At 64.9% G+C, this 96461-nt stretch carries 98 protein-coding genes (1 of these 98 cut by a window edge); 21 read left to right on the forward strand and 77 right to left on the reverse strand.

Features of this window, described 5'->3' with window-relative positions; genetic code table 11:
* The 8 genes from VGR99_RS32300 to VGR99_RS32335 form a co-directional block, all read right to left on the reverse strand.
* Positions 1-739, reverse strand: the 5' portion of a protein-coding gene (locus VGR99_RS32300) for a fumarylacetoacetate hydrolase family protein (protein WP_326903984.1). The gene continues 53 nt to the left of window position 1, outside the view; only the first 739 of its 792 coding nucleotides appear in the window; its start codon is at positions 737-739; its stop codon lies off the left edge, out of view.
* An 85-nt stretch (positions 740-824) separates the two neighbouring features.
* Positions 825-1643, reverse strand: coding sequence for an alpha/beta hydrolase (locus tag VGR99_RS32305; protein WP_326903985.1), 819 nt, complete (start codon positions 1641-1643; stop codon positions 825-827).
* Entirely contained in the window at positions 1643-2431 is a 789-nt protein-coding gene (locus tag VGR99_RS32310; RefSeq protein WP_326903986.1) for an SDR family oxidoreductase, read from the reverse strand. Before VGR99_RS32310 ends, VGR99_RS32305 begins: the two co-directional genes overlap by 1 nt.
* 9 nt (positions 2432-2440) lie before the next feature.
* A complete protein-coding gene (locus tag VGR99_RS32315) occupies positions 2441-3412 on the reverse strand; it encodes a tripartite tricarboxylate transporter substrate binding protein (RefSeq protein WP_326903987.1) in 972 nt (323 codons plus the stop codon).
* 40 nt (positions 3413-3452) lie between these two features.
* Complete coding sequence (locus VGR99_RS32320) at positions 3453-4889, reverse strand: MmgE/PrpD family protein (RefSeq protein WP_326903988.1); 1437 nt, start codon at positions 4887-4889, stop codon at positions 3453-3455.
* A gap of 17 nt (positions 4890-4906) precedes the next feature.
* On the reverse strand, positions 4907-6358 hold the full coding sequence (locus VGR99_RS32325) for an MmgE/PrpD family protein (RefSeq protein WP_326903989.1): 1452 nt from the start codon (positions 6356-6358) through the stop codon (positions 4907-4909).
* The gene (locus tag VGR99_RS32330) at positions 6348-7382 is read right to left on the reverse strand and encodes a PdxA family dehydrogenase (RefSeq protein ID WP_326903990.1); all 1035 of its coding nucleotides are present in this window, start codon (positions 7380-7382) and stop codon (positions 6348-6350) included. The genes VGR99_RS32325 and VGR99_RS32330 overlap by 11 nt, the downstream gene beginning before the upstream one ends.
* Positions 7383-7400: 18 nt before the next feature.
* Positions 7401-8714 (reverse strand): cation:dicarboxylate symporter family transporter, encoded by a 1314-nt coding sequence (locus tag VGR99_RS32335; protein WP_326903991.1) that lies wholly within the window; start codon positions 8712-8714, stop codon positions 7401-7403.
* A 136-nt stretch (positions 8715-8850) separates the two neighbouring features.
* Between VGR99_RS32335 and VGR99_RS32340 the strand changes: the two genes are divergently transcribed.
* Positions 8851-9849, forward strand: a complete 999-nt coding sequence (locus VGR99_RS32340; RefSeq protein ID WP_326903992.1) for a LysR family transcriptional regulator — start codon at positions 8851-8853, stop codon at positions 9847-9849.
* Positions 9850-9920: 71 nt separating this feature from the next.
* A complete protein-coding gene (locus VGR99_RS32345; RefSeq protein ID WP_326903993.1) occupies positions 9921-11363 on the forward strand; it encodes a hypothetical protein in 1443 nt (480 codons plus the stop codon).
* Positions 11364-11369: 6 nt separating this feature from the next.
* Here VGR99_RS32345 and VGR99_RS32350 read toward each other — a convergent pair whose 3' ends face one another.
* Positions 11370-12671, reverse strand: a complete 1302-nt coding sequence (locus VGR99_RS32350; protein WP_326903994.1) for an MFS transporter — start codon at positions 12669-12671, stop codon at positions 11370-11372.
* A 406-nt stretch (positions 12672-13077) separates the two neighbouring features.
* Positions 13078-13206: a hypothetical protein gene (locus VGR99_RS32355; RefSeq protein WP_326904092.1), complete on the reverse strand. Its 129-nt coding sequence runs from the start codon at positions 13204-13206 to the stop codon at positions 13078-13080.
* Here VGR99_RS32355 and VGR99_RS32360 point away from each other — a divergent pair.
* Genes VGR99_RS32360 through VGR99_RS32370 form a run of 3 tightly spaced genes read left to right on the forward strand, consistent with a single transcriptional unit; the run spans position 13154 to position 16924 of the window.
* A complete protein-coding gene (locus VGR99_RS32360; protein WP_326903995.1) occupies positions 13154-14368 on the forward strand; it encodes an ABC transporter substrate-binding protein in 1215 nt (404 codons plus the stop codon). The two genes, VGR99_RS32355 and VGR99_RS32360, sit on opposite strands and share 53 nt — an antisense overlap.
* A gap of 7 nt (positions 14369-14375) precedes the next feature.
* A complete protein-coding gene (locus VGR99_RS32365; RefSeq protein WP_326903996.1) occupies positions 14376-16109 on the forward strand; it encodes an FAD-dependent oxidoreductase in 1734 nt (577 codons plus the stop codon).
* A 20-nt stretch (positions 16110-16129) separates the two neighbouring features.
* Entirely contained in the window at positions 16130-16924 is a 795-nt protein-coding gene (locus VGR99_RS32370) for an IclR family transcriptional regulator (RefSeq protein WP_326903997.1), read from the forward strand.
* Between the two features lie 147 nt (positions 16925-17071).
* Here the strand turns inward: VGR99_RS32370 and VGR99_RS32375 are convergent, their stop codons facing one another.
* The 10 genes from VGR99_RS32375 to VGR99_RS32420 all read right to left on the reverse strand — a co-directional run bounded on the left by VGR99_RS32375 (position 17072) and on the right by VGR99_RS32420 (position 26379).
* Positions 17072-17854, reverse strand: coding sequence for an SDR family oxidoreductase (locus VGR99_RS32375; RefSeq protein ID WP_326903998.1), 783 nt, complete (start codon positions 17852-17854; stop codon positions 17072-17074).
* A gap of 57 nt (positions 17855-17911) precedes the next feature.
* Positions 17912-18502: a thiamine pyrophosphate-dependent enzyme gene (locus VGR99_RS32380; protein ID WP_326903999.1), complete on the reverse strand. Its 591-nt coding sequence runs from the start codon at positions 18500-18502 to the stop codon at positions 17912-17914.
* Between the two features lie 5 nt (positions 18503-18507).
* Positions 18508-19038 (reverse strand): thiamine pyrophosphate-binding protein, encoded by a 531-nt coding sequence (locus tag VGR99_RS32385; RefSeq protein WP_326904000.1) that lies wholly within the window; start codon positions 19036-19038, stop codon positions 18508-18510.
* 322 nt (positions 19039-19360) lie between these two features.
* On the reverse strand, positions 19361-20065 hold the full coding sequence (locus VGR99_RS32390) for a GntR family transcriptional regulator (protein ID WP_326904001.1): 705 nt from the start codon (positions 20063-20065) through the stop codon (positions 19361-19363).
* Between the two features lie 108 nt (positions 20066-20173).
* The gene (locus tag VGR99_RS32395) at positions 20174-20917 is read right to left on the reverse strand and encodes an aspartate/glutamate racemase family protein (protein ID WP_151648050.1); all 744 of its coding nucleotides are present in this window, start codon (positions 20915-20917) and stop codon (positions 20174-20176) included.
* A gap of 9 nt (positions 20918-20926) precedes the next feature.
* Positions 20927-22192 carry an FAD-binding oxidoreductase gene (locus VGR99_RS32400; protein WP_326904002.1) on the reverse strand — a complete coding sequence of 422 codons (1266 nt, stop codon included), beginning with the start codon at positions 22190-22192 and terminating at the stop codon, positions 20927-20929.
* A gap of 3 nt (positions 22193-22195) precedes the next feature.
* Positions 22196-23857, reverse strand: coding sequence for a thiamine pyrophosphate-binding protein (locus VGR99_RS32405; protein WP_326904003.1), 1662 nt, complete (start codon positions 23855-23857; stop codon positions 22196-22198).
* Positions 23854-25080 carry a pyridoxal phosphate-dependent aminotransferase gene (locus VGR99_RS32410; RefSeq protein ID WP_326904004.1) on the reverse strand — a complete coding sequence of 409 codons (1227 nt, stop codon included), beginning with the start codon at positions 25078-25080 and terminating at the stop codon, positions 23854-23856. Before VGR99_RS32410 ends, VGR99_RS32405 begins: the two co-directional genes overlap by 4 nt.
* Before the next feature lie 10 nt (positions 25081-25090).
* The gene (locus tag VGR99_RS32415; protein WP_063689892.1) at positions 25091-25444 is read right to left on the reverse strand and encodes a RidA family protein; all 354 of its coding nucleotides are present in this window, start codon (positions 25442-25444) and stop codon (positions 25091-25093) included.
* Positions 25445-25461: 17 nt separating this feature from the next.
* Positions 25462-26379: an NAD(P)-dependent oxidoreductase gene (locus VGR99_RS32420; protein WP_326904005.1), complete on the reverse strand. Its 918-nt coding sequence runs from the start codon at positions 26377-26379 to the stop codon at positions 25462-25464.
* Positions 26380-26616: 237 nt separating this feature from the next.
* Here VGR99_RS32420 and VGR99_RS32425 point away from each other — a divergent pair, with 237 nt between their 5' ends.
* Genes VGR99_RS32425 through VGR99_RS32440 form a run of 4 tightly spaced genes read left to right on the forward strand, consistent with a single transcriptional unit; the run spans position 26617 to position 29644 of the window.
* On the forward strand, positions 26617-27456 hold the full coding sequence (locus tag VGR99_RS32425; protein ID WP_326904006.1) for a transporter substrate-binding domain-containing protein: 840 nt from the start codon (positions 26617-26619) through the stop codon (positions 27454-27456).
* 6 nt (positions 27457-27462) lie between these two features.
* Positions 27463-28125 carry an amino acid ABC transporter permease gene (locus tag VGR99_RS32430; RefSeq protein ID WP_326904007.1) on the forward strand — a complete coding sequence of 221 codons (663 nt, stop codon included), beginning with the start codon at positions 27463-27465 and terminating at the stop codon, positions 28123-28125.
* A complete protein-coding gene (locus VGR99_RS32435; protein WP_326904008.1) occupies positions 28122-28880 on the forward strand; it encodes an amino acid ABC transporter ATP-binding protein in 759 nt (252 codons plus the stop codon). Before VGR99_RS32430 ends, VGR99_RS32435 begins: the two co-directional genes overlap by 4 nt.
* A 35-nt stretch (positions 28881-28915) precedes the next feature.
* Positions 28916-29644, forward strand: coding sequence for an aspartate/glutamate racemase family protein (locus VGR99_RS32440; RefSeq protein ID WP_326904009.1), 729 nt, complete (start codon positions 28916-28918; stop codon positions 29642-29644).
* A 42-nt stretch (positions 29645-29686) separates the two neighbouring features.
* Here the strand turns inward: VGR99_RS32440 and VGR99_RS32445 are convergent, their stop codons facing one another.
* The 3 genes from VGR99_RS32445 to VGR99_RS32455 all read right to left on the reverse strand — a co-directional run bounded on the left by VGR99_RS32445 (position 29687) and on the right by VGR99_RS32455 (position 33470).
* The gene (locus VGR99_RS32445) at positions 29687-30454 is read right to left on the reverse strand and encodes a metallophosphoesterase family protein (RefSeq protein ID WP_326904010.1); all 768 of its coding nucleotides are present in this window, start codon (positions 30452-30454) and stop codon (positions 29687-29689) included.
* 149 nt (positions 30455-30603) lie between these two features.
* Positions 30604-32109 carry a carboxylesterase/lipase family protein gene (locus VGR99_RS32450; protein WP_326904011.1) on the reverse strand — a complete coding sequence of 502 codons (1506 nt, stop codon included), beginning with the start codon at positions 32107-32109 and terminating at the stop codon, positions 30604-30606.
* 23 nt (positions 32110-32132) lie between these two features.
* Positions 32133-33470, reverse strand: coding sequence for an MFS transporter (locus VGR99_RS32455; protein ID WP_326904012.1), 1338 nt, complete (start codon positions 33468-33470; stop codon positions 32133-32135).
* Between the two features lie 213 nt (positions 33471-33683).
* On the opposite strand from VGR99_RS32455, the gene VGR99_RS32460 reads away from it, so the two are divergent.
* Positions 33684-34331, forward strand: coding sequence for a TetR/AcrR family transcriptional regulator (locus VGR99_RS32460; RefSeq protein WP_326904013.1), 648 nt, complete (start codon positions 33684-33686; stop codon positions 34329-34331).
* Positions 34332-34470: 139 nt separating this feature from the next.
* Here the strand turns inward: VGR99_RS32460 and VGR99_RS32465 are convergent, their stop codons facing one another.
* The 6 genes from VGR99_RS32465 to VGR99_RS32490 all read right to left on the reverse strand — a co-directional run bounded on the left by VGR99_RS32465 (position 34471) and on the right by VGR99_RS32490 (position 40362).
* A complete protein-coding gene (locus VGR99_RS32465; RefSeq protein ID WP_326904014.1) occupies positions 34471-35256 on the reverse strand; it encodes an ABC transporter permease in 786 nt (261 codons plus the stop codon).
* A complete protein-coding gene (locus VGR99_RS32470; protein WP_326904087.1) occupies positions 35253-36065 on the reverse strand; it encodes an ABC transporter permease in 813 nt (270 codons plus the stop codon). Before VGR99_RS32470 ends, VGR99_RS32465 begins: the two co-directional genes overlap by 4 nt.
* Positions 36066-36137: 72 nt before the next feature.
* Complete coding sequence (locus VGR99_RS32475; protein WP_326904015.1) at positions 36138-37184, reverse strand: ABC transporter substrate-binding protein; 1047 nt, start codon at positions 37182-37184, stop codon at positions 36138-36140.
* Positions 37185-37206: 22 nt separating this feature from the next.
* Entirely contained in the window at positions 37207-38514 is a 1308-nt protein-coding gene (locus tag VGR99_RS32480) for an FAD-binding oxidoreductase (RefSeq protein ID WP_326904016.1), read from the reverse strand.
* A gap of 16 nt (positions 38515-38530) precedes the next feature.
* Entirely contained in the window at positions 38531-39247 is a 717-nt protein-coding gene (locus tag VGR99_RS32485; protein WP_326904017.1) for an HAD family hydrolase, read from the reverse strand.
* A 35-nt stretch (positions 39248-39282) separates the two neighbouring features.
* Positions 39283-40362: an ABC transporter ATP-binding protein gene (locus VGR99_RS32490; protein WP_326904018.1), complete on the reverse strand. Its 1080-nt coding sequence runs from the start codon at positions 40360-40362 to the stop codon at positions 39283-39285.
* A gap of 212 nt (positions 40363-40574) precedes the next feature.
* On the opposite strand from VGR99_RS32490, the gene VGR99_RS32495 reads away from it, so the two are divergent.
* The gene (locus VGR99_RS32495) at positions 40575-41513 is read left to right on the forward strand and encodes a LysR family transcriptional regulator (RefSeq protein WP_326904019.1); all 939 of its coding nucleotides are present in this window, start codon (positions 40575-40577) and stop codon (positions 41511-41513) included.
* 59 nt (positions 41514-41572) lie between these two features.
* Here VGR99_RS32495 and VGR99_RS32500 read toward each other — a convergent pair whose 3' ends face one another.
* From VGR99_RS32500 to VGR99_RS32530, 7 genes are all read right to left on the reverse strand, one after another.
* Complete coding sequence (locus VGR99_RS32500; RefSeq protein WP_326904020.1) at positions 41573-42487, reverse strand: lipase family protein; 915 nt, start codon at positions 42485-42487, stop codon at positions 41573-41575.
* Between the two features lie 249 nt (positions 42488-42736).
* Complete coding sequence (gene uxuA, locus VGR99_RS32505; RefSeq protein ID WP_326904088.1) at positions 42737-43924, reverse strand: mannonate dehydratase; 1188 nt, start codon at positions 43922-43924, stop codon at positions 42737-42739.
* Positions 43925-43940: 16 nt separating this feature from the next.
* On the reverse strand, positions 43941-44990 hold the full coding sequence (locus VGR99_RS32510) for an L-idonate 5-dehydrogenase (RefSeq protein ID WP_326904021.1): 1050 nt from the start codon (positions 44988-44990) through the stop codon (positions 43941-43943).
* The gene (locus VGR99_RS32515; RefSeq protein WP_326904022.1) at positions 44987-46393 is read right to left on the reverse strand and encodes a TRAP transporter large permease; all 1407 of its coding nucleotides are present in this window, start codon (positions 46391-46393) and stop codon (positions 44987-44989) included. The genes VGR99_RS32510 and VGR99_RS32515 overlap by 4 nt, the downstream gene beginning before the upstream one ends.
* Before the next feature lie 4 nt (positions 46394-46397).
* Complete coding sequence (locus VGR99_RS32520; protein ID WP_326904023.1) at positions 46398-46976, reverse strand: TRAP transporter small permease; 579 nt, start codon at positions 46974-46976, stop codon at positions 46398-46400.
* A gap of 135 nt (positions 46977-47111) precedes the next feature.
* On the reverse strand, positions 47112-48071 hold the full coding sequence (locus VGR99_RS32525; protein WP_326904089.1) for a sialic acid TRAP transporter substrate-binding protein SiaP: 960 nt from the start codon (positions 48069-48071) through the stop codon (positions 47112-47114).
* A gap of 90 nt (positions 48072-48161) precedes the next feature.
* Positions 48162-48965, reverse strand: a complete 804-nt coding sequence (locus VGR99_RS32530; protein WP_326904024.1) for a FadR/GntR family transcriptional regulator — start codon at positions 48963-48965, stop codon at positions 48162-48164.
* 143 nt (positions 48966-49108) lie between these two features.
* Here VGR99_RS32530 and VGR99_RS32535 point away from each other — a divergent pair, with 143 nt between their 5' ends.
* Both VGR99_RS32535 and VGR99_RS32540 read left to right on the forward strand, forming a co-directional pair.
* Positions 49109-50593, forward strand: a complete 1485-nt coding sequence (locus VGR99_RS32535) for a mannitol dehydrogenase family protein (RefSeq protein ID WP_326904025.1) — start codon at positions 49109-49111, stop codon at positions 50591-50593.
* Between the two features lie 98 nt (positions 50594-50691).
* Positions 50692-51099 carry a nuclear transport factor 2 family protein gene (locus tag VGR99_RS32540; RefSeq protein WP_326904026.1) on the forward strand — a complete coding sequence of 136 codons (408 nt, stop codon included), beginning with the start codon at positions 50692-50694 and terminating at the stop codon, positions 51097-51099.
* A gap of 24 nt (positions 51100-51123) precedes the next feature.
* Here VGR99_RS32540 and VGR99_RS32545 read toward each other — a convergent pair whose 3' ends face one another.
* Entirely contained in the window at positions 51124-51873 is a 750-nt protein-coding gene (locus VGR99_RS32545) for an HAD family hydrolase (RefSeq protein WP_326904027.1), read from the reverse strand.
* A 147-nt stretch (positions 51874-52020) separates the two neighbouring features.
* Here VGR99_RS32545 and VGR99_RS32550 point away from each other — a divergent pair, with 147 nt between their 5' ends.
* Both VGR99_RS32550 and VGR99_RS32555 read left to right on the forward strand, forming a co-directional pair.
* On the forward strand, positions 52021-52869 hold the full coding sequence (locus tag VGR99_RS32550) for an SDR family oxidoreductase (protein WP_326904028.1): 849 nt from the start codon (positions 52021-52023) through the stop codon (positions 52867-52869).
* A 115-nt stretch (positions 52870-52984) separates the two neighbouring features.
* Positions 52985-54253 (forward strand): serine hydrolase domain-containing protein, encoded by a 1269-nt coding sequence (locus tag VGR99_RS32555; protein WP_326904029.1) that lies wholly within the window; start codon positions 52985-52987, stop codon positions 54251-54253.
* 109 nt (positions 54254-54362) lie between these two features.
* On the opposite strand, the gene VGR99_RS32560 is transcribed toward VGR99_RS32555, so the two are convergent.
* The gene (locus VGR99_RS32560; RefSeq protein ID WP_326904030.1) at positions 54363-55250 is read right to left on the reverse strand and encodes a dienelactone hydrolase family protein; all 888 of its coding nucleotides are present in this window, start codon (positions 55248-55250) and stop codon (positions 54363-54365) included.
* Positions 55251-55910: 660 nt separating this feature from the next.
* On the opposite strand from VGR99_RS32560, the gene VGR99_RS32565 reads away from it, so the two are divergent.
* Entirely contained in the window at positions 55911-56489 is a 579-nt protein-coding gene (locus VGR99_RS32565) for a MarR family winged helix-turn-helix transcriptional regulator (protein ID WP_326904031.1), read from the forward strand.
* A 13-nt stretch (positions 56490-56502) separates the two neighbouring features.
* Here the strand turns inward: VGR99_RS32565 and VGR99_RS32570 are convergent, their stop codons facing one another.
* Positions 56503-57432: a hypothetical protein gene (locus VGR99_RS32570; protein ID WP_326904032.1), complete on the reverse strand. Its 930-nt coding sequence runs from the start codon at positions 57430-57432 to the stop codon at positions 56503-56505.
* An 821-nt stretch (positions 57433-58253) separates the two neighbouring features.
* Here VGR99_RS32570 and VGR99_RS32575 point away from each other — a divergent pair.
* The gene (locus VGR99_RS32575; protein WP_326904033.1) at positions 58254-59024 is read left to right on the forward strand and encodes a response regulator transcription factor; all 771 of its coding nucleotides are present in this window, start codon (positions 58254-58256) and stop codon (positions 59022-59024) included.
* Between the two features lie 197 nt (positions 59025-59221).
* On the opposite strand, the gene VGR99_RS32580 is transcribed toward VGR99_RS32575, so the two are convergent.
* The 38 genes from VGR99_RS32580 to motA all read right to left on the reverse strand — a co-directional run bounded on the left by VGR99_RS32580 (position 59222) and on the right by motA (position 91228).
* Positions 59222-59680 carry a hypothetical protein gene (locus tag VGR99_RS32580; RefSeq protein WP_326904034.1) on the reverse strand — a complete coding sequence of 153 codons (459 nt, stop codon included), beginning with the start codon at positions 59678-59680 and terminating at the stop codon, positions 59222-59224.
* Positions 59677-60189, reverse strand: coding sequence for a flagellar biosynthesis protein FlgN (locus tag VGR99_RS32585; RefSeq protein ID WP_326904035.1), 513 nt, complete (start codon positions 60187-60189; stop codon positions 59677-59679). Before VGR99_RS32585 ends, VGR99_RS32580 begins: the two co-directional genes overlap by 4 nt.
* 42 nt (positions 60190-60231) lie before the next feature.
* Positions 60232-60708 carry a rod-binding protein gene (locus VGR99_RS32590; RefSeq protein ID WP_326904036.1) on the reverse strand — a complete coding sequence of 159 codons (477 nt, stop codon included), beginning with the start codon at positions 60706-60708 and terminating at the stop codon, positions 60232-60234.
* Positions 60705-61121: a hypothetical protein gene (locus tag VGR99_RS32595; RefSeq protein ID WP_326904037.1), complete on the reverse strand. Its 417-nt coding sequence runs from the start codon at positions 61119-61121 to the stop codon at positions 60705-60707. Before VGR99_RS32595 ends, VGR99_RS32590 begins: the two co-directional genes overlap by 4 nt.
* Positions 61122-61127: 6 nt before the next feature.
* A complete protein-coding gene (gene fliR, locus VGR99_RS32600; RefSeq protein ID WP_326904038.1) occupies positions 61128-61880 on the reverse strand; it encodes a flagellar biosynthesis protein FliR in 753 nt (250 codons plus the stop codon).
* Entirely contained in the window at positions 61877-63958 is a 2082-nt protein-coding gene (gene flhA, locus VGR99_RS32605; RefSeq protein ID WP_326904039.1) for a flagellar biosynthesis protein FlhA, read from the reverse strand. The genes fliR and flhA overlap by 4 nt, the downstream gene beginning before the upstream one ends.
* A gap of 76 nt (positions 63959-64034) precedes the next feature.
* Complete coding sequence (fliQ, locus tag VGR99_RS32610) at positions 64035-64301, reverse strand: flagellar biosynthesis protein FliQ (RefSeq protein WP_326904040.1); 267 nt, start codon at positions 64299-64301, stop codon at positions 64035-64037.
* Entirely contained in the window at positions 64298-64720 is a 423-nt protein-coding gene (gene flgD, locus VGR99_RS32615; protein WP_326904041.1) for a flagellar hook assembly protein FlgD, read from the reverse strand. Before flgD ends, fliQ begins: the two co-directional genes overlap by 4 nt.
* Positions 64721-64736: 16 nt before the next feature.
* The gene (gene flbT, locus VGR99_RS32620; protein ID WP_326904042.1) at positions 64737-65141 is read right to left on the reverse strand and encodes a flagellar biosynthesis repressor FlbT; all 405 of its coding nucleotides are present in this window, start codon (positions 65139-65141) and stop codon (positions 64737-64739) included.
* Complete coding sequence (gene flaF, locus VGR99_RS32625; protein WP_326904043.1) at positions 65141-65485, reverse strand: flagellar biosynthesis regulator FlaF; 345 nt, start codon at positions 65483-65485, stop codon at positions 65141-65143. Before flaF ends, flbT begins: the two co-directional genes overlap by 1 nt.
* A gap of 70 nt (positions 65486-65555) precedes the next feature.
* Positions 65556-66602 (reverse strand): flagellar hook-associated family protein, encoded by a 1047-nt coding sequence (locus tag VGR99_RS32630; protein ID WP_326904044.1) that lies wholly within the window; start codon positions 66600-66602, stop codon positions 65556-65558.
* Between the two features lie 3 nt (positions 66603-66605).
* Positions 66606-68081: a flagellar hook-associated protein FlgK gene (gene flgK, locus VGR99_RS32635; protein WP_326904045.1), complete on the reverse strand. Its 1476-nt coding sequence runs from the start codon at positions 68079-68081 to the stop codon at positions 66606-66608.
* A gap of 34 nt (positions 68082-68115) precedes the next feature.
* A complete protein-coding gene (locus tag VGR99_RS32640) occupies positions 68116-69348 on the reverse strand; it encodes a flagellar hook protein FlgE (protein WP_326904046.1) in 1233 nt (410 codons plus the stop codon).
* A 97-nt stretch (positions 69349-69445) separates the two neighbouring features.
* Positions 69446-70027 (reverse strand): transglycosylase SLT domain-containing protein, encoded by a 582-nt coding sequence (locus VGR99_RS32645; RefSeq protein ID WP_326904047.1) that lies wholly within the window; start codon positions 70025-70027, stop codon positions 69446-69448.
* Entirely contained in the window at positions 69978-71357 is a 1380-nt protein-coding gene (locus VGR99_RS32650) for a flagellar hook-length control protein FliK (RefSeq protein WP_326904048.1), read from the reverse strand. Before VGR99_RS32650 ends, VGR99_RS32645 begins: the two co-directional genes overlap by 50 nt.
* On the reverse strand, positions 71354-72592 hold the full coding sequence (locus VGR99_RS32655; RefSeq protein WP_326904049.1) for a chemotaxis protein: 1239 nt from the start codon (positions 72590-72592) through the stop codon (positions 71354-71356). The genes VGR99_RS32650 and VGR99_RS32655 overlap by 4 nt, the downstream gene beginning before the upstream one ends.
* A complete protein-coding gene (locus tag VGR99_RS32660) occupies positions 72589-73896 on the reverse strand; it encodes a MotB family protein (RefSeq protein ID WP_326904050.1) in 1308 nt (435 codons plus the stop codon). Before VGR99_RS32660 ends, VGR99_RS32655 begins: the two co-directional genes overlap by 4 nt.
* A gap of 5 nt (positions 73897-73901) precedes the next feature.
* Complete coding sequence (locus VGR99_RS32665) at positions 73902-74612, reverse strand: hypothetical protein (protein WP_326904051.1); 711 nt, start codon at positions 74610-74612, stop codon at positions 73902-73904.
* Positions 74609-76237, reverse strand: coding sequence for a flagellar basal-body MS-ring/collar protein FliF (fliF, locus tag VGR99_RS32670; RefSeq protein WP_326904052.1), 1629 nt, complete (start codon positions 76235-76237; stop codon positions 74609-74611). Before fliF ends, VGR99_RS32665 begins: the two co-directional genes overlap by 4 nt.
* 304 nt (positions 76238-76541) lie before the next feature.
* Positions 76542-77450 (reverse strand): flagellin, encoded by a 909-nt coding sequence (locus tag VGR99_RS32675; RefSeq protein ID WP_326904053.1) that lies wholly within the window; start codon positions 77448-77450, stop codon positions 76542-76544.
* Between the two features lie 268 nt (positions 77451-77718).
* Complete coding sequence (locus VGR99_RS32680; RefSeq protein WP_326904054.1) at positions 77719-78627, reverse strand: flagellin; 909 nt, start codon at positions 78625-78627, stop codon at positions 77719-77721.
* Between the two features lie 267 nt (positions 78628-78894).
* A complete protein-coding gene (locus VGR99_RS32685; RefSeq protein WP_326904055.1) occupies positions 78895-79800 on the reverse strand; it encodes a flagellin in 906 nt (301 codons plus the stop codon).
* Between the two features lie 276 nt (positions 79801-80076).
* Positions 80077-80817, reverse strand: a complete 741-nt coding sequence (gene fliP, locus VGR99_RS32690) for a flagellar type III secretion system pore protein FliP (RefSeq protein WP_326904056.1) — start codon at positions 80815-80817, stop codon at positions 80077-80079.
* On the reverse strand, positions 80814-81257 hold the full coding sequence (locus VGR99_RS32695) for a flagellar basal body-associated FliL family protein (protein ID WP_326904090.1): 444 nt from the start codon (positions 81255-81257) through the stop codon (positions 80814-80816). The genes fliP and VGR99_RS32695 overlap by 4 nt, the downstream gene beginning before the upstream one ends.
* A gap of 42 nt (positions 81258-81299) precedes the next feature.
* Positions 81300-82007 (reverse strand): flagellar basal body L-ring protein FlgH, encoded by a 708-nt coding sequence (gene flgH, locus VGR99_RS32700; protein WP_326904057.1) that lies wholly within the window; start codon positions 82005-82007, stop codon positions 81300-81302.
* Positions 82008-82790 (reverse strand): MotE family protein, encoded by a 783-nt coding sequence (locus VGR99_RS32705; protein WP_326904058.1) that lies wholly within the window; start codon positions 82788-82790, stop codon positions 82008-82010.
* A 67-nt stretch (positions 82791-82857) separates the two neighbouring features.
* A complete protein-coding gene (flgI, locus tag VGR99_RS32710) occupies positions 82858-83988 on the reverse strand; it encodes a flagellar basal body P-ring protein FlgI (protein ID WP_326904059.1) in 1131 nt (376 codons plus the stop codon).
* A complete protein-coding gene (flgA, locus tag VGR99_RS32715; protein WP_326904060.1) occupies positions 83985-84461 on the reverse strand; it encodes a flagellar basal body P-ring formation chaperone FlgA in 477 nt (158 codons plus the stop codon). Before flgA ends, flgI begins: the two co-directional genes overlap by 4 nt.
* A 13-nt stretch (positions 84462-84474) precedes the next feature.
* Positions 84475-85266 (reverse strand): flagellar basal-body rod protein FlgG, encoded by a 792-nt coding sequence (flgG, locus tag VGR99_RS32720; protein WP_326904061.1) that lies wholly within the window; start codon positions 85264-85266, stop codon positions 84475-84477.
* An 18-nt stretch (positions 85267-85284) separates the two neighbouring features.
* Positions 85285-85614, reverse strand: a complete 330-nt coding sequence (locus VGR99_RS32725) for a flagellar hook-basal body complex protein FliE (protein ID WP_326904062.1) — start codon at positions 85612-85614, stop codon at positions 85285-85287.
* 2 nt (positions 85615-85616) lie between these two features.
* On the reverse strand, positions 85617-86033 hold the full coding sequence (gene flgC / locus VGR99_RS32730; RefSeq protein ID WP_326904063.1) for a flagellar basal body rod protein FlgC: 417 nt from the start codon (positions 86031-86033) through the stop codon (positions 85617-85619).
* Between the two features lie 11 nt (positions 86034-86044).
* Positions 86045-86425, reverse strand: a complete 381-nt coding sequence (gene flgB, locus VGR99_RS32735; RefSeq protein ID WP_326904064.1) for a flagellar basal body rod protein FlgB — start codon at positions 86423-86425, stop codon at positions 86045-86047.
* 86 nt (positions 86426-86511) lie between these two features.
* Positions 86512-87597 (reverse strand): flagellar biosynthesis protein FlhB, encoded by a 1086-nt coding sequence (gene flhB / locus VGR99_RS32740; protein WP_326904065.1) that lies wholly within the window; start codon positions 87595-87597, stop codon positions 86512-86514.
* Positions 87598-87610: 13 nt separating this feature from the next.
* Positions 87611-88651, reverse strand: coding sequence for a flagellar motor switch protein FliG (locus VGR99_RS32745; RefSeq protein ID WP_326904066.1), 1041 nt, complete (start codon positions 88649-88651; stop codon positions 87611-87613).
* A gap of 2 nt (positions 88652-88653) precedes the next feature.
* Positions 88654-89034 (reverse strand): flagellar motor switch protein FliN, encoded by a 381-nt coding sequence (gene fliN, locus VGR99_RS32750; protein WP_326904067.1) that lies wholly within the window; start codon positions 89032-89034, stop codon positions 88654-88656.
* A gap of 67 nt (positions 89035-89101) precedes the next feature.
* Complete coding sequence (locus tag VGR99_RS32755; RefSeq protein ID WP_326904068.1) at positions 89102-89416, reverse strand: hypothetical protein; 315 nt, start codon at positions 89414-89416, stop codon at positions 89102-89104.
* On the reverse strand, positions 89397-90338 hold the full coding sequence (locus VGR99_RS32760) for a flagellar motor switch protein FliM (RefSeq protein WP_326904069.1): 942 nt from the start codon (positions 90336-90338) through the stop codon (positions 89397-89399). Before VGR99_RS32760 ends, VGR99_RS32755 begins: the two co-directional genes overlap by 20 nt.
* Positions 90335-91228: a flagellar motor stator protein MotA gene (motA, locus tag VGR99_RS32765; protein WP_326904070.1), complete on the reverse strand. Its 894-nt coding sequence runs from the start codon at positions 91226-91228 to the stop codon at positions 90335-90337. The genes VGR99_RS32760 and motA overlap by 4 nt, the downstream gene beginning before the upstream one ends.
* A 162-nt stretch (positions 91229-91390) precedes the next feature.
* Between motA and VGR99_RS32770 the strand changes: the two genes are divergently transcribed.
* The 4 genes from VGR99_RS32770 to VGR99_RS32785 all read left to right on the forward strand — a co-directional run bounded on the left by VGR99_RS32770 (position 91391) and on the right by VGR99_RS32785 (position 95886).
* Positions 91391-92179, forward strand: a complete 789-nt coding sequence (locus VGR99_RS32770; protein WP_326904091.1) for a DUF1217 domain-containing protein — start codon at positions 91391-91393, stop codon at positions 92177-92179.
* Positions 92180-92182: 3 nt separating this feature from the next.
* Complete coding sequence (gene flgF, locus VGR99_RS32775) at positions 92183-92911, forward strand: flagellar basal-body rod protein FlgF (RefSeq protein WP_326904071.1); 729 nt, start codon at positions 92183-92185, stop codon at positions 92909-92911.
* Between the two features lie 49 nt (positions 92912-92960).
* Entirely contained in the window at positions 92961-94286 is a 1326-nt protein-coding gene (gene fliI / locus VGR99_RS32780; RefSeq protein ID WP_326904072.1) for a flagellar protein export ATPase FliI, read from the forward strand.
* 952 nt (positions 94287-95238) lie between these two features.
* Positions 95239-95886 (forward strand): MarR family winged helix-turn-helix transcriptional regulator, encoded by a 648-nt coding sequence (locus tag VGR99_RS32785; RefSeq protein ID WP_326904073.1) that lies wholly within the window; start codon positions 95239-95241, stop codon positions 95884-95886.
* The last annotated feature ends 575 nt before the right edge of the window (positions 95887-96461 follow it).

Raw genomic sequence — 96461 nt, forward strand, 5'->3', positions numbered from 1 at the left:
CGTCGCCCTTCACCACCGGGCCGACATTCTCCGGCGTGCCGGAATAGATGATGTCGCCGGCCTTGAGCTCGAACGCTTCCGACAGTTTTGCGATCTGCTCGGCGACGCTCCAGATCATCTTGCTGAGATCCGAGCTCTGCTTCACGGTGCCGTTGATGGCGAGCGAAATGGCGCCCTTTTCGAAGTGGCCGGTCTTGCTCGTCGGGTGGATCGGGCCGATCACCGCGGCATGGTCGAAGCTCTTGCCGATCTCCCACGGCTTCTTCTCCGCGGCCATGCCGTTCTGGAGATCGCGCCGGGTCATGTCGAGGCCGAGGGCGTAGCCGTAGACATGATCGAGCGCCTTCTCGGCCGGGATGTTGGTGCCGCCGGATTTCAGCGCAGCGACCAGTTCGACCTCGTGATGATAGTTCTTGGTCAACGACGGATAGGGATGATCGGCGACCTCACCCACCGCGACGTTCTGGATCGCGTCGGTCGGCTTCTGGAAGAAGAACGGCGGCTCGCGGTTCGGATCCGAGCCGCGCTCGATCGCGTGTGCTGCGTAGTTGCGGCCGATGCAGTAGATGCGGCGGACCTGGAACACGCTCGTCTCGCCGACGATCGGGATCGCCACCATCGGCACCGGGAAGATCGGCTTGGGGACGGCCTGTGCCGCCGCCGGCGTCGCCTCGGCTATGCCCGCCGCGGTCATCGCGGCTGCGGCCGTGAGCACGCTGCGTCGCGTGGTTTTGGTCATGGCTTCACTCCCTGTTTTCGTTTCTTCTCGGAACGCCAGTCTTAGAGCCAAACGAAGGGTGGGCCAATGGCCCGCCCTGTACGTCTTAAGTCGGGACGCGATCGAAGAACTCGCGCACCTTTCGCGCGCAGACATCGGGGTCCGTCGCGGCAACATGGTAGGAATCGCCCGGCAGCACCTCGAGCTTCGAGCCCGGGATCGTCTCCTGCCACGCCTTCACGGAGGCGACGTCGCCGAGCCCCGAGCCGGTCGTGGTGATCACCAGCGCCGGGCGCTTGATCGACGGAAGCTCACCGGTGACATCGACCGTCGGCACCATCTGCAGGAACGCCTCCAGCGTCGAAGCCTTGGTCTTCGACATCAGCTTGATCCACCAGTCCAGCGCCGCCGGCGGCAGCGACGAGCCGAGCCGGCCGGCCGTGGTCTCGCGCACCCAGGCTTCGACGCCCTGTTCGCGGATCTGCTTGCGCCAGGTCGGCGCCCGCTCGTTGAACGAAGTCAGCGAGGCCGGCGCGCCGACCGCGGCGACCGCGATCACGCGGTCCGGATGCTTTGCGGTGAGATGCATCGCCAGCGTGCCGCCGATCTTGCCGCCGACCAGGAAGACGCGATCGAGCTTCAGCGCGTCCAGCATCCGGACGATGTCGTCGCCAAGGCCTGCAAAGCGATAGACATAGTCACCCTGCATCGGCGTCGAATCGCCATAGCCGCGCAAATCCGGACGCACCACGAGGTGATGCGTGGCAAAATAAGGCACCCAGCGCCGGAACGCCTCGCCGCTCTCGGCGAGCCCGTGCAGCATCACGACCGGCGGCTTGGTGTCCCATGGCAGCAGATAATCGTCGATGCGAACCGCAAGCTCGCAATCCTCGCCGACACCGATCTTCCGCAGTTCGTTAGCCATCAGATACACCTCGTTCCACCGCCATCGACATTGATGCAGGTACCAGTAATGAAGGATGCGCGGTCTGAACAGAGGAACGCGACGATGCCGGACACCTCGTGCGGCTGCCCGACCCTCCCGAGCGGCACCGAGGCGATCGCAGCCGCGTTGGTCGCGCCCTGATCCTGACCGGAGATCGCCGCGCCTTGCGAGATCAGGCTGTCCCAGCGGTCGGTCTGCACCGGGCCGGGATTGACGCCGGTGACCAGCACGTTGTCGGGCGCGCATTCCTCGGCGAGCGCCAGCGTGAAGTTGAGGAGCGCCGCATTGACCGCACCGCCCGCCATATAGGCCGCGCGCGGCTGGTGCCCGCTACGGCCGATGATGTTGATGATGCGGCCCCAGCGGCGGTCGCGCATTTCAGGCAGAACGTTCCGCGCGCAGCGCATGTAACCGAGCAGTTTCAGCTCGATCGACTTGGCCCAGGTCGCATCCGGCGTCTCCGCGATCCGGCCCATCGGCGATGCCCCGGCATTGTTGACGAGGATGTCAACCCGGCCGAAGGCCTCGCGCGCGGTGTCCATCGCGCGGGCGATGTCATCAGGCTTGGTCATGTCGCCAGCACAGGCAATCACGCGCCGGCCGGTATCCCGTGACATCTCCGTGGCGGCCGCCGCAAGGCGCTCGGCATCGCGCGCGACGATGACGACATGCGCCTGCTCGCGCGCAAGCTCGGCGGCAATGGCCCAGCCGATGCCGATGCTGCCGCCGGTAACGACGGCAACCTTGCCGCCCAAATTGAGATCCATGACGCTACCCTAGTCCACCGTGGCGCCGGAGGCCTTGACAAGCTTGCCCCACTTGGCGGTTTCATCCGTCATGAACTGCCCGAAGGCGTCGCCGAACACCGTGCCGGGCTCGGCCCCGAGCTCGGCAAGCCGCTTCTTGACGTCAGGCATCTTCAAGATGGTTTCGAGCTCGCCGCTCAGCTTTGCAAGCGCGGGTGCAGGCGTCTTTGCAGGCGCCACCAGCCCGAACCAGGACGAGGCTTCGAAGCCGGGAACGGTGTCGGCGACGACAGGCACGTCAGGCAGCGCTTCCGCGCGCTTGGCGCCCGCGACCGCGATTGCATTGATGGCCTTGCCCTGCACCTGCGGCAGCACCGCCGGCATGTTGTCGAACATGAACGGGATCTGCCCGGCAAGCAGGTCATTCATCGCCGGCGCCGCGCCGCGATAGGGCACGTGGACGATGTCGATGCCGGCCATGCTCTTGAGCAACTCGCCGGCGAGATGATTGGTCGAGCCGATGCCGGACGAGCCGAAATTCAGCGTGCCGGGCTTGGCCTTGGCCAGCGCAATCAGCTCGGCGACGTTCTTCGCAGGCACCGACGGATTGACCACCAGCACGATCGGCACAGAGGCGATCAGCGCAACCGGCGCAAAGGCCTTGGCCGGATCGAACGGCAGCTTCTTGTAGAGCGAGCCATTGATCGTCAGCGGAGGCGGTGCAGTCAAAAGCAGGGTATAGCCGTCCGCCTCCGCGCTCGCGACCGCCTCGGCGCCGATATTGCCGCCGGCGCCGCCACGGTTCTCCACCAGGAACGTCTGCCCGTTTCGCTCGGTCAGCTTCTGCGCGACGATGCGGGCAATGATGTCGTTGGAGCCGCCGGCCGGGAACGGCACGATGATCTTGACCGGACGGGAGGGATAGTCCTGCGCTAACGCCGCGCCGGAAAACAGAACGGCCGCACAGGCGGCCAGAAAGGTGCGTCGCATAACCCCGCGCATGGGCACTTCCTTGATGTTTGTCTTGTTGTTGGTTGACTCATCACGCTGTCATCAACGGCATCAACTTGCCGATGTCGTCGACCTTTTCGAGATTGCGGACCTGCGCGATCAGCTTGTCCGATTTTTCGGCGCCCAGCACCGGCACGATCAGGTCGCGGGTCTTCGCCGCCACCGCATCCGTGCTCAGCGGGTTCTCCTTGGTGCCCGGCGGATATTTGGTGAAGTGCTCCACCTTCTTGCCATCGGTCATTGTCACTTCGACGACAGCCCCGCGCGGCGCCGCCGGATCCATCAAGGCCTTGTCGCCGGCCAGCGTCACCTTGGCACGCTGCTCCAGGATCCTCGGGTCATGCATCAATGCGACGTCGTGGCTGTCGTTGAAGGACACCGCGCCCTTGACCAGCGCGACCGCGACGAGGTGCTGGCAGTTGACGTCCGGCATCGCACTCTCGCCCACAATTCCCATCGCATCGGTCGGCAGCTTGACCAGGATGCTACGCACGTTATCTGGCGTGAGGCTGTGCTGCTTGCGCAGCGTCAGCGTCGCATCCAGCGGCGACTGAATGGGATAGCCGACCGAATAGGTCTTGATCGCCGTCTCCGTGACATAGAAGCGGCTGCCGAGGTCCTTCACCATCTCCTCCGGCTTCGGATCGGTCGAGAGCGCGATGAAGAGGTTATGCGTGCCGTCGAGCACGTCGTCGACGCCGGTCAGGCCGTTCTTGACCATGTCCACGGCCATCACGCCGTTGCGCGCGCCCATGCCGGCGAAGTCGAAGGCCTTCTCGATGTGATCGTGATCCTTCACCCAGCTCCAGAGGCCGGAGACCTGCTGCGACGAATAGGAGATCGCGTAGCGCATCCCCTTCTCGTCGAGCCGGGCCAGTGACGCCGCGGCGCCGAGCGCGCCGAAGGTGGACGACGTTCCCTCGGCGCTGCGATGCGAGCCGCGCACCAGATCGGGTCCCAATGCCATGAGGAGCCGGCAGGTCAGGTCATAGCCGAGCGCGACGGCGCGAATGACGTCCTGTCCGCTGCGGTGCTCCCGCTCGCCGAACGCGAGCGCGGCCGGCACCACCGAGCATCCCGGATGCGCCTTGGTCACGGGCTCGAAATCGTCGGTCTCGTCGGCGTGCGCGCACATCGCATTCGCCAGCGCCGCGTTGACGGCCGTGGTGCGGAAGTCGGATCCGACCACGGAGGCCTGGGCATCGCCGCCGAGCGTGCGGACATATTTCAGCGCCATCTCGCCCGGCTTCATCCGCGAACCCGAGATCATCGCGCCGAGCGTATCGAGAATGCGGTGCTTGCATTCGAGCAGCACTTTCTCGGGCAGCTCCTGATCCCGCGCGGCAACCATGTAGCGGGCGAGCCGCTCCGTCACGCCGGGACCGGCCGCAAAGGCCGTTCGGCCTCCGGTCGCAGCCAGTGCGGCGACTGAACCTGCGGATTGCAGGAAACGGCGGCGTGACGGCATGCTGCTCTCCCTCGCGATCAGACCGCGACCGACATCTTGGCGATCTCCGCCGCATTCGGCAGGCTCTCGACACCCCAGCAGGCATCCATCACCCGGCGGATGGTCGCGGCGGGAATGATGCCGTCCGCAAGGTCCGAGAACTTGGTCTCGAGCTGCTTGTCGGTCATCGGCACCTCGACGCTGCCGATCGCATGCTCGATGTAGCGGTTGAGCTTGCGGCCATCCTTGAGCACGATGGTGAGATCGACCTGTTCCGGCTTGATGCCCGGCGTGATCACCGGATTGACCTTGGCCCGCAGCGCGACGATGGTCGGATCGGTCACCGCACGGTCGCTGAACTGCTTCTCGCCGCCACCGCCCTCGACGATCGCGACCGCGACCGCGTGATAGATGCTGAACTTGCCTTCCAGGCCCTGCTTCGGCGTTTTCTTGCCGGTGAGCTCCAGCACCAGCGGGTGGACCTTGAGGTCGACGCGCTCGATCTGGTCGGCGGTCAGCTTGTTCTCGTTGCGGAGCTGGATCGCGGCATCGATCGCCGGATGCAGGACGATGCCGCAGGCGAACGGCTTGTAGGTGTTCAGCGCGGCCTCGTAGCGCTTGCCGAGATCGCCCAGGATCTCGTTGTAATCCTGCTTGGTACTGATGGTGTTGGCCCAGCCGCGCTTGGCCTCGATCATCGCATCGGACGAGGTGAAGTTCTTCGACGCCAGGAGCGCGGCGAAGATGCCGCTCGATGCGGCACGGCCCGGATTGAAACTCTTGTTCATCGAGCCGAAGGATTCGCGCAGGCCCACCGGCTGTGAGGCGGCAAGGCCGAGTGCCCAAATCATCTGCTGCTCGTTCAGCTTGAGCAGCTTGCCGACCGCGGCAGCCGAGCCGAACACGCCGGCCGTGCCGGTGATGTGCCAGCCGACATCATAATGGTTCGGATAGACCGAGTTGCCGATCCGGCATTCGGTCTCGACCCCGAGCACCAGCGCGTTCAGGAAATCCTTGCCGGAGACCGGCTGCATCTCCGACACCGCGAGAATGGCCGACGCCACGGGCCCTGCGGGATGGATGATCGTCTTCAGATGGGTGTCGTCATAGTCGAAGATGTGGCTCGACACGCCGTTGATGAAGGCTGCGTTCATGATGTCGAACCGCTCGCGCCGCCCGAACAGCGAGGCCTGCTGCGGTCCGGAGAACGGACCGAGCGCGGACACGGCAATGTCGACCGTCTCGTGATGCGATCCGCCGATGGCGACGCCGACCCAGTTCAAGAGCGTGCGCACGCCTTCCTTCCGCACGTTCGCCGGCAAATCGTCATAGCTCGCGGTGACGAGATAATGCGCCAGCGCGCGCGTGACTTCCTTGGGCGCGGCGGCGGGCGACGCAGCCGGGGCTTGCGCGAACGCGGCGTTGGTGCCGACGGTGGCGAGCGGCAGCGCGGCCGCCGCCTGGAGCAGGGTCCTGCGATCAGTGCGCATAGGCAGCCTCCTTGACCTTGATCGAGACGAGTTTTGCGGCCAACCGGACCGCGCTTTCGAGCGCGCCGGTGTTCGCTATGCCCTTGCCCACGATGTCGAACGCCGTGCCGTGCGACGGCGTGGTGAAGACGGTCTCGAGCCCGGCGGTGACAGTGACGCCGCGGTTGAAGCCACGCAGCTTGGTCGCGATCTGGCCCTGGTCGTGATACATCGCGACCACGCTGTCGAACTCGCCCGCGAAGGCGCGGATATAGACGGTATCGGCAGGAAAAGGCCCGGTACAGGCGATGCCGGTCTTGGCGGCGGCTTCGACGGTCGGACGGATCATCTCGATCTCGTCACGCCCGAACAAGCCGTTCTCGCCGGCATGCGGGTTGAGCGCCGCAACCGCAATACGCGGCTTGGCGACGCCGGCCTTCTTCATCATCCGGTCGACCAGCTCGATCGCATCGGTGATGCTCGCCGGATGGATGCCGTCGAGCGCCTCGCGCAGCGACTGGTGCCCGGTGACGCGCGACATCCACTGGCCGTCGAGCACGTTCATCTCGGAGAAGTAGGTCTTGTGGCCGAGCAGGCTCGCGAACATCTTATGCTCGTCCGGAAACTTCCAGCCACCGTCAAACATCGCCCGCTTGTTGAGCGGCGCGAAGGTGATGGCATCGACCTCACCGTCCTTGGAGAAATCGATCGCGCGCGACAGCGTCTCACCGGTCAGCCGGCCGGATTCGGCGCTGGCCTTGCCGAGCGGGATTTTCGCGGGATCGGTATTGCCGAGATCGACGAGCTGCACCGTGCCGCGGCCCCAATTGGCCGCCTTGGGCGAGGCAATCCGCTCGACCTTCAGCTTCACGCCGGCATGTTCCATGCCCATCTCGAGCACGCGGGCATCGCCGATCACGACCAGACGCGCCGCATCGGCGAGGCGGTCGTCGGAGAGGATCCGCGCGACCTGTTCGGGACCGATTCCGGTGCAGTCGCCCGGCGTCAGCGCGATGACGGGCAGTTCATTGCTGTTGGTAGCCATATTGAAGACCTTGGATCCTTACTTCACTGCTTGGACTTGCGCGGCGGACTGAACCCAGTCCTCGCGGTTGAATTCCCCATCCCATTTCGCGACCACGATGGAGGCGACCGCATTGCCGATGGTATTGGTGATGGCGCGCGCCAGCGACATGAAGCGGTCGATGCCGAGCAGGAGCGCCAGCCCCTCTGCCGGCAGGCCGGCGGCGACCACGGTCGCCGCAAGCGCTGCGAACGCGCCGCCGGTGACGCCGGCCGCCCCCTTGCTCGTGAACAGCATCACCACGAACAGGCTGAGCTGCTGCGCGGCGCTGAGCTCGATGCCGTAGACCTGGGCGACGAAGATGGTCGAGAGCGGCAGCGTCAGCGCGACGCCGTCGAGATTGAAGGAATAGCCGGAGGGAATGACGAGGCCGGCGACCGCGCGGCCGACACCAGCCTTCGGCAGCTTCTCCATCATGCCCGGGATCGCGGTCTCCGACGACGAGGTGCCGAGCACGACCAAGAGCTCGGTGCGGAGCAGGCGCAGCAGGTCCATCAGGCGGATGCCGGCCAGGCGGCAGATGGTGCCGAGAATGACGAAGATGAAGAAGGCCATCATCGCCCAGGCGGTACCGACCAGCAGCGCCAGCGCATAGAGCGTGGCGGCGCCGAACTTCGCCACCGTGAAAGCCATGGCGCCGAACGCGCCGATCGGGGCCAGCGCGACCACAACGTGGACGACGCTGAAGACGAGTTCGGTCACCCGCTCGAGGCCCGTCCGCAGCGGCGCGGCTTTTTCACCGAGCAGCAACAGGCCGATACCGCACAACAAAGCGAGCACGAGCACCTGGAGAACATCGCCGGCCGCGAACGCGCCGACGAAGCTTTCCGGGATCATGTGCTGGATGTAGGCCGACAGCGATCCGACATGGGCCTGCTGATAGCGCGCAACGGTCTCGGCTTGCTGCGCGGTGGCATGCGCGACACCCGCACCGGGCTGCACCCAGCGCACCACGACGAAGCTGATCAGCAGGCACATCGTCGTCACGGCTTCGAAATACACGAAGGCCTTGAGGCCGATGCGGCCCACTGCCTTCATGTCGCCGACCTGCGCGATGCCGGTGACCACGACCAGGAAGATCAGCGGCGCGATCGTCATCTTGATCAGCGAGATGAAGGCATCGCCGAGCGGCTTGAATTCGACGGCAATCGTCGGAAGCAGGAACCCGAACAGCGCACCGAGCGCAGCGCCGGCCACCACCAGAAAATACGGCTCGCGCCAGAGCGGCTTGCGACGGCCTTCGGAAACCGGCCTCGACAGGGGCTCGGACAGCGGCGTTGCGGCAATCTGCAATTTCGTCTCCTCCAACGGCATCGTCGCGCCAGCGAGCGTGGCGCTTTGTTCTTGTCTTGCGATGCCGTTTACATTGGACCAGCAGCGTTTCAGGCGCTAATGCCGTATCGGTATGATTTGAGGACAAAACGTTATTATGGACCTGATCTGGCTGGAGGACTTCCTTGCCATCGCCGAGGAGGGCGGGTTCTCCCGCGCCGCCGCGCGCCGGCATGTGACCCAGCCGGCGCTGAGCCGCCGCATCAGGTCGCTCGAAGAGTGGCTGGGCACGCCGCTGTTCGAGCGTTCGACCCATACGATCACGCTCACGGCTGCCGGCGAGAGCTTTCGTCCCGTCGCCGAGGACGTGCTGCGCCGGGTCCTGGTCGGACGCGAGGAAGCGCTCGAAGTGGCGCGGCTGAAAGCCGAGACCATCACCTTCGCCGCCACGCATTCGCTGTCGCAGGCGTTCTTTCCGGAATGGATCCGCAACTCCGATGGCGCGCGGGCCGGCTCGGCGGTCCAGCTCGTCGCCTCCAATTTCGCCGGCTGCGAAAAACTGCTGCTGGATGCGCAGGCGCATTTCATGCTGGCGCACTACCACCCCACGCTGGTGAGCCGGCTCGACATGGACCGCTTCCAGCGCATCGATCTCACCACCGACATCCTGATCCCGATCAGCGCGCCGGCCGCCAAGCCTGCAGCCACCAAGTCTGGAGCCACCAAGCCAGGCCGTAACGGACGCAGCAGCAAGAAGGCGCAGGCCCGCTATGCCCTGCCCGGCGCATCCGGTGCGCCGCTGCCTTACCTCGCCTACCACCCGGGTTCGGGCGTGGGCCGGTTGGTCACCTCGTTCCTGGCGACGAAGGATCCGGCAGCCTGGCTCGTCCCGGGCTTCGCCGCGCCGGTGATGCTGCTGGTCGACATGGCGCGCGAAGGGCGCGGCGTAACATGGGCGCCGATGAGCATGGTCCGCGCCGATCTCGACAGCGGCCGCCTGTTGCGCGCCGGCGGCGCCGAATGGGACATCCCGATCAGCGTCTCGCTGTTTCGCACGCGGGCCCGCATGACGCGGGCGGCCGAGACTTTCTGGAGTGCGGTGCGCAAGGGCCGGCCGGGCGGGAAGTCCATCTCGTCCGCGTCGCGGGCCAGGTGACAGCCTCTCGAATCAAGTCGAGTATCGAACCGCTTTGGCGGCGAATGTTGCCGCTAGGCCTCCTCGCCGCAATGACGGGCGCGGCCCAGGCCGACCTGTCGATTGCACCTGCAACGCTGAAGGCGATCGGCACGATCGATGCGCGCTTCCAGTCATACAACATCGAGATGGTGGAGGTGACCGGCGGACGGTTCTGGAAGCCCTATGCGCAAGGAGGGGTTGGCCGCGATCGCTACGCCTATCGCCCACCGATCGATCTCGCCAACGCGCGGCTGCGCAAGCTGGCCGCGGCGCTCGGGCCAGCCTATTTGCGCGTGAGCGGCACCTGGGCGAATGCGACCTTCTTCGCCGACACCGACAATGCGCCGGCCGCTCCGCCCGCCGGCTTCAACACCGTGCTCAGCCGCACGCAATGGCGCGGCGTCGTCGACTTCGCACGCCTCGTCGATGCGGAGATCGTGACGTCTTTCGCCATCGGTCCCGGCAGCCGCGGCGCCGACGGCGTCTGGACGCCGGATCAGGCACAGCGCCTCGTCGATCTTACGCGATCGCTGGGCAGCCGCATCGTGGCAGCCGAATTCATGAACGAGCCGACGCTTGCGGCGAACAACGGCGCGCCGGCGGGATATGACGCGAATGCCTATGGCCGAGACTTCAAGATCTTTCACACATGGATCAAGCGCGCGTCTCCCGAAACGTTGATCGTCGGGCCTGGCTCGGTCGGCGACTCCGCCACATCCTCGGCCACCGGCATCACCACGCGCGATCTGCTCGCCGCATCAGGGCCGGGCCTCGATCGCGTTTCCTATCACCACTACAATACACTCTCGCCTCGCTGCGGCGTGCACGACGATCCGGCCCAGGCGCTGTCCGAGGACTGGTTTTCGCGGACCGACGCGGCGCTCGCCGTCTACCGCGGACTGCGCGACGAATTCGAGCCGGGCAAGCCGATCTGGCTGACGGAGACCGCGGATGCTGCCTGCGGCGGCAATCGCTGGGACGCGACCTTTCTCGACAGCTTTCGCTATCTCGACCAGCTCGGCCGCTTGGCCAAGGCCGGCGTGCAGGTGGTGATGCACAACACGCTTGCGGCGAGCGACTACGGCCTGCTCGATGAGAAGACGTTCCGGCCACGCCCGAACTATTGGGCCGCGCTGCTCTGGCATCGCCTGATGGGAACGACCCTGCTCGACGCGGGCATGCTCTCAACGCTTGCCGTTCACGCCTATGCGCATTGCCATCCCACGACGAAAGGCGCGGCGTCCGTGCTCCTCATCAACACGTCGCGACATGGATCGCACGCCGTGACGCTGGCGGCGCGCGCCGACCGCTACACGCTTCGGGCGCGCCGCCTCCAGAGCGCGAGCGTGCAATTGAACGGCGCGACGCTCGCCTTGACCGACGGCGACAATCTGCCCCGCCTCGCGCCGCGAGCTGCACCCGCAGGCCGGATTGGCCTGCCGCCCGCCAGCATCACCTTTCTGGTGATGCAGCACGTGGCCGCCTGCCGCTAAGCGACCTCAGGGTTTCAGCGCATCGCGCGCCGTCTCCGGCGCCATCAGCGTCGCGATGATCGTGATGATCGACAGCGCGATGATGTAGACCGAGACCGGCCAATATGAACCGGCCCATGCCAGCAGCGCCGTCGCGATCAGCGGCGAGAAACCGCCGCTCAGCGCGGCCGCGACGTTGGCACCGAGCGAGGCGCCGCTGTAGCGCACCTGGGTGCGGAACAGTTCCGGCATGAAGGCGGCCTTCGGCCCGAACAGCAGCGCATGCGTAAGCGTCATCGTGACGACGAGCGCGAAGGTGATCAGCGCCGGCTCCTTGGTGTCGAGAAACCAGAACAGCGGAAACGCCAGCGCCACCGAGAACACACCACCGGCGAGATACAGCGCCTTGCGGCCGAAGATGTCCGAGAGCCAGCCGGCGAGCGGCAGCGTCGCGAACTCGACGATCGCGGCATAGATCACGGCATTCAGGATCACCTGCCGCGGCAGGCCGAGTTTCGTGGTGGCATAAACAACCGTGAAGACGGTGAGGAGATAGGCAAGGCCCACCTCCGACACCGTGATGCCGATCGCGAGCAGAAAGCTGCGCCAGTCGCGGCGCAGCACCTCGAGCACGGGCTGCGCAAGCACCTCCTTGCGCTCGACCACTTCCTTGAAGTGCGGCGTCTCTGCAAGCTTCAACCGCACGATGAAGCCGACGCCGACCAGCAGAATGCTGATCCAGAACGGCACGCGCCAGCCCCAGCTCAGGAAGTCGGCTTCGGGAAGCTGCGTCATCAGGGCAAAGATGCCGGTCGATGCGGCAACGCCGACGGGAAAGCCGATCTGCACCAGGCTGCCGTAGAAGCCGCGGCGATTGCCGGCATGCTCGACCACCATGACGACCGCGCCGCTCCATTCACCGCCCAATCCAATGCCCTGGACGAAGCGGAGCAGGATGAGCAGGATCGGCGCCCAGACGCCGATCTGGCTGTAGGTCGGCAGGCAGCCGATCAGGAAGGTGCCGAGCCCCATCGCGATCATGGTCGCGACCAGCATCTTCTTGCGGCCGAGCCGGTCGCCATAATGCCCGATGATCGCGCCGCCGATCGGCCGCGCCACGAAGCCGACCGCATAGGTCGAAAATGCCGCCAGCGTGCCGACGAAGGGATCGAAGCTCGGGAAGAACAGCTTGTTGAGCACCAGCGCGGCGGCCGTTCCGTAGATCAGGAAATCGTACCACTCGATCGCGGTGCCGAGCGCACTCGCCCACACCACATGCGCCGTCGTCGATCTCTCCGCCGAACCGGAGACCCCCGCTACTGCCGTCATTGCCATCCGCCCCAAAGATTCCAGAGCGCATCATGACCAAACGCGCAGAGGGTTGCAACCTGCGGACGCAATCACTCTCGTGCCCCGGACGCTGCGCAGCACGAAGTGATGCGCTGCTGAGCCGGGGCCCACACGTCCTGGAGCAATCCGTGCGGCGTGGGTCCCGGCTCTGCGCAGCAGCGCAAGAGCGCTGCAGCGCGTCCGGGACACGGCAGTGTTTGCCGCCGCGGCTCCCACACCCGTCATTGCGAGGAGCTCTTGCGACGAAGCAATCCAGACTGTCTCCGCGGAAGGATTCTGGATTGCTTCGCTTCGCTCGCAATGACGATGCCGAAACAGTTGCGCCCCGCTCGCCGCGGCGGCCGATGGAACCCGCCCTACCCGTCATTATTCGCCATTGACAAACTCATTCGCTATTATCTAATTTACCGCCAGAAATACCGGCCGCGGCAAGCGGCCCATAAAAGAGAGAGGGAACGACGATGAGAGGGCTTTTGGCCTGCGCCATGCTCGCGGCCATGATTTCTGTTGCCATGACCAATGTTGCGCACGCGCAAGTCTCCGACGATGCGGTGCGGATCGGCGTGCTGACCGATCTATCGAGCTGGGGTCGCGACAATTCCGGGCCGGGCTCGGTCGAGGCCGCCAAGATGGCGGTGGAGGAGTTCGGGCCGACCGTGCTCGGCAAGCCGATCGAGATCATCAGCGCCGACCACCAGATGAAGACCGATGTCGGCGTGCAGATCGTGCGCGGCTGGTTCGACAACGGCAAGGTCGACGCGGTCGTCGACATCCCCAATTCCGGCATCGCGATTGCCGTGCACAACATGGTGCGCGAGCGCAACAAGATCGCCCTGCTCTCCGGCCCCGGCGCAAGCTCGCTGACCGACGAGCTGTGCAGCCCGAACACCGTGCACTTCACCTACGACACCTACGCGCTGTCGAAGGTGACGGCCTCCGCCGTGATCAAGGAAGGCGGAAAATCCTGGTACTTCATCACCGCGGACTACGCCTTCGGCCAGCAGCTCGAGAAGGACGCCACGCGCTTCATCAACGAGATGGGCGGCAAGGTGCTCGGCGGCGTCAAGCACCCGACCAACACCGCTGACTTCTCCTCCTTCGCGCTGCAGGCGCAGAGCTCGAAATCCGATGTGGTTGCCTTCGCCAATGCCGGCCAGGACACCGACAACGCCATCAAGCAGTCCGGCGAGTTCGGCCTGGTGCAAGGCGGCCAGAAGCTCGTCGGCCTGTTGATGTTCGACACCGACGTGCACGCGATCGGCCTGAAGGCGGCGCAGGGCACCTACATGACCACGGCGTCCTACTGGAACATGGACGAGGCGACGCGGGCCTGGTCGAAGAAGTTCTATGAGCGGACCAAGGTGATGCCGACCATGATCCAGACCGGCGTCTACGGCTCGGTGCTGCATTATCTGAAGGGCATCAAGGCCGCCGGCACCGACGATCCGGCCAAGGTGATGGCCAAGATGCGCGAGCTGCCGATCGAGGACGTCTTCGTCCATGGCGGCAAGTTGCGCGAGGACGGCCGTGTCATCCGCGACATGTATCTGGCCAAGGTGAAGACGCCCCAGCAGTCCAAGGAGCCGTGGGATTATCTCGAGATCGTCAAGACCGTGAAGGGCGAGGACGCCTTCCGTCCGGTCTCCGAATCCAAATGTCCGCTGCTGAAGAAGTGAGGCCCAAATGACCGGCAACGAGCGCAACGCAAGCGAAACCTACGAGTGCGATGTGCTCGTGGCCGGATCGGGCTGCTCCGGCATGTCGGCCGCGATCACCGCCCGCTATCGCGGCCTTGACGTGCTGATCGTCGAGAAGGAGCCGCGCTTCGGCGGCACCACCGCCCGCTCCGGCGGCTGGCTGTGGATTCCCGGCACATCGCTGGCAAAAGCCTACGGCATCGAGGAGACGCCGGAGCAGGCCCGCACTTATCTGCGCCACGAGGCCGGCAACAATTTCGACGCGGCACGCGTCGATGCATTCCTCGCCGCGGGCCCCGAGGCGGTCGACTTCTTCACCACGAAGACGGCGCTGCGCTTCGACATGCCGCTGGTCTTCCCCGACTATCATGCCGAAGCGCCCGGCGGCACGCAGGGCGGCCGCTCCATGGTGACGCGCCCGTTCGACGGCCGCGAGCTTGGCGACCAGATCAAGACGCTCGGCATGCCCCTGCCCGAGCTCACCGTGTTCGGCATGATGCTCGGAAGCGGCAAGGAGATCATCCATTTCATGCGCGTGACGAAGTCGCTGACCTCGGCGGTCTATGTCGCCAAGCGCCTGTCCCGGCATCTGATGGACGTGCTGCGCTACGGTCGCGGCATGACCCTGACCAACGGCAATGCACTCGCCGGGCGCCTCGCAAAGTCCGCACAGGATCTGAAGATTCCGATGTGGCTGTCGTCGCCGGTGCGCGAGCTGACGGTCGAGAACAGCACGGTCACCGGCGCGATCGTCTCGCGCGAGGGCCGCAACGTCCGCGTCCGCGCGCGGCAGGGCGTCGTGCTCGCCTGCGGCGGCTTCCCGCACGACGTCGCGCGGCGCAAGAAGATGTTTCCGCATGCGCCGACCGGCCATGAGCATTTTTCGCCCGGCCCCACCGGCAATACCGGTGACGGCCTGCGCCTTGCCGAAAGCGCCGGCGGACATGTCGAGAATCGGCTGCCGAACGCGGCAGCGTGGGTGCCGGTGTCGCTGACCACGCGCAAGGACGGCTCGAAGGGCGTGATGCCGCACTTCATCGACCGCGCCAAGCCGGGCGTGATCGCGGTGATGCGCGACGGCAAGCGCTTTGCCAATGAAGGCAATTCCTATCACGACTTCGTCCAGGCCATGATCAAGGCCGCGAAGCCCGGCGAGGAGATCGCGACCTATCTCGTCTGCGATCACCCAACGCTGCGCAAATACGGCCTCGGCTGCGTGCCGCCGTTCCCGATGCCGCTCGGTCACCATCTCGATACCGGCTATCTCATGCGCGGCGACACGCTGGAGGCGCTGGCGGCGAAGGCCGGCATCGATGCCAAGGCCTTCACCGAGACTGTCGGGCAGTTCAATGCGACCGCGCCGCAGGGACACGACGCCGCCTTCGGCAAGGGTTCAAAGGCCTATAACCGCTACCAGGGCGACGCGATGCATGGCCCCAATCCCTGCATCGCCCCGATCGAGAACGGCCCGTTCTACGCCATCAAGATGGTGATCGGCGATCTCGGCACCTATGCCGGCATCGTCACCGACGAAAACGCGCGGGCGCTCGACGCCGAGGGCCGAGTGATTCCCGGGCTCTATGCCGCCGGCAACGACATGGCGAGCATCATGGGCGGCAATTATCCCGGCGCCGGCATCACGCTTGGGCCGGCGCTGACCTTCGGCTACATTGCCGGCCGTCATCTCGCCGACAGCGCCGCCAAGCGCGACGCGGCGTAAGCCAAGCGCATCGGAGGCGCATGAAGAGAGAAAGCCGCGGCATCCAATCCATCGAGGTCGGCGGAGAATTGCTCCGCGCGCTCGCCAGGAGCGGCGAGCCGATGATGCTGCGCGATCTCGCCCGCGAGGCCGGCATGACGCCGGCCAAGGCGCATCCTTATCTCGCCAGCTTCTCCCGCATCGGCCTGATCGAGCAGGACGAGACCACCGGCCGCTACGAGATCGGCGCGCTGGCGCTGGAGCTCGGCCTGATCAGCCTGCGCCGACTCTCCGGCGTCCGTATCGCGCGCCCCAAGATCGCGGCGCTCGCAAGCCAGATCGGCCATGCCGTCTCGCTTGCGGTCTGGGGTACGCACGGCCCGACCGTGGTGCAGCTGGAGGAGCCCGGCCAGCCCGTCCACATCGTGATGCGCGCGGGATCGGTGATGGCGCTGCTGGAGACCGCCACGGGCCGCGCCTTCGCGGCCTTCCTGCCGGAGAAGACCATCAATGCCGCGATCGAGAGCGGCCTCGATCGTCACGGCGTCGGCTACAATCCAAAGCGCGCGGTGAAAGGCGCCAAGGTCGCCGAGATGCTGGCCGAGGTCCGCAAGCACGGCCTCGCCCGCGCGCTCGGCGATCCCCTGCCCGGCGTCAACGCGTTCTCCGCGCCGGTGTTCGACCATGCCGGCCATGTCGCGCTGGTCATCACCGCGATGGGACCGGAGGGCACGTTCGACGCACGCTGGGACAGCCCGATCGCGCATGCGCTGCGGGATTGTGCGGGTGGGATTTCGAAGCGGCTCGGCTATGGCATGACGATCGCGGCGGAGTGATGCCGTGTTGTCGCATACAACAACCACTGTCATGCCCCGCGAAGGCGGGGCATCCAGTACGCCGCGGCCCATCGCTTCTATCACCGCTGTCTCGGCGTACTGGATCGCCCGGTCAAGCCGGGCGATGACACCGAGAATGGAGCCGCCCTACTTGTCCTTCACCGGCACCGTGTAGTTCAGGATCAACCGGCCGCCGTCCGGATAGATCGTCTGCCCGGTGATGTAGGACGCATCATCACTCGCAAGGAACGCCACGACAGAGGCGACTTCGCTCGGTTCACCACCACGGCCCGCGGGCGTGCGCGACATCACAGTCTTGCGCGCATCTTCAGACGTGTAGATCGACGACGCCACCATGTCGGTCAAAATCGTACCCGGCCCTACCGCCACGACGCGGATGTTGTGCGGGGCGAGCGCGACGGCAGCCACAGACGTGAGCTGCTTCATGCCGCCCTTGGACATCGCATAGGTCGCAAGCGCCGGAATCGCCAGCAGCGCGTTCACCGAGGACATGTTGATGATGACCCCGCCGCCGCTCCCTTGCGCGATCATCTGCTTGGCCGCCGCCTGCACGCCGAAGAACGCGCCCTTCAGATTGATGCCGATGATCTCGTCGAATTCCTGTTCGGAAATTTCAAGGATGTCCCGGTTGCGGGCGACGCCGGCATTGTTGACCATGATGTCGAGCCGGCCGAATTCCTTCACGGCGGTCGCAACGAGCTGGTCGACATCGGCGCGCTTGGCGACGTTGCCGACGACGGTGCGCAGGGCATCCGGCCGGCCGAGCTCAGCGGCCGTCGCGGCGAGGCCCTCGGCATCGACATCCGAGATGACGACCTTCACGCCGTCGTCGAGGAATCTCTTTGCACAGGCCTTGCCGATGCCGCGCGCCGCGCCGGTGATGGCGGCGACCTTGCCGGATAGTTTCATAGGTCTCACTCCAGGATAGCTGCTTGGGGCAGGCCTACGCCGGATAAGGACCGAGGGCTAGGCCGCCGCAAAGCCGAGATGAGCACGGAACCGGTTCTTGATAAAGACGGCATCGCGCGAGGGCAGCGAACGCGGCGGATTTTCGGCCAAAACCTTGATGACAAAAAGCCGCGGACCGTCGGCCGGCCCGGCAAGCTGCGCGGCAAGACGCTGCACCTCCTCAGGCGTCCGCACCGTCGCGGTTGCGGTAAAGCCGCAGGCCGTGGCGATCGCCGTCAGATCGACGCCGCGCCCGGTATGGCTCGCCTGCATTCCGGTCTCGCCGAAATGCTGGTTGTCGATCACGACGATGTCGAGATTGCGCGGGCGCGCGACGCCGATGGTGGCGATGCCGCCGAGGCCCATCAGCTGCTCACCGTCGCCGGTCAGAGCGAGCACACGCTTGCCCGGCTGCGCTTGCGCGAGCCCAAGGCCGATCAGTGCAGCGCCGCCCATGGCGCCCCACAGATAAAAATTGTCGTCGCGGTCGCCGGTCGCATGCAGATCGTAAGTGGGAGAACCGAGGCCGGAGACGACCAGCGTATTCTTGCGGTCCTTAAGGAGTGCCGCGACGGCAACGCGACGATCGAGTTGGGAGGGAACGGACATCGATATCACCACTTCTTCTTGCCGATCAGGCGCTGCCCGATCAGGACCGCGATCTGCTGGTCGGACTCGTAGGCGAGCGACGCTGCGGACTCGACGGTCTCGACCAGATCCTCCGCCGTCTCCGCGCGCATCACCTTCAGGCCGATCGCCTCCAGCGAGGGCTGCGTCGCCCGGCTCATCGGCACCTGCCAGGGATTGAACTCGGCCCATTCGCCGCGCATCGTCACCAGCATCAGCAGCGGAAAGCGGCCGATCGCCGACAGCGACAGCATGTTGATGCAATTGCCGACACCGCTCGACTGCATCAGCAGCACGCTGCGCTGCCCGCCGAGCCAGGCGCCCGCGGCAATCGCAATGCCCTCCTCTTCGGTCGTCAGCACATTGGTGGTGACGTCGCGGTCGGCGGAAAACATGCGGATGAGCTGGCTGTGGCCGGCGTCCGGCACATACGACATCTGCCGGACATCGGCGGCTTTCAGGACGCGGTAGAGCTCTGACGGCCAGTCGGTCTCGGGATTGGGCTTGGGGCTATGCACCACGTGTCTCCGTGAAATTCGAGCGGCACGCTAGCGATGTTTGCGGGCGAATGCCCTGACCGTCTGGCACGATCAGATATCGAAGGATTGTATAGCTGGCGTTGCTGTCCGTGTGGGCCACAGCGCGATGCGCATGACTGTGCCCTCTTCCCTTGCGGGAGAGGGCATCACCGCAGGTAGATAAAGGCTCATTAGGGTGAGGGGTATCTCTCGGCGCACTCTTGTGCATCCGTACGCGCCGAGAGATACCCCTCATCCGGCGCTTCGCGCCACCTTCTCCCGCAAGGGGAGAAGGGAGGGCACCGTCACTGCGGCTCGAAAGCTAATTCGCCGCAGACCTCGCCGCAGCCGGCATGTAGATCTGCGCGTAGCCTTCCTTGATCGCCGAGGTGATGCGATCCAAGCGGCGGTCGATGTGCTTCTCCAGCACGGACACGCAGGCCTCTTCGTTACGCGCCTTCAACCCCTCGACCACCGCGCGGTGCTCGGCCTGGGTGTTGGAACGGTTGATGCTGTCCATGTCGATCCAGCGCACGAAGCGGATGCGGGCGTTGACGTTGCGCAGGACGCGCAGCATCTCGGCATTGTTCGACATGGCCATCAGCCGCTCGTGAAAGGTCTCGTCGAGCTCGACCAGTTCGACCGAGGAACGCTGACCGGGATCCGGGCCAGTCGCTTCGAGGAATTTCAGCAGCGCGTCGATGTCCTCGTCCTTGGCGCGCTTGATGGCGAGGCGGATCGAGGCGACCTCGATCGACTTGCGCAGCTCGTAGAGATCGAAGATCTCGTGCGCGTCGAGCTCGCGACAGAAGAAGCCCTTGCCCGGCGTGAAACGCAGGAAGCCTTCGGTGTTGAGACGGTTGAGCGCTTCGCGCAGCGGCGTGCGGCTGACGCCGAGGCGCTTGGCCAGTTCACCCTCGTTGAGTCGCTCGCCCGGCTTGAACTCATAGCTCACGGCCATGGCCTTGAGCTGTTCATAGACGCGATCGACGATACTATCGGAAGCCAGTTCCACGTTGCTCATCATCAGCTGCATTCATGCCCGAACACAGCCCAATATACCGGGGCTGCGGGGATGATTGCAATGCAAACGGCTGTCGAGCCGGTCTTGTTCAGAGCTTTGCGACAGCCGGAATCAGGCGAAGGCGCGCGGACGCAGTCCAGCATGAAACCAGGTGATCATGGAATAGATGTCGTAGACCGGCAGGCCAACTTCCGCCTGCAACGCTGCCGCATAAGGCGGCATGTTGGTGCATTCGAGCACGATGGCGCCGACGTCAGGGTTTTTGGCGACAAGCTGCTTGCCCGCCTCGACCACGTCCCGTTCTGCCTGCGCTACGTCCATGTCGTCCTTCTCGGCCTTGATCAGGACGCGGAAGAATTCCTTGCCGTGCTCGGTGCCGACCAGGGGCGTATCGAGCGGCACGCCGGCGCCTTCGAGATGGGCCGGCGTCAGGGTCGAGCCCGACACCGTGACGAGGCCGACGCGCTTGCCCGGCGGAAGGGTCGCCTGCACCCACGGCACCTGCATCAGCGACGAGGTCGCGACGGGAACGCCGACCGCCGCCGCGATCTCCTTCTGGAACAGCGAGAGGAAGCCGCAATTGGTGGTGATGGCCTCGGCGCCGAGCCGCACCAGATCCTTCGCCGCATCGATGAAGTCAGGCAGCAGGCCGGCCGCGCCCTTCAGCACCACCTTCTCCGGCGACGCGCCGCTCACCACGCGATAGAGCACCGGGAACGGCCATGTCGTGCCGTTGCCCATGTCGCCGGGAATGCGGGGGAAACGCGCTTCCAGCATCAAAATGCCGAGCGGCGCGCCATAGATGGCCTTGCCGCCACGGGCGATGCGGGAGGAGGAGCTGGCAGAATAGGTCATGGTGCGATCTCAGAGGAAGCGATTGGGAGAGAACGGCGCGAGCGGAATTTCAGGCTGCTTGCCGCTCAGGAGCTGGGCGACGAGACGGCCGGTGCGGGCCGAGCCGACCAAGCCGACGTGACCGTGGCCGAACGCATAGACGATGTCGCGCGAGGCGCGTGCATGACCGATGCAGGGAAGACCGTCCGGCATGCTCGGGCGATGACCGAACCAGGTTTTGATGCGCGAGGCCGGAATGTCCTTCGGCAGTTTCGGGAACATGCTGAGCAGGTTGTTGCGCAGGATCTCGGCGCGCTTCCAGTTCGGCGCGGCTTCAAGACCGGCGATCTCGACCGTGCCGGCGGCGCGCAGGCCCTTGTCGGTCCAGTTCACCACCATTTTTGCGTCAGATGCCATCATCGAGCTGCGCGGACCTGATTCCGGATTCTCGATCATGACGTGATAGCCGCGCTCGGTCTCGAGCGGCAGTGGATCGCCGACCGATGCGGTGAGCCGCTTCGAATGCGCGCCGGCGGCAACGACCGCGGCGTCGCAGGGAATGACGCCGGTCTCGGTGATGACGGCGTCGAGCCTGTTGCCGGACAGCTTCAGCCCGGTCGCCCTCGCATGGACGAGCTTGGCACCGCTCGCCAGCGCATGCTGGGCAAGCGCTGCGACGTAGGCGCCGGGATCGCGGCAGCGGCCGGCCTCTTCCACCACCACGCCGAAGGTGTAGCGCGGATGCAGGTCGGGCTCGCGCTGGCGCATCTCGTCGGCGCTCAGCTCCATCCATTCGACGCCGACCTTCTTGCGCAGACGCCAGCCGAGATCGTTGTCGAAATTGCCGCGCGACGGGAACACATGCATCACGCCGTTGCGCTCGACCAAATCAGGCACGCCCGCCTCTTCCGCGAGCTTCCGGTGCAGCAGCGGCGCGTCCTTCAGCAGGTCGCGCAGTGCAAACGCGGTCTTCTCGACCCGCGCCTCGGTCCAGCCCGACAGCAGATACTTGATCAGCCAGGGCAGCGCCTTCGGCAGATAAGACCAGCGGATCGCGAGCGGGCCGAGCGGGTCCATCAGATAGCCCGGCACCTTCTTCCAGATGCCTGGTTCAGCCGGCGGGATCACCGAATGCGAGGAGAGCCAGCCGGCATTGCCGTAGCTCGCCGCCTGCTCGCCACCGGGCGCGCCCGCGTCGATCAGCGTGACGCGATGGCCCTCGCGCAGCGCCTCGATGGCGCTGATCACGCCGACCGCGCCGGCTCCGATGATGGCGACGTGGCGGCCTTCCGACATCGCTTACGCCTTCGCCGCCGGTGTGAAATCCTTGCCGACCGAGATCGCCCTGGAATCGATGATGCAGTGGAGGATCGACGGCTTGCCCGAGGCGAGCGCACGCTCGAACGCCGGCGCGAACTCTTCGGTGCGCTCGACGCGCTCGCCATGACCGCCGAACGCCTTGGCGTACATCGCGAAGTCGGGGTTCTTCAGCTGGGTACCGACCACGCGACCGGGATAGTCGCGCTCCTGGTGCATACGGATGGTGCCGTACTGCGAATTGTCGACCACGATCACGACCAGCGGCGCGTCGTACTGCACGGCGGTCGCGAATTCCTGGCCGTTCATCAGGAAGCAGCCGTCGCCGGCGAACGCGACGACGACGCGATCCGGATATTGGCGCTTGGCGAGCACGCCCGCCGGCACGCCATAACCCATCGAGCCCGAGGTCGGCGCGAGCTGCGATGCAAAGCTGTGGAAGCGGTGATGGCGATGGATCCAGCCGGCATAGTTGCCGGCGCCGTTGCAGACGATCGCGTCCTTCGGCAGGCGGTCGCGCAGCCAGGTCATGACCTGACCGTACTGGAACGTGCCCGGCAGCTCGCGCGCCTTGTCGGTCCAGGCGAGGTAATCGGCATGCGCCTTGGCGGCCTCGCCCTTCCAGGCAACGGCGCCAGCCGGCTTCAGCGTATCGACGGCGGCCGCGAAGGCGGCAGGCGTCGCCTGGATCGCCAGCGCCGGCTGATAGACGCGGCCGAGCTCTTCCGAACCCGGATGCACGTGGATGAGCTTTTGCTTCGGTGTCGGGATGTCGAGTAGCGTGTAGGACGAGGACGGCATCTCCGACATGCGGCCGCCGATGAGAAGGATGACGTCGGCGTTGTCGATACGCGCCTTCAGGCCCGGGCTCGGTCCGATACCGAGATCGCCGGCATAATGCGAGTGGTCGGCATCGATCAGCGACGCCCGGCGGAACGAGGTCGCGACCGGAAGGTCGAACCGCTCGGCGAAGCGCGCGATGCTCTTGGTGGATTCATCGGTCCAGCGCGAGCCGCCGAGGATGACGAGCGGCGCCTTGGCGCTGGCGAGCATCGCGCCGACCTGCTCGATGTCGGCGGGCGCGGGCCAGCTCACGGCCGGCTCGATGCGCATGGCGTCGGCGACCGCGGCGGTCTCGGTCAGCATGTTCTCCGGCAGCGCGATCACCACGGGACCGGGGCGGCCCTGCATGGCGACGCGGAAGGCGCGCGCGACCAGCTCGGGAATGCGGTCGGGGCGATCGATCTCGACCGCCCATTTCGCCATGGGGCCGAACACCGCCTTGTAGTCGAGCTCCTGGAACGCCTCACGCTCGCGCATGCCGGTGTCGACCTGGCCGACGAACAGGATCATCGGGGTCGAGTCCTGCATCGCGATGTGGACGCCATGGCTGGCATTGGTGGCGCCGGGGCCGCGGGTAACGAAGCAGACGCCGGGACGGCCGGTGAGCTTGCCATAGGCTTCCGCCATCATCGCGGCGCCGCCTTCGGCGCGGCAGATCACCACATCGATCGGGCTGTCATGCAGCGCGTCGAGCGCCGCGAGGTAGCTTTCGCCCGGCACGCAGGTGACGCGGTCGACGCCCTGGGCGACCAGCTGATCGATCAGGATCTGGCCCCCGGTGCGGGTGTTGCGAATGGTCATGACAGCTCCCTGCAGGCTTTGGCGATGCGCATCACGGCCTCGCGCAAGTTTTGTTCCGAGGTGGCGTAGGACAGGCGGAAATAAGGTGCAAGGCCGAAACAGCTGCCCGGCACCACGGCCACGTCATGCCTCTCCAGCAGGAAGCGGCAAAACGCTGCATCGTTGTCGATGACGGTCCCATCGGGCGTACGGCGGCCGATCAGGCCGGCACAGCTTGCATAGGTGTAAAACGCGCCTTCCGGCCGGCGGCAGGTGACACCGTCGATGGCGTTGAGCGCATCGACCACGATGTCCCTGCGACGTTGGAACGCCGCACGGCGCTCGATGAGAACGTCCTGCGGCCCGGTCAGCGCGGCGATCGCCGCGGCCTGGCTCACCGAGGACGGATTGGTCGTGCTCTGGCTCTGCACCACCGCCATCGCCGCGATCAATGCCCGCGGGCCGCCGCCATAGCCGACGCGCCAGCCGGTCATGGCATAGGCCTTGGAGACGCCGTTGACGGTCAGCGTGCGCGATTTCAGGCTCGGCTCGAGCGCGGCCGCGGTGACGAACGGCATGCCGTCATAGATCAGGTGCTCGTAGATGTCGTCGGCCATCAGCCAGACATGCGGATGGCGCTTGAGCACGTCGAGGATCGGGCGCAGCTGCGCCGCCGAATAGGCCGCGCCGGTCGGATTGGACGGCGAGTTCAAGAGCAGCCAGCGCGTCTTCGGCGTGATCGCACGTTCGAGGTCGGCGGCGTCGAGTCGAAACCCGTTCTCCTCGCGGCAGAGCACGTCCACCGGCGTGCCGTCGGCGATGCGCACCATATCGGCGTAGCTGGTCCAGTAGGGCGCGGCGAGGATGACCTCGTCGCCGGGGCTAAGCGTCGCCATGAAGGCGTTGTGGATCACCTGCTTGGCGCCGGCGCCGGCGGTGATCTCGTCGGCGGCATAGACGAGATCGTTCTCGCGGCGGAATTTCTCGGCGATGGCCGCCTTCAATTCCACCGTGCCGTCGAGGATGGTGTATTTGGTCTGGCCGGCGCGAATGGCGCGCTCGGCGGCGTCCTTGGCATGATCAGGCGTGTCGAAATCAGGCTCGCCGGCGCCCAGCACGATCACCGGCCGCCCCTCGCGCTTCAGCCGCTGCGCGACCGCGCCGATCTTGAGGATCTCGGACACGCCGATCGCACCGATGCGCCGGGCGGGGCGGAAGTTAGACGCGGGAGCCTGGACAGTCACGGCCGAGCCCTTACTTGCGCGCGGCGATCGCGATCACTTCGATGCGGAAGGCGGGATCGGCGAGCTCGACCTTGCCGCAGGCGCGGGTCGGGGTGTTGCCGGGCACGACCCAGGCATCATAGACCGCGTTCATGGCGTCGAAATCGTCCATGGTCTTGAGCCAGACCTGCACGCTGAGCAGGCGCGACTTGTCGGTGCCGGCGCGCGCCAGCATGTCGTCGACCTTCGCCAGCGCCTCCTTGGTCTGCTGGGTGATGTCGGCGGTCTTGGTGTCCGCCACCTGGCCGGCGAGGAAAACGAGATCGCCGAACACGGAGGCGCGGCTGCGGCGGGCGTTCTGGTCGATGCGGGTGATATCCGACATGGGATGTCCTTATGTCTTTACTTGCCGGTGGCGATGATGCGGCGGCAGTGATCGAGCGCCGCGCCGATGAGATTGTCGCTCGCCTCGGGCGTGCGGAACGCCGAATGCGCCGACAGCGTCACGTTCGGCAGCTTCGTCACGGGATGACCGGCCGGCAGCGGCTCGACGGTGAACACGTCGAGGCCGGCATGGGCGATGTGACCGGAGCGAAGCGCGTCCAGCATCGCGTCCTCGTCGACAACAGCGCCGCGCGCGGTGTTGATCAGGATGCTGCCCTTGCGCATCTGCGCGATGCGCTCGCGCGACAGGAATCCCTTGGTCTCGTCGTTGAGCAGGAGATGCAGCGAGATCACGTGGCTCTCCGCCAGCAGCTTCTCCAGCGAGACGAACTCGACGCCCGGATGCGTCTTCGGCGTCCTGTTCCAGGCGATCACCTTCATGCCGCAGCCCGCGGCCATGCGCGCGGCTTCCGCGGCGATGCCGCCGAAGCCGATCAGGCCGAGCGTCTTGCCGGTGAGCTGCATCGCGTCACGGCGCAGCCAGTTGCCCTCGCGCATGCCGCGGTCCATCTCGCCGAAGTTTCGCGCCGAGGCCCACATCAGCGCGATCGCGCATTCGGCAACAGCCGTATCGCCATAACCCTTGATGGTGTGGACGGAGATGCCGCGCTCGGCGAGTTCCTCCGGATTCATGTAGCTGCGCGCGCCGGTGCCGAGGAAGACGACGTGCTTGAGCGCCTTGCACGTCTCGGCGATCGGCGTCGGCACCGCGGTGTGGTCCACGATCATGATCTCGGCGTCGCCGAGCAGGCCGGGCAGATCGTCGGGCTTGATCGAGGGATTGCGATTGATGCTGACCGGCAGCTTCTGCGAGGCCAGCAGCTTGTCGGTCACCCCCGCCAGGGTCTCGTTCGCATCGACGAATAGGGCGCGCACAGGCCTCTCCTTCAGCACACTTTGATATTGCGTTCAGTCTTGTATTCAGACTTGAATGCGATTTGCAATCCCTGGCTCTCAGGAATTTTGCGCAATCCTGCCAAGATATTGGGCTCATTTCTGCCTTGCCGCCCAAATGGCCAGCAAATCGAAATACCGTATTGCATTTTATCCTGAATACAGAAATAGTCCAGAGGCCGGACACGATCCGACCCAAATTCCAGGGAGACAGAGACCATGAATCGCAGGGACGCTCTCACCAAAGTCGCGCTCGCGGGCGCAGCGATTGCCGCCGTGAGCAGCTCGGCCAAGGCCGACACCGCGCCGACCTCCACGCTCGACCGCATCAAGAAGAATGGCGTGCTGCGCGTCGCCGTCATCGTCGGACAGGAGCCCTATTTCCATAAGGACCTCGCCACCAACGAGTGGTCGGGCGCCTGCATCGACATGGCCAAGGACATCGCCGGCAAGCTGGGCGCCAAGCTCGAGACCCTGGAATCGACCTGGGGCAACCAGATCCTCGACCTCCAGGCCGACAAGGTCGACCTCGCCTTCGCCGTGAACCCGACGCCGGAGCGCGCCCTCGTCATCGACTTCTCGACCCCGATCCTGGTGCACTCCTTCACCGTCATCACCAAGAAGGGCTTTGCCAAGCCGCAGACCTGGGCCGAGCTCAACAAGCCCGAAGTCAAGATCGCCGTCGATATCGGCTCGACCCACGAGACCATCGCGCGCCGCTATTGTCCGAAGGCCAACATCCTCGGCTTCAAGAACCGCGACGAGGCGATCCTTGCGGTCGCGACCGGCCGCGCCGACTGCAACGTCTCGCTGGCCGTTCTCTCGGTCTCGACCCTGAAGAAGAACCCGAACCTCGGCGATCTCGCGATCCCGCGCCCGCTGCTGACGCTGCCGACCAACATGGGCATCCGCGCCGAGAGCGACCGCCGCTACAAGGACTTCCTCAGCGCCTGGGCCGACTACAACCGCTCGATGGGCCAGACCCGCGAATGGATGCTCAAAGGCTTCGAAGCCGTCGGCCTCACCGCCGACGATCTCCCGCCCGAAGTGCAGTTCTGATCGATCATGTATGTCTGGGACTTCGCGGCGCTCAAGCCGTATTGGGGCCTGATCTGGCAGGGGCTCCTGGTCACCGTGTATTACACGGTGGCCACGGTGATCGCGGGTCTCGTGATCGGACTGTTCGTCGGTATTTTGCGCACGACGGCACCGCGCTGGGTCACGGTGCCGTTGCGTCTCTATATCGAGGTGTTCCGCTGCACGCCGCTGCTGGTGCAGTTGATCTGGGTCTACTACGCCCTGCCCGTGCTGATCGGCGTCGACATGTCACCGGCGATGGCCTGCTTCATCGCGCTGTCGCTCTATGCCGGCTCGTTCTACGCGGAGATATTCCGCGGCGGCATCGAGGCCGTCGACACCGGCCAGTGGGAAGCCGGCCGCGCCATCGGCATGCGGCGCGGCAAGATCTTTCGCCGCATCGTGCTGCCGCAGGCAACGCAGGTGATGATCCCCTCCTTCATCAACCAGACCATCATGCAGTTGAAAAACACCTCGCTGGTGTCGGTGGTCGCGGTCGGTGATCTCCTCTACCAGGGCACTGTCATCACCGCGTCGAGCTACAAGCCGCTCGAAGTCTACACCACGATCGCCGTGCTCTATTTCGTCGTGCTGTTCCCGCTGACGCTGGTCGCTGACAGGGTCGAGCTGAAGATGGGAGCGCATCGATGAGCGCTTTGATCGCCGACAATATCCACAAGGCGTTCGGCGACCACGAGGTGCTCAAGGGCGTCTCGCTCTCGGTCGCCCGCGGCGAGGTCGTCACTTTGATCGGCGCCTCCGGCTCCGGCAAGTCCACCTTCCTGCGCTGCCTGAATTTGCTCGAAATGCCGCAGCAGGGCGAGCTTGCGATCGGCACGCACAAATTCGCCTTCGGCAAAGGCATGCGCGCCGCCGGCGATGCGCAGCTCGCGCTGCTTCGCCGCAGCGTCGGCATGGTGTTCCAGCACTTCAATCTGTTCCCGCACATGTCGGTGCTCGGCAACGTCACCGAAGGGCCGGTGCAGGTGAAGGGCATGGCGCAAAACGAGGCCAACGACCTCGGCCGCGATTTGCTCGCCAAGGTCGGCCTCGCCGACAAGGCCGATGCTTTCCCGAGCCGCCTCTCCGGCGGCCAGAAGCAGCGCGTCGCCATCGCCCGCGCGCTTGCGATGAAGCCCGACGTCATGCTGTTCGACGAGCCGACCTCGGCGCTCGATCCCGAGCTCGTCGGCGAAGTTCTCTCCGTGATCCGCAGCCTTGCCGCGGAAGGCATGACCATGGTGCTGGTGACGCACGAAATGGCGTTCGCCGCCGACGTATCCACCCGCGTCGGCTTCATGAACGACGGCATCATGGCCGAGATCGGCACGCCGGCAGAAACCATCCGCCAGCCGCGCAGCGAACGGCTGAAGGCGTTCTTGAGCCGGTTCCACGAAACGCACTAAACTCCCGGCCATCCCCAAATCGGTGGAGAGACGTGATGAAACTCCGCGGCGGCTTCACGAATTACGGCGAGACCATCGGCATCCTGATGCTCGACACCCGATTTCCCCGCCCGCGCGGTGACATCGGCAACGCGCGCTCTTATGACTTTCCCGTGCGCTACAAGATCGTGCGGGGCGCCCACGCCACCAAGATCATGGGCGACCATCCAGATCCCGCCCTGCTCGAGCCCTTCATCACGGCCGCGCGCGAGCTGGAATCGGAGGGCGTCAAGGCCATCACGACCAGTTGCGGCTTCCTCGCGCCGTTCCAGAAGCAGCTCGCCGCCGCCGTGAATATCCCGGTGTTCACCTCGAGCCTGATCCAGGCGCCCCTGATCCACGCCATGCTGCCGCCGGGCAAGGTCATTGGCATCTTCACCGAGCGCGGCCATCACATGAACGACGGACATTTCCGCGGCGTCGGCTGGTCGCAGGAGCAGATCCCGGTTCAGGTCCAGGGGATGAAGCCCGACGCGCAATTCCCCGCGACCTACATTCTCGGCCGCGAGGAACTGGACACCGACGTGCTGCGCGCCGAGATGATCGAGATGACGCAAGCCTTCATGGCGTCCTGCAAGAATCCCGGCGCGATCCTGTTCGAATGCACCAACATGTGCCCGTTCTCGAAGGACGTCGCCGACGTCTCGGGTTTGCCAGTGTTCGACATCAACACCTTGATCAACTTCTTCTATCGCGCGGCCAATCCGGTGCCGTTCCTGAGCTGAGCAAGCTCCGCGGCGCCTCATTGCCGACCACGACGAGACGCGTTAGGGCACGGCCGACGGCACCTGCTTCCCCTCCCGCTGCACCCAACCCGTTGCGATCGCGCTCGCCCAGGTCAGCATTCCCTTGGCGCGCGCCAGTGCCGCCATGGCCGTGGTGTCGTAGGGCACGTAGCGGATCGTCGCGGACCAGCCTTCTCCGGCATGCTCCAGTATTGCGTAGCAGGCATGAGGCGTGCCGACCTCGACCACGTAGGGCACCGGCACCTTCCCGTCATAGCCGGGCAATCCAACACTGCCGGGATTCACGACCAGCCGGCCATCCCTCAGACGCACCATGCGAGGAATATGCGTGTGTGCGCACAGAATGATCTCGGCGCAGATCCCCTCGGCGCCTGCCTCGATCGAATCGATCGCGCTCGGATGCGCGCGGCCGTCGCCGCCGATGTGGTCGAGCCAGAAAGCCGCATCATTCCGCGGCGATCCATGGCACAGGAACACCCGCTCTTTATATGTGAGCGTCGACGGCATGCTTGCCATCCACTCGAAGTGCTTGCGCTCGAGCTCTCGGAAGTCGCTTCGCGTCGAGGTGCCGGCCTGCCGCAGCTCCAGGAGAATGCGATCCTGATCGCCCCGTATTGACGGAAACCCTCGCTCCATCAGCAGTTCCGCCGTCCGGGCTGCCTCGAGCGGCCCGCTGACATGGTCACCCAGATTGACGACCTCGTCGATGCCGAGCGCGGCGATGTCCGCAAGGACGGCTTCAAGCGCCGGACGATTTCCGTGCACGTCCGCGATGGCAGCAAATTTCATTTGGCCTCTCCATTCGAGATGGCCGACGCTTCACGCAATGCGGGACGATGCAGGAATAGCGGTTCTCTTTAGCTGCATTTTTAGAAGCGCCCGCAAGCTGAGGATCAAATCGGCGCTGGAGCGACATTTACATGGCCAAGGTGCCGCAATCAACCGGTCTTCACGCGCACGGCCGGCCCCTGCGGGGCGCCGCGTTGCGCTGACAGCTCCGCCCACAGGCGAGCGCGCACGCCCTCATTGAGCGGCACAATATGGAACGGCTGGCTGAAGATTGCGAGCGGCTCGCTGGCCAGCTCGAAGCGCGGCCAGGCCTCAGTCACATCAGGCATGCCCGTCCTAACGAAGCGCAGCAAGCTCGACTGGAAGCGGGCCGCGACATCGATATCGGCGGGCGTCATCGGGCCACCCTTGCGCTTGAGGATCGGACGATCGATGAAGTCAGGCAGATGCGCCCACAGGCAGGCATTATCGGCGCCGTGGGTCGGCCCCTGCGACAAGAACGGCTCCAGCGCGGGGCGATGGTCGAACCGGCTCAGCCACACCGCGCCGCCGGCCGCAGCATGGAGCCGCGCGAGATCGGCCATCGGGCGGTGCCAGAACGCATCCGACAGCAGCGCCTCGTAGGGATCTTCGTCGGGACGCGCCGTGTCGCGGTAGCACGCCAGCAGGCGCTCCCAGCCCGCATCGCCCAAGGTGATGCGCACCTGCCGCTCGGTGGTGCGGATCATCGCGGCCGGCGGGGTGCTCTTCAGGAACATCACCATCTCGTCGCGGCAGGAGCCGAGCCAGAGCGGAATGTCGCGCAAGGTCCCGTCGGCGAACACGTCGCGTGGCTCGCGCGAGATCACGATGCCGTCGAGCACCGGCCCGAACACGGTGCCTGACTCTGTCTCCTCCGCAAGCCTGCGTCCGACCCGCTCCACCGCCGCGAAAAGTCTTGGCAGCGGCACGGCCGCGATGGCGCCGGCATCTTGCGCCAGTCCGAGCTCGTCGAGCACGCTGCACGCAACGTAGTCGGCATGGTCGGCGCTCATGATGTTGCGACCCGGCGCACTCAGTGCGAGCGCGCGGGCGAACTTGCCCTTGGCCTGCGGCAGCGTTGCGAGTGCGATCACCATCGACGCTCCGGCCGACTGGCCGGACAGCGTCACCTGATCGGGATCGCCGCCGAAATTGGCGATATTGGCATGGACCCAGTCGAGTGCGGCGAGCGAATCCTGGAGCGCGAGATTGTTGGCTTCGCCCAATCCGTGACGATGCAGTTGCAAGAATCCGAGCGGGCCGAGCCGATAGTTGATGGTGACGATGACGGCCGGGCCGTGCGCGGCGAGGAAGGCGCCGTCGTAGTCAGCGCCGCCGCCGGTGACGAAGGCGCCGCCATGGATGAAGAACAGCACGGGCAGCGGGCGATCAGCCCCGACCGGCGTCCAGACGTTCAGGCTGAGACAGGACTCCTCCGCCTGATCGAAGTGTCCGGGCTGCGGCGCGTAGGCGCCGTAGTCCGTGCAGCGCCGCGGTTCGGTCCACGCGAGCGGCGGCGTCGCCCTGGCGAAACGCCGCGCGGTTGCGAACGGCACGCCCTTGAAGGCGCGGACGGCCCCCTGCTCGGCCCCGATGACGGGGCCGTGCGTGGTCGGAACAGCGTTGGTCAGCATGCGATCGTTGTCCTGTCTTGTACTCAAGCACGCCGCTTGCCGAGATCGGCGATGTCGACCTTGTGGGTTTCGCGCGCGGTCGATGCGGCCGCAGCCGAGGCGACACAGCAACCGGCGACGAAGATTGCAACCGGGATCCACCCGTTCGGACCTTCACCGACGAGGCTCGCGCTCACCAGCGGCGTGAAGCCGGCAGCGAGGAAGCCGAGCTGGGTGCCGATCGCCGTTCCGGAGTAGCGCACGCGCGCTTCGAACATCTCCGCGTAGAACGACGGCCAGATCGCGTTGGGTGCGGAGTAGATGATGTAAAGGCCAATCGCCGCGGCGAAGATCGCCGTCGCGTCGCCCGATGTCACCAGCATGAAATAGGGGAACAGCAGCACGGCGCAGCCGAGCACGCCGCCGATAAACACTGGCTTGCGGCCGATCCTGTCGGCGAGCAGGGCCCAGAGCGGCTGGGCGAACAGCGCCACGACATTGCCGAGCACGCCGGCCCACAGCATGGTCGGACGTGCGACACCGAACTTGCTGGTGGCATAGCCGAGCGCAAACACGGCGGTCATGGTGCTGACGGTCGCGATCAGCGCGCAGACGATGACGCGCAGCACGTCGGGCCAGTAGTCGCGCAGCAGCGCGACGACGGGGAAACGCGCCACCTGCGCCTTGTCCTTGATGTCTTCGAACACAGGCGTTTCCGGCATGGTCCGCCGCACCAGATAGGCGACCAGCAGCACCAGCGCGGAGAGCAGGAACGGAATGCGCCAGCCCCAGCTCAGCAATTGATCTTCCGGCATGCTGGCGACGGGAATGAACACCAGCGTCGCCAGGATCGCGCCCGCCTGGGTGCCGCTCAACGTCCAGCTCGTGAAGAAGGCGCGGTTGGAATTGGCGGAATGCTCCAGCGTCAGCGAGTTCGCCCCGCTCTGCTCGCCGGCGGCCGACAGGCCCTGCAACAGGCGCAGCAGCGTCAGGATGATGGGTGCGGCATTGCCGATGGTCTTGGCATCCGGCAACAGGCCGATCGCCAGCGTCGAGGCGCCCATCACCACCAACGTGAACAGCAGCACCGTCTTGCGGCCGATGCGGTCGCCGAAATGGCCGAGGATCACGGCGCCGACGGGACGGGCGATATAGCCGATGCCGAAGCTGAGCAGCGCGAGCAGCGTCCCGGTCGCGGGATCGACATTGGCAAAGAACACTTTTGGAAAGATCAGCGCCGCCGCGGTGCCGTAGATGAAGAAGTCATAGTATTCGAGCATGCTGCCGACGAAGCTGACCAGCGCGGCGCGCTTCGGCAGCTTGTTTTGCGTGGCTTCCGCGCTGGACGGCGCGTGCAGCGATGCTGTTGAGGTCAAGCTCATCAAAATTCCTCCCATGTGTGATGGCGGTCGCGCTTCGCGTCATGCCCGTCCGGCCGCACGCGCGCTTTTTGCTTTTGGTTGCCGCAACCGTGGTTTCAATCCATAATGTACGAACTAGTACGTTTGTGCAATACGCGTTAGATCGACGCCCAAACGGGCGAAATTTGCCTTCACCTTCAAGGTGATCCGTGGAAACTGGCGGGAGAAACAGTGATGCTCGAGCGCATGCCGCCCCCATCCAAGCGCACCAATGATCCTGAGCGCACCAAGCGCGACATCCTCGAAGTGGCGATGGCCGAGTTCGCGTCGGAGGGCTATTCGGGAGCCCGCGTCGATGCGATCGCGGCACGCACGCGCACGTCGAAGCGGATGATTTATTACTATTTCGGCGGCAAGGAGCAGCTCTACCTCGCGGTGCTTGAGGAGGCCTATCGCAGCATCCGCGCGCTGGAGGACCAGCTCGACATCGCCGGCTGCGATGCCCGCGAGGGCCTGCGCCGGCTGATCGAGGCAACCTTCGACCATGACGAGCGCAACCCGAACTTCATCCGCCTCGTCTCAATCGAGAACATCCACCACGGCAAGCACCTGAAGCAGAATCTGCAACTGCGCCAGCTCAACGCCAGCGTGATCGCAACGCTCGACGGCATCCTCAAGCGCGGCCACACCGAAGGCGTCTTCCGCGACGACGTCGACGCCATCGACCTTCACCTCGCCATCTCCTCCTACTGCTTCTTCCGCGTTGCCAACCGGCATACGTTTGGTGCGCTGTTCGACCGCGACCTCAGCGAGCCCAAGGTGCTGGCGAAGAGCAGGACGCAGATCGTGGAGATGATCTTGGCGTGGCTGGCCGCGAAGTGAGGGGCTGAGGATCGCACCAAACATTCGGTGTCGTCCTGGCGCCGGTCCGTAGCCCGGATGGAGCGAAGCGCAATCCGGGGTCTTGCCACGAGTTCCAGCGGCCCCGGATTTCGCTTCGCTCCATCCGGGCTACCGGTCCTCACCCGACCTTCTTCTGCCGCGCGCTCGCCAGCAGCACCAGCATGAACGAGGCCGCCGTCATCAGCGTCGAGATCGCGGCAATCGTCGGGTCGATCTCGTCGCGGAGCGCGGTGAACATGCGCTTCGTCAGTGGCTGATACTGACCGCCGGAGATGAACAGCGCGACGATGGTCTCGTCCATCGCCGAGATGAAAGCGAAGATGCCGCCGGCGACGACGCTCGACTTGATCTGCGGCAGCGTCACCGCGAAGAAGCTGCGCAGGCGGTTCATGCCGAGGCTGCGCGCCACCATCTCCTGCGCGGGATCAAAGCTTTGCAGGCCCGCCAGCACCGAGATGACGACATAGGGCAAGCCCAGCATCACGTTCGCCAGCACGAGGCCGGGCATGGTCGCGACAAGGCCGACCTTGGCGTAGACGAAGAAGATGCCGACCGCGGTGATGATGATCGGCACCACCAGCGGCAGCAGCAATGCCATGTGAATCACCCGCATGATGCGCAGCTTGGACTGGCTGATAGCATAGGCGGCGGCAACGCCGCACGGCGTTGCGATCACGACCGTGAGCAGCGCGACCGTCAGCGTCACCCGCGTCGCCTGCATCCAGGCCGGATTGGCGAAATATTGCTGGTACCAGCGCAGCGAGAAGGACGGCGGCGGGAAGGTGAGGAAGCGCGCGCTGGAGAACGAGATCGGCGCGATGATCAAGACGGGGAGGATCAGGTAGACCAGCACCAGCGTGCTGATCACATAGAGGGCGATGCGGGCGGGCGAGATGCGCGTCATTTCTGCCCCAACACGCGATCGAGCGAGATGAAGCGGCTGACGACGAAGAAGATCGCGAGCACGCTGAGGAGCAGAACGACAGCGACCGCGCTCGCCGCGCCGAACTGGTTGTAGAGTTCGACGTTGCGGCTCACCAGCATCGACACCATCACGGTTCGGCCGCCGCCGAGCAGCTCCGGCGTGATGTAGAAGCCGAGGCAGAGCACGAACACCATGGTGCAGCCCGCGAGCACGCCCGGCAGCGACAGCGGCAGGAAGACGCGGAAGAACGTCAGCGACGGGCTTGCGCCCAGGCTGGCGCCGGCCTGCATCAGATCGCCCGGGATCTTCTGCATGGTGGCATAGAGCGGCAGCACCATGAACGGCAGCAGGATGTGCACGGTGGCGACCACCGTGCCGAACGTGTTGTGGACCAGCGCGAGCGGCTCGGAGATCACATCGAGATAACGCAGGAACTGGTTGATCACGCCGGTGCGCTGGAGCAGCGCCAGCCAGGCATAGGCGCGCACCAGCACGCTGGTCCAGAATGGCAGCACGACCAGCGACAGGATCAGGATGCTCCATCCCTTCGGCACGGAATTGGCGAGATAGGCGACGGGATAGCCGAGCAGCAGCGCGATCACGGTGACCGCGAGGCTGATCTCGAAGGTCAGCGCGAAACTCCGCCAGTAGATGTCCTCGGTGAAGACGCGACGGTAGTTCTCCAGCGTAAAGCCGTCATGGTAGATCGACTGCCAGGCGAGCCAACCGACCGGCAGCACGATCAGGAGCAGGATCACGAGCAGCGCCGGCGACACCAGCGCCAGCATCAGCCCGTGCTCACGGCGCTGATGCTTTTGCGATGGATCGGACACCGATGTCGTCAACGCTGCCTCGCTCGCTTACTTCTGCATGAACGACGCCCAGCGCTTCTCGGCGGCTTCGCCCGCGGGCGAGGACCACCAGGCGTAGGACATCAGCGCCTGCTTGGCCGCATTCGCGGGTTCGCTGGGGAGCTGTGCGGCACGCTCGGGCTTGATCACATTGGTCTCGAATGCTTTCGGGTTGCCCGGGCCGTAATCGATGTTGAGCGGCAGATTGGCCTGGTGCACGGGATCGACGGCCTCATTGAGGAACTTCACCGCAGTCTCCAGGTTCGGCGCGCCCTTGAGGATGCACAGCGAGGTGCTCTGCAGGATGCCCTGGTTGTAGGTGAAGGACACCTTGGCGCCTTCCTTCGCGACGGCGCTGACGCGGCCGTTCCAGGCCATCTCCATGTCGACCTCGCCGTCATTGAGGAGCTGCGCGGACTGCGCGCCCGAGGTCCACCACACCGTGATGTGCGGCTTGATCTCCTCCAGCTTCTTGAAGGCGCGGTCGACGTCGAGCGGGTAGAGCTTGTCGGGCGCGACGCCGTCGGCCATCAGCGCCGCCTCCAGCGTCGCGATCGGATGGTTGCGCAGGGCGCGGCGGCCGGGGAATTTCTTGACGTCCCAGAAATCGATCCAGCTGTTCGGCGCGTCCTTCGGGAAGGTCTTCTGGCTGTAGGCCAGCACGCTGGAATAGAATTCGTAGGACACCGAATAGGGACTGCGATACGCCTCCGGCATCGCCGCCGCGTTCGGGATCTTGGAGAAGTCGAGCTTCTCGATCAGCCCCTGCTCGCCGCCGCGCAGGCAATAGCCGGTGGGGGTGTCGACGACGTCCCAGATCGGCTTGCCGCTGCCGACCTGCGTCTTGATCGCGGGCCAGGCGTCGGGAATGGAATCCTGGTTGATGGTGATGCCGAGCTTCTTGGCGGAGGGATCGAGGATCGCCACCGTCTGCGCCTGCTGATAGGCGCCGCCCTGCGAGACGAAGGTGATCTGCTCGGCGGCGTTCGCCGCACTGCTCAATCCGATTGCGCCCAGCAGCGCGCAGCCCAGTCCCAAACTCTGCTTCATCGTCATCCTCGCCTCCTCCAAGTAGATATCACCGACCGATCGCATCGAGAAACTGGTACCAGCCGGCGACCATGCGCACGGCGGGCTCGCGCAGCGGATAGAACGGGATCGCCTTCATGCGGCCGACGTCGAGCAGGCCGACGTCGGGCGTCTCGCCGCGCACGAAGGCGGCGAGATAGCGGCCCATCAGGCTCGACATCGCAACGCCTGCGCCGTTGTAGCCGAGCGAGACCAGCGTGCGATCGTCGATCCGGCCGATATGCGGCACCGAATCCAGCGTCATGGCGACGAGGCCCGACCATTTGTATGCGAGCGGGACGTCGGCCAAATCAGGAAAGATGCCGACCATCGCCTTGCGCAGCGCGTCGAAGGCGGCTTGCGAATCCTGCTTGCCGAACGCGCCGCGGCCGCCGAAGATGACGCGGTTGTCGACCATGCGGAACCAGCGCATCATGCGCTTGGTCTCGGTGTAGGTGCGCCCGGTCGGCATCAATTTGCCCGCGAGATTGCGCGGCAGCTGCTCGGTCGCGACCATGGCGCTGCGGAACGGGATCAGCATCCGCTGCATGTGCGCGGTCGCTTCGGTGAGATCCGAATAGCTGTTGGTGGCGATGATCGCCTGCTTGGCGCGCACCGTGCCGCGCGGCGTCTCGGCGATAATGCCGTCCTTGTCGCGCCGGAGCTTGATCACCGGCGATTCCTGGAAGATCGGAACGCCGCGACGTGCCACACCATCGGCAAGGCCGCGCAGATAATTCAGCGGATGGATGCCGCCGGAGCCGGGATTGAGCACGCCGCCGACAAAAATGTCGGAGCCGGTCTCCTCGCGCACCCCATGCTTGTCGAGGATACGGACCTCGGCGGAGCCCATCTCGCGCGTCATCCAGTTGGCTTCGTCGATCGCGGCCTTCAGCGTCGTCTCGTTATGCGCCGCCTTGACCTGGCCGGTGCGCGTCAGGTTCGCGCTGGTGATACCGAACTCCGACACCAGCTCCTCGACCATGTCGGTCGATTCATGCGCGATCTCGTACATGCGCTTGGCCATGGCGCGGCCATGCGCGGAATCGATCTCGCGGAACGAGAGGCGAAGCTTCGCGGTGATCACGCCGCCATTGCGCCCGCTCGCACCCCAGCCGGGGCGGTTGGCTTCGAGCACGACGGGCGATGCGCCGTCCTTGGCGATGTGGTGCGCGGCGGAGAGGCCGGTATAGCCCGCCCCGATGATCACCACATCGGCCTGTTGCTCGCCCGACAGCACGGGAAACTCGCGCGCCGGCTCCGCCGTAGCCGCCCACAGCGAGTTGACCGATGGCAGCGCGCTCCAGTCCCGTGTCATGCCCGCGCTCACGGATTTACGCCGCCGGCCCGATCGCGGCGTCGGCGAGCGCCTTCAGCGTCGGGAAGTGGAAGTCCGGCTTGGTCAGCGTCTCCACCGCCGGCGTGCCGCCGAAACCGGCGATGCCCTGGCGGCGCTCGATCCAGCACACCTTGTAGCCGAGCTTCCGCGCGATCCCGATGTCGTGGTACTGGCTCTGCGCGACGTGCAGAATGTCGGACTGCTTGTAGCCGAACGCCGACTGGCGCCCCTTGTTGTAGGCGAAGAATTCCGGATTGGGTTTTGCCACGCCGGTCTCGTCGGCGCACACCGTGTCGTCGAAGGGATTGCCGAGCGCGTGCGCGTAGCACGACAGCGCGACGCGGTCGGCGTTGGTCATCGCCACCAGGCGGAACTTCGTGCGCAGGCGCTTGAGCGCCTCGACCGAGTCCGAGAACGGCCCCCAGCGCAACACCGAGAGCTGGAACACGTCGCAGGACGCATCGTCAGCGGGCAGCCCAAGCTCGGTCGCGAGATGGCGGTAGACGTGAAACATCGCTTCGCTGGAGCGCTCATAGTGCTTGTCGCGGCCGCGCTTGTAGGGCTCGAAGATCTGCTCGTCGCTGAGTTCGGCCGGCGTTTTGCCCGAGATCTTGCGCACCGCTGAGAGCACGCCGGTCTCGAAATCGATCAAGGTCCCGACGACGTCGAAGGTGAGAACCTTGAAATTGCTGAAAGCGGCTTGGGTCGACATATCAGTTTCTTCTCTCGGTTGGACAAGGCTGAAGTTCAGTCCACCCGGGGCACGACGATGGTGTCCTCGGGATGAAGGGTGACGGTGAGGCTGCCGCCGAGCGGCGGGATGCGGCTATAGGCCTGGTGATAGCTTGGCTGGCGCAGGCTGAGCGCGATGCCGTCGGCGAGCGCCAGGAAGATGCGCAGGCTCTCGCCCTGGTAGACGATGTCGGTGACCGTCCCGGTCAGGCGGTTGCAGGCATCATCCTGCGCGCCGTCGTCGATCAAGAGCTTTTCGCTGTGCACGGCGAGCATCAGCGCATCGCCTGAGGGAATGGCGCGGGCGCTGCGCAGCAGCGCATTGCCGAGCGCGACGCTGGAGGCATCGACGCGGCGGACGGGGAGCATCGTCGCCTCACCGATGAAGCTCGCGACGAAGGAATCGGCGGGATGGTCGTGCAGCCGCTCGGGCTCGTCGATCTGGACCAGGCGGCCATCCTTCATCACGGCGACGCGGTCGCTCATGGTCAGCGCCTCGCGCTGGTCATGGGTGACGTAGATGATGGTGGCGCCGATGCGCCGGTGCAGCGCGCGCAGCTCGATCTGCATGGACTCGCGCAGCTGCTTGTCGAGCGCGGAGAGGGGCTCGTCCATCAGGATCAGCTGCGGCTCGAAGATCATGGCGCGCGCCAGCGCCACGCGCTGGCGCTGGCCGCCGGAGAGCTGCGCGATGCCGCGCTCTTCATAGCCGGCAAGGCCGACCATCGAGAGCGCCGCGCGCACCTTGTCGGGCCAGCCCGCTTTCGGCAGGCGCCGCGCGCGCAAGGGAAAGGCGACGTTCTCGCCGACGCTCATATGCGGGAACAGCGCGTAATTCTGGAACACGACGCCGATGTCGCGCTTGTGCGGCGGCATGTAGGTGACGTCGCGGCCGCCGAACAGAATAGTGCCTGAGGTCGGCAGGATGAAGCCGCCCAGGATACCGAGCAGCGTGGTCTTGCCTGAGCCGGAGGGACCGAGCAGCGAGACGAATTCGCCGGCGCCGACATTGAGCGAGACATCATCGAGGGCGCGAACGGCGCCGTAGGCCTTGCTGGCCGACCTGATCTCGACGCTTTCCGCTCGTTTGTCCAACGATCGACCTCGCCTCGTTCCCTGCAATGGCGTGCCTCACTGCGCGCCATAAGCCTGCTTTATAGACAGGACTTTGGAGCATTCAGAGGCGCGGCGTGCGCTGCACCAAATCTTCTCTCGTAGGCCCTGTGTTTAGGCTGTCATGCCAATGACACCAGACTTGGCAAAATCCGGCAATTGCCAAATTCTCACCGCGCCCATAACATAGCGTTATGCCTGAGCTCCGCCGGATGCTGCCCTCCAGCAACGCCCTGTTCGTCTTCGACGCAGCGGCGCGCAATGGCAGCTTCACGGCGGCGGCCGCTGAACTGAACGTCACGCAGCCCGCAGTGAGCCGCATGCTCGGCCAGTTCGAGGAGCATCTCGGCGTCCGCCTGTTCGACCGCACCGCGGGCCGCGCGGTGCTCACCGAGGAAGGCGAGCTCCTGTATCGCCGCGTGCTCGAAGGTTTCCGCAGCATCGAGACCGGGCTCGTCGAGATCGAGCGGCGCCGCAAGGGCACCGAGACGGTGACGCTGTCGGTCTCCTCCGCCTTCACCACGCACTGGCTGATGCCACGCATCGACAAGCTGCAGCGGCAATTTCCGCAAGTCGATCTCCGCTTCCAGCTCATCTCCGGCGCGCTGCGCGGGCCGGTCGAGAATGTCGATCTCGGCATGCGCTTTCGCGACCGCGACGAGCCCTCGTCCGGCGGCACGCTGGTGATGAGGGAAGTCATGCTGCCGATGTGCAGCCCCGGCTATCTCGGCGAGACCGATCCTGCCGAGGGCAACACCATCATCCGCCTCGCCGAGACGCCGGGCGACTGGGCCGCGGATTACGCCTCGCTGCTCACCGGCCGCCGCGGCGCGGCCAAGGGGCTGAGCTTCACCGATTATGCGGTCGTGGTGCAGGCCGCCCTGCTCGGCCAGGGCATCGCGCTCGGCTGGCTGACGGTCGCCTCGCACTGGCTGCTCACCGGCGCGCTGGTGCCCGCTTCCGACAGGCTCACCACCACGCGCCGCATCTGCGAATTCCTGCCGCCGCGCAACCGCCCGATGCGCCCGATCGCTGCCGAGATCCGCGACTGGATCATCGCACAGATGCATAGCGAGATCGCCGCGATCGACCGACTCTATCCGAAGCTCGGCGCGATGGCGGCGTGCTACTAGAGCGTTTTCGAACGAAGTGGGTACCGGTTCGCGTGAAGAAAACGCGTCAAAACTAAAATCTAATCCGGCGTCAGCGCAGCGCAGTAGCGGTCCGGCAGATGATCGCCGATCCCCGGCGGTACCAGCACGGAAGAGAGGAAGCCGATCAGGTCCGATCGCGTGTTCATGGATCTCCCCTTGAGGAGACTGACGATCTGCGCGAGCAGGCTGGCATTTTCGCGCGGATCGTTCGAGCCAAAATCGGCTGTCAGTCTGTCGGCGTCGAATTTCGCGGCCCGATCGCACGCGAGATAGCGGCCGACATGCAGAAAATCGAGCTGCGGTGGCGGCACCGTCGGCACGATGTCGGTGCCGTTGACCAGACGGTAGGTCGTCTTGCCGAACGCCTCGTTATAAGGCGTCACGAATTCGGCGCGGCCGGGGCGCGGGCACCCGTACAGATAGATCTGCCTATCCTTCAGCTTAAGTTCGAGACGTGCGAAATCGGCGATGTTCACCGCGATCGCCGCACCCAGGCTGTGCCCGGTGATGAAGATGGGGGAGTTGTCGGCAAGCGCTGTGGCGATCGCCGTCTTGACGTCATCCCAGACGGCCGCGGCAGCCTGTCGGAAACCTGCGTGCACCGGCGAAGCCGGCTTGCCGAGCGTGAAGTTATTCAGCCAGTTCAGAAAGTGAACCGGGTCGGTGCCCGCGAAGGCGATGATCGTCGCCCTGTCCCGCCGAACGATCACGCCCCTCGTGTGCGTCAGCTCGGGCGTGGTGCTCACCGGCTGAATCAGAAGCTTGACGTCGGACAGATTCCAGAGCGGCGCAACCTGCCTGATCGTATCGGGCACATGGGTCTCGTAAGCGAGCTGCGACATCCACATCATCGCGCGCGCGACGCCGAGATCGAAATCGGTGGCAGCTTCGTTGAATGTCCCGAAGGCGTTGCGGTCGTATTGACCGACAGGAAGTTCGACCAGCTTGCTCATGTTCAGCTCCCAAAAACAATTTGCGGCTGCACTGCATGGATCGAAATGGAATGGAACTAGCCTCGCATATGGCGGGACTTTTGACAATCTGGGCGAGTAGCGCCGGGCTATGCTCTATCCACGTCATTGCGAGCGCAGCGAAGCAATCCAGAGTCTTTCCGCGGAGGGATTCTGGATTGCTTCGCTACGCTCGCAATGACGATGTGGATGGATCTCGACCTCTCCCCGAACCGGGGAGAGGCCAGCCGATCACCGATGCTCGATCGCCCGGATCGCACCGCGCAGCTCGGCGAGGCCGCGCAGGCGGCCGATCGCGGTGTAGCCCGGATTGGTGCGCTTGGTGGCGGCGAGGTCGTCGAGCATGCGGTGGCCGTGATCGGGACGGAACACGATTTGCTTGTCGGGCGCGCGGCGCGCGTTCTCCTTCAAGAGCGCCTTCAGCACGGCGACCATGTCGACGTCGCCGTCGAGATGATCGGACTCGTAGAACGTCAGGCCGTCGGCCTCGCGCTTGGTCGCGCGCAGATGGGCAAACGCGATGCGCGGGCCGAAGCGTTCGGCCATGTCAGGCAGGTTGTTCTCCGCGCGCACGCCGAGCGAGCCCGTGCACAGGCAGATGCCGTTGGCCTTCGACGGCACGGCGTCGAACAGCGCCTGGTAGTCGTCGGCCGACGAGGCAATGCGCGGCAGGCCGAACAACGACCGCGGCGGATCGTCCGGATGCAAGGTCAGGGAGACGCCGAGCTGCTCGGCGACCGGCGTCACGCGTGCGAGGAATTCGGCGAGATGCCGCCGCAGGATCTTTGGCGTGATGTCGCGGTAGGTCTCCAGCCGGTCGCGGAATTGCGGGATGGTCATCGGCTCGGTGGTCGATCCCGGCAATGCGCTGGCAATCACCATGACGAGATAGTCGATATCCGCCTGGCTCATCTTCTCGAACAGTGCTTTCGCGCGCGCCTGCTGCTCGGGCGAATATTCCTGTACGGCGGCAGGCCGCTTGAGGATGTGCAGCTCGAACGCGGCAAAGCGGTCCTGGTCGAAACGCATGGCGCGGGCGCCGTTCGGCAGCTCCCATTCCAGATCGGTGCGGCACCAGTCCACGACAGGCATGAAGTTGTAGCAGATGATCTTGATGCCGGAGGCCGCGACCGCCTCCATGCTCGCGATCCACGCTTCGATCGACTTCGTCGCCTTGCCGCCGAGCCGCTTGACGTCGTCGGGGATCGGAATCGATTCCACCACCGACCAGGTCAGCTGCGAACGGCCGGGCTGGCCGTTCTCGATGAAGTTCTTGCGCTCCTCGACCGCCTTGCGTGTCCAGGCCTCGCCGATCGGCACCTGATGCAGCGCCGAGACGATATCGCTCGCCCCGGCCTGCCTGACATCGTCGAGCGAGACCGGATCATCCGGCCCGTACCAGCGCCATCCCTCGAGCATCATAAGATCTCTCCAATCAGTTCGCGGTCAGCACGACCTTGACGCTCTGCGAGCGGTCGAGCGCCAGCCGCAGTGCATCCGGCGCGGTGGAGAGCGGCCGCTCGGCGGTGACCAGCGACAGCACGTCGACGCTGCCGGACCCGATCAGTTCCACGGCCGTCATGAACTCGAAGCCGAAGCGGAACGAGCCGCGCAGGTCGATCTCCTTCGCCATCACCGCATTCGACGGCGTCGGGATCTGGCCACCCGGCAGGTTGCCGATCTGTACCACCACGCCGCCACGCCGCACGATGCCGATCGCGCTGGCAAGCCCCGCGGCCGTGCCCGAGACCTCGAAGGCGACATCGTAGGGACGCGACGCGGCCTGCGCTTTCAGACCCTCTTCACCGCCCGAGACGTTCTCGACATGCGAGGCGCCGAGCCGGGTCGCGAAGGCCAGCGGCGCCGGCGCGATGTCGGCCACCGTGATGTCGGCCATGCCGGCGCGGTGCGCGGCGAGCATGGTCAACAGCCCGATCGGACCGGCACCGAAGATGATGCCGCGCTTGCCCTCGATATTGCCGGCGCGCGCGACCGCGTGCAGGCAGACCGCGAGCGGCTCGGCCAGCGCCGCGGCTTGATAGGAGACGTGGTCGGGAATCTTCACGCACTGCGCGGGCACCGCGTCGAAGTAATTGGCAAAGCCGCCCTGCATGTGCGGGGTCTTCGAGGCCGAGCCCATGAAGTAGATGTTCTCGCAGAGGTTCGGCCGCCCTTCGCGGCAGGCGACGCAATGGCCGCACCAGCGCGACGGATTCACGGCGACACGGTCGCCGACCTTCAGATTGGCCGCGGATCCGGAGATCTCCACGACCTCGCCCGAGATCTCGTGGCCGAGCACCAGCGGCGACTTCACCACGAAATCGCCGGTGCGGGCATGGCGGAAGTAATGCATGTCCGAGCCGCAGATGCCGCCGGCACCGAAGCGGATGCGCACCATGCCGTCTGCGAGCTTGTCGAGCGGATGCTCGATCATGCGCAGATCTTCGGGCCCGAACAGGGTAGCGGCGAGAGCAACGGAGGTCATTTGGAGAGTCCCATATATTTAGGAAGCCAGAGGGTCAGTTCGGGAATGTAGGTGATCGCGATCAGCGCGAGCATCAGCGGCACCAGCCAGGGCAGGATGGCGACCGTCGTGCGCTCGACCGAGAGTTTTGCGACGCGGGCGAGCACGAACAGCACCATGCCGAGCGGCGGATGCAACAGGCCGATCATCAGGTTCAGCGTCATGATCAGACCGAAGTGGATCGGATCGATGCCGAGCTTGAGCACGATCGGCAGCAGGATCGGTACCAGGATGGTGATCGCTGCCGTGGTGTCGATGAAGCAGCCGACGAACAGGATCAGCACGTTGGCGAGCGCCAGGAACACCCATTTGTTGTGGGTGATGCTGAGCATCCAGTCCGACAGCATCTGGGCGGCCTGCGACACCGTCAGCAGCCAGGCGAAGATCGAGGCTGCGGTGACGATGAACAGCACCGAGGCCGTGGTCTCGATGGTGTCGAAAGTCGCCTTCGCCACGGTCTGCAACGTCATGGTGCGGTAGCGGACGAGGCCGAGGAACAGCGACCAGATCACCGCCGCGACCGCGGCTTCGGTCGGCGTGAACCAGCCGAGCGTCATGCCGCCGATCAGGATCACCGGCGCCATCAGCGCCATCACCGCCGAGAAATCGAAATACCAATCGATGATGAGCAGCGTACCGAGGCCGATGACGACGGCCATATTGGTCGACATGCCCGCAACCACCATCAGCCAGATCGCGAGCGGGAACGCCAGCACGATGGCGATCTCGAGGCCGGCCGAACCGAGCTGCGGCCAGGAAAACGGGGTGTCGCTGCCCCATTTGTTCTTGTGCGCGAAATAGGTGACCGTCGCCATCATGAACAGCGTCAGGACCACGCCGGGAATGACGCCGCCGAGGAACAGCGCGCCGATCGAGACGTTGGCCATCATGCCGTAGATCACGAAGGGCAGCGACGGCGGGATGATCGGCCCGAGCGTCGCCGAGGCCGCGGTGACGCCGACCGAGAACTCGGTGGAGTAGCCGTGGTCCTTCATCGCCTTGATCTCGATGGTGCCGAGGCCGGCCGCATCCGCGATCGCGGTGCCGGACATGCCGGAGAAGATCACCGAGCCGATGATGTTGACGTGGCCGAGGCCGCCGCGCATCCAGCCGACCAGCGCGACCGCGAATTTGTAGATGCGCCCGGTGACGCCGGCGATGTTCATGAGATTGCCGGCCAGGATGAAGAACGGCACGGCGAGCAGCGGAAAGCTCTCGACGCCGGCGATCATGCGCTGCGCCAGCGTGACATCGGGCGTCACGCCGCTGACCAGGATGTAGAGCAGCGACGACGCGGCCATGGCAATCGCCACGGGAACGCCGAGCAGCATCAGGATGAGGAAGCCTCCAAGCAACAGCAACATGGGATTACCCTTCAAAACCGTCGTAGGCGCCGGGACGTTCGAGGATCGAATAGCCCTGTCGCAAATGCTGGATCGCCACCTGCACGGAGCGTGCGAACATCAGCACGAAGCCAGCCAGGACGGCGTAATAGACGTAGTCCTTGGGAAGATTGATCGTGGTCATGGATTCGTCGCCGATGATCTGGATGTAGACCCAGACCAGCTTGATGGCGTAGCCGAAGAAGGCGATCCGGATCAGGTCGATCACCGTCGACAACGCGCGCGCCACGACGCGCGGCAGATAGCGGTAGATCAGGTCGACCTGGATGTGTCGCGACAGCCGCACGCACATCGAGGCGCCGATGAAGACCACGCCGATCAGGCAGTAGGTCGCGATCTCCTCGGTCCAGGCATAGCTGTCGTTGAGGACATAGCGGGTGAAGAACTGCAGGAAGACGGCGAGCGCCATCACCCAGAAGATCGCCAGCGCCACCCAGTCTTCGAAAGCATAGACGCCGAGATCGACCTTCGGGGTCGCCTCCTCCTCGAAGGTATGGGCGATCTCGTCCCCGGTGATCTGCCGGTGTATTTCGACGGTCGACATGTGGTTACTCCCCAAAGACCCTTACTGTTATTCCGGGGCTCGCGAAGCGAGAACCCGGAATCTCGAGGTTCTCAGGTGCGCAATTGCGCACCGTAGTTCGACGCTTACGCGTCGCCCCGGAACGACGGGCGTCCCTTATTTCACCGCCTGGATGCGTTCCCAGTCGGCCTTGCGATAACCGAAGGTCTCGAACGGAACGTTCTTCAGCACGATGTCGCGGAATTCGTTCTTGTCGACCTCGGTCACGGTCAGGCCCTTCTCCTTGAAGAAGGACACCAGCTTGGCCTCGTTCTGCTTGATCTCATCGGTCGCCTTGGCGGCGGCTTCCTGCGCGACGTCGGTGAAGATCTTCTTGTCCTCGTCGCTCAGCTTCTTCCACAGCGCGCCCGCCACCACCGTGTTGAGGTGGTCGACGATATGGCCGGTCAGCACGATGTGCTTCTGCACCTCGTAGAACTTCTTGGCCTCGATCGTGGTCAGCGGATTCTCCTGCGCCTCGACGGTGCCGTTCTGGAGCGCGAGATAGACCTCGGCGAAGGCGATCGGCGCGGTGTTGGCGCCGCAGGCGCGCGGCATCGCGAGATAGGCCGGCACGTCGGGCACGCGCATCTTCAGGCCCTTGAGGTCGGCACAGGTCTTGATCGGCTTATTCGACGAGGTCTGGCGCACGCCATAATAGGTCACCGCGACGATGTGGTGGCCGCTCTTGTCCTCATAGCCCTTGGCGAGCTCCTTGAAGATGTCGCTTTTGGTGTAGGCGAGCAGATGGTCGGAGTCGCGGAAGGTGTAGGGATAATAGGTCACGCCGATCGGCGGGAAGCTCTTGGCCGCGAAGCTCGAGCCGGAGATGATGATGTCGACCGAGCCGAGCGAGAGGCCCTGGTTGATGTCGGCTTCCTTGCCGAGCTGCGAAGCCGGATAGACGTCGACCGTGTAGCGCCCGTTGGTGCGCTTGCCGATCTCCTGCGCGGCCCAGACCGAGGCGGTGTGGAACGGCTCCGAGGTCTCGTAGACATGGGCCCATTTGAGCTTGGTCTGCGCCATGCCGGGGCCCGCCGCCGCAAACATTGCCGCGACCGAAGTCGCCAGCACCATCGTCATCTTCTTCAACACTGACTTATCCTCCACTGACTAAAGTCTGCTTCTTGTTCACCCGCGTCCGAAATGGATGCGGGCCGCCCAATCTCATCGCCGCCGCGCACCGCCGCTCTTGGCCTGCTTCTTCGGCTCTCGCTTTGGTTTCGCCGGCTTCGCCGGAGAGCGCGCGACCCGACCACGCCCGGCAGGCGCGGCAGCCTCGGCGCCGAAATTCTGCGCAAAGCGCTCCTGCGAGCGCGCCAGATGTTTTCGCATCGCCTCGCGGGCGGCGTCGGGATCATGCGCCGCGATCGCGTCGCGCACGGCGCGATGCTCGTCGAGCGCCGTGCGCCAGGTGCCCGGGCTTTCGAAATAATGCGCAAGCTGCGCGAAATAGGGATTGAGACGCTGGTCGAACAGCTCGCCGACCACGCGCACCAGCACCGCATTGCCGAGACTGCCGGCGATCGCGACATGGAAGGCGCGGTCATGCACCATCGAGGCTTCGCCGGGATGCTCGACATTCTCCATCGCGATGAGGGACGCATCGATGCGGGCGACGTCGTCCTTTGTCGCCACGCGCGCGGCCTGCTCGGCAATGGCGCTTTCGAGGAATTCGCGGGCGCGGAGCAGCTCGAACGGGCCTTCGATGACGGCGGATGGTGCCGGTGCGGCGTCGGCGGGCTCGGTCACATAGATGCCGGAGCCGACGCGGATGCGGACGCGTCCCTCCACTTCGAGCGCGATCAGGGCTTCGCGCACCGTCGGACGCGAGATCTTGAGCTGCTCGGCGAGCTCGCGCTCGGTCGGCAAGCGACTGCCGACCGCGTACTCGCCGCTGTCGATCAGGCTTCGCAATTGATCGGCGACCTGGCGATAAAGCCGTCTCGCCTCCACAGCTTCCAGCGGCACGCTGGCCTCCCTGAAAGGGTCGCGCGGGATCGTCCCGACCCGCGGCCCGCCAATTTTGGAAAATTGGTCTTACCAATTGACCGGAGCATTGACCGAGGACTGGCGCCATGTCAAGCAGCGGCCAAACACAGGGAGAGACGACCATGCGTCCAGGTTCAGAGCGTCTTGGCCGCGCCAATCTCGACCGGCTGCCGCCGTCCATCCGCCGCCCGGCCTATGACCGTTCGCGCGTTACGCCCGGCATCGTGCATTTGGGACTGGGCGCATTTCATCGCGCACACCAGGCCGTCGTCATCGACGATTGTCTTGCCAGCGGCAGCTCGTCCTGGGGCATTGTCGGCGCGAGCCTGCGCAGCCCGGATACGCGCGACGCCCTCGCCCCGCAGGATCATCTCTACACCGTTGCCGTGCGTGCCGCCGAAGGCACCGAGCATCGCTTGATCGGCGCGCTGCTCGACAGCGTCGTTGCGCGCGAGAACCCGGCAGCGCTGGTCGAGCGGATGGCCGATCCCGCCATCCGCATCGTCTCGCTGACGGTCACCGAGAAGGGCTATTGCCACACGCCGCAGACCGGCGATCTCGACGAGCGGCATCCTGATGTCGTGCACGACCTCAACAATCCCGATGCGCCGCGCTCCGCACCCGGCTTCATCGTAGCCGCGCTGGCGCGCCGGCGCGCGCAGGGTCTGCCGCCCTTCACCGTGCTGTGCTGCGACAATCTCGCGGCCAACGGCCACACCGTGCAGCGGATCGTGACGCAGTTCGCCGCGCTGCGCTCCAAGGATCTCGGCAAGTGGATCGCCGATAACGCCGCCTTCCCGTCGACCATGGTCGACCGCATCGTGCCGGAGACGACCGACGCCGACCGCGATGCGGTCGCGGACGCGCTCGGCCTGCGCGACGCCTGGCCGGTGATGACCGAGCCATTCACGCAATGGGTGGTCGAGGACCGTTTCACCGCAGGCCGGCCCGATCTTGCGGCTGCGGGCGTCGAGCTCGTCACCGACGTCAAGCCGTTCGAGCTGATGAAGCTGCGGCTGCTCAACGCCAGCCATTCGGCGCTGGCCTATCTCGGCTATCTCGCCGGTTACGAGACCATCGCCGACACGATGCAGGATCCGCATTTCGCGCGCCTCGCCGCGCAGGTGATGGAAGAGGCCGCAGTGACGCTGACGATGCCTGCGGGCACTGATCTCGCCGCCTACCGCGCCTCGCTGCTCAAGCGTTTTGCCAATCCGGCGCTGCATCACCGCACCTGGCAGATCGCGATGGACGGCTCGCAAAAATTGCCGCAGCGCCTGCTCGGCGCGATGCAGGATCGCCTCCGCAAGGGCTTGCCGATCGCAACGCACGCGCTCGCGGTAGCCGGCTGGATGCGTTATGTCACCGCACGCGACGAGCAGGGCCGCGCCATCGACGTGCGCGATCCCCTCGCCGCCGAGTTCGCCGCGCTGGCGCGTGAGGCGGGTCCCGTCGCGGAGAAGCTCGCACTCGAATTGCTTGGCGTGGAAAAAGTGTTCGGCCCATTCGGCGCCGAGCCGCGCCTGCGCGAGGCCGTGACCTCCGCGCTCGGTCTCCTTTATAAGGACGGCGCGCGGCGGGCCGTGGAGACACATGTTTCGGCGTGACCACAAAGCAGGCAATGCTGCACTGCGGTCGAAGTCAAACCTAAAATCGATCGGAAGTCGCGCTTGATTTTTGTCCGTCCTTGCCGCACCCGAGAGGTATGGCAAAGGACAACAAGGTCATCGCCGCCAACGCGGCCTTCTACGCCGCCTTTTCGACTGGCGATTTCGACGGCATGGAGCGGATGTGGGCGGATGACGACGCCATTTCCTGCATCCATCCCGGCTGGCCCGCGATCATCGGCCGCGCCACCGTGATCGGAAGCTGGCGCGACATCCTGCAAAATCCGGAGCGGCCGCAGATCACGTGCGCCGAGCCTCAGGCCATCGTCGACGGCGACAGCGCCCGCGTGCTCTGCATCGAGATCGTCGACGGCACCGCTTTGGCCGCCGCGAACCATTTTCGCCGCGTCGGCGACGGCTGGCGCCTGGTGCATCACCAGTCGAGCCCGATTGCGCAAATTGTCGAGCAGGCCGAGGACGATAGAGCGAGTCACCGCGTCCACTGACGGCCGCCCTCACGCCAGTGTGATCTACTGTGCATGGGGTTGTTTTTCAGTTTTTGTTTTCGAGCTCCCGAGTTCCGACAGATCGCCCAGCACAATCCGCGCTTCCGCGAAGTCATCGTCCCGAAAAAACATGCTGCGTGTGATTAGCACCGGAATGTTCGCCCGCGACGCCGCGATCAGCCCGTTGCCGGAATCCTCGATCGCGAGGCAGTCGGCTCCATCCAGCTTCAGCCGCGCCAGGACCTCGAGATAGACATCCGGCGCCGGCTTCTTGTGCCTGACGTCGTCGCCCGCAACGACCGCATCGAAATCGGCCGCCCAGCGCGGTCCCAGCGCCTGCGACAGCAGCGCATCGATATTGCCGTGCGAGGTCGTCGTCGCAATCGCAAGCCGCTGGCCGCGCGCCCCGGCCGCCGCCAGCAGCTCCGCCACGCCCGGCCGCAACGGGCAGCAGCCGGTTTCGATCAGCTCGGCATAATGGTCGGTCTTGATGCGGTGAAGCTCGGCGATATCAGCGTCCGACAGCGGCGGCGCGATCCACTGCCTGTTGTTGTAGGCCCGCATGCGCTCCTTGCCGCCGGTGACGTGCAGCAGGACCTTGTAGGTGGCCCGGTCCCAATGCCAGTCGAGACCGTGGCGGGCGAAGGCGTGGTTGAAGGCCCGGCGATGCAGTTCCTCGGTCTCGGCCAGGGTGCCGTCCACATCGAAGATCAGCGCGGCGGCGCGCCGGATCAGTTCGGCCGCATCCGCTGGAGCGATCGCTTCTGCCTGCATGGTCGACGCCTCCCTTTGACAGCCGAGCATCGCCCGAGGCCGCAGGCCAGTAAAATTGCAATATCTTTTGTCCGACCCAAAAATCTCTTATGAGCGAACGACGCGCGGCTAGCCGCGAACGGGAACCTTGACCTGTACGGGAGACGCATGCGGCTCTTCATCCTCGGCCTCGGCTACAGTGCCCGGCACTTCGTCCGCAACTTCGGCGGCAGCTTCTCCCATATCGCCGGCACCGTGCGCGATCCCGGACAGCGGAACGACCTCGCCGGCATCGAGGTACATGCCTTTTCCGGCGGCCAACCGGCACGCGAGACGGTCGAGCGCATCGGCGCAGCCGATGTCCTCCTCATCTCGATCCCGCCCGGCAGCGCCGGCGATCCCGCGCTCGCTGCATTCGGCGACGTGCTGGCGACGGGCCGCCGCAAGGTCGTCTATCTCTCCACCATCGGCGTCTATGGCGATCACGCAGGCCGCTGGGTGGACGAGACCACGCCGCCGCAGGCCATGTTCGAGCGCACGCGCCAGCGGATCGCGGCGGAGCAGGCGTGGGCCGACACGGCGCGCGGCGATGTCGCGATCCTGCGGCTCGCCGGCATCTACGGCCCCGGCCGTAACGCGCTGGTGACGCTGCGCGCCGGCACGGCCCGGCGCATCGTCAAGCCGGGACAGGTCTTCAACCGCATCCACGCCGACGACATCGCGAGCGCGATCATGGCCGCGGTGAACCATCATGGCGGCGGCATCTGGAACGTCTGCGACGACGAGCCCACACCGCCGCAGGATGTGATCGCCTATGCCGCAGAGCTGATGGGCGTTGCGCCGCCGGCCGAGGAGCCATTCGAGAGCGCCGAGCTGTCGGCGATGGCCCGCAGCTTCTATGCCAGCAGCGCCCGCGTCTCCAATGCGAAGCTGAAGCGCGAGCTCGGCGTCACGCTGGCCCACCCGACCTATCGTCATGGCCTCGATGCATTGTGGCGCGCAGGTGAAGGACGCTAGGCCTCCCCCGCCTCCCAGACATGCCCGGCGCGCGCTTGACTTCGGACTGGTGCGGTCGTGATCTGGGCATCGAGCGAGCCACTCGCACAACGAGCTCGCTCTTTGGGAGGATCCAATGAACAAGACGATCGCCATGATCGCGGCGGCGGCTGCCATCATCACGTTCGGTGCTGCGCGCGCCGCACCACTGCCTGAAGCCAATCCTGACGACGCCGGTTTCTCGAAGCAGGGCCTTGCACGGCTCGACAGCTTCTTCGCGCGCGAGATCGCGGCCAAGCGCGTGCCCGGAGCGGTCGTCGCGGTGGCGCGGGACGGCAAGCTCGTGCACTACAAGGCCTACGGCATGCTCGATCCGGACAAGGGCACGCCGATGACGGTCGATGCGATCTTCGCGCTGGCCTCGATGACCAAGCCGATGGCGGCGGTCGCGGGCCTGACGCTGATGGAAAAAGGCCAGTTGCCGCTGCAGGCCAAGCTGTCCGATTACTATCCCGGCTTTGCCGACATGAAGGTCGGCGCGGCGCAGGCCGATGGTTCGCTGAAGCTCGAGCCGCAGGCCTCGCCGATCTTCATCCACGATCTCTACCGGCACACGTCCGGATTGATGTATGGCGGCCGCCCGGACTCATCGAGCCCGGTGGCGCGACTTTATCCCGACGGCGTCGCACCGGCGGTGGAAGGCGACACCCAGGCCTTCATCGAGCGGATGACGAAGCTTCCGCTGGCGCATCAGCCCTCGACCGAGTTCGAATACGGTTTTTCGATCGACGTGCTCGGGGCCGTGGTCGAGAAGGTGAGCGAGCAGAAGCTCGGCGATTATCTCGCCGCCAATGTGTGGCAGCCGCTCGGCATGAAGGACGCGACCTTCCACCCGACCGACGCGCAGCGCCCTCGCCTCGCTCGTCCGTTCGCCAACGACCCGCTGACGGGAAAGCCGCAGGCCATCAGGCTGCTCGACACGCCGACCAAGTTCGACTGCGGCGGCGCCTGCTCGTTCGCGACGATGGGCGATTACGTCCGCTTCGGACAGATGCTGCTCAACGGCGGCGAGCTCGACGGCCAGCGCATCCTCTCGCCGAAGACCGTGCACCACATGACGACCAACCACCTCGGCCCCGAGATCAAGAACAACGTGGCAAACATCGAGCCGCATCGCGCCGGCTTCGGCTTTGGCCTGGCGGTCGCGGTCCGCACCGGCGAAGGGCTGTCGTCGGTTCCCGGCAATCCCGGCGAGTTCACCTGGAACGGCGCCTACGGGACGCAGTTCTTCTGCGATCCCAAGGAGCGTCTCGTCGTGGTGGTGGGAACGGCCGCGCCGGGCGAGCTGCGCAAATATTATCGCGAGCAGGTGCAGGACATCGTCTATGGCGCGATGACGAAGTGAGACCAGCGCTGCTCGATCGAGAAAGGGCGGCCACTCGGGCCGCCCTCTTTAATTCCAGAGCATGATCTTATCGGAAGACCGCTACACTTTTCCGGATCATGGTTCGCTATCAGCTCAATACGCCGTACTTCTTGAACCAGGCTTCCGCCTGCTTCCAGGCATCCTCCGCCGCATCCTTGCGGTAGCTGCCGCGGTAGTCGGCATGGAAGCCGTGTGGCGCATCCGGATAGATCTTGAATTCGGCCGTCTTCTTGTTCTCTGCGAGAGCCGCCTTCATCTGCTCGACCTGAGCCACCGGGATGCCGGTATCGGCACCGCCGTAGAGGCCGAGCACCGGCGCCTTCATCTCGGGCGCGAGCTGCATCGGGCTCTTCGGCCACAGCGGGTTGGCGGGGTCGACCACCGTGCCGTAGAAGGCAACGCCAGCCTTGAGCGCGCCGCGATGAGCGGCATATTCCCAGACCGTGCGCCCGCCGCGACAGAAGCCGATGATGCCGAGCTTGGCGGTGTCGCCGCCTTGCGCACCCGCCCATGCCACCACCGCGTCGAGGTCCGACAGCAGTTCGGCGTCCGGCTTCGAATTGACGATCGGCAGCAGATCCTTGATCTCGGTGACCTTGGTGAGGTCGGTGCCCTTGCGGAAGTAATAGTCGGGCGCAATCGCGAACGCGCCGAGCTTGGCCAAGCGCCGCGTCACGTCCTTGATATATTCGTGCAGGCCGAAGATCTCCATCGCCACGATGATCACCGGCGCCTTGGTGTTGCCGGCCGGGCGGGCGAAATAGGCAGGCATCTCGTCCGAGCCGACCTTGATCTTGGCATCGCCGGCCTGGAGGCCGCTGATATCGGTCGCGATCGGCTCGGCACGGACCGGACCTGCCGCAAGCGTGTAGCCGGCCGCGACGGCCGCGGTGGCGCTCATGAATCCGCGGCGCGAGACCGGGGCAACTTTCGTCAGCCCGACGACGTCGGATGTCATGGTAGTTTCAAAGCTCATCGGTCAATCCCTTCCTGCTGCCTATGCTCGCCCCCTGGGGCGGCGCATTCGCCAATAGTTGCCGGGCAAACGCAAGTCACCAGCCTGCGAGGATGCTCATCCCTTCGTCGGCGTGGACTGCTGCTTCTTTCGGCAGCGTCCGGCACATGCGGGACCCTGGACGACAAAATGGCCGATCAGATCACCCGCCGCCCCAGGTCCGATCGTGTGCGGGATTTAACCGCGTGGCTGCGCTGCGGCGCAACATCCATTAACCGATAATTGCGGTTCTCCCGCCGCACCCCACATGGTCGGATGTTGCAGACATGGCGCCGCTTCGCGCAATTCGAAACGCTCCGCCGCAACAAATGGGCATCGCAGTGGCCGTAACGACACATCATGTTGCCGGGATGTCGTGCGCTATCGGAATCTTGCACACGAACCGCAGCCATTTGACTGAAATTTTCGGAAGAGTTGAGCCGAGCGGTTTACTCGAACTTTCTTTGTGACGCTCTAGTTGCACGGCCGGAAGTTCCATCTCGGGAAACCGGGAGACATCTTTCCCGAGCGCGCTTCTCTGTCCGTCGCTGACGGAGGATCACGCGAGAAACTCATTGTCGTCCACCAGATTGCGCTGCCCAAGGCTCAATTGAATAAAGCTTTATCCGACCCGGAATTGAAATGAATTTGGCTCGCGAATCGATTGAACTGTTGGAGCAGGTCGCGCGGATCCTGTGGTTCGAAGGCACCAAGCACGGCTTGCGCGACCGCGAGTGGATGGCGCTGCGCTTCCTGTCTCGCGCCAACCGGTTTTCCCGCACGCCTTCGGCGCTTGCGAGCTACGTCGGCACCACGCGCGGCACCGCCTCCTTCATCATCGGCGAGCTCGAGCGGCTCGGCTATATCGAGCGAAAGCGTTCGGCCAAGGACAAGCGGTCGGTGATGCTGAGCGTCACGCAGCAGGGCAAGAAGTTCCTGGCGCGCGATCCCGTCAACGTTCTCGTCGAGGCGATTGCCAGCCTCGACGACGAGGCAAAGATCCGTTTCCGCGACGCGCTTCGGCATGTGCTGGATCAGTCCGATGCCGCCGAGCAGCGCCACCATACCGACGTCTGCAAGCGCTGCATCTTCCTCCGGGAGGATCGCACCAGCGCGGACGGCAAGCCGACGGTCGAGTTCAGCTGCCGCCTGTTTCGCGCGCCGATCGCGGAGCCGGAGATCGAGCTGCTATGCACCAGCTTCGAACATCACCGGCAATAGACGACGTCGTCGATCAGGGCGTCGCCTTGCGCGACGAATAGATGACACCGCCGGTGGACTCCACCACCAGGCGTCCGTTTTCGTTCCTGATCTCCTCGATGCGGCCAAGGCCGGGCACCTGCTGTCCCAGCACCGCCTCGATGACGCCGTTCGGGCTTTGCAGGATCGCGATCCCTTCATAGGCCTGGCGAACCGACCAGCCCTTGACCACTTTTCGCGGGGCGGACGGGGGCACCGAACCCGTGATCTCGGGCGGCGCGAGCGAAGCCATCATCGGCGCGGCCTGCGACGGCTGCACGGCGACCGCCGCCGGCGCCGGAGCGGCCGCCTGGGTCTGCGCCAAAGCGAGCTTGTCCAGCTTCGCGGTCGAGGACGAGCTGACGCGCTCGATGCGGTCGAGGTTGTCGGCAAACCTGCCGAAGCGGTCGTTGGTCGCCTTGCTCGATTGATCGACCGCGGTGCGCAGGCCGTCGAGATTTTCGGAGACGCCCGACAGCTGCTTGCGCAGCTGCGCGACCGTCTCGCGCAGATTCCTGATCTCCGTATTAGCCGCAACGTTGCTCTGGGCGGGCTGCGTGGTGAGATAGGCGATCACGCCGGTGCAGGCGCAGACCACCATGACGGCGGCGACCGCCAATGTCGCGAGCGGCGCGACCCATGTCGGGCGCGGCGGCGGCGGCTTGGCGACGATCACGGCCGGCTTGATCACGACCGGTGCAGGCTTCGGTATCGCCATCTTGTCGAGACGCGCCTTGGCGCGAATGCGCTTCAATCCCTCGAGCGCTTCTTTCGCCAGAGTCTCGTCATTCGTCGCAGCCGACATGCGTTTTGCATTTGCCGCAGGCTTCGCCGCTTGCGCCGTATTTGAAGTGCGTACTTCCGGAGCCGGCTTCGCCGCCGCATCTGCGGTCGCACTGGGACGAGCTTGTCCATCGGACGACATATGAAAAATGCTCCGTTCGCTTCGATCTATCGAAGGACGAATTTATGTGCCGAAGCTTGCCTGAAACGTGCGCATCAAAAACTTTTCAGCGCGCGCGATGCGACATCGCATGAGTCAAACGCGTCACGCACGTGGCAAGAGTGCGACTCGAAAGACACACCCTCGCCAAGATTTCGCCAAGCTGGAGTCCAGACGCCACACCTGAGTCGAATTGTCGCATGTGGAAACTCTGTGGAAAGAGTCAATCCGGGGTTGAAAACACCCCCGAGCAACGCACCGGCCACACCACCCAAAACAGCTGCAATTCCGGGGGGATGCGGAACTATAGAAACGTCACGGTGCAAAAATAGTTCGTAAACTAAATCAACTGATGCGGTAAAAAATATCAAGAAACAACTCGAAACAAACCAACAGCATCAAACACACTTAGCAATCGCTTTGTAGCGGGCGCTTGATCGGAAATCGGCAATTGTTACGGTCCTACTCAAGTGATTCTCGCCAGTTGGCGAGGAGATCGGCAAGGTTCAGTAGCGTTCGGACGCGATAAGCAACTTGGCGCAACTGTTCTAGGTCGCTGTCTCAATCCGCTCCGCGAGGTGATCCGTAAGACACCCGCCGAGCCTCACGCAGTAAGCGTTCAGTATCGAGTCGAAGTAACAGGCCCGCACATGTGGGCACTGAATGCGTAGGGCTGCCCGCGAATATCGAAACCATAACAACGGTTCGCGGGAGGGAAATATCGTCAAACAGCATGGCTGCCGAGCCGGGGCATCACAAACAACCGCCCGGCCGCTGCAAGTGCGAAACAGGGGCGAAGACTGATGTATATTATCGTTGATGATCGCGAGAGCGTCACGAACAGCTACGTTGGAGGGCTCGTTCGCGAAGGCGTCTCGTCGATCGGGTTCTCCTCCGGAGAATTCTGGGACTGGCTGCAATCTGCGAGTGAATCGGACCTGGCTGCGGTCGACGCTTTCCTCCTTGGGGATTGCGATGCCCGCGGAAGCCTGCCGCGGGCGATGCGCAAGCGCTCCGCTGCTCCCATCATCGCCATGAGCGGCCAGAAGATGCTCAAGAACACGCTGGAGCTGTTCGAATCGGGTGTCGACGACGTCGTTCACGTGCCGATCCACCTGCGCGAGATCCTCGCCCGAACGGCCGCGATCGCGCGCCGCCGGGTGGGCGAACTGCCGAGGCCCTGCGAGACCAGGATCCAGGTCTTCTTCAACGGACGTGACCCCGAGATTGCGGGACACGCCCTCACCCTGCCCCGCCGCGAACTGCGCATTCTCGAGTATATGGTCAGCAACCACGGCAAGTGGGTCACCAAGACGCAGATCTTCAACGCGGTCTACGGCATCTTCGAGTCGACCTTCGACGAGAGCGTGATCGAGAGCCACGTCAGCAAGCTGCGCAAGAAGCTCCGCGACCGCCTCGGCTTCGACGCGATCGTGGCCCGTCGCTACGTCGGATACCGCCTCAACATTCCGGCCGGCGAGACCCTGGACGAGCCGGAGCAGGACCTCGACGAGGTCGGCATCCTCCTCAACAGGGCGCATGCCGCCCCGGCGGCCTATCCGGCCGGCAACTGACGCGGCCGAGCACCGCTACGAAACGACAACGGCCTCTGCGGAACACTTTCGCAGAGGCCGTTGCACTTTCAGGGATCGAGACCACGAAATTCAGGCGGCGCGGACGCGGCAAGACGCGACGCGATGAGGATCGCGCCTCAGCCCTTCACGCGGGCATGGAGCGGCGGCAAAGCCGCGTCAAACCTGTCGGGCGAGCCTTACGGCTTCGACTGGAATTCTTCTTTCGAGACGTAGTTGAAGTCCTCGACCAGGACGTCCTGGACCACATCGGCCTGCATCCGTTCGTTGACGCGCTGCTTGATGCCGGTGGTGAGGACGGAAAGGTCGTAGCGGGCGAGCTTCCTGAAATCGAGGCGATCGTCAGCGTAGATCTTGCGGAAGGCCTCGTCGACGACGAACGGCTCCGGCGGCACGTTGAGCTGGTGCAGGGTCCGCGCCTCCACGGTGTAGACGAAACGCGCGACGATGTAGCCCTGCACGCCGCCGTTCTCGATCATCGGCACACTCAGCGCCCGCGTCTTCTGATACTGGAGCCCTTCGAGATATGCGTCCTTGGCCGGCAGCAGGCTGCCGTTCTCCTTCCAATAGGCCACCCCGTAGCTCGTGCCTGCGGTGAGGATGCAGACCCAGAGCCCGGCCAGAACGAGTCTGATCATTTTGCGTCCTGCGCTGTACGACCGGTATAAGTGCCGTCCGACTCGGCGTCCTTGATCGCCTTGACGATGATGGACGCGACCTCGCGCACTGCATCGTAATGCATCTCGAGGAGGGAACGATTGCGTTCAAGCTTCTCGCGCAGGCGCTGGATCTCCTCGGTGACCTCGACCTCGGCGCCGAGATGCATCCGCGCCCGCATCAGGCGGACGAATTCGAGCATGCTCCGGCTTTTCCGGGCGCTGAAATCGTCGAAATCGACCTTCTTGCCCGACGACAGCGCGGCCGTCTCCTCCTCGACGATGGCCTCGAGCCGGCGGATCGCCGCCAAGAGGCCGCGCACCTCCTCCGACTTCTCCGCCTCCGTCGCGTCGATCACCACCTCGCCGCCGACGTGCGGCAGCAGCACGGGCAACAGCGCATCGCTTGATGCCGCCTCCATCGCCATCGCCTCGGTGTCCACCACCGGCTGCTCCATCACCAGGGCCGCCGCGCCTTCTTGTGCCTGCATAGGAAATTCACCCCTCAACGTCTGTCACCCATTCCCTGATCGTCATCCGGCCTTGCCCATCGTGTCCGGCGCCGCTGGATGTGCGCCGGCGAGCTGCTTGGCAATGCCAATGCCCTTGCCCTTCGCCAGCTGAGCGCCAAGCTGCTCCGCCAGCATCGACTTCCACACGCCGCCGGCAGTCCCCTTGCCGAACACCTGCTCCGATTCCTTCGGCAGCATCGTCTCGACGAACGTCTGGAGGATGAAGGCCTCGAACTTGCGATAGACCTCGTCCTGGCCGGGCTTCTTGATCACCTGCACCGGCGGCCCGTTCACGGCGGTCGACTGCGTCCCGGCAAGCGTCGCCGCCGATTGATCGGCAGCCGCTTTGGCCTTGCTCGCTTCCGCAACCATCGTGGCGGCGAAATCGGCGTCAGACGATTTCAGCGCATCGAGCTTTGCGGTCGCTGCGCGCTGGGCCACGGGGTCGGCGGCGTCGAGGACGTCGAGAACGAGGTCGGGGGTTGCAGTCACGATCATGTCTTATTCCGGTTGGCTGGCCGTGGCGTCCACTCGCGCACGGTAAGTGTTCCCGTCATGTCCTCGAGCGAGCGCTTTTCCGCGTCGCGAAGCTTGTCCGCGAGCGCCGCCTTGGCGACTTCCTGAAGCTGTTTCACGCGGCGGGTCTCCGAGCGAACCTGGTCGAGCTGCCGCGACGCCTGCTCCTTCACGACGCGCGCGCCGACGGCCGTCCTGTTGAGGCGCCGCGCGAGCGATTCGCTCGACGACCCCGCCGGGGCCTTTCCCTCGTTGAGGGTGCCGACCAGCCATTCCTGCTCGTCCTGCATGCTTTGCTCTTGCTGGCGCAAATGCGCCAGCTGCCATTCGGCTAGCCGGAGTTGAAGCTTCACGAGCGAGACCATCCGACCGAGCTTGTCCGCGCGCGACTTCATGACCGGTCACTCCGCCAGCCACGACGAGACGCCGAGGGTGAACTGCGTCAGGAGCTCGTCGCTGGTGAGATAGAGCAGCATGAAGCCCCCGAACAACACGAAGGGCACCGAGACGAAGTAGACCGGAATCGTCGGCGTCAACTTGTTGATCAGGCCGGCCGCCAGATTGACCATGATGGAATAGACGATGAAAGGGCTGGCGATCCGCAGCGTCAGCACGAACGCTTCCGAGAGGTGGCCGACGAGCTGGTCCAGCGCCATGCTGCCGCCGAGCCTGTTGCCGGGCTGCCAGACGTCGTAGGAATTCATCAACCCGCGCAGCACCTGCCAGTGCTGGTCGGTCATGAAGAACAGCGTCGTGACGGACGCCATGATCAACGGCACGATAGTGGGCGCCGGATCGGTGTCGGCGACCGGCGTGCCCGGGATGCTGCTGAGCCCGATCGCGTTCGCCATCACGGTTGCCATGGTCTGAAGTGCCAGGAAGAACACGCGCCCGCCGAGGCCAATGACGATGCCGATCAGGCTCTCGGAGCCGATCAGGAGCGCCAGCGTCAGCGGCGCCGCGTTCTCCGTGAGAGGTTTCAGGATGGTCATCAGGATCGGCGTCAGCGCGAACGTCGTGACCAGCGCGATGAACAGGCGGATCTGGGCCGGGACGTTGACGCTGGAATAGCCTGGCACGAACATCAGACAGCCGCCGATGCGGCAGAACACGATGAACGTGACCAGCACGCTGTCGGTCAGGCTGCTGATCACGATATGGCTCCGAGCGCCCTGATCTCGGAGCTGCGCGCGACCTCGACATGCGAGAGGATCGGTAGCGTCGGGAATACCCGTTCCAGGATCATCCGGACATAGGGACGGGCTTCGGGGGTTACCGCCAGCACCACGCTGGTGCCGTTATCGGTGAACTTGCGGATCGCGGCGCTGGCTTCCGTCGCGAATTGCTCGATCAGGCGAGGATCGGCGTCGAACTCGACGACGTCGCCCTTGGCGTCGCGCTTGAGGCTCTGGTGGAACGCCAGATCCCAGCGATTGCCGAGGCGGACCACGTTGAGCACGCCGTTGTCGGAGAGGTCGCCGCAGATCTGCTGGGCAAGACGCGTGCGCACATGCTCCGCGACCTGCTCGGAGCGCCGCACATGGGGCGCGATCTCGGCGATGGCTTCGAGGATCAGATGAAGATTGCGGATCGACACCCGCTCGGCCAGCAGGATCTTCAGGATTGCGAGCAGGCCGGAATAGGAGATCTGCGACGGGCAGAGATCCTCGACCAGACGCTTGTATTCGGGATCGAGCCGGTCGAGCAGGCCGCGCATGTCCTTGTAGGACAGGAGCTGGGCGAGATTGGCCCGGATCACCTCGCTCAGATGCGTGAGCAGCACCGACAAATTGTCGACCGGCTTGCAGCCCTGACGCTTGACTTCGTCGGTGAAGGCTTCCGTGACCCACAGGGCCTTCATGCCGAAGGCGGGCTCGATCACCTCCTCGCCGGGCACGTCGGGCTTGCCGTCCTTGTCGACCAGCACCAGCACTTCGCCGAGCCTGAGCTCGCCATGAGCGACGCGCGTGTCATGAATCCGGATCTGGTATCCCTTCGGATCGATCGACAGATTGTCGGTGAGCTTGATCTCGGGAACGACGAAGCCGTACTGCTTGGCGAACTTCTTGCGGATCTTGGCCACGCGGTGCGCGAGCTCGTTGCGCGAGCCGAGAAGATGAACCGAAAGGTGCCCGCCGAGCGCCAGCTCGATCTCCGCGGTCTTGAGCGATTCCTTGACGGATTCCTTGGCCTCGCTCTGGGCGCGTTCGTCGGCCTTGCGGGCCTCTTCCTTCTGCTTCTCGGCGGCCGCCCGCTTCGGCAGGGAATAGCCGACGAAGGCCATGACACCGCCGAGCAGGATGAAGGGCGGCATCGGCAGCCCCGGCATCAGCGCGAGCACGAACATCATCAGCGCGGCCGCCGACACGGCGCGGGGATAGCCGCCGAGCTGCCGCAGCACGGCCTGCTCCGCCGAGCCCCTGGTGCCGCCCTTGGAGACCAGCAGGCCCGCCGACAGCGACACGATCAGGGCCGGCATCTGCGACACCAGGCCGTCACCGACGGAGAGCTTCGTGTAGACGTCGGCGGCGCGCGACAGCGTCAGCCCGTGATGGGTGACGCCGATGACGATACCGCCGAAAATGTTGATCGCTGTGATGATCAGGCCGGCAATGGCGTCACCACGGACGAACTTCGAGGCACCGTCCATGGCGCCGAAGAATGCGCTCTCTTCTTCGAGCTCGCGGCGCCGGCGCTGGGCTTCCTTGTCGTCGATCAGCCCCGCGGACAGGTCCGCGTCGATCGCCATCTGCTTGCCGGGGATGGCGTCCAGGGTGAAACGCGCGCCGACTTCGGCGATACGCGTCGCACCCTTGGTGATCACGACGAAGTTCACCGTGACCAGGATCGCGAAGATGATCAAGCCGATGACGAAGTCGCCGCCCATGACGAATTTCGAGAAGCCGGCGACGACGTGGCCCGCGGCCTGCTCGCCCTCCCCGCCCCGCGACAGGATCAAGCGTGTCGTCGCGATGTTGAGCGCCAGGCGCAGGATCGTCGCGATCAGCAGCACGGTCGGGAAGGCGGAGAAATCGAGCGGCCGCTGGATCCACAGCGAGACCATCAGGATCAACGCCGACAGCGCGATCGAGAAAGCGAGGCCGAGATCGATCAGGATCGGCGGTATCGGCAGGAACAGAATCGTGAGCATGGTCACGATGCCGGCCGCGAAAAAGGCATCCGCCCCGAACCGGCGGGTGGTGGGCAGGCTAGCAGCTAATGTATCGGCCATGGGTCACCGGCAGAGGGTCCGCCCCTAGTTTGCCGTGCAAAGCTTACGCGAGGGTGGTGGCCACCAGCCTCGCGACTCAGAAGCCGCGTTCGATATGCGAATAGACCATCTCGGTGAAGGTCGAGAGATGGGCGCCGATGAAGGAACCGGAGACGGCGACGACCACGAGAATGACGATGATCTTCGGAACGAAGGTCAGCGTCATTTCCTGGATCTGGGTCAGCGCCTGCATCAGTGCAATGAGGGTACCGACCGCCATCGCCGCACCGACGGCGGGTCCGGAGGCGACGATGATGGTCCAGATCGCCGCCTGGACGATGTCGAGGGCGTCGCGCTCGTTCATGACTGGCTGATGGTGAGCCCGGGCCCGACGGCGACCTTGGTGCCGTCCGCGAGCGTCGCGACGGAGCCGTCGCTGTTGATGGAGATCGAGGTGACCTTGCCGCTGAAGGTCGCTCCGGTCGAGTCGGTAAAGCTGACGGTCTTCCCGATCAGTCCGTCGGCCTGCGACAGCGATTGCGAGGACAGCAGCGAATCCAGCTTGGTGTTGGTCTGCATCGCCTGCTCGACCGTCGAGAGCTGCGCGAACTGGCTCATGTATTGCGACGTGTCCATCGGGCTCGTCGGGTCCTGGTTCTTCATCTCGGCGACGAGGAGCTGAAGAAACGTGTTGTAGTCGACGCCGCTGCTCGACGTGGACGAGGTCGAGCTGGTCGAACTGGATGACTTGCTGGTGCTGTCGGTCGCGCTGGTGACGTTCATTTTAGCCTTTCCGCTGTCAGGCAGCCTGGACTGGGGCGGTGGCGCCGGCCAGGATGACCTGCTCCACCGGGAACAGCGCCCGAATTCGCTTGAGCGCCTCGAAATAACGGGTCGTCTCGACGAGCTCGTCGACCGCGGCGAGCCCCTCCAACATCTCGCGGCTCTCGCACACCGCGACCAGGGCCGTGTAATGCTGGGCGTAGAGCGCCGAGGCATCGCGGACGTCGGTTGGGTTCATCAGCATGAGCTGGACGATGAAATAGAGCTGCCGCAACGCCGTGGTGGCGTCGGAGGCCTGCATGACCTGCCCTTCGAGCAGGAACATCACGTCGTTGACGAGCTCAAGGGAGACCTTGCGGTCCACCCGGAGCACCGCGCCGTTGATGTAGATCCGTTCACCCGCCCGCAAGGAGATCTTCATCAGAGAGCGTCTCGGATCATGCGGTTGATTTCGATGAGCTGCACGACGTCGTTCGACTTCTCTTCGCGAAGGCGGTCGGCTTCCTTGACCACCCACAAGCCGATCGAGATGATGTCGGCGCGCAGCTTCTCGGGGAGCCCGTTTTCCGGATGCGCGAGATCCTCGATGAAGATCGTCCATAGCCGCCGCACGTAGAGCAGGCTCTGGATCTGATCCTCGTAGCTGAAGCGGCCCTTCTGGAGCCGCTCGAGACGGTCGATGCCGAGGCTGAGCGCCTGCCGCTCGCGGCCCCTCGCCTCATAGCCGCTCTCATCCACGACCGCTTCATAGGCTTCAAACGTCATCAGAACCACTCTGCGCAGGAAATCGAAACAAGACTAAGGTTACGAGCTTGTGGCGCCGTGGAGCCCAGGCTCAGAGATAGTTGATGAGGCTGATCTTCTGGAGCTGCGAGGTCAGCGCCAGCGCCGTCTGGATCTGGGTCTGCAGGGTGTTGACCCGGACCGAGGCTTCCGTCGGATCGACCTTCTCCATGCCGACGATCTGGTTGTTCAGAATGTCCTGCTGCGTCTTGAGCTTGTCGGTTGCGGAGGTGATCCGCTGCTGGACCGTGCCGACTTCGCCGCCGAGCGTAGCGAGGCCGGTGATGGCGTTCCCGACGAGGCCGATGGCCTTGTCCACGACGACCTGGAACGTCGACTGGTCCAGGTTCGCGTTTCCGAGATCGGCCATCATGGTGTAGGCCTCGGCGAGCATGCGGAAGGCGGGCTCGTTGGCGCTGACGGACGTATCGGCGACGTCGGTCGTGGAGATACGGCTTTGCATGACCTGGTCGGTGGCCGTCGACCAGTTGGTGTTCCAGGCCGGGCTCGCGAACTCGGCATCGAAGGTGGTGTTGAGGAAGGTCTGCATCTGGGCCGGCGTGATGTTCTTCACGTTGGGCGAGGACTGCGAGAAGCCGAAGGCCGCGAGGAAATCGGCGTCGACCTGGTTCTTGCTGGCCGTGCCGGCGGTGTAGGCCGTGATCGGCACGTTCTGGGTGTTGATGCCCGAGAACAGATACGAGCCGTTATAGGAGATGTTCAGCGCGCCGATCAGATCCTGGAGGTTGGAGGACGCAGGCGGCAGGATGATCCGCCCGCCGCCGTCGGTGCTGCGGGCAGCGATCAGGTCCTTGAGGAAGGACGTTGCGGTCGTGTTGAGCTGGGTGATCCGGTTCTGCGTCACGTCGAGCCGTCCCGCGACGAGCCCGTTGGTATCGACGAGCTGATCGGCGAAGCTCCAGTCCGCCCGCAGGGTAAGGTCGCTTCCCGTCGTGGCACCGAGCTCGAGGCCGACATCGTAGAAGCGGCCGGTGGTTGCTTCCGTCGACGCCTTGCTCAGCAGAGACTGGTTGTTCGTGATCGAGGACCTCAACGACGAAGACAGCATCAAGGTCGAGATGTAGTTCGCGCTCATCATGGCTTAATTCCCCACGGCAGCCAGCAGGCTCTGCAGCATTTGGTCGACGGTCGAGATGATCTTCGACGACGCCGAATAAGTGCGCTCGACCTGGAGCATCAGGGACATCTCGTCGTCCATGTTGACGCCGCTGACGTTGGACAGCGCCGCCGTGCTGCGGTCGAGCAGCGTTTTCTGGTAGGTGACGTTGGCGTCCGCGGTCTTGCGCTGGTTTTCGATCCAGCTCGACGACGACGATGCGTAGTCGATCAGGCTGCCGCTCGGCTTGCCTTGCGTGGTCGCATCGAACGGCTGCGCCGCATCCATGCCGCCGATGAGCTGCTGCAGACGGGCCGAGTAGCCGCCGTTGCCGGCGGTGTTGTATTGGTACGCGACGTTGCCGCTGATCGCGCCGTCGCGGAGCAGATTCGGGTTGCCGCCCTGGGCGGGATCGACCGACGCGGCAACACTGATCAGGCCGGCGAGGCCGACCGAGACGGTGGCGCTCGCAGGCATCGCCGGCGCACCGGGATAGGTGAAGAGACCGGGAACGTCGGGCAGCGCCGCGCCGGACTGATCACTCTCCCTGAAGGTGTTGATCAGGCCGCGCGCGATTTCGTCGAGCTGGCTCTGATAGGTGACGGTGTCCTGGTCACGCAGCTGAGCAAGGCCGGCGAGCTTGCCCGACTTCAGCGGCATCACCGAATTGGCGCCGGTCACCGGCACGCCGTCGACATAGACCGCATTGCCCGTGGTGCCGGCGGTATAGATGTTGGTGGCCGCGAAACTCACCGTCCGCGCGGTCTTGTCGAACAGGACCGCGCCGCTGTCGGTGTAGAGCGCCGCGTCTCCGTTGGGACGGAGCGACATCGTGACGCCGAGCTCCTGCGACAACTGCGAGACGATGCTGTCGCGCTGATCGAGGTAGTCGGTGACGTCGTCGCCGGAGAGCGTGCCCTTCACGATCGCGGTGTTCACCGTCCCGAACTGGGAGAGTAGCTGATTGATGTTCTGGACCGACGTTTTCATGTCGGCATCCGCGCCCGCGCGGACCGACTGGACCGTCTGGGTAGCCTGGTTGAGCGCGGTCGCCATGTCCTTGGCGGACGTGACCGCCGCCTGCGCCAGCGTGGTGTTGTCCGGGGCGTTGGCGTATTGCTGCAGCGCCTTCTTCAGCGCATTGAGCTGTGCCGTCGGCGACTGGTCGAGCTCCGTATCGTCCACCGTGGCGGATGCGATCTTCTGGAGACCGTCATAGATCGCGTTCTGCTTGGCCGACGACGAGGTCGCGGTCAGGACATTGTCGTAGAGACCCGAGCTGGCGGCGCGCTGAATCGCCGCCACGTAGACGCCGGCCCCCGGCAGATTGTCCAGCACGGCGATCTTGCGCGAATAACCGGTGGCGCTGGCCCCGGCGATGTTGCGCGAGATCGTCGAGGACTGGATGCCCGACGCCATGAGCGAAGAGCGGGCGGAGTCGAGAGCGGCGGTAAGGGACATGATCTGCTCTTGCGCGGAATGAGCGCTGAAGAATTCAGCGCTTCAGGTTGACGACGACGTCGAGCAGTTCGGAGCCGGTCTGGAACGATTTCGAGTTGGCGGTATAGCCGCGCTGGGCCTCGATCATCCCGGTGAGCTCGTCCGCGAGGTCGACGTTGGAATCTTCCAGGGCGCCGGACTGGATCGTGCCAAGGCCGCCGGTGCCGGCATTCCCGGCCTCCGCGTTGCCGGAATTCATGTTGGTCGAATAGACGTTGCCCGGCTCCGGCGTCAGATTGTCGGGGCTCGCGACGTCGGCAAGCATGATGGTGTAGAGCGTCAGCGACTGTCCATTCTTGAGGACCGCCGTCACGTGGCCTGCAGTGTCGACATCGACCTTGTCGATGGCGGAGGGAACGCTGCCGTTGACGGTCGCCTTGAAGCTGAAGTCGGTTCCGACCTGCGTCATGTTCGACAGGTCCATGGTCAACGGCGCACCGCCGGGGACGGTGAAGGAAAGGGTCGTCGGGCTCGCCGCGGCCAGCGTGCCTTTGCCGGTTGCCGTCGTATCGAAGGTGAACGTGGTGGCGGCACCAAGCGACGTACCCGTCGCGGAGTCGTAGACCTCAATCTGCCAGCTGTCCGAGCCGGCGGCCGTTGCCGTGTGAGACATGTAGACGTCGAGCGTAACGGCCTGGCCGATATTGTTGTAGGCCACGATCGAGCTCTTCGACGAATATGACGCCGGACCGGGCGGGCCGGCGATCACAGCCGCTTTCGGATCCAGATTGCCGGTCGTGAGCGTCCCCGCCGTCGACGGCACCGGCACCTGCGAAACCTGGGCGATGTTGACGATCTGCATGCCGGACAGGCTGTTCTGCGAGAAATTGCTCACGTTACCGGGCTGGCCCAGAAGGTAGTAGCCCGCCGCGTTGACCAGATTGCCCTGGCTGTCCGGCACGAACGAGCCGGCGCGCGTCAGATATTGCTGCGTGTTGTTGGCGTTCGACACCACGAAAAAGCCGTTGCCCTGGACGGCGAGGTCCGTCGTCGACGTGGTGAACTGCGTATGTCCCGCATCGGAGATGGCGTAGCGCACCGTGGTCTCGACGGCGCCGGAGTCGTAGTTGCCGGATCCGCTCTTCAGGATGAGCGACGAGAATTCCGTCGAAGCCCGCTTGTAGCCGGTCGTATTGACGTTCGCGATGTTGTCCGAAACCGTCGACAGCTTGTTGGACTGCGCGCTCATTCCGGAAACACCGGTGCGCATAACACCATACAGGCTCATGAATTAGGCTCCTTTGTCAGGTTGCAGCTACAATGCTGGTTCTTGCTTGCGTGAGGCTGATGATTGGGAACCGTGCACAACTTTCGGTATGCTCGGCTCATGTCGTCTTCGGTTGACAGAACGAGCGCGCCTTGTCGGTCCACGCGCCGAAGCCGCTGGAGACGAGATGCGCGACGATGTGGCAGACGTAGCGCTTCTGCGCCGGCTGGTTGTTGGGGCCCGCGTTGTAGCGCGCGACCGCCATGGTCCAGCTGCCTTCGCGCTGCTTCAGCTCCTTGAGGAAGCGCGCGGCGTATTCCACGTTCTTGGCGGGATCGAACATCGCACGCACCGAGTCGAACTTGTCGCCGTGGTAATAGTGGTTGATCTGCATGCAACCGAGGTCGATCAGCTTGATGCCCTTGGCGCGCATCGCCTCGAAATTCGCGATCGCATCGTTCATGTCCTTGGCGAACACGGTCTGACCGTCGGCGCCGAGTGCGTAAGGATAGAGCGCGCCGCGTCGTCCGGTCTCGGTCAGGCCGACCGCATAGAGAATGCCGAGCGGAATCCCGTGCTGCTGGGACGCGCGCGCCATCTCGCGCTCGCAGGGGCGCGCAGTGTCGGTCGCCGCTGCCGCGGCGCCTGCGTTACAGATAAACAGGGCCGCGGCGAGTCTGCTGGCCCACGTCCTGATCATGACGGGTCTCCTGATTGGACTGGCGCTCCTGGCGAGCCTGCCTCGCGCCTCCGTCCGATTGTCCCGACGACGAGCCGGTGCCGTCGAACGCACCTTGCGACTGGGACGATGGCTGTTGCTGGCCCGAGAACTGCGGTTGCGACTGCGATTGCGACTGGCCGGAACCGCTCTGGAATCCATCCAGCGAGCCGTGCTGGACCGGCGCGACGTCGGCGACGTAGCCGGCCGACTGCATCAGGTCGCGGATCTGGTCGCGCTGCTGATCCAGCATCGCGCTGGTGTCCTTGCGTTCGGCAGCAAGCTGAACCGAGACCTCGGTGCCGACGAGACGAAGGCGCACGGTGACGTTGCCGAGTTGCGGCGGTTCGAGATTGATGGTCAGAATCTTGAGCGGCTCTTGCGCATTGGTCTGTGACGTTGCGAGATCGGGTACCGCGGCCGCTGCCGGCGCCGCCGTCTCCTTCAACTCGGTGATGACCGCGTTGGCGACCTGTTGCGGCGCGTTGAATTGCGCGGGCGGCAGATGGGTCTCTTGCTGGACCACGGTGACCTTGGTCGTCTCGGGCAATGTTTCCCGCGCCGAGGCCTTGACCGCGCGTTCCACATTGGCCGTGACGGCCTCGAATCCCGACGTGACGGGCATAGGCTTCGACGCGGCGTCGCCACCCTGCGCTGCTGTTGCCTGCGAAGTTGCCGCCGCCTGCGAAGCCGGGCCCTGCGCGCGCGGTCCGGCTGGCGCGGCAGCAGATGGCGTGGAATCGACCGCCGCCGCCGCCTTCGCTGAACTGACACCCTGAACGTCGGGCTTCGTGGCGGACGATCGCTCGTCGCGTGTGGACACGTCCTTCTTGTCACCCGCTGCCGATTGCGGCTGCGGCGTCATCGCGGGCGCCGCCGCGACTTGCTGACCGACGATCGCAGCGATGCTCGGCCGGCTCTGGACGTCCGCCTTCACCACCTGGTCGATTGGAACCTGCTTGTCCGCCGAAGTGTCGGAGGCCTCGTCCGACTTATCGGCCGCCTTGGGCTCCTTCGCGTCGGCGCGCTTGTGCACCGTCTCGTCAGTCGTGTCCGCAGTATCCGTCTTGTCCTTCTCGACCGGATGCGCCAGGCGCGTGCGCAGCGTTCCCGCTTTCACGGTCGTGTCGCTGCCCTCGTCGTTCAATGCCCGCTTCGCCATATTCGAGACGGTGTGAAGCAGGTCGTTGAACGAGGAATCCGCCTGCGATTTCGTTCCGGTGCCCTTCGCCGAACGCGACGTCCCGCGCATGTTGAGGCTCTCGGCGAGACCGGAAAAGAGCTGCCCGGAGGTTCCGCTGAGCTTGGTCATGGACGGCGATCCCTGGTGAGGAGTTCGAGTTCGCCGAGCTGCTTCTGCGCGCGTGCGAGGGTCGCGGTCGATGATGCGAGATCGACACGCGCCGGCGTGATCGGCGGCTTTTCGGCGGCCGCGGCGGGGCCACCCGCAAACGGCTTGCGGACGTCGAGCGCGAGCTGGACCGTGGCATTCAGGAGCGGCACGTCGCGCTCAGGCAGCTTCGACCGGTCGAGCGCCTTGAGTTCGGCGAGACCGCCGTCGTACTCGTCGGTCAGCACGCGCGAGACGCCGCGGAAAAGATGCGCACGCTCGCGCTCCGGCGAGTTGTCGGCGCTGAGCGTCAGTGCCCGTTCGCCGGCGAGCCGTGCCACGGTCATCCGTCCGCGCAGCATCGCACTGCGCGCGATGATGAGATAGAGCTTGAGGCGGCTCGAGCGGTCGATCTGCTCCAGCAAGGTGACGATCCGGGCGAAACGGCGCTCGTCGAGCGCAAGGCTCGATTGCGTCAGGCCCGAGGAGAAGCGCTGCCAGAAATCGCCGGCATAAATCGAGTTGCGGTAGTGGCGGATATAGGCAAGTGTCAGGAACTCGAACTTGTCGAAATCCTCGGCCTGCCCGACCAGCAGGATCTCGCGCCGCAACGCCGCCTCCTCCACGAGCGTGCCGGGCAGGAGCAGGCGCGCGTCGTCCAGGCGCTCGATCGCGAGCGATGCCTCGCTGCGCGCGAACAGCGCGCCCTGCACCAGCGCGACCTGCCCGCCCAGGCCCGACGAAATCGTCCGCGGCTTGACGTCCTTGAGCAGCTCGCGCGCCTCGTCCTGACGGCCCTCGACATAGGCGAGCGCGCCATCGAACAGCCGAGTGTCGACGTTGATCTTGTCGCGCGGCAGCTTGCGGACCACTTGCGGCGCACCGCCGCTGAGCAGGTAGATGACGACGGCCTGGCCGTTCTGCGGGTTGCTCCAAACGTTCGGATCGGCGGCGAGAAACTTCTCGCCAATCTGCCGGATCAACGCGATGTGGCTGGCATGTGCCGCAGTGTCACCGCTGGCGATGCCGTCCTGCACCGCCTGCAATCCGCGCACGAGTTCATAAGGTTCGTTCGCTGTCGATGCCGGTGCAGGTGCAGGTGTCGGCTCTGCTGCTGGCGGTGCCGATGCGGGAGCCGGCGCCGACTCCGCCAATACGCGCGCCGGCGCCAGCGGCAACGCCAGCAACATCGCTGCACAGAGGAGCGGCCTGATCAAGGACGCTTCTCCCGGATCAGGATCTCGATACGGCGGTTCTGCGCGGCCGCCGGGTCGTTCTGGATCTTCGGCCGCCGGTCGGCATAGCCTTCGACATGCTCGATCCGCTGCGCATCGACGCCGGAGCGAACCAGCATGTAATAGGCCATCTGCGCGCGCGCCGTCGACAGCCGCCAATTGTCGTAGTTCTCCGACTTGTACGGCCGATTATCGGTGTGGCCGCGCACGATGATCACGCCCTGGCGTTTGGTCAGCAGCGGCCCGATCTTGTCGATCACGCGGATCAGCTCCGGCCGCGGCTCGGCCGAGCCGACCGCGAACATGCCGAAGCTCGCATCGTCGGTCAGGCTGATCAGAAGGCCCTCCTCGACCTGACGCACCTCGGCCACGGGTCCAGCGCCGGCCTTGATGTCCGACAGCGCATCCGCGATCGCGGACTGAAGCTGCTTCACCGTCGGCTGCTGAGTCTGCGCCGCGTCGCGCGGCTCGGATTCCTTCGGCGTATCGTTGGGACGCGCCTGCGCGGCCGGCTGCGCGTTCGCCTGCTGGCGGGTCTCACGGGACGATTGCGACGGCGCGGGCCCAGGCGGCAGCAGCGGCGAAAGGTTCGCGGACGAGGCGTCCGCGTTCGGAGCTATGCTTCCGCCGGCATCGTCCTGCGGGGCGCGGCGCGCTTGCGGCTCGCCCTGTCCCGTTCCGGACGCGCTGTCGCGCGCGGTCGCATTCGGCTTAGGCTCACTGTCGATGAAGCGATCCGCATCCTTGGACGATTGTGGCGCGAGCTTCCAATAACCGGGATCAAAGGGATCGCGATAGGCATCGCCGCCCTTGAGACCGTCCTCTTCGGCCGAGGTCAGCGCACCCGCGCGACGCTGGCCCGAGGACTGGTTCGAGCTATTGGCGATCTCGGCAAGCGTTGCAAAGGGATCGCGGAACAGGACCTTCTCTTCGAAGGAAGCCGGCTTCTCCGCCGTCGGCGAGTCGCCGCGACGCTCCTCGTTCGGCCCCGCCGGCTGGCGCTTGCCATCCTGACCCTCGAACTGCGTCGGCTCCTTCTTGGAGAGATCCTTGAGGCCCTTCGGCGCAGGCGCGTTCTCGGCGAGCTTGATCGGATTGAAATAGCTCGCGACCACCTGCTTCTGGTCCTGGTTGAGCGCGTTGAGCAGCCACATGACCAGGAAGAACGCCATCATCGCGGTCATGAAGTCCGCGTAGGCGATCTTCCATACGCCGCCGTGATGCGCCTCCTCGGCGAAGGCGCTGCGCCGGCGGACGATGACGAGCTCTTGCTTGACCTCTTCCATGGTTGCTACCGGCGCGCTTCCTTCAGGCGTTCGCCCCAGGCCGCGATCTGCGTCTCGATCACGGTCTGGTCGGCAACGACGCGGACCTCTACGGTTTCGGCGGGCTCGTATTCGATGCCCGTTCGCCTGGCGGCCTCGAGCTGCGTCCTCACGAGATCAAGCAGCTCGCTCGGGCCCGTGACCTTGAACGCCGGCGCCGGCGAATTGCCTGTCAAAGCCGCAATCTGCTCGACGAGCGACCCGATCGCCTTGTCGCGAACCGCGTCGGCGAGGAACGGCAGCAAGATTCGCGCGACGGAGCTGGCGATGTTGGTCTCGATCTCGCGGCAAGCCGCCTCGAAGCCGCTCACGATCGCGACAGCCTGCTGGTCGGTCCATTTCGAGCGCTCCTCGCCGAGCCGGATCGCGCTGCGGACGCGTTCCTCGGCCACCCGGGCATCGCCTTCGGCAACACCGGCGGCATGACCGCGGCGATAGGCATCCTCAAGCAGATTGGCCGGCGGGGTTTCGGGCTCGGGCGCCGGTGGCGGCGACTGAAGCTGCGGCTGCTGGTCCGGCTGCGATTGAGGCGGACGCTGCGGCTGGGCCTGCGGCTCGCGCCGGGCCTCCTTCGGCCTCGTCAGCACGTCCTGGATCTTGGGCGGCGGAGGCGGCGGCGACTTGACCCGGCCATTCGCGTCGAACTGCGTCAGGAGTTTTCCGATTGCCGCGTTCATGCCGCCTCCTCGCGTCGCATCCAGTCTTTAAGGATCGCTGCTGCCTGCATCTGATCGAGCCGGACGATCTGCTCCAGCCGCTTCTGCGGCGTCCGCTGCATCTTGCCCTCGAGGTCCTCGACGAGGTTGAGCTCGGGGTCCGAGCTCTCGGTCAATGCGAGGGCCGCGGCCGCTTCGAGCTCTGCGGCCTCGGCCGCCTCGGTCTGCTCCTGCGCCGCACGATGGGTCAGGATGCCGTTGACCGCCGGCCGCAGGCCGAACCAGACCAGCATCGAGGCGACGGCCAGGATCGTGACCGCGTTGATGACGCTGCCGAGCTGCTTGTTGATCATCTCGACGAAGCTGATCGGCGGCACCGGCGCCAGTTCGCGCGAGCCTTCGATGAAGTCGACGGCGGTGACCTGGATCTGGTCGCCACGCGTCTTGTCCAGTCCGCCGGCCGTCGCCGCGAGCTGGCTGATCTCGGCGAGCTTGCTGTCGACGATGGCCTGGTTGCTCTTGTCGCCGAGATCGGCGACAAGACGCGCGCGGTTGACCAGGACGGCGATGAAGAGCTTCTTCACCGAATAACCGTCGCTCACCGTCGTCGTGGTCTTCGACGACACCTCGAAATTGGTGACGTCCTCGCGGCGGCTCTTGTCTTCGCTGGAATTCTTGGTGCCGCCGGAGTTGACCTGCTGGTCGGGGAGATTCTGCTGCACTGTGGTCGGCGTCGACCGGTCCGCGTTCTGCGACTTCTCGTTTTCACGGACGTTTCGCACCGAGCGCTCGGCCCGGCTTTCCGGATCATAGACGGTCTCGTTGGTCTGCCGCTTGTCGGTGGAGAGCTGCGGCGAGACGCTGACCTCGAAATTGTCCAGGCCCAGATACGGCGTCAGCGCCTTGCGGATGTTCTCCTGAACCATGCCGCCGACCGTCTTCTGGAGGGTCGCCATCTTGGTCGGCGCCGCGCTCGCCTCGTCCTCTTCGGCGAGCAGCATGGAGCCGTCGGCATCCAGCACCGTCACCTTGTCCTTGCTCATGCCGGGGATGGCGGCCGCCACGAGATGGCGGATCGACTGCGCGGTGCGCGCCTCGATCGCACCATCGGTGCGCAGCACGACCGATGCCGAAGGCGGCTGCTGGGTCGCGCGGAACGAGCCGCGCACCGGCAGCACGATATGCACCCGCGCCGCCTTCACGCCCTTCATCAGCTGGACGGTGCGCGCGATCTCGCCCTCGAGCGCGCGCAGCTTCGTCACTTCCTGCATGAAGGATGTCAGGCCGAGCGAGCCGATCTTGTCGAACAGCTCGTAGCCGGAGTTGGCGCTGGTCGGCAGGCCCTTCTCGGCGAGCAGCATCCGCGCCTGCATGGTCTGGCTGGGGCGTACCGAGACGGCGTCGCCGGCGGTATTGACGTCGAAGGCGATGTTCTGCTCGCGCAGCGCGGCGCCCATGCGCGTCACGTCCTCACGGGTCAGACCCGTGTAGAGCGTCTCGAATTCAGGCCGGCTCAGATAATACGCGCCGCCGACCACGGTGACGAGCACGGCAAAGCCGATCAATCCCAAGGCCATCAGGCGTCGCGGACCAAGCTCCAGCAGATTATTGAGCAGTTGCTGTATCTGCGCACGACTGAACAGCATATGACCTCGTACCAATGCGAACGTAGAGGACACTCCGCTGCCAACCTTGTCTGAAGGTTGCGCGGCAACACGAATGTGTCAGTTCGCAGGCGCGGCGTTGCAATTTTGCAGGAATCTTGTCCCACGCAATCGATTCAGCACCGGCAATCGGGCGCGCGAGCGCATGGCAGCGCAACCGGCTGCGGCGTGCTGGCTGAAATCTGGCGTCGGGATGTCGATTGCGGGCACGTCATGTGCCGTCAAAACCGCCGGTCACGGCGGGACCGTGCTCCCATGGGAGCACGGTCGTTTCCAAAGCCGAAGCTTACTTGAACAGCGACAGGATGCTCTGGCTGTTCTGGTTGGCGATCGAGAGCGCCTGAACGCCGAGCTGCTGCTGGGTCTGCAGTGCCTGGAGGCGGGTCGATTCCGCGTTCATGTCGGCGTCGACGAGCTGGCCGATACCGCGATCAACCGAGTCCATCAGGGTCTTGACGAATTCGGTGTTGGTCGCGACGCGGTTCTTGACGGCGCCGAGCTCGGCGGCGGCCGAAGCGACCGAGTTGATCGCAGCGGTGACCTGCGCGATGTAGGTATCGAGCGTGGTCTGGTCGCTCGCCGCGTCGGTCAGCGACTTGATGTCCATGTTGGCGACCGAGACAGCGCCGGTCGACTCCAGAATACCGGTCGAGCCCGAGGCGCTGTAGAGCGAGAAGTTGGCGATCGTCAGGGTGATCTTGCCGATGGTGGGCGTGCCACTGACGCGGGAGAACGACGACACCAGGTCGAAGGTCGCCGGGGTCGAGGAGGTCGCGCTCAGCCAGTTCACGCCGTTGAAGGTCGCCGCATCCGCGGTGTTCTTCATCTGGTCCTGGATCTGGGTGATGTCGGCCTGGATCTTGGCGCGGTCGATACCGGCGGTCTTGGCTTCAACCAGCAGCGCCTGGAGCTTGGTCAGGCCGCCGGTCTTGTCGCCGACTACGGCGGTCAGAGCGGTATATTCGGTGTCGACGGTCGCAGCCGACAGGCCGAGCGAGTCGGACACCGCGGAGAGCGCCGCGTTGTCGGCGCGCATCGAGGTGGCGATCGACCAGTAGGCAGCGTTGTCCGAAGCGGTCGAGACGCGCTGGCCGGTCGAGATCCGGTTCTGCGTGGTCGCGAGCTGCGAGCTGACGTTGCGGAGGGTCTGCAGCGCGGTCATTGCAGACGAGTTGGTGAGAAGGCTAGAACTCATGTTGACGTCCCCTGGAAATAGAATGATTTTGTGGGACATACCGGGCTTGCACCGGTACGGCAGGGCGGCATCATGCCTTTGAGCTGCGGAAACCCGCGCTCAACCTGTCGTAACGGTGGCGATAGCACGCGAAGTTTGTGCGAGGCTTGTGGCTCCGTGACCAGGCCATAATGGTGCAGCCGAAATCACGACGTGCACGTGAGCTCACGCCAAATGAAAAGGGCCGCGCTTCTTGCGAAGCGCGGCCCCCGTCAGATGGTCTTCAGACTTAGCGGAACAGCGACAGGATGCTCTGGCTGTTCTGGTTGGCGATCGAGAGCGCCTGAACGCCGAGCTGCTGCTGGGTCTGCAGCGCCTGGAGGCGGGTCGATTCCGCGTTCATGTCGGCGTCGACGAGCTGGCCGATACCGCGATCAACCGAGTCCATCAGGGTCTTGACGAATTCGGTGTTGGTCGAGACGCGGTTCTTGACGGCGCCGAGGTCGGCGGCGGCCGAAGCGACCGAGTTGATCGCAGCGGTGACCTGCGCGATGTAGGTATCGAGCGTGGTCTGGTCGGTGGCCGCGTCGGTCAGCGAAGTGATGTCCATGTTGGCGACCGAGACAGCGCCGGTCGACTCCAGAATACCGGTCGAGCCGGAGGCGCTGTAGAGCGAGTAGGTGGCGATCGTCAGGGTGATCTTGCCGATCGTGGGCGTGCCGCCGACGCGGGAGAACGACGACACCAGGTCGAAGGTCGCCGGGGTCGAGGACGTCGCGCTCAGCCAGTTCACGCCGTTGAAGGTCGCCGCATCCGCGGTGTTCTTCATCTGGTCCTGGATCTGGGTGATGTCGGCCTGGATCTTGGCGCGGTCGATACCGGCGGTCTTGGCTTCGACCAGCAGTGCCTGGAGCTTGGTCAGGCCGCCGGTCTTGTCGCCGACGACGGCGGTCAGAGCGGTATATTCGGTGTCGACGGTCGCAGCCGACAGGCCGAGCGAGTCGGACACCGCGGAGAGCGCCGCGTTGTCGGCGCGCATCGAGGTGGCGATCGACCAGTAGGCCGCGTTGTCCGAAGCGGTCGCGACGCGCTGGCCGGTCGAGATCCGGTTCTGCGTGGTCGCGAGCTGCGAGCTGACGTTGCGGAGGGTCTGCAGCGCGGTCATTGCAGACGAGTTGGTGAGAAGGCTAGAACCCATTTTGATGTCCCTTTGAGATTGTTGGATTGGGGACATACCGGACTTGCACCGGTACGACAGGGCGGCGTCATGCCTTTGGGCTGCGGAAAACCGGTTAGGGCCCAACCTGTCGTAGCGACGACCCTAACCCGCGAAGCTTGTGTGGGGCTTGTGGCTCTGTGGCCTGACTGCAACACGGCAGCCGAAATTGCGGCGCGCGTAGCGGTCCGCCAAATGAAAGGGCCGCGCTTCGCGAGAAGCGCGGCCCTCCCTGGATCGTCTAAGGGCTTAGCGGAACAGCGACAGGATGCTCTGGCTGCTGTTGTTGGCGATCGAGAGCGCCTGCACGCCGAGCTGCTGCTGGACCTGGAGGGCCGCCAGGCGGGTCGATTCCTGGTTCATGTCGGCGTCGACGAGCTGGCCGATACCGCGATCAACCGAGTCCATCAGCGACTTCACGAACTCGGTGTTGGTCGAGATACGGTTCTTGACGGCACCGAGGTCGGCGGCGGCCGAAGCAACCGAGTTGATCGCAGCGGTGACCTGCGCGATGTAGGTATCGAGCGTGGTCTGGTCGCTCGCCGCGTCGGTCAGCGAAGTGATGTCCATGTTGGCGACCGAGACAGCGCCGGTCGACTCCAGAAGACCGGTCGAGCCGCCGGCGCTGTAGAGCGTATAGGTGGCCGTGGTCAGAGTGATCGCGCCCGTGGTCGGCGTGCTGCCGACGCGGGAGAACGACGACACGAGGCTGACGGTCGTCGGCGTCGAGGAGGTCGCGCTCAGCCAGTTCACGCCGTTGAAGGTCGCCGCATCCGAGGTGCTCTTCATCTGGTCCTGGATCTGGGTGATGTCGGCCTGGATCTTGGAGCGGTCGATACCGGCGGTCTTGGCTTCGACCAGCAGCGACTGCAGCTTGGTCAGACCGGAGTTCTTGTCGCCGATGACCGTGTTCAGAGCGGTGTATTCGGTGTCGACGGTCGCAGCCGACAGACCGAGCGAGTCGGAGACCGCGGAGAGCGCCGCGTTGTCGGCGCGCATCGAGGTGGCGATCGACCAGTAGGCGGCGTTGTCCGAAGCGGTCGAGACGCGCTGGCCGGTCGAGATGCGGGTCTGCGTGGAGGAGAGTTGCGAACTCACAGACCGCAGGGTCTGGAGTGCGGTCATGGCGGTCGAGTTCGTAAGCAGGCTTGACATTGCGAATGTCCCTTTGATGTACGCGTTACATTTTCATGAGGGGACATACCGGGCTTTCACCGGTACGGAGGGGCGGCATCATGCCTTTGGACTGATGTGGGTGGGGTCCAACCCGCCGTGCCCAATTGCTACCACGCCAAATCTTGCGCGCAGCTTAAGATCAGCTTGAATTTCGCAGCAAAATCATATGGTTAACATTACCCACCGCTAACCATAAGGCGGTACTTCTCGCTAACTATAGACCTGCACTTCCCGCTAACCATACCCCGGTGGCCGCTACGAGAACGACCGCACCAGTCCGGAGGCGAGCAGGTTCCAGCCGTCGATCAGCACGAAGAACAGCATCTTGAACGGCAATGCGATAACCGTCGGCGGCAGCATCATCATGCCCATCGACATGGTCAGTGTCGCCACGATCATGTCGATGACGAGGAACGGCAGCATGATCAGGAAGCCGATCTCGAACGAGCGCCTGAGCTCGGAGATCATGAAGGCCGGAATGATAACGCGCAGATCGATGCGCTTGTCGTCGAACTTCCTGCGGAAGCTCTCGGCTGCGAGCGACTCGAAGGTCTGCAGATCCTTGTCGCGGACATGCGCCAGCATGAACTCGCGGAACGGGTCGGTGATCTTGAGGTAAGCCTCTTCCTCGGAGATCTCGTTCTTCATGAGCGGCTGGACGCCGGTCTCCCAGGCGCGGTCGAAGGTCGGCGCCATCACGTAGAACGTCATGAACAGCGCGAGGCTGATCAGCACCAGGTTGGCCGGCGTGGTCTGGAGGCCGAGACCGGAGCGCAGGAACGACAGCGCCACCGCAAATCGCGTGAAGCTCGTCACCATGATGAGCAGGCCCGGCGCCACCGACAGCACCGTGATCAGCGCCATCAGCTGGATGATGCGGCCGCTGGTCGAGCCGTTGCCGGGCGGCAGCAGCGAGTTGAGGTCCGGAATCTGGGCCAGCGCCACCTCGGGCAGCACGACCAGAACCAACGCGAGCAGCAGGACTCTCACTCTCACTGAATCACCAAGGTCTCAATGATCAATTCGCGGATCTTTCCCGATGAGCGGATGTTGGCGCGCTCGGTCAGGTCGTCGCGCAGATGCTGGAGCCCGCGCGATCCCTCGAACTGCGTCACCGAGGCCGAGCGCAGATAGGTGACGATGTCCTCGCTGACATGGGCAGCCAGAATGCCGGCATCCTCGTCGCTCATGCTCTCGGTCACCATCGAGGCCTCGACCCGGGCCCAGTTGTTGGCCGGCGCGCCGAGATTGGTCACGATCGGGGACAGTTTCCGAAGCCGCGCGCTGCCGGCGTAGCTCGACGCAACCGGCGGCGGCGTGGCGGCCTTCTTCGCGTCCGCGACCCGTTCGGCGGCCGCAAACAGCTGCAGGCCCGCAAGTGCGCCCGCGCCGATCGCGACGAGGGTCAGCACCACGATGGCCGCAATCGTGCGCATCATGTCCGTTGCCTCCGCCGCGAGGCCAGGCGGCCGGAAGCCTCAGAACGGTGCCACGGCGTCATAGATCCGATGTCCCCATCCAGGCTGCTGCACGTCAGACAGATTTCCGCGACCGCCATAGGACACCCGCGCCTCCGCGATCTTCTCGTAGGAGATCGTGTTGGTTCGCGAGATGTCGCGCGGACGCACGATGCCGCCGACGTTGAGCACGCGCATCTCGGTGTTGACGCGGAACTCCTGCGAGCCGCTGATCATCATATTGCCGTTCGGCAACACGTCGGTGACGATGGCGGCGATCGACAGCTTGATGTCCTCGGTGCGGTCGATCTGGCCGTTGCCCTTGATCTGCGTGTTGGTGCTGAGGTTGGCAGTGGTCTGGCCCTTGTCGGCCCATCCTGCGACGTCCATCAGCCAGTCGAGCCCGAACTTGATCTGCGAATCGCGCGAGCGATCGGTCTTGTTGTCGAGCTTGGCCTTGTCCTGCATCGAGATGATCACCGTCACCACGTCGCCGGTGCGCCGGGCACGGGGATCGCGGAAGAGGTCGGTGCCGTCATCCCAGGTCGAGCGATAGCTGACCGGCGTACGCATGCGGGGCGTCACCGGGATCGGGTCGGCCTGCGTCCGCAGGCCGCTGCCGACCGGCGACAGGCGCGGGCCGGTCAGGACTTCGGCCGGATCATTCAAGCACCCGGTCAGGAGCACCGACGACAACAGCAGCGACAGGATGAGGAACGGCTTCTTCATTTACTTGTTCTTTCCGTCGTCCACGCGGCGCATGCCGCCGAGCAGGTCGGCCAGGTGGGCGGCGCGCGCCGTATCCATCTCGTTGAAGATCGCGCTCGAGCTCCTCGGGCTGAGCTTGGCGAGCACGGCGGCGGCGGTCTCGTCGGCCATGCCGGCGATCTGGGTCGCGGCGGCGTCCGGCTTCATGCGCGAATAGATCTCGACGACCTGTGCCTCGGCCTTCTTCAGGAAGTCGTCGCGCAGCGCCATCCACTTCTCGTACTCGGCGCGCTTGGCCTCGACCTCGGCGATCCGCTCACGAAGCAGGGCCTCGGCCTTCTCCAGCTCCTTGAGCTGCCAGGCCAACCGCGCGTCGACGGCAGGGTCGGCCACGTTGCTGCAGAACAGGGCGACTTCGTTGTCCGGGGACACGGCGGCCTGCGGCGGCGCCGGCTTGGGCGGCGCCGTGACGCTGCCGGGCTTGGCAGGCCGAACCGGTGCGGCTGCGGGCGCTTGCGCCTGTGCACGTGGCGGCGTCTCGGGCGCCGGCACTGCGCCGGTGGTCGCCGGCGCGGAATCTTCCGCTGCCCATGCCGTCGCCCGGATCGAGGCGTTGTCGCCTGGAATGGGCGAGGTCGAGAGGGACGGCTTTTGCCCCCCGGGGGCGCGCGCCCGGGCGAAGGACAGCAAGTTGAGCGGCTTCGACGGCTTGGCTTCGTCCAGAGCGAGCGCAGGCGACGCGCTCATGATCGCGGAGGCCGCGATCAGGAGGAGGAGCTTGGCTTTGTGATCCGGTTTCAGCATCGGGCCGCTTGCGATTCTCGGTCGAGACCTGAGCATTGAGCGACCAAGCTTGCACGACGCTTGTGCATCATTGCACGATGACGTCGGCCTGGAGCGCGCCGGCCGTCTTGATCGCCTGGAGGATCGCGATGATGCCGGACGGCTTGAGGCCGATCTGGTTCAATCCGCGCACCAGGCGCTGGAGATCGACGCCGCTCAGGATCGCCACCTGCGATCCGGCCTCGTTGGCCTCGACCACGGTCTGGGGAACGACTACGGTCTGGCCCTGCGAGAACGGTGCCGGCTGCGACACCACGGGAAGCTCCGTGACGCGGACCGTCAGATTGCCGTGCGTCACCGCGACGGTCGATATTCGCACATCCCGCCCGATCACCACCGTACCGGTGCGTTCGTTGATCACCACCCTCGCCGGCGTATCAGGTTCGACCGTCAGCTCGCCGACCTCGGCGAGGAAGCGGACCGGTCCGACATTGCGAGGTTTCGACAGCACGATGGTGCGGTAGTCGCGCTCGAAGGCGATCTGCGACCGGTAGCGGCCGCCCGCGTAGCGGTTGATCGCATCGAGGATGCGGGTTGCGGTGACGAAGTCGGGATTCTTGAGCTCCAGGACCAGGAACTCCATCTCATGCAGGCTTCCCTGCACCTCGCGCTCGACCAGCGCGCCGTTCGGAATCCGCCCGGCCGTCGGCGTGCCCTGGCTGACGTTCTGCGCCTGACCGCCGACGCTGTAACCGGCAACCGTGACCGCGCCTTGCGCCACCGCGTAGACCGCGCCGTCCGCAGCGCGCAGCGACGTCATCACCAGCGTACCGCCGAGCAGCGAGGTCGCATCGCCGAGCGACGACACGGTCACGTCCATCCGCTCGCCGGCGCCGATCGAGGGCAGCAGGTCCGCGGTCACCATCACGGCGGCGACGTTGCGCGTGCGCAGCGTCGTCGGACGTGCCGCATTGGTCGTGCTCGTGGTTTCGTTCCTGACATTGATGCCCATGTTCTCGAGCATCGATTGCAGGGACTGCTCCGTGAACGGAGCGTTGCGGAGCGTGTCGCCGGTACCGTTCAGGCCGATGACGAGGCCGTAGCCGACGATCTGGTTCTCGCGCAGGCCCTTGATGTCCGCGATGTCCTTGATGCGGACGGCGGCCTGGGCGCTGGCGGCGGAAACGAGGAGGACGAGCGCGAGGAGGAATCTGGTCATGACCCGTCCGCGACTTTAACGGTGCCGTCCGGCTGGACGATGGCCCTGATGATCACGCCGGTGTCGGTGTTGCGCACCGGGATCAGCGCGCCGGGCGCGCCCGACTGCATCGCCGAGCCGTAAGTGACGATCGACAGGCCGCTGTCCTCGACCACGACCTTGACCATGGCGCCGCGGGCGATGGTGAAGGGATCCTCCACCGAGTTGGTCGGGATCGGCTGGCCCGGCAGCAGCGCGCGCCGAGCCATGCGGCCGACGAGCACCTGGCGCCCCTCGATGAACGCGGCGACGCCGAGCACGTTCGGCGCGAAGATCCGCTCCGTGATCATGTCGTCCCGGATCAGTTCGCCGGCGCGGATCGAGACCGCCGGCACGGGAAGCCGCTTCTCCTCGGCCACGGCGAGGCGCGCCGAGACCAGAACCAGCAGCACGGCGGCCAACCCGCGCACGATCAGGCCCACCCTGTTCAACATGGACACACCGAAACTAGCGACTGAGACCCTTCGATACGGTCGAAGCCATTTCATCCGAGGCCTGGATGACCTTGGCATTCATCTCGTAGGCGCGCTGCGCCGAGATCAACTCGGTGATCTCCTTGACGGGATCGACGTTCGAGGCTTCGAGATATTGCTGGTTGATCTTGCCGTAGCCGGCATCGCCCGGCAGTCCGACCACCGGCGTACCCGACGCCGTGGTCTCGCGATAGAGGTTGCCGCCGAGCGGCTCGAGGCCGGCCTCGTTGGCGAAATTGGCGAGGTTGAGCTGGCCGATCTGCCGCGCGTTCACTTCCGTGTCCAGCTTGGCGAACACCTGGCCGGTCTGGTTGACCGTGACCTGGACCGTTCCCTGCGGGACCGTGATGGCGGGATCCAGCAGATAGCCGTCGATCGTGACGAGCTGGCCGTTGGCATTCGTGTTGAACGAACCGGCGCGGGTGTATTGCACCTCGTTGTTCGGGCCCAGCACCTGGAACCAGCCGCGACCGTTGATCGCGAGGTCGTAGGGGTTGCCGGTCTGCGTCAGCGCGCCCTGGATGTGCAGCTTGCGGATCGCCGCCGACTTGACGCCGAGGCCGAGATTGGCGCCTTCCGGGATCGGCGAGGAGCCGTTCACGTTCGCCACGCCCTGCATGCGGTCCATCTGGTAGAACAGATCGGTGAATTCCGCACGCGCCCGCTTGTACGAGGTCGAGTTGATGTTGGCGATGTTGTTCGCGATGACTTCGATGTTGGTCTGCTGGGCGTTCATGCCCGTGGCCGCAATGGCGAGCGATTTCACTTACGTCACTCCCTCAGATCAAATCGACATCCGAACGACTTCCTGGTAGGCCTGCACGACCTTGTCGCGAACCGCGACCGCCGTCTGCATGGCCTGCTCGGCCGACATCAGCGCCTCCACGACCTTGCGGGTCGATTCCTTGCCCTGCATCGCCGAGATCGACGCCGCTTCGCCCGCCTTCAGCGTGCCGATCGCGTCCGTCGTCACCTGCTTCATCACCGATTCGAATCCGACGTCGTCGGTCGACTGGATTGCGGTCGGTGCCGCCGGCGCGATGGCCTGCGCCTCGGTGGCACGGCTTACCGCATGGCCGCCGGAAATCGCGGTGGATGAAATCGCTTCAAGCATTGTCAGCTCCTCAGCAGATCGATGGTCATTCCCAGCATCGATCTCACCTGTTTCACGACCTGGAGGTTGGCTTCGTAGGACCGGTTGACTTCCCGCATGTCGGCCATCTCGATCATCATGTTGACGTTCGGCAGCTTGACGTAACCGGCCTTGTCGGCGGCGGGATGTCCCGGATCGTATTCGACGCGGTACGGCGTGGTGTCGACCCCGATCTCCTTGACCTTCGCGAGCTGCGTGCCCGAGGCACGGTCCAGCGCGGCATCGAAGGTGATGGTCTTGCGCTGATACGGATCGGCACCGGCGGTGCGCCCGGTCGACGTCGCGTTGGCGAGGTTTTCAGAAACGATGCGCATACGCGTCGACTGCGCCTCGAGCCCGGAGCTCGCGACAGTCAGGGACGCGCTCAATGAGTCCAGCATGTCAATTCACCTCAGGTCTTCGCGCTCTGCAGGACCATGCGGTGGAACGACCGCACGATTGCCGAGTTCATCGAGTAGTCGCGATTGACGTCGCTACCCTTGATCATTTCCTGCTCGAGGCTGACCGAGTTGCCGGAGTGAACCACGTCCCAGCTATCCTTCTTGGCAGTCGCGCGCGTGTCGCTCTCGACCGCAGCCAGCTGCATGTGCGACGGCGATGTCGTTGCAAGCCGCACCGGCACTGTGTCGAGCACCTTGTTGAACGGCTCAACATCGCGCGCCTTGAAGCCGGGCGTATTGGCGTTGGCGACGTTGGTCGCGATGGTCGACTGGCGGAGCTCCAGGTATCGCGCCTGCGACGATGCGAGTTCGAAGAGATAAAGCGGTCCCACGACGGCCCCATTATGGATTCATTGGAAAGAACCCTAGGGCGTTAAGCTTTCGTCAAGCTGTTGGGCCAAGCACCATCCTCGGAAATCTACTGAACCTTCTCGGGCCGCGGCGCCTGCTTCGACTGCAGGAAGTAGATGATCTCGGCGACGGGACGGAAGAACTCGGCCGGAATCACCTGATCGACCTGAACGGCCTCGTAGAGCGCGCGCGCCAGCGCCTTGTTCTCGATCACCGGAATTCGGTTCTGCTCGGCAACTTCGCGGATCTTCAGGGCGATCACGTCCATGCCCTTGGCCACCACGAGCGGCGCCGGATTTTCCTCGCGCTTGTAGCGCAGCGCGATCGCGAAGTGCGTCGGATTCGCAATCACCAGCGTCGCGCGCGCGGCGGAGGCGATCATGCGCTGGCGCGAACGATCACGCGCGAGCGAGCGCAGGCGCGCCTTGACCAGCGGATCGCCTTCGGCCTGCTTGTGCTCGTCCTTGATTTCCTGCTTGGTCATGCGCAGCTGACGCCGCCAATGGAAGCGCGCCCAGGCGAGATCGATCGCAACGAGGACGATGGTGGCGATGCAGATCGCCGAGACGATCCGCATCGCGATATTGAGAATCATCTCGGGAAGCGCGACCGGATCGGTGTACATCGCCTCGAATGCCCTCGCCTCCGACGAGCGCAGCACGACGACGACGACGGCCGACACCGAGCCGAGCTTGAACAGCGACTTGGCGAATTCAACGAGGCCCTGCGTTCCGAACAACTTGCTCCAGCCACTGATCGGGGAGATTCGCGAGAGATCCGGCATAATGCGCTGCAGCACCACGCTCGGCGCATTTTGCAGCAGCGAGGCGGCAAGCCCGAACGTCATCAGGATGACGACCGGCGGCACCAGGAAACGCAGCGCCTCGAGTCCCACGACGGTGAGCAGGTTCTGAACGTCCGCGCCGTTGTTGAGCGGGAAGCCCTCGGGGTCGTCGAGCAGGCCCCTCAGCGTCGGCACCAATTGCTGCACGCCCTGGCTGACCAGGAACGCCAGGATGATCATCAGTGCGGCCATCGAGGCGAAGATGGATACCTCCCGAGAGACCGGAATGTTGCCCTGATCGAGCGCATCGCGGACTTTCTTCTCGGTCGGCTCTTCTGTTTTGCTCTCCTGATCGGATGATTCTGCCATGCCCGTTCAGCGGTCAGCGGAAGACCAGCTCATCCTCCTGGTCGGGGTTGAGCTCGATTTCACCCTTCTCCGCGAGATCGAGTGCGAGGTCGGTAATGACGCGGCGCGCCTCCAGCACGTCGCGCTGGTTCGACGGCTCGCCGCTCGCGAGCTCGTGCTCGACGACGCGACGGACGCGCGAGGCGACCGACGACAGGATCGTTTCGCGGAAATGCTTGTCGGTGCCCTTGAGCGCGACGACGATGCGATCGGTCGGCACCTGATCGAAGATCATGGTGCGCGCCTTCGGCGTCAGGTGGATCACGTCGTCGAAGGTGAACAGCAGCTCCTTCAGCACTTCGGCCGACTTCGGCCGCTTTTCCGACAGGCTCTTCAGCATGTCCTCGATATGGCCGCGCTCCATCTTGTTGATGATGTCGGCGACGCGGGCGTAGGTGTCGGCGCCGAGGTTGCGCGCGAAGTTCAGCGTCAGGTCTTCGTGCAAGGTCTTTTCGAGGACCTTCAAGGCGTCGTCGACGATCGGCTTGAGGCTGAGCACGCGCCGCATCAGCTCGTTGCGCAGGCTCGACGGCAACTGGCTCATCACCTTGGCGGCGCAGGACGGCTTGACCTTGGACAGGATCAGCGCCGCGGTCTGCGGATGCTCCTTGGAGAGGTAAGTCGCCAGCGAGTTTTCCGACACCGACGAGACGCGATCCCAGACCGACCGGCTCGAATTGCCGAGCAGATCCGTCATGATCGCGGTGACCTGGTCGGCGGGGAGCACGTCGCCGAGCACGGCTTCAAGGCCACCGATGGTGCCGAGGATGTTGGCGCCCATCGAGAATTGCTGCGCAAATTCCTCGACGATCGCCTCGAGTTCCTGCGCAGTGATCGGCCGCAGCTCAGCCGCGGCCTTGGTGACGATGCGAATATCCTGCGGCTCGAACTGCGCGAGCACGCTCGCGGCGGCCTGCCGGCCCATGGCCAGCAGAAGTGCTGCGACCTTTTCCGTCCCACCCAGCGCGGCAACGCCTCGCTGTTTGATGGGAGCGATGCCGACCTGTGCAGCCATTGTCAGGAATCACCCTGCCCCAGCGGTCCGACGATCTCGGTGAGCGAGACGCCGAAGCGGGAATTGTCCTCTTCGACGACGACCACTTCGCCGCGAGCGACGATGCGGCCATTGACGACGACGTCGACCGGCTCGCCGACCCTGTGATCGAGCGGAACCACCGCGCCGCGCCCGAGCTTCATCAGGTTCGCCACCGGGATGGTCGCCGATCCGAGCACCACCTGCATGGTGACGGGAATGCGCATGATGGCATCGACATTGGCGAACTTGCCGGTCTCCTCCGCCGTGCGCGCGGCAATCTCGGCAAGCCGCTCCAGCGGAGACGTCTCGGTCTCTTCCGATGCAGATGCAGATGCAGTCTCATAATCGAAGGATTGCGCCATGTGGTATCGCCTCTTGGTATTTCCACTCCCGGAGCGCCACGGCGCTCCGATCGTAATTGTTCGGGCTTCAATGCTTGTTCACGTCGGCGCCACCGGCGGTCGCGGCGGATCCGAGCCCACTCCTGGCGTCGAGCGCTGCGATCGCCTCGTGGGCCTGGTCGATCTTCGTCGTGAGCACGTTGGCGAGCCGCCCGAGATTTGCGGTCGAATCGTGCGCCGCGCTGATGACTGTGTCGAAGGCACCCGCCGTCTCGTGGACGATGGTCGAGAATTCGCCCTGGTAGCTGCGCAGGCGCGCCAGCTCCCGATGCATCTTGGTCACCCGCATGCTGGTGAAGGCCAGCGCAATCAGCAGCACGGCATCAACGAGATAGGATATCATCGACGAACTCCCGCTTCTGGTCGACGGGATCGGCCACCTGCATGGCGTAATAGCCATCAAGCTGGCCGATCTGACACCAGAACAGCACCTGATTGTTGCTCTCAAGACGGGCCAGGGTGCGCGGCGTGGCCTCGAGCTCCAGGACCTGCCCCACCTTGAATTTCACGACGTCCTCGAGGGTAATCATCTTCTCGTCGAGCACCGCGCTCAGCGTAACCTCGGTGCGCTGAACCTCGCTCTCCATCTGCTCGCGCCAGCGCGGATCGGTCGCCCGGCCGTCGCTGACGACGACGTGAGCGAGCTTCTGCCGCAGCGGGTTCAGCGCAGAATGCGGAATGATCAGGAACATCTGGCCGCCGCGATAGAGCGCCTGCACCATCATGTTCGCGCAGATCGACATGTTGCTGGCGCGCCCGATCGCCAGCGACGCCATCGCCGTCTCGACCCGTTCGACCCGGAAGGTGACGTTGGACGTGCCGGCGAAGGCACCCTGCAGCGCCTTGGCGAACCGCTCGAACAGCGCCTGGACCAGCCGGATCTCGATGTTCGAGAAGGTGCGCTCGACATCGAGCGGCGGTTCGGCGCCGTCGGAACCGAACATCGCCTCGACCATCGTGAACACGAAGTCACGATCCAGCATGATGATGACGCGGGAGTCCCACTGCTCGGCATAGAGCACGGCGGCGACCGCGTTGCCCTCGTAGTCCTTGATGATGTCGCCGAGCGGGTCGTTGGTGATGCCGTTGACCGAGAAGTAGCACGGCGTTCCCGCCATCGGCTGCAGGCTGTCGGTGCACGATGCCGCCATGCGATCGAAGATCACATTGAGCATCGGCATGCGCTCGATGGAAATACCCGCCGCGTCGAGCAGGTAGTTCGGCAGCTGCTTCCGCTGATCGATTTCGACGTCTTCCATCGTCATGCGCGGGCAGCCTTCGGTTCAGCGTCGGGCACGGCCTTGGGGCCCGCGATCGTCTCGTTCTCGACGACGTCGATCGAGGGACGCTCGTTGCTCGCGATCATCTTGCGGCCGTGCTCGACCGCGATCTGCGGCATCGCGCCGTTCATGAAAGCCAGCAGCGTCTGCTTGACGATGATGTAAGGCCGGCACTTCTTCTCGCGCGTCATCTTGATCTTGATCGCGAAGGGCGAAATGATGCCGTAGGACAGGAAGATGCCGGCGAAGGTGCCGACCAGGGCCGCGCCGATGAAGCCGCCCAGCAGCTTCGGCGACTGGTCGAGCGCGCCCATCGCCTTGATGACGCCGAGCACCGCCGCCACGATGCCGAGCGCCGGCAGCGCCTCGGATACCGTCACCAGCGAATGGTAGGGCGCCAGCTTGCTCTTCACGATGGTGTGGATTTCCTCGTCCATCAGCGCTTCGATCTCGTGCGTGCGCGCATTGCCCATGATGATGAGACGGACATAGTCGCAGATGAACTGGAGCAGCGAGGGGTCGCCGAGCACGCTCGGGAACGCCTTGAAGATCTCGGAGGACGAGGGATCGTCGATATGCGCTTCAACCTCGTTGCGGCCCTTGCCCCGCAGCTCGCGCATCAGGGCGTGCAGGGCCCCGAGCAGGTCGAGATAATAGCGCTGGCCCGGCACCGCGCCGGTGATGGCCTGCATGCAGGCGACCCCGGTGTCGACGACCGTCTTCCACGGGTTGGCCACGATGAAGGTGCCGACCGCCGTGCCCATGATGATCACGAATTCCCAAGGCTGCATGAGCACGGCCAGATGCCCGCCCATGGCGGCAAATCCGCCCAGCAGCGCCGCCACCGTGATGAAAATCCCCACGAAACTGAGCAACGCGCCACTCCATCGCCGATCCCACCCGAAATATTTAGTCGGCGAGCCTTGCGCGAAGCTGGCTTCCCATACCGCCAGCCTCCTCCCCTACCGCCAGCCTCACGCAAGCAATTCGCGGCAGCTTGGGACCGTGTCGCAAGGGCGGCGAGAAGGGCACGAGTGATGCTATCCACGATCGCGGACTACACCAGACTGACCACCAATATGAGCAAGTCGCTCACGCAGGTCGCGACCGAGCCCGATGTCAGCCGCGACACCGACTACTTTCTCAGCCATATCGGCAACGTCAAGACGATCGACGACTTCCTCGGTGACTATCGCCTCTACTCCTATGCGATGAAGGCCTATGGCCTCAGCGACATGACCTACGCCAAGGCGTTCATGCGCAAGGTGCTGACCGAGGGGGTCTCGGACCAGGACAGCTTCGCCAACAAGCTCTCCGACACCCGCTACCGTCAGTTCGCCACCGCTTTCAATTTCGCCGCTCTCGGCGACCAGGCCACCTCGACCACCGCAGCAACGACCGACACGGCGACCCAATACGTCACCCAGACGATGGAGGAGAACGCCGGCGACCAGAACGAGGGCCTGCGGCTGGCGCTCTATTTCACCCGCAAGGCGTCCACGATCACGACCGGCTACCAGATCCTCGCCGACAAGGCGCTGACCCAGGTGGTTCAGACCGCCATGGGCTGGTCGTCGACGATCAGCTCGTCCGACATCGACGCCCAGGCCAAGATGATCACGGATGCGATCGACCTCACCGACTTCCAGGACCCGGCCAAGGTCACCAAATTCGTGCAGCGCTTCGCCGCGATGTGGGATGCGACCCAGGCCCAGAGCGACACCTCGACCAACCCCGCGCTGGTGCTGATCGCCGGGGCGTCGACGTCGGTTACCCTGGATAGCGACATGCTCACCACGCTTCAGAACATCCGGTTCAACAGGTAAATCATGCAATCGGCTCTTTATGTCGGCTTGTCGGCGCAGGTTGCGCTCGAGAAGCGCCTCCAGACGATCGCCAACAACGTCGCCAACGTCAACACGGCGGGCTTCCGCACCGACGTGGTGAAGTTCGAGACCGTGCTGTCCAAGGCCGGCGCCAACCCGGTCGCGTTCTCCTCGCCCGGCGACAACATCATCTCGCGCGAGCAGGGCAGCATCACCGAGAGCGGCAACCCGCTCGACGTCGCCGTGGTCGGCAACGGCTGGATCGCCTTCGCAGGTCCGAACGGCACGGTCTATACCCGTGACGGCCGGCTCCAGCTCGCCGCCAATGGCGACCTGCAGACCGTGTCGGGCTTCCCCGTCGTCGATGCCGGCGGCGCCCAGATCACGCTGGACCCGAACGGCGGGCCGGTCGCGATCTCGCGCAGCGGCGCGATCACCCAGGACAACAACGAGATCGGCACCATCGGCCTGTTCAGCATTCCCGCCGACGCCAATCTCGAGCGTTACGGCAATTCCGGCGTGACGCCCGACCGCCCTGCGACCGCCATCGCCGACTTCCAGCACGACGGCTTCAAGCAGGGCTATGTCGAGGGCTCCGGCGCCAATCCGATGATGGAGTTGACGAAGCTGATCGCGGCTTCGCGTGCGTTCGACGGCACCAATTCGATGATCGAGGGCACCGAGAGCTCGCTCCAGAATGCAATCCGGACGCTGGGCGAGCCGGGCAAGTAGACTTGCAAGTAGACTGCGCCCCCGCGCGCATTGAAGGTGGACGGTTTCCTTGAACGCTCTTCGGCAACTCGAGTGGGCGCTGCTGGAGCTTCAGCAGAGCACACCCCTCGCCAGCGTCAGCGGCGCGATCTCCGAGATCGCGCCGACGCATTTCCGTGTCTCCGGCCTGTCGCGTTTCGTCAGGCTCGGTGAACTGATCGGCGTCAACTCCGGCGGCAAGCCGCAAATCGGCGAGGTGGTGCGGATCGACAGCGAAGGCATCGTCGCAAAGCCGTTCGACCGGCAGTTCGGCGCCGGCCTCGGCTCGGTCGCCTACCGGATGCCGCCTCTGTCCTTTGCGCCCGATCCGAGCTGGAAGGGCCGCGTCATCAACGCGCTCGGTGCCCCCCTGGACGGACAGGGTCCGCTCACGCCCGGATCGGTCGCCGTCTCGGCGGAGGCCGAGGCGCCGTCGGCCATGAAGCGCGCGCGCGTCCACAAGCCGCTGCGCACCGGCGTCCGCGTGATCGACCTGTTCGCCCCGATCTGCGCCGGCCAGCGCGTCGGCATTTTTGCCGGCTCCGGCGTCGGCAAGTCGACGCTGCTCGCCATGCTCGCCCGCAGCCAGGGTTTTGACACTGTCGTGCTGGCGCTCGTCGGCGAGCGCGGCCGCGAAGTGCGCGAATTCATCGAGGACGTGCTCGGCGCCAACCGCAATCGCGCCATCACCGTCGTATCGACGGGCGATGAAAGCCCGATGATGCGGCGGCTGGCGCCGAAGACCGCCATGGCGGTCGCCGAATATTTCCGCGACCGGGGCGAATCGGTCCTGCTCGTGGTCGATTCCATCACCCGTTTCGCCCACGCCGCCCGCGAGGTCGCACTCGCCGCCGGCGAGCCCGCGGTCGCGCGCGGCTACGCGCCTACGGTTTTTACGGACCTGCCGCGCCTTCTGGAGCGCGCCGGCCCCGGCGAGGAAGGGTCCGGTTCGATTACCGGCATCTTCTCCGTGCTGGTCGACGGCGACGATCACAACGAGCCGATCGCCGACACGATCCGCGGCACGCTCGACGGCCATATCGTGCTTTCCAGGCACATCGCCGACCAGGCGCGCTATCCGGCCGTGGACGTTCTGGCCTCGGTCTCCCGTCTCGCCCACAATGTCTGGGACCCCGAGGAGCGCGAATTGGTGAGCAAGCTGCGCACCATGATCGCCAAATACGAGGACACGCGCGACCTCCGCCTGATGGGCGGATACCAGCAGGGACGCGATTCGGGCCTTGACCAGGCGATCGACATGGTCCCGAGAATCTACAGCGCCATGCGACAAGACGCCTCGGCTGCGCCGAGCGCCGATCCCTTCCGCGAGCTGCGGGACATGCTCAGGGGCGAGTAGCGCCAATCCGCTCCGATGACGTCGGAGCGCGGTTCCGAATTTCGGGTTTCACGGGCTTTCGGGTTTCACGGGCTTTTGCGCGAGCCCGTGTCGGCTCTGCTCGAAAACACTCCGGCAAACTACGCATTGCCCGCCCACGATCTCGCCCTGCTCGTTATTTCGACAGTCGATCGCGCATTCCGCCGCGCTTCCGGCAGACGCGCACGCATCGCGCGCCGCAACTTTCCGTCTCGAGCGTCTCAACCATTCGGATGAGATTCGGTCGGCCGCGACGCAAGCGGCCGGCCTGCCGATTTGGCCTTCGCGATCGCAACAACCGCTGCGTGTATTCCCTACGAGTTCCCTCGGTGATTCTCCGGCAAATCGCGCAAGTTGTGGATGACTCATCCACGCAGGCCGCCTTGTCGTGCACAAGCTTCCATCAATTTGCATCAACGGCGGACAGCAACATGCAGTGCAATTAAACCGTCGTATAGTTGCGTGCATGGTGCTTGCGGGACAGCGTATTGCGTTCACTAACATGTGTCCCGGAGAACGAGATTGTCTTGAACGTTACATTCGCCTGAAGCGACATCCAGTCGGCGAGAGCGTCTCTACTTGATTTTGTTGAGAAGCTCATTCATCGTTTCGGCGGAATATAAGAAACGTCTGCTTGTGACTTGAACTTAGGGGCTGCGGTTGAACAATTCCGATCTCTCGTCCGCTGGTGGCGGCAACTCGGGTTTACGTTCGACGGCATCGCGGTTGGCATACCATCGGCGGCATAGCGTCTCGCGTCGGCGCCCATCAGTCCAAGTCGGCAACCTCGCAGTCCAAGCTTTCGCGCAAGAGCCCGGCACGATGTGCTCGTCGGACGAATGTGCGGATCGGGCTTCGCGCGACGGGTTTGCGTGGCATGGCGGAACGCGGCTTCGGGACGCCGCAAACGAAGTCCTGGGGGCGAGGTAATTCCATGCCGTTGGCACGAGAAGCCGTCGAGCTGCTGGTCCAGGCGGCGCGGGCTTGGTATTTCGAAGGCAATCAGCATGGATTGCGCGATCGAGAATGGATGGCGCTGCGCTTTCTCGGCCGCGCCAACAGGTTTTCGCGCACGCCCTCCGCGCTCGCCGGCTTCATCGGCGCCACGCGGGCGACGGCTTCGCAGATCGTGAAGACGCTCGAGGCCAAGTCCTTCCTGGTGCGCAAGCCCTCGCACGAGGACAAGCGCTCCGTCGTGCTCCATGTCACGGCGCAGGGCGAGAAGTGCCTGAACCAGCACGATCCGATCAATCACGTGGTGAACGCCGTCACGTCGCTCGGGACTGACGAGTGCCTCAGGCTGCGCGACTCGTTGCGTGAGATCCTCAACCATCTCGACGCGGCCCATCAGCGGCTCGACGCCAGCATCTGCCGGGACTGCATGTTTCTGGCCGAACGCGGCCCCGCCATCGGGCCTGCTGCCGGCAAGGGACGCACAAGTGCCGAGTTCATGTGCCGCCTGTATCGCGCACCGGTTTCGCTCGAGGAAACCGAGTTGCTCTGCACCAGTTTCGAGCGCACCCGCGACCGCCCGAAGATCGAGGAGCATCTCGATCGCGCGCGCGTGGCGAGCCAGGGATAAGGCTGGGCTGCGCAGCTTGATCGCGCGCGAAACATTCGCATGATTGTTGTGGCGCAGGCTTGCGTAAAATTTCGCGGCGATGCGCATCTTTAGCGAGAATGGGTTTGCAATAGCGCTGAGATGACGGTGACGGATAGTCATCCGTAGTTTCCGCATCGTCGTCATTGCGAGGAGCGAAGCGACGAAGCAATCCAGAATCCCTCCGCGGAACGACTCTGGATTGCTTCCGCCTTCGCCAAAGGCTTCGGCGGACAAGTCGCTGCGCTCGCAATGACAGAGTGTGTGGCAGCAGCGCAGGTCTCGGACATGCACTCGTAGGATGGGTAGAGCGAAGCGAAACCCATCGCGCATCCTCCTCGCGGAAACATGATGGGTTTCGCTTTGCTCTACCCATCCTCCGGCCTCGCAGACACGCCTTCGCGTTCTCGCGGCTCAATTCACCCGAGCTTTGTTTGATCTCTTCACCCTCTTTCCCAGGAGGGCGCAGGGAAGGCCGGGTGCCGGCTGGCACCCACGGTCCGCTGTGCGACAGCACACGCAGAAGAACTGCACAGCGGCATACAGGTGAAGCCGCA

The sequence above is a fragment of the Bradyrhizobium sp. genome (assembly GCF_035935975.1).
Classification (GTDB): Bacteria; Pseudomonadota; Alphaproteobacteria; order Rhizobiales; family Xanthobacteraceae; genus Bradyrhizobium.

Bases quoted from the DNA above. Each gene is read 5' to 3' on its own strand.
- VGR99_RS32305 (WP_326903985.1), bottom strand. From the start codon at position 1,643: ATGGCTAACGAACTGCGGAAGATCGGTGTCGGCGAGGATTGCGAGCTT.
- VGR99_RS32310 (WP_326903986.1), bottom strand. From the start codon at position 2,431: ATGGATCTCAATTTGGGCGGCAAGGTTGCCGTCGTTACCGGCGGCAGC.
- VGR99_RS32315 (WP_326903987.1), bottom strand. From the start codon at position 3,412: ATGCGCGGGGTTATGCGACGCACCTTTCTGGCCGCCTGTGCGGCCGTT.
- VGR99_RS32320 (WP_326903988.1), bottom strand. From the start codon at position 4,889: ATGCCGTCACGCCGCCGTTTCCTGCAATCCGCAGGTTCAGTCGCCGCA.
- VGR99_RS32325 (WP_326903989.1), bottom strand. From the start codon at position 6,358: ATGCGCACTGATCGCAGGACCCTGCTCCAGGCGGCGGCCGCGCTGCCG.
- VGR99_RS32330 (WP_326903990.1), bottom strand. From the start codon at position 7,382: ATGGCTACCAACAGCAATGAACTGCCCGTCATCGCGCTGACGCCGGGC.
- VGR99_RS32340 (WP_326903992.1), top strand. From the start codon at position 8,851: ATGGACCTGATCTGGCTGGAGGACTTCCTTGCCATCGCCGAGGAGGGC.
- VGR99_RS32345 (WP_326903993.1), top strand. From the start codon at position 9,921: ATGACGGGCGCGGCCCAGGCCGACCTGTCGATTGCACCTGCAACGCTG.
- VGR99_RS32350 (WP_326903994.1), bottom strand. From the start codon at position 12,671: ATGACGGCAGTAGCGGGGGTCTCCGGTTCGGCGGAGAGATCGACGACG.
- VGR99_RS32360 (WP_326903995.1), top strand. From the start codon at position 13,154: ATGAGAGGGCTTTTGGCCTGCGCCATGCTCGCGGCCATGATTTCTGTT.
- VGR99_RS32355 (WP_326904092.1), bottom strand. From the start codon at position 13,206: ATGGCAACAGAAATCATGGCCGCGAGCATGGCGCAGGCCAAAAGCCCT.
- VGR99_RS32365 (WP_326903996.1), top strand. From the start codon at position 14,376: ATGACCGGCAACGAGCGCAACGCAAGCGAAACCTACGAGTGCGATGTG.
- VGR99_RS32370 (WP_326903997.1), top strand. From the start codon at position 16,130: ATGAAGAGAGAAAGCCGCGGCATCCAATCCATCGAGGTCGGCGGAGAA.
- VGR99_RS32375 (WP_326903998.1), bottom strand. From the start codon at position 17,854: ATGAAACTATCCGGCAAGGTCGCCGCCATCACCGGCGCGGCGCGCGGC.
- VGR99_RS32380 (WP_326903999.1), bottom strand. From the start codon at position 18,502: ATGTCCGTTCCCTCCCAACTCGATCGTCGCGTTGCCGTCGCGGCACTC.
- VGR99_RS32390 (WP_326904001.1), bottom strand. From the start codon at position 20,065: ATGATGAGCAACGTGGAACTGGCTTCCGATAGTATCGTCGATCGCGTC.
- VGR99_RS32395 (WP_151648050.1), bottom strand. From the start codon at position 20,917: ATGACCTATTCTGCCAGCTCCTCCTCCCGCATCGCCCGTGGCGGCAAG.
- VGR99_RS32400 (WP_326904002.1), bottom strand. From the start codon at position 22,192: ATGTCGGAAGGCCGCCACGTCGCCATCATCGGAGCCGGCGCGGTCGGC.
- VGR99_RS32405 (WP_326904003.1), bottom strand. From the start codon at position 23,857: ATGACCATTCGCAACACCCGCACCGGGGGCCAGATCCTGATCGATCAG.
- VGR99_RS32415 (WP_063689892.1), bottom strand. From the start codon at position 25,444: ATGTCGGATATCACCCGCATCGACCAGAACGCCCGCCGCAGCCGCGCC.
- VGR99_RS32425 (WP_326904006.1), top strand. From the start codon at position 26,617: ATGAATCGCAGGGACGCTCTCACCAAAGTCGCGCTCGCGGGCGCAGCG.
- VGR99_RS32430 (WP_326904007.1), top strand. From the start codon at position 27,463: ATGTATGTCTGGGACTTCGCGGCGCTCAAGCCGTATTGGGGCCTGATC.
- VGR99_RS32435 (WP_326904008.1), top strand. From the start codon at position 28,122: ATGAGCGCTTTGATCGCCGACAATATCCACAAGGCGTTCGGCGACCAC.
- VGR99_RS32440 (WP_326904009.1), top strand. From the start codon at position 28,916: ATGAAACTCCGCGGCGGCTTCACGAATTACGGCGAGACCATCGGCATC.
- VGR99_RS32445 (WP_326904010.1), bottom strand. From the start codon at position 30,454: ATGAAATTTGCTGCCATCGCGGACGTGCACGGAAATCGTCCGGCGCTT.
- VGR99_RS32450 (WP_326904011.1), bottom strand. From the start codon at position 32,109: ATGCTGACCAACGCTGTTCCGACCACGCACGGCCCCGTCATCGGGGCC.
- VGR99_RS32455 (WP_326904012.1), bottom strand. From the start codon at position 33,470: ATGAGCTTGACCTCAACAGCATCGCTGCACGCGCCGTCCAGCGCGGAA.
- VGR99_RS32460 (WP_326904013.1), top strand. From the start codon at position 33,684: ATGCTCGAGCGCATGCCGCCCCCATCCAAGCGCACCAATGATCCTGAG.
- VGR99_RS32465 (WP_326904014.1), bottom strand. From the start codon at position 35,256: ATGACGCGCATCTCGCCCGCCCGCATCGCCCTCTATGTGATCAGCACG.
- VGR99_RS32470 (WP_326904087.1), bottom strand. From the start codon at position 36,065: ATGCTGGCGCTGGTGTCGCCGGCGCTGCTCGTGATCCTGCTCCTGATC.
- VGR99_RS32475 (WP_326904015.1), bottom strand. From the start codon at position 37,184: ATGACGATGAAGCAGAGTTTGGGACTGGGCTGCGCGCTGCTGGGCGCA.
- VGR99_RS32480 (WP_326904016.1), bottom strand. From the start codon at position 38,514: ATGACACGGGACTGGAGCGCGCTGCCATCGGTCAACTCGCTGTGGGCG.
- VGR99_RS32485 (WP_326904017.1), bottom strand. From the start codon at position 39,247: ATGTCGACCCAAGCCGCTTTCAGCAATTTCAAGGTTCTCACCTTCGAC.
- VGR99_RS32495 (WP_326904019.1), top strand. From the start codon at position 40,575: ATGCCTGAGCTCCGCCGGATGCTGCCCTCCAGCAACGCCCTGTTCGTC.
- VGR99_RS32500 (WP_326904020.1), bottom strand. From the start codon at position 42,487: ATGAGCAAGCTGGTCGAACTTCCTGTCGGTCAATACGACCGCAACGCC.
- uxuA (WP_326904088.1), bottom strand. From the start codon at position 43,924: ATGCTCGAGGGATGGCGCTGGTACGGGCCGGATGATCCGGTCTCGCTC.
- VGR99_RS32510 (WP_326904021.1), bottom strand. From the start codon at position 44,990: ATGACCTCCGTTGCTCTCGCCGCTACCCTGTTCGGGCCCGAAGATCTG.
- VGR99_RS32515 (WP_326904022.1), bottom strand. From the start codon at position 46,393: ATGTTGCTGTTGCTTGGAGGCTTCCTCATCCTGATGCTGCTCGGCGTT.
- VGR99_RS32520 (WP_326904023.1), bottom strand. From the start codon at position 46,976: ATGTCGACCGTCGAAATACACCGGCAGATCACCGGGGACGAGATCGCC.
- VGR99_RS32525 (WP_326904089.1), bottom strand. From the start codon at position 48,071: ATGGTGCTGGCGACTTCGGTCGCGGCAATGTTTGCGGCGGCGGGCCCC.
- VGR99_RS32535 (WP_326904025.1), top strand. From the start codon at position 49,109: ATGCGTCCAGGTTCAGAGCGTCTTGGCCGCGCCAATCTCGACCGGCTG.
- VGR99_RS32540 (WP_326904026.1), top strand. From the start codon at position 50,692: ATGGCAAAGGACAACAAGGTCATCGCCGCCAACGCGGCCTTCTACGCC.
- VGR99_RS32545 (WP_326904027.1), bottom strand. From the start codon at position 51,873: ATGCAGGCAGAAGCGATCGCTCCAGCGGATGCGGCCGAACTGATCCGG.
- VGR99_RS32550 (WP_326904028.1), top strand. From the start codon at position 52,021: ATGCGGCTCTTCATCCTCGGCCTCGGCTACAGTGCCCGGCACTTCGTC.
- VGR99_RS32555 (WP_326904029.1), top strand. From the start codon at position 52,985: ATGAACAAGACGATCGCCATGATCGCGGCGGCGGCTGCCATCATCACG.
- VGR99_RS32560 (WP_326904030.1), bottom strand. From the start codon at position 55,250: ATGAGCTTTGAAACTACCATGACATCCGACGTCGTCGGGCTGACGAAA.
- VGR99_RS32565 (WP_326904031.1), top strand. From the start codon at position 55,911: ATGAATTTGGCTCGCGAATCGATTGAACTGTTGGAGCAGGTCGCGCGG.
- VGR99_RS32570 (WP_326904032.1), bottom strand. From the start codon at position 57,432: ATGTCGTCCGATGGACAAGCTCGTCCCAGTGCGACCGCAGATGCGGCG.
- VGR99_RS32575 (WP_326904033.1), top strand. From the start codon at position 58,254: ATGTATATTATCGTTGATGATCGCGAGAGCGTCACGAACAGCTACGTT.
- VGR99_RS32580 (WP_326904034.1), bottom strand. From the start codon at position 59,680: ATGATCAGACTCGTTCTGGCCGGGCTCTGGGTCTGCATCCTCACCGCA.
- VGR99_RS32585 (WP_326904035.1), bottom strand. From the start codon at position 60,189: ATGCAGGCACAAGAAGGCGCGGCGGCCCTGGTGATGGAGCAGCCGGTG.
- VGR99_RS32590 (WP_326904036.1), bottom strand. From the start codon at position 60,708: ATGATCGTGACTGCAACCCCCGACCTCGTTCTCGACGTCCTCGACGCC.
- VGR99_RS32595 (WP_326904037.1), bottom strand. From the start codon at position 61,121: ATGAAGTCGCGCGCGGACAAGCTCGGTCGGATGGTCTCGCTCGTGAAG.
- flhA (WP_326904039.1), bottom strand. From the start codon at position 63,958: ATGGCCGATACATTAGCTGCTAGCCTGCCCACCACCCGCCGGTTCGGG.
- fliQ (WP_326904040.1), bottom strand. From the start codon at position 64,301: ATGAACGAGCGCGACGCCCTCGACATCGTCCAGGCGGCGATCTGGACC.
- flgD (WP_326904041.1), bottom strand. From the start codon at position 64,720: ATGAACGTCACCAGCGCGACCGACAGCACCAGCAAGTCATCCAGTTCG.
- flbT (WP_326904042.1), bottom strand. From the start codon at position 65,141: ATGAAGATCTCCTTGCGGGCGGGTGAACGGATCTACATCAACGGCGCG.
- flaF (WP_326904043.1), bottom strand. From the start codon at position 65,485: ATGACGTTTGAAGCCTATGAAGCGGTCGTGGATGAGAGCGGCTATGAG.
- VGR99_RS32630 (WP_326904044.1), bottom strand. From the start codon at position 66,602: ATGATGAGCGCGAACTACATCTCGACCTTGATGCTGTCTTCGTCGTTG.
- flgK (WP_326904045.1), bottom strand. From the start codon at position 68,081: ATGTCCCTTACCGCCGCTCTCGACTCCGCCCGCTCTTCGCTCATGGCG.
- VGR99_RS32640 (WP_326904046.1), bottom strand. From the start codon at position 69,348: ATGAGCCTGTATGGTGTTATGCGCACCGGTGTTTCCGGAATGAGCGCG.
- VGR99_RS32645 (WP_326904047.1), bottom strand. From the start codon at position 70,027: ATGATCAGGACGTGGGCCAGCAGACTCGCCGCGGCCCTGTTTATCTGT.
- VGR99_RS32650 (WP_326904048.1), bottom strand. From the start codon at position 71,357: ATGACCAAGCTCAGCGGAACCTCCGGGCAGCTCTTTTCCGGTCTCGCC.
- VGR99_RS32660 (WP_326904050.1), bottom strand. From the start codon at position 73,896: ATGGAAGAGGTCAAGCAAGAGCTCGTCATCGTCCGCCGGCGCAGCGCC.
- VGR99_RS32665 (WP_326904051.1), bottom strand. From the start codon at position 74,612: ATGAACGCGGCAATCGGAAAACTCCTGACGCAGTTCGACGCGAATGGC.
- fliF (WP_326904052.1), bottom strand. From the start codon at position 76,237: ATGCTGTTCAGTCGTGCGCAGATACAGCAACTGCTCAATAATCTGCTG.
- VGR99_RS32675 (WP_326904053.1), bottom strand. From the start codon at position 77,450: ATGAGTTCTAGCCTTCTCACCAACTCGTCTGCAATGACCGCGCTGCAG.
- VGR99_RS32680 (WP_326904054.1), bottom strand. From the start codon at position 78,627: ATGGGTTCTAGCCTTCTCACCAACTCGTCTGCAATGACCGCGCTGCAG.
- VGR99_RS32685 (WP_326904055.1), bottom strand. From the start codon at position 79,800: ATGTCAAGCCTGCTTACGAACTCGACCGCCATGACCGCACTCCAGACC.
- VGR99_RS32695 (WP_326904090.1), bottom strand. From the start codon at position 81,257: ATGCGCACGATTGCGGCCATCGTGGTGCTGACCCTCGTCGCGATCGGC.
- flgH (WP_326904057.1), bottom strand. From the start codon at position 82,007: ATGAAGAAGCCGTTCCTCATCCTGTCGCTGCTGTTGTCGTCGGTGCTC.
- VGR99_RS32705 (WP_326904058.1), bottom strand. From the start codon at position 82,790: ATGCTGAAACCGGATCACAAAGCCAAGCTCCTCCTCCTGATCGCGGCC.
- flgI (WP_326904059.1), bottom strand. From the start codon at position 83,988: ATGACCAGATTCCTCCTCGCGCTCGTCCTCCTCGTTTCCGCCGCCAGC.
- flgA (WP_326904060.1), bottom strand. From the start codon at position 84,461: ATGTTGAACAGGGTGGGCCTGATCGTGCGCGGGTTGGCCGCCGTGCTG.
- VGR99_RS32725 (WP_326904062.1), bottom strand. From the start codon at position 85,614: ATGCTTGAAGCGATTTCATCCACCGCGATTTCCGGCGGCCATGCGGTA.
- flgC (WP_326904063.1), bottom strand. From the start codon at position 86,033: ATGCTGGACTCATTGAGCGCGTCCCTGACTGTCGCGAGCTCCGGGCTC.
- flhB (WP_326904065.1), bottom strand. From the start codon at position 87,597: ATGGCAGAATCATCCGATCAGGAGAGCAAAACAGAAGAGCCGACCGAG.
- VGR99_RS32745 (WP_326904066.1), bottom strand. From the start codon at position 88,651: ATGGCTGCACAGGTCGGCATCGCTCCCATCAAACAGCGAGGCGTTGCC.
- fliN (WP_326904067.1), bottom strand. From the start codon at position 89,034: ATGGCGCAATCCTTCGATTATGAGACTGCATCTGCATCTGCATCGGAA.
- VGR99_RS32755 (WP_326904068.1), bottom strand. From the start codon at position 89,416: ATGATATCCTATCTCGTTGATGCCGTGCTGCTGATTGCGCTGGCCTTC.
- VGR99_RS32760 (WP_326904069.1), bottom strand. From the start codon at position 90,338: ATGACGATGGAAGACGTCGAAATCGATCAGCGGAAGCAGCTGCCGAAC.
- VGR99_RS32770 (WP_326904091.1), top strand. From the start codon at position 91,391: ATGCTATCCACGATCGCGGACTACACCAGACTGACCACCAATATGAGC.
- flgF (WP_326904071.1), top strand. From the start codon at position 92,183: ATGCAATCGGCTCTTTATGTCGGCTTGTCGGCGCAGGTTGCGCTCGAG.
- VGR99_RS32785 (WP_326904073.1), top strand. From the start codon at position 95,239: ATGCCGTTGGCACGAGAAGCCGTCGAGCTGCTGGTCCAGGCGGCGCGG.